Origin of the sequence: Comamonas testosteroni ATCC 11996 (assembly GCF_000241525.1) — a bacterium.
Classification (GTDB): Bacteria; Pseudomonadota; Gammaproteobacteria; order Burkholderiales; family Burkholderiaceae_C; genus Comamonas; species Comamonas testosteroni.
Genome location: NZ_AHIL01000038.1, coordinates 113,107 through 228,449, shown reverse-complemented (window position 1 = coordinate 228,449; position 115,343 = coordinate 113,107). Strand labels below are relative to the sequence as shown.

Genomic DNA, 115,343 nt, shown 5'->3' with positions numbered 1-115,343 from the left:
TCGGCATATCGCGCGCCAAGCTATACGACCGGCTCGAGAAGCTGAATTTCTGAGTCATGCTAGGGATTGCCCTTGGTGAGTAGGACTTGGTTTGTTTTTATAGTTATAAAAAATATCTAATTTGAGTCCGGAGACAGCATGGCATTGGTACAAGGGCAGGAATTGTGGAGGCCCACGCAGCAGCAGCAGGAGCAAAGCGGCCTGCGGCATTACATGAACTGGCTGCGCGACAGCCGTGGCGGTGACTTCTCCGACTATGAGGCGCTGTGGCAATGGTCGGCAACCGATATCGAAGGCTTCTGGCGCTCCATCTGGGACTACTTCGACATTCAGGCCGATGGTGACCCCACGCAGGTGCTGGCCAGCCGCAAGATGCCCGGTGCCGAGTGGTTCCCAGACACCCGGCTCAACTACGCAGAGCACATCTTCCGCCAGGCCAGCGATCAGCGTCCGGCCATCATTGCGCGCTGCGAGGGCCAGGCTCCGGCCGAAGTCTCCTGGCAGCAGTTGCAGCGCGATGTGGGCGCCCTGGCGGCAAGCCTGCGCGGTCTGGGCATAGGGCGTGGCGATCGCGTGGTGGCCTATCTGCCCAATGTGCCGCAGACCGTGGTGGCGTTCCTGGCCTGCGCCAGCATTGGCGCCATCTGGTCCAGCTGCGCGCCGGAGATGGGTGTTTCCGTGGTGCTGGACCGCTTCCAGCAGATTGCGCCCAAGCTGATTTTCGCGACCGACAGCTACACCTATGCCGGCAGGCAGTTCGATCGCCGTGAAGTGCTGGACGAAGTGCTTCAGGGTCTGCCCGATATCGCCCAGGTGATTCATGTGCCTGGGCCCCTGTTCGGCAGCGATGCAGAGCATGCGGCCGTGCCCTGGCGCGACTGCATGAGCTGGGATGAGGCAACGCGCCATGCAGCGCCGCTGCAGTTCGAGCGCCTGCCGTTCGCCCATCCGCTGTGGGTGGTGTACTCCTCGGGAACCACCGGCCTGCCCAAGGCCATGGTGCACAGCCATGGCGGCATCGTGCTCACCCACCTCAAGACCAATCGCCTGCAGCACGATGTATTGCCCGGCGACCGCTTCATGTTCCTGGGCAGCACGGGCTGGATTGTCTGGAATCTGATGATAGGCAGCCTGCTGGTCGGCGCGACCGTGGTCCTGTCCGACGGCAACCCGACGGCGCCCAATGATGATGCGCTCTGGGACTTCATCGACCAATACCAGGTCAGTATCTTTGGTTGCGGTGCGGCCTTTCTCACCAAGAGCATGAAGGATGGCTTCGCGCCGAAGAAGGGACGCCAGTTCGAGAAACTGCGTGCCGTCAACTCCACGGGCTCACCGCTGCCTCTCGATGCCTACGCCTGGGTCTATGAGAACGTCAAAAGTGATCTGTGGCTGGCTTCGATCAGCGGCGGCACGGATATCGCCTCGGGCTTCGTAGCCTGTGCTCCCATACTGCCCGTCAATGCGGGCGAGATTCAGTGCCGCGAACTCGGCGTAGCCGCCCATGCCTTCAACGAACAGGGCCAGAAGGTGGTTGCCGAAGTCGGCGAGCTGGTGATTACGGAGCCCATGCCCTCCATGCCCGTGTTCTTCTGGAACGACGAGAGCGGGGCGCGCTACCACGACAGCTATTTCGATGTGTTTGCCGGCTACTGGCGCCATGGCGACTGGATCGAGTTCAGCGAGCGCGGCACGGCCGTGATCTACGGACGCTCGGACAGCACCATCAACCGCTTCGGCATACGCATGGGCACGGCGGAGATCTACCGTGTCGTCGAGGAGCTCGACGCCGTCAAGGACAGCCTGGTGGTTGACCTCGAATACCTGGGCCGACCTTCCTTCATGCCGCTGTTCGTGACCCTGGCCGAAGGCCAGGCATTGACGGGCGAGCTGACCGCCCAGATCAAGAACGCCATCAAGACCAAGGCCTCGGCACGCCATGTGCCCAATGTGGTGGTACAAGTGGCCGAGATTCCGCGCACCCTCACCGGCAAGAAGATGGAGGTGCCGGTGCGCAAGCTGCTGCTGGGAGCGGACGCCGCCAAGGTGGCCAGCCCCGATGCCATGGCCAATCCATCGAGCATTGATTTCTTCATTCATTTTCGAGAGCAGGTGCCGCAGGCGTGACAAGCGCTTGAGGCTGATTTCACTCAATACCCAAAGCAGACCCACCCATGAACCATCAAGATCTGATCGCCATCGACTTCCACACCCATGCGGAAGTCAGCTGCCGCAATCCCTTTGACAGCTATGGTGAGGAGTACGACCGCGCGGCCGACAAATACTTCGGCAGCTCGCTGCGGCCGACCATCGCCGAAACCATTGCCTACTACCGCGAGCGCAAGATCGGTCTGGTGATGTTCACGGTGGACAGCGAGGCGCAGCTGGGTCGCCGCCGCATCCCCAACGAAGAGATTGCCGATGCCGCGCGCGAGAACAGCGACATGATGGTGGCGTTCGCCAGCATCGACCCGCACAAGGGCAAGATGGGCGCGCGCGAGGCCGAGCGCCTGATCACCGAATGCGGCGTCAAGGGCTTCAAGTTCCATCCCACGGTGCAGGGCTTCCATCCCTACGACCGCATGGCCTGGCCCATCTACGAGGTCATCAACCACTACAAGCTGCCCGCCATCTTCCACACCGGCCACAGCGGCATCGGCAGCGGCATGAAGTGCGGCGGCGGCCTGCGTCTGGCCTATAGCAACCCCATGCTGCTGGACGATGTGGCCGTGGACTTCGGCGATATGCAGATCGTCATGGCCCACCCGAGCTTTCCCTGGCAGGACGAGGCAATCTCGGTGGCGCTGCACAAGCCCAATGTCTGGATCGATCTTTCGGGCTGGAGTCCCAAGTATTTCCCCAAGCAACTGGTGCAGTACGCCAACACCTTGCTCAAGGACCGTGTGCTGTTTGGCAGCGACTTCCCGCTGATTACGCCAGAGCGCTGGATGAAGGACTTCGAGGTCGCCGGCTTCAAGCCCGAGGTCATGCCCGGCATTCTCAAGGACAACGCCGTGCGGCTGCTGGAACTCGACAAAAAGCGCGAAGCAGCGTAAAGAACACAAGGATCACCGCGGTGATCCTTTTTCATGGCGCTGGAACCCCGGCCGAGGCTAAGCCAGAAGTAGTGTATGGAAAACATGCAATGTCTTTTTTTAAGACATTTTTTTGTCTGATTTTGAGGCAATAGGGGCGCGGACCATAACAGGACTCAGAGGGAAACCAGACTGGCACGAAGACTGCTAACTGCACACCATACAAAGACAAGCGGACACACCGCATCCATCCTCAAGGAGACAACACATGCACAAGCGCAGCCTGCTGCAGGCGGCCGTTCTGGCGGCCATGGTGGCTCATGTTCCCGGCGCCCTGGCGCAATCTGAAATCCGCATTGCTCATGTCTACAGCAAGACTGGGCCGTTGGAGGCCTATGGCAAGCAGACGCAGGCCGGGCTGCTGATGGGGCTTGAATACGCCACAGGCGGCAGCATGACGGTGGCAGGCAAGAAGCTGGTGGTGATCGAGAAAGACGACCAGGGCAAGCCCGACCTGGGCAAGAGCCTGCTGGCCGCTGCCTATTCGGACGACAAGGCCGATCTGGCTGTCGGCCCCAGCGCGTCGGGCGTGGCGCTGGCCATGCTGCCCGTGGCCGAGGAGTACAAGAAGATCCTGATCGTCGAGCCCGCCGTGGCCGACTCCATTACCGGCGACAAGTGGAACAAGTACATCTTCCGTACCGGCCGCAACTCCAGCCAGGACGCGATCAGTAATGCCGTGGCCATCGACAGGGCTGGCGTGACCATTGCGACACTGGCCCAGGACAATGCCTTCGGCCGCGACGGCGTCAAGGCCTTCAAGGAGGCGGTCAAGAAGGGCAAGCTGGTGCACGAGGAGTATCTGCCTGCAGCCACCACCGATTTCACGGCCGGGGCCCAGCGCCTGATTGACAGGCTCAAGGATGTTCCGGGCAAGAAGGTGATCTGGATTGTCTGGGCCGGTGCCGGCAATCCCTTCAAGATCGCCGACATGGACCTCAAGCGCTACGGCATCGAGATTGCCACGGGCGGCAACATCCTGCCGGCCATGGCTGCCTACAAGAATCTGCCGGGCATGGAAGGCGCCACCTACTACTACTTCGGCATTCCCAAGAATCCGGTGAACGAAGCCCTGGTCTCCATGAGCTACAAGCAGTTCAAGGCTCCGCCCGACTTCTTCACGGCGGGCGGTTTCTCAGCCGCCATGGCCGTTGTCACGGCACTCAAGAAAACTGGCGGCGACACCAAGACCAACACCTTGATCAAGGCCCTGGAAGGCATGAGCTTCGATACACCCAAGGGCGTCATGACCTTCCGCAAGGAAGATCACCAGGCCATGCAGAGCATGTACCACTTCAGGATCAAGAACGATCCGGCCATGGCCTGGGGCGTGCCCGAGCTGGTGCGCGAGATCAAGCCTGAGGAAATGAACGTTCCCGTGCGCAACGGGCGATGACTGAGGGGCCCGCAATGCAGCGGGTGCCAATTCCAATTTTGATAGCTGATGGCGCTTGTCCACCAAGCGCTGGAGCCTGCTTTGGCCTGAAATTCTTGCGACTGCCTGCCGCCATGCCCGGAATCTCTCCTTTTCATCCATGCTGACCACAGACAAGCTCACCATCCGCTTTGGCGGCCATGTGGCCGTGAACGCTGTCACCTGCTCGTTCGAGCCGGGCACGCTCACGGCCATCGTGGGCCCCAATGGGGCCGGGAAGACCACTTATTTCAATCTGATCTCGGGCCAGCTCAAAGCCAGTTCCGGCACGGTCACGCTGGGGGGGCGTGATCTGAGCGGCCTGCCCGCATCGGCGCGCACGCGCGCCGGGCTGGGCCGGGCCTTTCAGCTCACGAATCTCTTTCCGAATCTCAGCGTGCAGGAGAACGTGCGCCTGGCAGTGCAGGCCAGTATGAGCGGGGCGCATCGGCGCGGCTTGAACCTCTGGAGCATCTGGAGCGATCACCGGGCGGTCACGCAGCGCGCCCGGCAGATCCTGGAGCGGGTCTCCATGTCCGAGCGAGCCGACACCCTGGTCGCCAGCCTGCCGCATGGCGACCAGCGCAAGCTGGAGGTGGCGCTGCTGATGGCGCTGGAGCCTCAGGTCTATATGTTTGACGAGCCCACGGCGGGCATGAGCCATGACGAGGCACCAGTGATTCTGGACCTGATACGCGAACTCAAGAAGGATCGCAGCAAGATCATCCTGCTGGTGGAGCACAAGATGGATGTGGTGCGCGAACTCGCCGACCGCATCATCGTGCTGACCAATGGACAGTTGGTCGCCGACGGCAAGCCGGCCGAGGTCATTGCATCGCCCGTGGTGCAGCAGGCCTATCTCGGCAATGCCGTGAAGGAGGACGCATGAACCAGGCATCCGCCCCCTTGCTGCAATTGTCCGGCGTCCATACCCATATAGGCGCCTATCACATACTGCATGGCGTGGACCTGATCGTGCCGCAGGGCGAGGTCACCATGCTGCTGGGCCGCAACGGCGCCGGCAAGACCACCACGCTGCGCACCATCATGGGCCTGTGGCAGGCCAGCCAGGGCCGCATCCGGTTTGCGCAAAAGGACATTGCCCAGCTGTCCACGCCGGCCATTGCACGCCTGAATATTGCCTATGTGCCCGAGAACATGGGCATCTTTGCCGATCTCACGGTCAAGGAAAACCTGCTGCTGGCAGCACGCGCCGCCGCCCATGCGGGCCAGATGGATGCTGCCCGGCTGGACTGGATTTACCAGCTGTTCCCGGCCGTGCAGAAGTTCTGGAATGCGCCCGCTGGCAAGCTCAGCGGCGGGCAGAAGCAGATGGTGGCCGTGGCGCGCGCCATTGTCGAGCCGCGCGATCTGCTGATCGTCGACGAGCCCAGCAAGGGCCTGGCTCCCGCCATCATCAACAACATGATCGAGGCCTTCGCCCAGCTCAAGGCCAGCGGCGTGAGCATCTTGCTGGTGGAGCAGAACATCGACTTCGCCAAACGCCTGGGCGACGGCGTGGCCGTGATGGACAACGGCCGAGTCATCCACGCGGGCCGCATGGCCGATCTGGCGGCCGACGCGCAGCTGCAGCAGTCGCTGCTGGGGCTGTCCTTATGAAGGGAGTCGCATCGGACATGCCATCCGTCTTTATGTCTCAATCGCAAGCCGCCATGGATCTGGCCGTGTTGGCGGGCAATCGGAAGGAGCCTGCATGAGCTTCAAGGATATGGATTACAAGCCGCTGTTGCTGGTGCCGCTGCTGGCGCTGGTGACGCTGCCGCTGGTGGGCTCGCCCAGCACCTGGCTGACGCTGACGGTGGCAGGACTGGCCATGGGCATGATCGTCTTCATCATCGCTTCGGGCCTGACGCTGGTGTTCGGCCTGATGGATGTGCTGAACTTCGGGCACGGCGTGTTTATCGCGCTCGGCGCCTTTGTGGCCACCAGCGTGCTCGGCGTCATGGGTGACTGGACCGGCTCGGACCAGCTCTGGCGCAATCTGGCGGCCGTCTTTGCGGCCATGCTGGTGGCGATGCTGGTGGCCGGCGCCGTGGGTCTGGCGTTCGAGCGCTTCATCGTGCGCCCGGTCTATGGCCAGCACCTCAAGCAGATTCTCATCACCATGGGCGGCATGATCATCGGCGAGGAGCTGATCAAGGTCATCTGGGGCCCGCAGCAGATACCGCTGCCACTGCCCGACGCCATGAAGGGCGCCTGGCTGCTGGGCGATGCGGCCGTGGAGAAGTACCGCGTGTTTGCCGTGCTGGTGGGCGCGCTGGTGTTCGCGGGGCTGGCCTGGACGCTCGCGCGCACCAAGCTGGGCCTGCTGATTCGCGCCGGCGTGCAGGATCGCGAGATGGTCGAGGCGCTTGGCTACCGGGTGCGCAGCCTGTTCATAGGCGTGTTTGTGGCCGGCTCGGCCCTGGCCGGGCTGGGCGGTGTGATGTGGGGGCTGTACCAGCAGAACGTGATTCCGCAGATGGGCGCCCAGGTCAATGTGCTGATCTTCATCGTCATCATCATCGGCGGGTTGGGCAGTACCGGCGGCGCTCTCATCGGAGCACTGCTGGTGGGGCTGATGGCCAACTACACGGGCTTTCTCGTGCCCAAGGTGGCGCTGTTTTCCAATATCGCTCTGATGGTCGCGATCCTGCTCTGGCGGCCCCAGGGTGTCTATCCGGTGGCGAACCGATGAGATGCTCCCTGAGTCGCTTCGCGCCTGCCCCCTCGCTGTGGGTAGGCCCTTGCTTGGTGGCCGCTGGCCGGGTGCATGCCCAGTTCGAGCAATTCGCCGCCAAAGAGATGAAAGGTTAATGGGATGTTGAACCGTTTGCTCTCGGGCGATCTGCCGCGCAGTCGCGTGCTGGCCGTGATGCTGCTGGCCATTCTCATCGGCCTTGCCGTGGCGCCGTTTGCCTTTCCCGGTGTCAAGGCGCTCAATGTGGCAGCAAAGGTGCTGATCTTTGTGGTGCTGGTGGCCAGCTTTGACCTGCTTCTGGGCTATACCGGCATCGTCAGCTTTGCCCACACCATGTTCTTCGGCATAGGCGCCTATGGCGTGGCCATTGCCTCTGGCAAGCTGGGCCCGGGCTGGGGGGCGCTGGCCCTGGGGCTGGGTGCGGCGCTGCTGGTGTCGCTCGTTCTGTCCCTGGCCATCGGCCTGTTCTCCCTGCGTGTGCGCGCCATCTTCTTTGCCATGATCACGCTGGCGGTGGCGGCTGCATTCCAGACCCTGGCGTCGCAGCTATCCGACTGGACGGGAGGCGAGGATGGCCTGACCTTCAAGATGCCCGAATGGCTGTCGCCCAGCTTCGAGCCGTTCGAGAACGAGATCTTCGGCATCCTCATCGACGGCAGGATCATCAGCTACTACCTGCTGTTTGCCGTGGCCGTGGTTCTGGTACTGATGCTGCTGCGCATTGTCAATTCGCCGTTCGGCCGCGTGCTGCAGGCGATTCGCGAGAACGAATTCCGCGCCGAGGCCATTGGCTACCGCGTGGTGGTCTATCGCACCACCTCCAGCGTGCTGTCGGCCTTGTTCGCCTGCGTGGCCGGTGCCATGCTGGCGGTCTGGCTGCGCTACAACGGGCCGGACACCACGCTGTCCTTCGAGATCATGATGGACTGCCTGCTCATCGTCGTCATCGGCGGCATGGGCACGATTTATGGCGCGGTGATCGGCTCCGTCATCTTTCTGATCGCACAAAGCTATCTGCAGGATTTGCTGCGGCTGGGCAGCGAAGCCTCCGTCAGCCTGTCATGGCTGTCCGCGCTGCTGTCGCCCGACCGCTGGCTGCTGTGGCTGGGTCTGCTGTTCGTGCTGTCGGTCTACTACTTCCCTACCGGCGTGGTGGGGCGGCTGCGCGCAGCTGCGGCGCGCAAACCCTGACATCTTTTACTGGCACCCCTTCTCTGACTGCTTTCACTACGACAGGAGACAAAGCCCATGCAGAAGACCTATGCGATTGCCTTGCCGCCAGCAGCCCTTGTGGTGCTGGCGGCTGCCGTGCTGACCGCCTGCGGGGGAGGCGATGGAGGCGAGCTCAATGCCAAACCCGGCTACCTGGGCGCGGTGCGGCAACAGAGCTATGACGGCAGCAGCGATGACTTGCTGACCGCGGGCATGGGCAAGAGCGGCCTGGCCTCGGCCACGGCGCCTGGCGTCGCGATTGCGCTCCAGCCCACGGCGGCTGAGCTGCGCCGCCTGGCCATTTACACCAACTACCGCGCCATGCTGGACATGACAGCCGCGGGTGGCTACGGCACGCTCTACGGCCCCAATGTGGATGCGCAGGGCCGAGTGACGGCCGGCGAAGGCAGGATTGCCGGCACCGAGTACATAGCGTTTTCGGACGACGGCTCGGGCCGCAAGAACGTCACGCTCATGGTGCAGGTGCCGGCCAGCTTTGACCCAAGGAAGGCCTGCATCATCACCGCCACGGCTTCGGGCTCGCGCGGCGTGTACGGCGCCATCACCACAGGCGAATGGGGGCTCAAGCGCGGCTGCGCAGTGGCTTATTCCGACAAGGGCACGGGCGCCGCTCCGCACGACCTCATGAACGACACCGTGGCGCTGATCGACGGCACGCGCAGCACGGCTGCCGCAGCGGGCAAGCAGGCTGCATTCAATGCGGGACTCACGGCTGGCGAACTGGCCGCCTTCAACACTGCCACGCCCAACCGCTTTGCCTTCAAGCATGCGCACTCGGGCCAGAACCCAGAGAAGGACTGGGGCCGTACCACGCTGCAGGCCGTGGAGTTCGCCTACTACGTGCTCAACGAGCGCTATGGGGACCGCAACATTCTGGGCGAACGTCTGCGTACGCTCAAGCAGAGCAACACCATCGTCATTGCATCAAGCATCTCCAACGGCGGCGGCGCGGCGATTGCCGCCGCCGAGCAGGACTCGCAGGGGCTGATCAACGGCGTGGCCGTGTCCGAGCCAGCGGTTGAATTGCCCCTCAACCCCGGCGTAACCGTGCAGCGCGGTGGCACGGCACTGCCTGTGGTGGGCAAGACGCTGGTGGACTTCACGAGCTATGCCAACCTCTATCAATCCTGCGCCTCGCTGGCGGCGTCGGTCAGCGGCTCGCCCTATGCGGCAGCGTTTGCCGCAGGCTTTGCCAGCACAGCTCTGCCGATTACCCCAACCGCTGTGCGGCACTCAGGACTGCCGGTTTGCTGAACACCACGACCACGGCTGCCCAGGCCGAAGAAGCTTTGCAGAGGCTGCGCGACTATGGGTGGGAGCCGGAGTCCAGCGAGCTGCATGCCTCGCTGGCCGCCTTTGAGGTGGCGCCCGCCGTGTCGGTCACCTTTGCCAACTCGCTCTCGCGCGCCAGCGTGAGGGACAACCTCTGCGGCTACAGTTATGCCGGAGCGACGGCTGCGGGCGCAGTGACGCCGCTGGCCCCCGGGGCGCTGGCCAGCATGTTCTCCACGGGCAACGGCGTGCCGCCATCGAGCGGCGTGCAGCTCATCAACAACAAGGGCAAGTTCGGTGCCGCGCGCGATTTCCTCTCCGTCTCGGTGAACTCGGGCGTGGCCGACTGGAACACGCCGGGTGCGCTGTGCCTGCGCAATCTCGTCACAGGCAACGATGGCTCCGCCAGGGCGCTACAGGCCGGTATCGACGAGACAAGACGCAACGGCAATCTGCAGGGCAAGCCGGCCATCATCGTCCATGGCCGTGCGGATGCGCTGCTGCCCGTGAACCACACGACGCGGCCCTATGTGGCGCTCAACCGGAGGGTGGAAGGCGCTGCCAGCAAGCTCAGCTATGTGGAGGTCACAAATGCCCAGCACTTCGACAGCTTCATCGGCCTGCCCGCCGTGCTGCCGGGTTACGACACGCGTTACATCCCGCTGCATGTCTATCTGAACCGCGCGCTCGATGCCATGTATGACCACCTTGCCAACGGCAAGGCGCTGCCTCCCAGCCAGGTGGTGCGCACCGTGCCGCGTGGTGGCAACCCGGGTCAGGCACCGGCCATACAGCCAGCCAATCTGCCGCTGATTGCCGGTACTCCGGCAGCGGCAGACAGGATTGAGGTCAGCGCTGGAGCCATTCGCGTGCCGGACTGATACACACGACCGGCCGGGGGCTACGGCTGCCGGCCTACTATCGAAGTTGATAGCTGATAGCGCTCATCAGATATGCGCTAGAGGCCTTTTTGATGCTGAAACCTGACATGTCCAATAACTGCGCTTCTGCGGCCATCGTGCCGGCATCCCGCTATGCGAACTGCGCTGGCTACGAGATTCACTACCTTGACTGGCTGCCGCAAGGTCCGACCAAGGCTACGGTGATCGCCTGGCATGGTCTGGCACGCACGGGCCGCGACATGGATGCACTGGCGCAGTTTCTTGCGACGCAAGGCTACCGCGTCATCTGCCCGGATACGCTGGGCCGCGGCCTGAGCCAGTGGAGCCGCAACCCGCGCGAGGAATATCGGCTGCGCTTCTATGCCCGTCTGGCACGCGAGCTCATGGATGCGCTGGCTCTGCAGCAGGTGCACTGGGTGGGCACCAGCATGGGCGGTGCGATAGGCACGGTCTGCGCATCCGGCCTGTTCGAGCCGGATCTCAGGCACCGCATTCTCACACTCACGCTCAACGACAATGCTCCCGAGCTGGCCGAGGCTGCGCTGGCCCGCATCAAGAGCTACGCCGGCCGCCCGCCGGTGTTCGACACCGTCGCCGAGCTGGAAGGCTTTTTCCGCGCAGCCTACAAGCCCTATGGCTGGCTCAGCGATTTCGAGTGGCGCAAGCTGACCGAGACCAGCACGCGTCGTTGCGATGACGGCCGCGTCACGCCGCATTACGACCCGCGCATGATCGAGCAGTTCACCGAGCATGACAACGACTATCTTCTCTGGGATCACTATGACGCGCTGCAACTGCCCGTGCTGCTGCTGCGCGGCGAGGACTCCGATCTGGTGCTCAGGCCCGTGGCCGAGCAAATGCAGCAGCGCGGCCCCGGTGCCCGGGACCTGCTGACCTGGCTGGAAGTGCCGGACTGCGGCCATGCCCCGGCGCTCAATGTGAGCGCACATTTCGAGGTCGTTCTGTCCCATCTGCAGCGGGCCTGAAGCGCAACAACCTCGCAGCCCCGGGGATGTTCACGTCTCGCTAGCATCGGTGGCTAAGCCCGGTCGGGGTAAGGAGCGTGGGTCATGGGTTTTGTCGTCGATCTGATTCGGGAATACGGCTTCGGCATTGTCTTTCTCAATGTGCTGGTGGAGCAGCTGGGCGCCCCTATCCCGGCCTATCCGGTGCTGGTGGTGACCGGAGCGCTGGAGGGCGGCAGCCTGGCACGCCTGGGCTGGCTGACCGTGATTGCGGTGGCCGCAGCGCTGATAGCCGATGTGCTCTGGTACCACGCAGGCAGAGCCTATGGGCACCGGGTGCTGGGACGTATCTGCCGCATTTCGCTCTCGCCCGATGCCTGCATCCGTCAGACAGAGTCCGTCTATGGTCGCTGGGGAGCCAGGTCTTTGCTGGTGGCCAAGTTTGTGCCGGGCTTTGCCTCCATCGCCAGCGCGCTTGCAGGCGTGGTGGGCACGCCGCTGCGCACCTTTGTGCTGTTCGATGCGCTGGGGGCCCTGATCTGGGTGGGCTCGGCGGTGTTTCTGGGCTCGCTGTTCAGCTCCACGGTACAGGATCTGCTCGATGTGCTGACGGCCCTGGGCAAATGGGGGCTGTTGCTGCTGTGTGTCGCGTTCTCAGTTTTCGTGGCGCGCAAGTGGTGGCAGAGGCAGCGCGTGGTGCGTTCGCTGAAGATGCCGCGCATGTCGGTCGAGGAACTGGCGGGGCTCAACGCCCAGGGCATCACGCCGACGGTGATCGATGTGCGTGAACCCCTGCTCTTCGGTCAGAGTCATATTCCCGGTGCCAGCTCCTGGCTGGCGCATCAGGGCAAGGGCCGGGCGGCCTACGAGCACTTGCTGCCGCGTGAGCGGCATGAGCATGGCCTGGTCGTGTATTGCGACTGCCCCGACGAGATCTCCGCCGCGCGCGTGGCCAGGCAATTGCAGCGTGCGGGATTTCACAATGTCCGGCCATTGTCCGGTGGCCTGACGGCCTGGGAGGCGGCCGGCTTCGAGCTGGAAAAGCCCGAGGCCTGAGCAGGCCCCAAAGAAAAACGCCCTGACCATTCCTTGGGCAGGGCGTCGGGTGGGGTCGAAGCGCTTATTTGCCGGCAGGCATGGAGCAATGTCCGCCCTGTGCGGCCTGGCCGGAGCCGGCGGCGATCAGCGGCGCTTCAAAGCGCAGGTCGATGGCCGGCGATGTATGAAAGTCCCAGGCCAGAAAGATGAGCAGCAGAGCCCAGAATACGGTGCGCAAGGTGCTTGGTGAGGTCATGGTTGTTCCTTGCTCAGAAGCCGAAATGGCGGCGGATGCGCAGGCCGAAGATGGTGCCTGCAAATGCCAGTGGGACCCAGATCCAGCCGTGGATGGAGCCGGTGGAGATGCCCGAGAGCATGGCGCCCACATTGCAGCCGAAAGCCAGGCGCGAGCTGTAGCCGAGCACCAGTCCCGCCACCAGGGCCACGATCCATTGTGTGCCTGTCAGTGCCTTGGCTGCCGCGGGTTTGCCGGCGGCAATCCACAATGCACCGCCCAGAATCCCGATATTGGTGATGCTGGTCACGTCCAGCAGCACGGTCTCATGCAGGCGCGCCGCATTGCCGGGCTGGCTCCAGAACCAGTTGCTGGCCAGATCGACGGCGCCAGTGGCATTGGCGATCTTGGCGGCCCACAGACCAAAGCCGTAGACCACGCCCCAGGGCTGGCCCGCAATGATCAGGTTGAGCGTAGCCAGGATGGCCAGCAGCACGGCCCCCACCAGCCATTTACGCACCAGCAGCGGCTTGGCCGGGCGGTTCAGGGCGGCATTGGCCTTTTTCACATACAGGGCCACGCCTGCCGCGATCACGGCCAGCGCGACCAGCGTGGCGATCAGCGCTGGAGCCCAGCCCCATTGCGTGACCAGGCCCACGGGTGCCGTATTGCCCAAGTCCAGCCACCAGCCCAGGTGCAGGCTGCCCAGAAAGCTGCCGATCGCAAACAGGGGCAGTATGGCGGTGTTCATGGGGATGCCCATGCCCGCCTTATAGAGGGTGCCGCTGCCGCAGCCGTCGGCGATCTGCATGCACAGGCCGAAGACAAAGGCACCGACCAGCAGGCTGATGCTGGGTGGGCCGAGAGCTGCCGTCAGCTCCGGGAAATGGCCCAGCAAAGGCATGGCCAGTGCCGCCGCCAGCGCCAGCAGCAGCAACTGGCCAAAGATGCCGCTGCCGTCCTTTTCCTCGACCAGCATGCGCCAGCCCGTGGTGAAGCCAAAGCGCTTGCCGGCCAGCACAGCGCCCAGGCCTATGCCCACGGCAAACAGCGCCGCCTGACGCACAGAGACCGACCACAGCAGCCAGCCAAAGAAAACGGCCAGCAAGACCGTTATGGGAAGTCGTTTCATGTGTTTTTATGGAATTGATGGGTAAGGACTGCGACGCACTTTCCGCAAAGGGGATGCACCCAGATCAGAGGCAACGAGCAAAGGCCGCCCTGCAGCGAAGTTGTCGTCCCCTTGGGGGCGCCCGGCTAGGGGAAGGCGCGAAGCGACTCAGGGGAGTCATTTAAAAGTTTTTTCCCACCATTTTTGGGCGTCATAGGCCAACGACTGGGCGCGGCCCGGCTGGTTGGCCATGCGCGGCGCGTCCTTGGACTGCGTCCAGTCCACCATGGAGCCCGCATACAGCTTCACATTGGGCAGACCTGCCATTTCGGAGAGGCCGAACCAGTCGGTGGCCGCCCAGTGACCGGTGTTGCAGAAGGCCACCATGTCCTGGCCTTGCGGGCGCTGGACCTTGGCAGCGATTTCCCTGGCCTTGGCTGCATCCACGAACCGTGACGTACCGGGCACAAACCACTGGTTGAAATCCAGTTGCTGGGCGCCGGGCAAGGTGCCCGAGAGCTTGGCGGCGGGTGCGCGGGTCTTGCCCAGATAGAAGGCGTCGGGGCGCGAGTCCACCAGGGCCGCATTGGAGAGGTCGATATGCTTGCCCACGTCCTGCTGGGTGGCCAGCCAGTTGACGTCAAAAGTCGGGGTGTAGCTGCTGGGCGCAATCTGCACCTGGGTCTTGCCCAGGGGCTTGCCTGCGCTTTCCCAGGCCTTCATGCCGCCGTTGACGATGGACAGCTCCTTGAGGCCCAGGCTTTTGAGCGTCCAGTACACACGCGCTGCGGCACCGAAGTCCGTGGCATCGGCACCGCTGGAGATCACGATGGCATGCGTGGCTGGCGTCAGGCCCAGGGACTGGACCAGCGCCACCAGCTTGGCCTGGTCGGGCAGCTCGCCAGGATTGGTGGCCGGGCCGCGCCATTTGCCGTAGGGGGCATTGGCAGCCTGTGCGATATGGCCGGCCTCGAAGGCTTTGGGGTCGCGGATATCGATGAGGCGGACATCGGCCTGCTGCAGCAGTGGCTGCAGCTGTTCGGGGTTGAGCAGGGGCTGGGCCGCGAGCGCCCAACTGGTGGCGCCCAGGCTCAAGCCCAGACCCAGTGCATAGCTTGTCAGAGAGTGTTTCATGGCAGGAGTCGGCAAAGCCGATTCGTCAGGGGCATGGCTATGCCCAGGGCCTCTATTGTCCGGCCTTGCCGCGACAGGGCCAACCAAGAAAAACTTGTCTGCTTATTGCCTGGGGTCATGAGCCTGCGAACAAACAGAGCGGTTTCTGATAGATGTAGTGAAAGTGGCTGAGTCGGTTTGTGAGTAAGCGATTGCAGCTATCAATATTGAAAAATCATGCGCTTTGCCCGGACGGAAACAGCTCCTGCACTGCCCGCCGGATACCGCCATAGCCCGTACAGCGGCAAAGGTTTCCGCACATCTGGGCCTCGGCCTCGGCGGCCGTGGGGCGGGGCTGCTGCTGGTGCAGCCAGCTCATGCTCATGACCATGCCGGAGGTGCAATAGCCGCATTGCACGCCGCCGCAGCGCGCCAGCGCGTCGCGCACAGGTTCGCTGGCGCTGTCCTGTGCCACGGACTCGATGGTACGCACGGTCTGGCCCTGGATCTGATAGGCCATCAGCAGGCATGCGTTCACGGGCTCCGCATTGAGCCAGACCATGCAGGCGCCGCAGCGTCCCACTTCGCAGCCGGGTTTGGCCCCGGTGAGGTGCCAGTGCTCGCGCAGCAAGGTCAGCAGCCGGGTATCGGGGCTGCAGCTGGCGCTGACCGGCTGGCCGTTCAGATTCAGCTGCAGCACAAAAATAGAGGCCTCCTTTGCACTGGCTGCGGCTGGCTTGCCGCCGGGCTCCGGGATGTGGGTCGTTGTCATGGTGTGGAGGACTCCGCGCCCGCTTCCAGCAGCGCGATCACGCGCTCCGGGGTCATGGGCAGTTGCGTGATGGGGTGCTGCAGTGCGGCAGCCAGGGCATTGGCCACTGCGGGCAGGGCCAGGTTGACGCTGATCTCGCCGGCTCCGCGCGGGCCTATGGGATCGCCCTCGGGAAGGTTCTCGATCGTCAGCACCTGCATTTCAGGGGCATCGGCCAGCGTAGGGATCAGATAGCCGTCGAGATTGCGTGCCTGGTAGTGACCGTCCAGGCAAGTCAGCTCCTCCTGCGTGCCCATGGCCAGGCCCATGAGGGCGCCGCCTTCCATCTGGCCCAGATAGCCCTGGGCCGATGCCACGGGGCCCAGCGCCGTGCACATCACCAGTCGCTGCACCTGGACCATGCCGCTCCAGGTGTCGACGCGTACCTGGGCAATGGCGGCGCAGGCTCCGAAGACGAAGTGGGTGTCATGCGCGTTACCCTCCGGGTCCTCGGCACGCAGGTCTATGGAGATACAGGGCGCTTGTTCGCCCAATGCCCTTGCCAGATCGGCGTAGCTCAGGCGCAGGCCCGCAGCGCTTTCCAGGCCCCATGCGCCGCAGCGCAGAGGGATATCGGGCAGCAGTCTTGCAGCTGCCAGGAGCAAGGCTTGCTGCCAGGGCCGGGCCGCCTCGTGCAAGGCGCGCCATACCAGCGTGGTGGCGCGCGAGGCGGCCACCGGGCCCGAGTCGGGCGTCAGCCGGGTATCGCCCAGCACCGGCCGGATCGCGTCGGCGGCGCAGCCCAGATGCCGCGAGCCCAGGCTCTGTATGGTTCCGACCAGGTTCTGTCCCAGCTCGGTAAAGCCGCAGCGCAGCTCGATCGCACCATCGGCGGACAGGGCCAGCTCCATACGGCAGTCACTGGGGCCACCCTTGCCAAAGCCGTCGCTGCGATGGATCAGCGTGAAGCCCACGCCGTGCAGATGGCGGCCGTCCGCGCTGGCCCAGCGATGCGGCCCACGCCACAGCGCTTGCTGGCGGGCGACATCGAGTGCGCGCTGGGGGCCGTCAAACGGCACGACATGCTGGCCGAGCGGGCCGGGTGCTTCGGGAGCGGCGAGATTGAGGGCGCGAAACGCGTCAGCTGTCATGCCGACCAGCGCAGCCAGTCTGTCCATCTGCTGCTCAAGTGCAAATTGCACCTGCACGGCGCCGAAGCCGCGAAACGCACCGGCGATGCCGTTGTTCGTATAGGCAAGCCTGGCGCTGAGGTCCAGTGCCTGATACCGGTAGGGGCCGGGGGCATGCTCGAGCGCGGCATCCAGCACCTCGGGGCCATGCGTGGCATAGGCCCCGGTGTCTGCCACTATCTGCACCTGGTGGTAGGTAAGCCGCCCCTGTGCATCGCAGCCGGTCTGCATGTCGATCTGCATGGGATGTCGCTTGACACCCAGATCCACGGACTGCGGACGTGTCAGGTGCAAGCGCACGGGGCGTTGCGCCCTCCAGGCCAGCAGGGCCGCGATGGGTTGAATGGTCAGCTCGTCCTTGCCGCCGTAGGAGCCGCCCACGGGCGTCCCTACGGCATGAACCTTGTCGTGCGGCAGGCCCAGCATGTCGGAGATGACCTGCTTTTCCCGCGCGGGGTTGTGGCCGCCGAAAAACAGGCGCAGGCCGCCCGCGCCATCGGGCTCGGCCACACCGCCTTCGGTCTCTAGAAAGGCATGCATCTGGCGTGGCGTGACATAGCTGTCCTGCACCCGGTGCACTGTGCTTGCCCGGGCCGCAGACATATCGCCCTGGCGGTGGCTGGCGGCATGCAGCAGATTGCCGCCCTGGTGGACCGGCTGGTCGGAGGCTGCCGTTCCGTCAAGGGCGGCGACCGGGTCGCAGACCGGGGGCAGGGGTTCGTATTCGACGCGGATCAGCGCCAGAGCCTGCCGCGCCGTCTCCATGTCCACGGCCGCAACGGCGGCGACCGGGTCGCCCACATGGCGCACCTTGTCGATGCAGAGCACGGGACGGTCCACATTGCGCAAGCCATAGTGCTTGATGCCGGGGATGTCGGCATGGGTGACCACGGCATGGACGCCTGGCAGGTCCTGGGCGGCACTGGTATCGATGTGCAGAATGCGTGCATGGGGATGAGGGCTGCCGAGAATCGCGCCGCGCAGCTGACCCGGCTGAATGCGGTCACTCAGAAAGCCCGGGTTGCCGCCGAGCTTGGCCCAGGCATCGGGCCGGACCGGCAAAGCCTCCTGGCCCAGCTCGCGGATGTGATGAGGAGTGAGAAATTCCATGGCGTTCAGGCCAGCAGCCCGCAATGTCCGGCAATCAGGCGGCTGGCAATCCGGGCCAGATCGGGAGGCAGGCTTTGCTCGCAGGTGGTACGTATATCGTCGAGGGAGGGGCGGATCTGCAGCTCCTGCGCATAGCTCAGCAGCTTTTCCGTGGCTTGCAGGCGGTGCACGCCTATGCCCGGGGCCGCCGCTGCAATGCGGTCCAGGTTCAGGCGCTTTTGTGCATCGCTCCAGCGCAAGGCCATGCGCAGGCGTGCGGGGGAGAATGCCGCGCGATAGCCGACCTTCTCGAACACCAGTGGCCGGGGCTCCGTCACATCGCTGCGCGGCAGCAGGAACGACAGCATCAGCGGCCGGTCCATGAGCTTGAGCGTCTGCGCCAGCGACTGCAGGTTGCCGTCCGTCAACTCGACCTGCGCATCCATGGCCAGCAATACCGGGCAGCAGTCGCCTTCGCCCCAGCCTATATTGCCGCCCAGGGTTCCCAGGCGGCGTATTCCCATGGCCCCTAGCTGAGCCAGGGCCTGGACGAGCACGGGCGCGTGCTGCTGCACCCAGGGGTGACGGCGGACGGCCTCCAGCCGCATGCCTGCACCGATGTGCAGATATTGCGGGCCGAGGCTGATCTGCTGCATCTCGGGCCAGTGCATCACATTGATGAAATGCGTGGCCGATGGCGCCAGACGAGGCTCTGCCCATGACTGCTGCAGCAGCGTGCCCCCGGCGATGAAGCAGGCGGCATTGCCGAGCTTGCGGGCCAGGGCCTGCGCGGCCTGGGGTGACGAGGGATGGGTGAGCAGCATGGCAGCCTCCTGCTGGCGTGGTTCTCAGCGCTGCGCCCAGAAGGCTTGCTGCTGGGCGGCGATCTCGGCCTCCATCTCGGGCACGGGGCCGATCAGCTCCACGGCCTTCTGGCAATGGTCGAAGACATAGCGCGACGAGACGCTCATGGTCGGGTTCTCGCCATGGCTGCCAGTGCATTTCAGCAGGCGGTGCTCGGTCATGCCGAACACGATGCGACCGATATTGGCCCAGTAGGCCGTACCGGCGCACATGCAGCAGGGCTCTACATTGGTGTAGAGCGTGCAGCCCCACAGAAACTCGGCCGTGTAATTGGTGGCCGCCATGCGCGCCAGGGTCGATTCCGCGTGGTTGACGGTGTCGATATTGCACTGCTCCATGAGCACGGTCTCCTGGTCGGGGCCCACCAGCACGGCGCCGAAGGGGTGGTGGCCCATTTGCGTGGCGCGCTGGGCCACGGTCTGCGCGCGACGCAGATTGCGCTGGATTTGTTCCGCAGAGGGCGTCAGGCCCTGAGGGGGGAAGTTTTGGTCTGTCATGGTGGCGGTCCTTGTGTTGATCAGGCTGGAGTGCTCTGGCTCCAGGGAAAGAGGCGCTTGTGCAACTGCTGCACGCCACCATAGAGCAGCAGGCTGCACAGCACCAGCAGTGCCAGTGCGGCAAAGGCCACGGGTACCTTGAAGGAGGAGGTGGCAAACAGAATCAGATAGCCCAGGCCTTTTTCCGCAGCCACGAACTCGGCGACCACGGCGCCCACAATGGCCAGCGTGATGGAGACCTTGAGGGCCGAAAACACATAGGGCACGGCAAACGGCATGCGAATCTGCCAGTACTGGCGGCTGGTGGTGGCGCGCAGCGAGCGCGACAGCTCCACCAGCTCTGCGGGCACCGAGGCCAGGCCCAGGGCCGTGGAAACCACCAGCGGGAAAAAGGCAATCAGCGTGGTGATGACCACGCGGGGCAGCAGGCCTGCACCCAGAGTGACGACGATGATGGGTGCGACGGCCACGATGGGGGTGGACTGGATCACCACCAGCCAGGGCATGATGATTTTCGAGAGCAGCTGCGATCGCGTGATGGCGATGGCCAGAGGAATGGCCAGTGCGATCGCCAGCGCATAGCCTATGAGCGCGACCTGCAGGGTGGCCGTGACATGCTCCAGCCAGCGCTGCAGCCCCATCTCGGCAGCAGAGCGCCAGATCAGGCTGGGAGCGGGAAAAATGTACTCCGGGATATGCGCCAGGCGGCAGGCGCACTCCCAGAACAGCAGGACGGCGAGGAATACCAGCAGCGAAGCATGGCGTTGTAGGAGGGCAGACATAGGGGGCTCTTGGGGCTGCGGGAAGATCTTCAGGCGTGTGCGGGGTGTTTGCTGAAGACCTGGAGACGAATCTCGTTGGCCATTTCGGTGAACACGGGATCGGCCAGGGTGGCCATGCTGCGCGGGCGTGCCAGCGGCACATCGATGATGTCGGCCACACGGCCCGGGCGGGCGCTCATGACCACGATGCGGTCGGACAGCAGCAAGGCCTCCTGGATGGAGTGGGTCACAAAGACCACGGTCTTGGGGCGCTCGTTCCAGATGCGCAGCAGCTCCAGGCTCATTTCGTCGCGTGTGAGTGCATCCAGCGCCGAAAAGGGCTCGTCCATCAGCAGGATGTCCGGGTCATGCAGCAAGGAGCGTGCAATCGCGACGCGCTGCTGCATGCCGCCCGAGAGTTCGTGGGGCCGCTTGTGGCCGAAGTCCCTGAGACCGATCATCTCCAGCAGCTGCTGGGCGCGGGCCTCCTCCTTCATTTCCACATGGCCGTATTTGTGGCGCATGGGGAAGGTGATGTTGTCCAGCACCGAGAGCCAGGGCAGCAGCGTCGGCTTTTGGAACACCATGCCGATCTCGTCGCGTGGTTCGGTCACGGGCAGATCGAAGATGCGTACCTCGCCGCTGCTGGGGCGGATCAGGCCCGCAATCAGGCGCAATATGGTGGACTTGCCGCAGCCCGATGGGCCGATCAGGGAGACGAATTCGTGGCGGCGCAGATGCAGGTCCACGCCTTGCAGGGCCGTGACAGGGCTGCCATCGCTGGAGACAAAGGTCTGGGTGACCGCGTTCAGATCGATTACGTATTGCATGGCAGGCGATCAAGGAAAGAACAAGGGCGTGAGGGCGGCGCTGCGCCGCCCTCGCATGGGGTTTACTGGCTCAGAAAGCGGCGATCCACCAGCGTTTCCGGGTCGACCTTCTTGAGGTCGTAACTCATGGACTGGGCCACCCAGCCCCAGGTGGCAGCCAGCAGCCGGGGCTCGAATTTGCCAAGGCCGTCGCGCTGGCTGATCTCGTTCCTGAGCAGCGGGATGGAGGCTTCAAATTCGGCCTTGACCACGGCAGTGTCGGCTTCGGGCACCAGGGCCTTCAGCGACTCGGCCGCCTTTTGCGGGTTCTGGATGGAGAACTCCAGCGACTTGCCCAGTGCCCGCACGTAGCGCTTGAGCACTTCGGGACGTTCTTTGATGGTCTTGTCGCTGGCCATGACGGACCAGCCATAGCCGTCCAGACCGAACTGCGTCCAGGGCAGGACCGATAGTTCCCAGCTGGCCTGTTTGAGCACGGCGCCGAAGGCTGGAGCCACGGTCACCCAGTTGATGGTCGCGTCCACGCGGCCCTGGGCCAGCATGGGAGCCAGCGTGGCCGGGTCCGACTTGATGACCTTGATCTTGCTGGCGTCCACGCCGTTCTTCTGCAGCACGATGGGCCACAGGGCATTCGATGAGGAGAAGGTGGGCATGGCCACCGTCTTGCCTTCCATGTCCTTCAGGTTCCTGATCTTGCTGTCGGCGCGCGTGAACAGTGCATCGGGCTGTTTGGAATACAGCGACATCACGGCCTTGACGGGAATCCTGCCTTCGGCTGCGGCCATCATCAGCGCCGAGATGCCGCCAAAACCCACATCGGCGGAGCCAGAGGCCACCTTGGTCACGGCATCGGCCGAGCCCCGGCCGGGAACGATCTTCACGTCCAGGCCTTCGTCCTTGAAAAAGCCCTGCTGCACGCCGGCATAGACAAAGGACTTGTCGCCGCCGGGCAGCCAGTCGAGCTGTACCGTGAGCTTGTCGGCTGCCTGGGCCACTGCGCCACAGGCGACGAGCATGGCGAAAAGGGCGGAGCGTTTGAAGTAGGTCGTGGGGCGCGTCATGAATAACTCCTGAAGAATGCGAGTTTTTGGGTAATTACTTGCTATACATTGATGAGCGGCATGCGCAAGCTCATAAACGGCTTCGATTGAATTTCATCTAGAACTGGCAGCAAGGCATCGCTCAGGGCCTCGGGGCAGGCCAGTTGGGGCACATGGCCGCAATCGAGGCTGATGCGTCTGGCGCCCGGCGTGAGCTGCTGCATGCGCTGCTGCAGCGGCAGCGTCACGGAGCGGTCCTGACGACATTCCACATAGATACGTGGCACCCGGCCAAAACACTCGGCGCTGAGCCGGTTCACCATGGCCCGGCCCGATTCGGGCTGGACGCAGAGACGGCTGGCCGCCTTGAGTGCTGCGGTCGGAGGGCAGTCATGCAGGAACAAGGCCATGGCGGCTTCCAGCGGCACGCTGCTGGCATTGCGCTGCTCGTTCCAGGCCAGATGCGGGCCTATGCCCTGGTAGTCAAAGCCCGGATCGGCAGCGCGGCATTGCGCAATCACATCGCCATAGCTCATGCCGCTGGGCAGCATCATTCCGGCCAGATAGACCAGGGCGCTGACCCGCTCGGGGGCGGCCTGGGCGACCTGAGACGCCGTCATGCCGCCACCGCTGTGACCGACCACCACGGCAGGGCCGTCCAGCGACTCCAGCACGCGCAGCACATGGGCGGTGTAGCCGTCGAGATTGGCGCAGCTGTCGTCTTCGGCGGCGGCATCGTTGCCCGGCAGATTGACGGCAAGCACCTTCCAGCCTCGGGCCTGCAGCAGCGGCGTCCAGGCCGCAAAAGACCAGCTGCCTTGCCAGGCCCCGTGGATCAGCACCATATTGCGCGAGCTTGTCATCGTGGCCTCCGTCAACCGTAGGTGCGGCGATAGCATTCGATCTGGTGCTGCTCCACCGTGACGGCCGGGTATCTGGGCTGCTCGCCCTCGTCCAGGCAGGTGGGAATGCATTCCACCTTGTGCAGCGGGTTGCCCGTGAAGAAAAAGGGCACGGAATAGCGTTCGCGACCCGAGACATTGATGACCCGGTGCAAGGTGGAGACATAGCGGTCATTGGTCCAGCGCGCGAACAGATCGCCGATGTTGACGACGAAGGCGCCGGGCACGGGGGGCGCGTCGATCCAGCTGCCGAGATCCTTGTCCCAGACCTGCAGGCCGCCTGCCTCGTCCTGCAGCAGCAAGGTCACGCCGCCGAAGTCCGTGTGCTCGCCGCAGCCTTTCTCGCCGGGTTCAGGGTTGGCGGGCTGGGGTGGGTAATGCAGCAGGCGCAGGGTCGCGGCGGCCTCCTTGAGATAGCCGTCGAAGTGGCTGACCGGCACGCCCAGGGACAAGGCCAGGCCGCGCACAATGGTCGCGCCCAGGCTGTAGGCGGCCTGGTAATAGTTCTGCATCACGGCGCGGAAGTCGGGCAGGGTTTCGGGCCATTGGTTGGGGCCGGTATTGAAGCGGCCGGCCAGCACGCGCGCATCGTTGGCCGCGACCTCGGCACCGGCGTAAAAGCTTTCCTTGAGATCAGGCGGTGCGCCGCTCTCCAGCGTCTGGGCGCGCAGCGGCTCATAGCCGCGATTGCAGCGGGAGAGCTTTTTGTCCACGGCCAGCTTTTCGGTCATGGGCAGGTCAAAGAAGCGCTGGCTGGCGGCAAACAGGCTGCTGATCAGCGCCGGGTCTATGCCATGGCCGGTGATATAGAAGAAGCCGCGCTGCTCGCAAGCCTGGCGCAGCTGCTCGGCCACCAGGTGCTGATCCACAGGGTCATGGCTGCGCAGGCCGCTGATGTCGATGAGGGGGAGGGCAGAGGTGCTCACAAATGGCGTCCAGAAACTGAAGAACTGGAGTCAGTTTAGAAAGCGCAGTCCGTGCTGGATAGCGCAGCTTTTGCTGCGGGGTGATCTAAAAATGTGAGCGCCAATCGCTTATGGGTAAAGCGCTGCACGGCATTGGTGCATTCTCGAGAAGCGATGCGCACAATGCCGGTGCAGGCATAGGCAAGGGCGAGCTCAGCTCCTGGCGGAAGCCGTCGCAGCGGCGGTCTGCGTGCGCGCCACCCATTCACGCAGGGCGGCACTTTCCTCGTCCTCGCGGCTTTCTATGGCATCGGCCGCGATGCGGTTGAAGGCGTCGAGTGCCGATGGCAGCGTGCGTCCTGCACGCACATAGACGCCGAGTTCGGAGTACAGCGTGGTGGGGGTATCCAGCGGTACATGGACCAGCCGGCCTTCGCGCAGCTCGCGCTCCAGCCCCAGGCGGCTCTGGAAGAAAATGCCCACGCCGCGTTCGGCAAGACTCTTGGCCAGTTCGATGGACGAGGTTTCCAGCAATACCTGCAATGCACGCTTGTGGTGCGCCAGCAAGGGTTGCAGCAAGTCGTGCATGGAGAGTTCGGGCGTGGGCAGAATCAGAGGAAAGGTTGCGCATTGCGCAAAGTCCACGCGCTCCAGCTGGGCAATCGGGTGCTTGGGCGGCACGATGGCCCCCAGCGCAAAGCGGCCCATGGTGCATTGGCGCAGATTGTCGTGGCGCTTGACCGAGAAGCCTATGCCCACGTCCGCATCGCCCTGAATCACGGCCTGTGCTGCCTGCTGGGAGCCGCAGGTGCGCACATGAATCTGAATCGTGGGATAGCGCCTGTGCATCTGCGTGAGCACGGCCGGCATCAGGTCGGCGTTCAGACCTTCCACGGCGGCCACGCTGACCGAGCCGCGACGCACGCCGCGCAGCAGCTCCAGTTCGGTGCTGAGGCGGTGCTCGTCCTGCAGCACCGTGATCACATGGCGCGAAAACACTTCGCCAGCGGCCGTGAGCCGCAGGCCCGAGCTCAGGCGCTCGAACAGCGGGCTGCCGATTTCGTCCTCAAGCTGCAGCAACTGGCGGTTGACTGCCGACGAAGCTACATGCAGATGTCGTGCGGCCTCGCGTATGGAGCCGCAACGGCGAATCATGTCGAAATAGCGAATGGAGCGGGCGTGAATATGCATGCTGCCGGAGGCAGCATATGCCGTGCCAGTTCGCTGGGTGGCCGCGACCGCTTACTGGGGCGCGCCCGCCGCCTTGGCACGCTGGGCACGGGCCTTGAGCTCGGCATCCTCCTCGCGCCCGGTGGGCCAGCCTTGCATATGCTGCTGGGCAATATCGCTGAGCGCGGTGATCCAGGGTGCGCTGTCGTTGAGGCAGTCTATGTACTCGAACTGCTGGCCGCCTGCATGCATAAAGGCTTCGCGTGCCTCCTGCTTGATTTCCTCCAGCGTCTCCAGGCAATCGCTGGTAAAGCCGGGGCAGACCACGTCGACGCGCCGGGTGCCGGCCTGGGCCATGGCAATCAGCGAGGGCTCGGTATAGGGCTCCAGCCATTTGGCCTTGCCAAAGCGCGACTGAAAGGACACCAGATACTGGTCGCTGGCGAGCTTGAGCCGCTCGGCCAGCAGGCGTGCCGTCTTGTGCGATTCGCAGTGATAGGGGTCGCCCAGATGCAGGGTGCGTTCTGGCACTCCATGAAAGCTCATGACCAGCTTTTCCCCGCGGCCGTGGCCGCGCCAGTGGGCTTCTATGCGCTGCGCCAGTGCTTCGATGTAGCCGGCATCGTCGTGGTAGCGGTTGACAAAACGCAGCTCGGGAATATGGCGCTGGGTTCTGGCCCAGTCGTAGACGGCGTCGAACACGCTGGCCGTGGTCGTGCCTGAGTACTGGGGGTACAGCGGCAGAATCAGGATGCGCGTCGCGCCGTCTTTCTTGAGTGCATCCAGCTGGGCCGCAATGGACGGCGTGCCATAGCGCATGGCCGGCAGCACCAGCACATTGTGGCCGCGCTCGCCCAGCCAGCCGCGCAGCAAGGTGGCTTGGCGCGTGGTCCAGTGCAGCAGCGGGGAGCCATCCTTTTCATGCCAGACGGTGGCGTACTTGGCGGCCGACTTGGCCGGACGGGTGCGCAGGATGATGCCGTGCAGAATCGGCCACCAGGCGAGCTTGGGAATCTCGACCACACGATCGTCACCGAGAAACTCCGCCAGATAAGGGCGCACTGCCGCAGCCGTGGGGGCGGCCGGCGTGCCCAGATTGCACAGCAGGATGCCGGTGCGTGCGGATTGATCGTGACGGAAGCGGGGTTCGGGCGCAAAGCGTGATGGCATGGCGCAATTGTGTCAGCTAATCGGATAGGCGCAGCCGCTCTGCGGCATTAGCCGGGCCGCTATTCTTCGGGGCATGCAATCCCAAGACACTACAGCCCCCGCCATTGAAACCCTTCAGCGCTTGCGCCATAGCGGCCAGATTCGCGCCATCAGTCTGGATCTGGACGACACGCTCTGGCCCATCTGGCCCACGATTGCGAAGGCAGAGGCCGTTTTGCTGCAGTGGCTTGCGCAGCATGCTCCCGGTACGGCCGAGCACCTGGGCGATACGGACAAGGTGCGCGCCTTGCGCCACGAAATCGTGGCACTGCGCCCGGATCTGAAAGCAGACCTCAGCGGCCTGCGCCGGGAGTCCATCCGGCTGGCGCTGACCCGGGCCGGCGATGATCCTGCCCTGGCCGAACCGGCCTTTGACGAGTTTTTTGCCGCTCGCCAGCGGGTCGAGCTGTTTGACGATGCCTTGCCGGCGCTGCAGTTTCTGTCGCAGCGCTGGCCGGTGGTGGCCCTGTCCAATGGCAATGCGAATGTGCATGTGGTGGGTATAGGCAAGCATTTTCGCGCCTCGCTGTCTGCCAGCGGAGCGGGCATGGCCAAGCCCGAGACGCGTTTTTTTCAGGCCGCAGCGGATGCGGCCGGCGTCGCCCCCGAGCATGTGCTGCACATCGGCGACGATGCGGAGCTGGATGCCCGGGGCGCCATGGATGCGGGTATGCACGCAGTCTGGCTCAACCGCGGACAGGTAGCATGGCCTTGCGTGGGTCCTGAACCCCACGTCACAGTCGCCAGCCTTTGGCAGTTGTGTCAGGGGCTGGCAGATCGTTGACCGGAACGAGCGGGAGCTTTGCGGGTCAGCGAAGAAGGACCGCCTATGCCTACCTGTCTGCCTGCCTGCCTTCTCACGCCGCCACCGCTGGCACCTGTGCGAACCATTGCCTGGAGCCGGCCTCTGGTGTGGCTGTCCAGAGCCTTGCAGGACATTTCTAACGCTCCGTTAATCAGTCTGGCGCATGGTCTGGCCTTGATCCTGATCGGTGCGGCAATCCTGACCCTGGGGCACAATCGCTTCTGGTTGATGGCAGGAGCCTTGTCGGGCTTTCTGGTGGTGGGGCCGCTGGTTGCCACCAGCCTGTATGCCATCAGCCGGGCCATCGAGCGCGGTGAGGTGGCAGACTGGGGTCTGATCCGCCGCACCTGGACGCAGTGGCAGAGCTGCCATGCCACGGGCCGGGGAGGGTACTGGTGCATGGTTCGGTTTGGCGCCTTGCTGGCGCTGGCCGCCACGGGCTGGGTGCTGATTTCAGCATCGCTGATCACCGTGATGTCGCCCGTGCGCGTGCAGACCCTGCAGGATTTCATTGCGCATGTGGTGCTGGCCAGGGATGGTCAGCTGTTTGTGCAATGGATGGCTTTGGGCAGCTTTCTGGCTGCTCCGATTTTTGCGTCCAGCGTGGTGGCCATGCCGCTGATGCTGGACAGGCGAGTGACCGTGCGCCAGGCCGTGTTGACCAGTTGGTCCGTGGTGCTGGCCAACCCGGGCCCTATGGCCTTGTGGGCGGCGCTGATTGTGATGTTGACCTTGCTGGGCCTTGGTAGCTATTTGCTGGGGCTGGTGGTTGTGATGCCCCTGCTGGGCCATGCCAGCTGGCATGCCTATCGGGACCTGGTGGATGCTTCTGCATTCCCCGCCAGGGATGACGCGATGGTGCCTGCCGTCTGAGCGCTGCGCGACCAGGGCCTGGCAAGGGCTGTAAGGACCTGGTTGTCGTGATATTCGGTTATACGGAAGAGCAGATTGCCCACTTTTTCCTGACCTGGGGCGTGGGCGCCTTCATCTTGTTCATGGTGTTCATCATCCTGCAGTTGGCGCGTCAGTCCAAGGCAGGCAAGTTCGGCACCTTTGTGATTTGCCTGGGTTTGGGCGTGGGCTTTGTTGGCTATATCGCCAAAATCATCATCCAGTGGTGGATAGAGAGCCACTGAACCCTGCCCCGCAGCCAGGCCCAAAGGCCCGAGCAGATCTTCCCTCCTGCGACGAGAAAGAGGGAAGGCCTTTGGCGCCTCGGGCGCTCAACCCGGTTTCACCTGCGCGCGCTTGAGCACTTTTTGCCAGCGGTTCTGCTCGATGCTGATGAATTGGGCAAACTGCTCTGGCGTACTGCCAATGGGTTCGGCGGCGTCGCCCTGCAGGCGCTTGAGCGCATCGGGTGCCTTGACGGCCTTGGCGCATTCTGCGGCCAGCTTGTCCACATGGGCGCGGGGCAGACTGGAAGGGGCCAGCATTCCGTACCACTGAGTCATCTCGAAGCCTGGAAAGCCCTGCTCGGCCACCGTAGGCACATCAGGCAGTTGTGGCAGGCGCTTGGTCGAGCCGGTTGCGATGCAGCGCACCTTGCCGGCCTTGATGAAGGGCAGCAGCGCGGCGGCTCCGACAGAGGCCGCATCAAGACGACCCGATAGCAGGTCGGTCATCATGGGGCCGGTGCCGCGATAAGGCACGTGGAGCATGAAGATGTCGGCCGTCATCTTCAGATATTCGAATGCCAGATGTCCTGCGCTGCCGTTGCCGGCCGAGCCGTAGCTGAGCTTGCCCGGATTCTTCTTGGCATAGACCACCAGATCGGCAATGTTCTTGACGGGCAGATCGGGGTGCACCACATAGAGGCTGGGCACCTTGGCCAGCAGGCTCACGGGAACAAAGTCCTTTTTCGGATCCCAGGGCAGCTTGTCAAAAATATAGGGGTTGACGGCCAGCGTGCCGATATGGCCAAGGATGACGGTGCTCTGGTCATCGGCTCGAGCCACTTCCTGCATGGCGATATTGCCCGCGGCGCCGGGCTTGTTGTCCACGAATACGTTCTGGCCGATGGTCCTGGACAGCTCTGCGGCGGTGGAGCGGGCCACGATTTCAGAGCTGCCACCGGGCGCAAACGGCACGACGAAGCGAATCGGGCGGTTGGGCCAGCTGTCATCGGCAGCGCGGGCCATGCCGGGCAGCAGGCTGCTGCAGGCCAGGGCTCCGGCGCCGGTCAGCAGATGGCGGCGCGAGATGCTCAGAATTTCGCGAGTGGACTTGTCGAATGTGGATGCCATGTTGTCTCCGTTGCTTTTGGCTTTATGTGGCTGAGAGATTGCCTCTCAGGCCATGGTTGCAACTGTGGCTGTCAAATCGCTGTCAAACCGCCTGCGGCAGCGCGATCCGGGCATCAGGATTGTGCTGATAGGGTTTGCTCTAGAGCAGCTTAGTTCTAGTCCTTGCGGACCAGCTCGTCGGCTGCCGTAATCCCGCAACGCACCGCACCTTCCAGCGTCGCCGGGTAGGGCCCGCTCACATAGTCGCCGCAAGCCCAGAGGCCATGGCCTAGCTCCGTGCCTGGGCGCTTCACGTTGGGCCTGCAGGCAAATGTGGCGCGCTTTTCAACCACGGTCAGCACAGCTTGAATGTCCCGCCAGCCCAGTTGTTGCCGGGCTTGTTCCAGCACAAGCCGCTCCAGGGTCTCGCGGTCTGTGCGGCAGTCGCTGATGACAAACGCCATCAGACCTTGCTGGGCGCCATCGGAGGGCTGCAGATGACCGCGGTCGAACACGAACTGAGCCGGAGCCTGGGCGTCGGGTCGCAATGCAAGCCAGGGCAGCGCGGGCGCGAGGCGATGGCTGCTGCGCGCATAGACCGTGGCAATGGCTGTGTGCTCCAGGGCCTGTGCGCTCTGTGCCCAGTGCTGGTAATGCACGCCGTCGCGGGCGGGCAGGCGCAGGTCTTCGGCAGCCAGCAGCGCAAGGCGGGTTGCCTCCTGAGGTGGGCAAGCCAGCAGCACGGCATCAAAACGCGCTTGTTCCAGTGCCGGCTCGAGTGCCGCTTGGGAGCTGCGCAGCAGCCATTGCTGGCCTTGGGGGATCAGCTCCTGAATCCGGCTCGCCGTATGCACGGCATGCCCCCGGTCTTGCAGCCATTGCGCGGCCGGATTCGGAAACAGATCGCCGAGTCCGCAGCGCGGCAGCAGAAAATGGGAGCCGCCCGTGCCTGCGAACAGTGCGTCATGCAGCACGCGCAAGAAGATTCTGCCGCTGGCCTGTGCGGCCGGCAGATTGAGGGCCGACACGCAAAGCGGCTCGATGAATTCGTCGAGCAGGAGATTTGGTAGACCGCTGCAGATATCGGCAACGGTTGCAGCATCTGCGCATCGAAAGCCCTGGACACGCCAGCGCAGGGCACGGCCCAACAGGGCGGCACGTTCGCGCAGCGACCAGCCGCTGGCGCTGGCAATTCCGACCAGGGCGTCGAGAGGCGCGGGCAGCTCGGGAAAGCTCAGGCCGCTGCCATCGGCATGGCGCATGGCCAGGGGCCTGCGCAGCAGGGCTTGTTCCGGCGCTACGCCCACGATGTGCATGAGCCGCAGGCATTCGGCATAGGCGCCGATCAGAATATGCTGGCCGTTGTCGGCCAAGGTGCCGCCCGGCAGATCCAGATTGCGAGCCCGGCCACCGAGCTGGCGGCCGGCCTCGAAAACCGTGGGCTGATGGCCGACTAGCGAAAGCTGTACTGCGGCAGCCATGCCGGCCCAGCCGCCACCGATGATGGCAACTTGCATGGCGCGCTTACATGCGGCCCAGTGCCTGCATCTTCCAGACCAACCAGAACTTGCGCAGCGGCGTGAGGCTGATGCGCTGGTGCAGCACCTGGAAGTTCTCGGACTCGATCTCGCGCAGCAGGGTGCGATAGATGCTCGCCATCATCAGACCGGGCTTTTGTGCGTGGCGATCGGCATCGGGCAGCAGGTCCAGTGCCTTGTCATACAGGTTGTGGGCACGCTCGGCCTGAAAGCGCATCAGGGCCGTGAAGCGTTCCGAGTACTCACGCTTGTTGATCTCGTGGGCCTTGACGTCGAACTGCTGCAGCTCGCTGATGGGCAGGTAGATACGGCCGCGCATGGCGTCTTCGCCCACGTCGCGGATGATGTTGGTCAACTGCAGGGCCTGGCCCAGGGTGTGAGCGTATTCTGTGGTGCGCTCCTCGGTCTGGCCGAAGATGCGGGCAGCGACTTCGCCGACCACGCCGGCAACCAGATGGCAGTAGCGCTGCAGACCGGCAAAGTCCAGATAGCGGGTCTGATCCAGATCCATCTGGCAGCCTTCAATGACGGCCTGCAGATGGCGCTCTTCGATGCCATAGGTCTTGGCGTGGGGCATCAGTGCCTGCATCACGGGATGAGCGGACTGGCTGGTGAAAGCCCTGTGCACCTCGGTCTTCCACCATGCCAGCTTGGTGGCTGCCACGCCGGGGTCCGTGACCTCGTCGACCACGTCATCCACTTCGCGGCAGAAGGCATAGAAAGCCGTGATGGCGGCGCGGCGCTCCTTGGGCAAGAAGAGAAAGGCGTAATAGAAGCTGCTGCCCGAAGAGGCGGCTTTGTCTTGGACGTACTGATCCGGATTCATAGGGGGAGCATTGTCCCATGACGCGGGCCGTTGGCCGACACAACAGTGAAATGCGCGGCATGCGCTTGGTCAGACTTCAAATTCCATAGCGCCTTGCGTAGGTCCATCAGGGGATGGAGGCTATCTATTCGCTCACATGCGCACGGCTTGCCAGAGCATGGCGACCATGTCGAGCTTGCCCAGTTTGATGCGCTGATAGAGGTTGCGCCCCTGCATGGCGTCCAGTCTGTCCAGAATGCGCAGACCGCCTTGCACGACCAGGCGCAGTTCCCAGCCCGTGCGGCCGGGTAGCTGATGCACCAGCGGCGCACCATGGTTCATCAGGCTGCGGGCCTGGCGGTTGAGCTCGTCGAGCAGGGACTGCAGTTCGGGCGTCAATGCCGCCGCGTCCGGCCGGATCGCGCTTCGTGCAATGCCGTGGCGGGCCAGATCGGCATCCGGTAGGTAATGGCGCTGGCGCGGCAAGTCCTGGCTCAGGTCCTGCCAGAAGTTAATGAGCTGCAGGGCGGTGCAGATGGCGTCACTCTGAATCAGTGACTTGGTGTTGACCACTCCATACAGGTGCAGCAGCAGGCGGCCGACAGGGTTGGCCGAGCGGCGGCAGTAATCCAGCAACTGGGCCATGTCGGTATAGCGGGTCTGGGCGGCCGTCATGCGCACATCCTGCTCGAAGGCGCTGAGCAGGTCGGCCAGCAATGGCTTGGGCAGGCCATGGGCCTGGACCTGGACTGCCAGCGGGCCAAAGATATGGGGCCAGGAAGTTCGCATCAGCATGGCAGCTTCGCCGGCGCTACCTAGCTGCTGCAGATCGGCGCCATATTGCTGCAGCTGTGCGAGGCGCTGCTCGGCGCCGTGCTGGCCCTCGTCGGCCAGGTCGTCGGCGGTGCGCGCAAAGTGATAGATGGCGGCGATGGGGCCACGCAGTCGTGGCGGGCACAGCCAGGAGGCGACGGGAAAATTTTCGTAATGGGTGATGCTGGCCGGCGCATTGGCGGCGGGGCTTGCTGGGGGCATATGGTTCACGCCCGTATTGTGGACCGGGCGGGCTTGCCGGCTTGCGCCAGCCCATAAAAAGACGGCGCAAAAGCGCACGTGCGTGCACAATCAGCGCTGACTTTGGTGCAGCGGCCTGCCCGGCGGCTGCGCTTTTCCTATTTTTACAAGCCCAGAACACCATGGCTGTTTCGTCTTCTCGTCGTTTTGCAATGTTGTCTTTGCCGCGCCGGCCTGCCCTGCCCCTGGCTGCGCTGTCCATAGTGGCGGCTGCTGTCATGTTGTCGGCCTGTTCCAAAAAGGAGGCTGCGCCCGAGCCGGTGCGTGCCGTCAAGCTGGTGACCGTGGGTGAGGGGCAGATCGAATCTGCTCAGGAATATTCGGGCGATGTGCGAGCCCGTGTGGAGTCTCGCCTCGGCTTTCGCGTGGCGGGCAAGATAACGAAGCGCGAGGTGGAACTGGGCCAGCATGTGAAGGCCGGACAGGTGCTGGCGCGCCTGGATGCTCGTGACTATCAGCTCAGTGCCGATGCCGCGCGCGCCCAGTTGGCCTCGGCCACCACGCAGCGCGATCTGGCCGAGGCCAATGCCAAGCGTTTTCGCACGCTGCGAGCCCAGAACTTCATCAGCGCCGCTGAGATGGAACGCTACGAGGCCAATCTGAAGGCGGCACAGGCCTCGCTCGACCAGGCGCGGGCTCAGCTCTCCAGTCAGTCCAATCAGGAGAACTACACCCAGTTGCTGGCCGATGCCGATGGCGTTGTCACCGCCGTGGAGGCCGAGCCCGGTCAGGTGGTTGCGGCCGGAACGCCCGTGGTGCGGATTGCCCAGGATGGCGCGCGCGATGCGGTGTTCAGCGTGCCCGAGGACCGGCGCAGTGCCATCAAGCCGGGCCAGGGTGTGAAGGTGCGCCCCTGGTCGGACGAGTCGCGCGTGATCAATGCCCAGGTGCGTGAGGTGGCGGCCAGCGCCGACCCGGCCACACGCACCTATGTGGTCAAAGCTGCGCTGCAGGGAACGGACCTGCCCGCATTGGGTGCGACCGTGCATGTCATGCCCGAGGGCATGGGCGTGAGCCGCGAAGCCATAGGCAGCCAGGTCATCAAGTTGCCAACCACGGCCTTGCGCCAGGAGGGCGGTAACGGTCAGAGTACGGCCGTCTGGCTCTATGACGCGGCCAGCAGCTCGGTCAAGCTGCAGCCGGTGCAGATTGCCAGCGCTGACGGCAACGAGGCGGTGATTGCCTCGGGTCTGCAACCCGGCATGCAAGTGGTGGCCACAGGCGCCCATGTGCTGACCCCGGGCCAGAAGGTGACGGTATATCGCGATAAATACGCCAAGCCGCCACAAAACTCTGTATCAAATAAGCCCCAAACGCAGGTGGATAAATCGCAGAATGCTCCTGAATCAGGAGCGTCTCTGCCTGCAGTCGCTGCGGAGGCTGGCAAATGAGCGGCACTGGACACAAAAAGACCGGTGGTGCGCATTTCAATCTTTCCCGCTGGGCGCTCGATCATGTAGCGCTGACACGCTATTTCATCGTCGTGCTGATGCTGCTGGGCTTTGCGGCCTTTTTCCAGCTGGGGCAGGACGAGGATCCGCCGTTCACATTCCGGGCCATGGTCATTCGTACCTACTGGCCTGGCGCGACGGCCGAGCAGGTGGCTCAGCAGGTGACGGACAAGATCGAGCGCACGCTGCAGGAGGTGCCTTATGCCGACAAGATCAGCAGCTATTCCAAGCCCGGCGAGTCGCAAGTCATCTTCCAGGTCAAGGACTACTCTCCCCCCAAGGAGGTGCCGCAGCTCTGGTATACGGTGCGCAAGAAAGTGGGGGATATGCGCTACACCCTGCCGCAGGGCGTGCAGGGGCCGTTTTTTAATGACGACTTTGGCGATGTCTATGGCGTGATCTATGCGTTGCAGGCCAAGGGCTTCAGCTACGCGGAACTCAAGACCCTGGCCGACGATGTGCGCCAGCAACTGCTGCAGGTGCCCGATGTGGCCAAGGTCGAGCAGTTCGGCGTGCAGGACGAAAAGGTCTATGTGGAGCTATCGCACAAAGCCACGCAGATGGGGCTGAACCTCAAGCAGGTACTCGATCAGCTCAACCAGCAAAATGCCGTGGCATCAGCCGGTACCCTGCAGACGCCAGCCGAAACCATTGTGTTGCGTGTGCAGGGCCAGTTCAACGACCTGGAGCAATTGCGAGCCATGCCCATCATCGGCCAGGGCGGGGCGCAGTTCAGGTTGGGCGATATCGCCGAAGTGCATCGCGGCTATGCCGACCCGGCCAATGTCATGGTGCGTTTTCAGGGCGAGCCTACGGTGGCCCTGGGAGTGTCCATGGTCAAGGGCGGAGACATCATTGCCCTGGGCAAGGCGCTGACGCAGGCCACGGAGCGCATCGCCAGAAGCCTGCCCGTGGGCGTGACGCTGAGCAATATGCAGAACCAGCCCAAGGCGGTGGCGGATTCGGTCAGCGAGTTTCTCCAGGTGCTGGTCGAAGCCGTGGTCGTGGTGCTGGCCGTGAGTTTTCTGAGCCTGGGCCTGCACAAGCGCCCGGGGCAGCATCCGCTGTGGAAGCGCTGGTATATCGACCCGCGTCCCGGACTGGTGGTGGGCATCACCATTCCGCTGGTGCTCGCCGCGACCTTCCTGGCCATGTGGTACTGGAATATCGGTCTGCACAAGGTGTCGCTGGGCTCGCTCATCATTGCGCTGGGCCTGCTGGTGGACGACGCCATCATTGCCGTGGAGATGATGGTGCGCAAGATGGAGGAAGGCTACGACAAGTACCGTGCCGCCACCTTTGCCTATGAGATCACCTCCAAGCCCATGCTGACCGGCACACTGATCACGGCTGCCGGCTTTCTGCCCATCGGCATGGCCAAATCCATGACGGGCGAATACACCTTCGCCATCTTCGCGGTGACGGTGATTGCCCTGGTGCTCAGCTGGTTCGCCTCCGTGTACTTCGTGCCCTATCTGGGCCTGCTGCTGCTCAAGAAGCCGCCGCATGCGGCCAAGCTGCCGCCCGAGGTAGCGTCCGGAGAGGTGTCGGCCGAAGAGGCTGGAATCAACACCGATGTGGGCGAGCATGAGCTGTTCGACACGCCGTTCTACAACCGCTTCCGCCGCACGGTGAACTGGTGCGTGCAGCACCGCTGGCTGACGATTGGCGCGACGGTGCTGGTGTTCGTGCTGGGCCTGGCCGGCATGGGCAAGGTGCAGCAGCAGTTCTTCCCTGATTCCAGCCGCCCCGAAGTGCTGGTCGATATATGGTTCCCCGAGGGCACTTCCCTGCAGGCCAACAAGGAAGTGACGCTGCGTGTGGAAGAGCGCTTCTTGCAGCTTGATGGTGTGGAGTCCGTCAGCGAGTGGATAGGCTCCGGAGCGCCGCGCTTCTATCTGCCGCTGGATCAGGTTTTTCCGCAGAACAACGTCTCCCAGTTCATTCTGGTGACCAAGGACCTGAAGGCGCGCGAGGAAATCCGCAAGCAGCTGCCGGCGCTGATGGCCGAGGAATTCCCCGAGGTGCGGGCGCGTTCCAAGCTGTTGCCCAATGGGCCGCCCGTGCAATATCCGGTGCAGTTCCGTGTGATGGGCTCGGACCCTGCCAAGCTGCGCACCTACGCCGATGAAGTCAAGGCGCTCATGCAGGCCAATGCCGATATGCGTGGCGTGAATGACAACTGGAACGAGTCCGTCAAGGTCATACGGCTGCAGGTTGACCAGGACAAGGCGCGTGCCCTGGGTGTGACCAGCCAGTCGATCGCCGAAGCTACGGGCATGAATTTCAGCGGTACCACTGTGGGGCAGTTTCGTGAAGGCGACAAGCTGATCGATATCGTGATGCGCCCGCCCAAGCAGGACCGCGATGCCATTACCGATATCGCGACTGTCTATGTCACCACGGCAAACGGCCAGTCGATCCCGCTCACGCAGATTGCCAAGCCCGCCATGGTCTGGGAGCCGGGCGTGATGTGGCGCGAGAAGCGCAACTTCGCGATTACCGTTCAAGGCGATGTGCGTGAGGGCCTGCAGGGCGCCACGCTGACCAACGAGCTGTTGCCGCAACTGCGCAAGATGGAAGCCGGCTGGCATGCAGCTGGTGACACAGGCTATCGCATCGAGGTGGCCGGTGCCGTGGAAGAAAGCTCCAAGGGCTCCGGCGCCATCGTGGCGGGTATCCCGGTGCTGCTGTTTCTGACCTTCACATTGCTCATGCTGCAACTGCGCAGCGTCAGCCGATCGCTGCTGGTGTTTATCACCGGCCCCTTGGGCATACCCGGTGTGGCGGCAGCCTTGTTGCTGCTGAATCGCCCTTTCGGCTTTGTGGCGCTGCTGGGTGTCGTGGCCTTGATGGGCATGATTCAGCGCAATTCGGTGATTCTGATCGACCAGATCGAAAGCGGGCGTGCCCGTGGCGTACCGGCTTGGGATGCGATTGTGGAGGCGGCCGTGCATAGGCTGCGTCCCATCGTGTTGACGGCGGCAGCAGCCGTGCTGGCCATGATTCCGCTGTCGCGCAGCGTGTTCTGGGGGCCTATGGCCGTGGCCATCATGGGAGGCCTGATCGTGGCGACCGTGCTGACTCTGCTGGCCTTGCCCGCCATGTATGCGGCGGCGTTCCGCATCAGAAAGGACACTACCTGAGGCTGGATTGTGCGAAAGACTGCCGATTTTGCGGCTAGAATCTGCGTCTTGACCTCAGTAGGCGTAGATTTGCGCATTGCTGACCGCGCGGGTGGCGAAATTGGTAGACGCACCAGGTTTAGGTCCTGACGGTGGCAACACCGTGCCGGTTCGAGTCCGGCTCCGCGCACCAGATAAAGGCACTCTCTGCTGCCCAAGCCCGTAACCCCAAGCCGTTACGGGCTTTTTCTTTTTCCTCCCCCTGCTGTGCAGCTGCGGTGTCAGCTTTTAAGGCAAACCCCTGTAAGGCGATGGCGGAGCCTGCGCGGCGCCTCGTTATAATGGTCGGCTTCGCCTGTTCCTGATTTGAACAAATGCCTGGCGCCAGACGCTGGGGCAAATGACCGGGGCAGGCTCTGGAAATTTGTGGTGCCGCATGTTCCTGGGGATCCCCGGGCGTGCGCGCACTGTGACTTTGCGCAACACGGTGCGGGTTGTTAGTCAATCTGCACGGTCCTCATCCCTCTTAGGAAAAATCATGGCCGTTAACGTTGAAACTCTTGAAAAGCTCGAGCGCAAGATCACGCTGAGCGTGCCCCTGTCGGCAATCCAGTCCGAAGTGGATGCCCGCCTGAAGAAGGTGGCGCGCACGGTGAAGATGGACGGTTTCCGTCCCGGCAAGGTGCCCATGAGCGTCGTGGCTCAGCGTTATGGCTACTCCGTGCAATACGAAGTGCTGAACGACAAGGTGGGCGAGGCTTTTGCCGCTGCCGTGAACGAAGCCGATCTGCGCGTTGCCGGTCAGCCCAAGATCACCGAAAAGGAAGGCGCTGCCGAAGGCGAAGCGCAATTCGAAGCCGTGTTCGAAGTCATGCCCGAAGTCAAGATCGGTGACCTGACCACTGCCGAAGTGGAAAAGCTGACCACCAGCGTGGACGACGCAGCCATCGACAAGACCGTGGACATTCTGCGCAAGCAGCGTCGCACCTTCACCGAGCGCGCTGCCGGTGAAGCCGCTGTGGACGGCGATCGCGTGACCGTGGACTTCGAAGGCAAGATCGACGGCGAGACTTTCTCCGGCGGCAAGGCTGAAGACTTCCAGTTCTTGGTCGGCGAAGGCCAGATGCTCAAGGAATTCGAAGACGCAACCCGTGGCATGAAGGCTGGCGAGTCCAAGACTTTCCCTCTGGCTTTCCCCGCTGACTACCACGGTGCCGATGTGGCCGGCAAGACTGCCGACTTCCTGGTGACCGTCAAGAAGGTGGAAGCTCCCAACCTGCCCGAAGTGAACGAAGAGTTCGTGAAGACTCTGGGTGTGGAAGGCGGCTCCGTTGAAGCCCTGCGCGACGACATCAAGAAGAACCTGGAGCGCGAAGTGAAGTTCCGCGTTCAAGGCCGCAACAAGCAAGCCGTGATGGACGCTCTGGTGTCCGTGTCCGAGCTGGATCTGCCCAAGGCTTCCGTGCAGGCCGAAGTCGGCCGTCTGCTGGAAGGCGCGCGCGCCGAGCTGGAACAGCGCGGCATCAAGGATGCTGCCAAGGCTGAAATCCCCGAAGACATCTTCTTGCCCCAGGCCGAGCGTCGCGTGCGTCTGGGCCTGGTGGTGGCCGAGCTGGTCAAGAGCAACAATCTGCAAGCTACTGCCGAGCAGATCAAGGCTCATGTCGAAGAGCTGGCATCCAGCTACGAGAAGCCCGAAGACGTGGTGCGCTGGTACTTCGGCGACCGCAACCGTCTGGCCGAAGTGGAAGCCGTTGTGATCGAAAACAACGTCACCGAGTTCGTTCTGGGCAAGGCCAAGGTGACCGACAAGGCCGTTTCCTTCGACGAGCTGATGGGTCAAGCCTAAGGGCTGGATCTTTTATCGGTGCTTGCCCTAGGCGAGTTCCGATAACTTGAATTGCGGGGCTTGTGCTTTTGCGCGCAAGCCCCATTTTCTTTTCAGAATGCGGCTACAGTAGGCGCATAGCACTGGAGAAAACATGAGCGCATTGGATACATTGGGTTTGGGTATGGTACCCATGGTCATTGAACAGTCGGGTCGCGGTGAGCGCTCCTATGACATTTATTCGCGTCTGCTCAAGGAGCGCGTGATTTTCCTGGTGGGCGAGGTTAACGATCAGACCGCCAACCTGGTGGTAGCCCAGTTGTTGTTCCTGGAAAGCGAAAATCCTGACAAGGACATTTCCTTCTATATCAACTCCCCCGGCGGCAGCGTGACGGCAGGCATGGCGATTTTTGACACCATGAACTTTATCAAGCCTGATGTCTCGACGCTGTGCACCGGAATGGCGGCGAGCATGGGCGCTTTCCTACTGTCGGCCGGAGCCAAGGGCAAGCGCTATGCACTGCCCAATGCCCAGGTCATGATTCACCAGCCTCTGGGTGGTGCACGTGGTCAGGCGACCGAAATCGAAATTCATGCTCGCGAAATCATCAAGACCCGCGAGCGCCTGAACAAGATCCTCGCCGAGCGTACAGGCCAGCCCCTGGAAAAGATTCAGAACGACACCGAGCGGGACTATTTCCTTTCCGCCGATGAGGCTAAGGAATACGGCCTGGTTGATCAGGTGATCAGCAAGCGTTCCTGAAATGCATAGCACCGAGTCCCATGTCTGATTGGGCTTGCGGGTGCTGGCATTGAAAAACCTGGGAGCTGCTGACTGGCTCCCGGGACTTGCTCGGCGGCGTTTGTCCCTGATGGCCTACGCCGCCTTGTCTTTGGTTATCATTAATTTTCGTTTTTTCGTAACGAGGCACAGCCCCCATGGCCGATAAAAAAGGCTCTTCCACCGAAAAGAATTTGTATTGCACCTTCTGCGGCAAAAGCCAGCACGAGGTCAAGAAGCTGATCGCCGGCCCGTCCGTGTTCATCTGCGACGAGTGCATCGACTTGTGCAATGAGATCATTCGCGACGAACAGCCTGCCGCCGACGCCAAGGAGGGTCGCGGCGATCTGCCGACGCCCGCTGAAATCAAGGCCAACCTCGACAATTATGTGATTGGTCAGGAGCAGGCCAAGCGCACGCTGGCCGTGGCGGTCTACAACCACTACAAGCGCCTGAACCACAAGGACAAGGCAGGCAAGGACGATGTGGAACTCAGCAAGAGCAATATCTTGCTGATCGGTCCCACAGGTTCGGGCAAGACCTTGCTGGCTCAAACGCTGGCGCGTCAGCTCAATGTGCCATTCGTGATGGCCGATGCCACCACGCTGACCGAGGCCGGCTATGTGGGCGAGGACGTCGAGAACATCATTCAGAAGCTGCTGCAAAGCTGCGAGTACGATGTTGAGCGTGCTCAGCGCGGTATTGTCTACATTGACGAAATCGACAAGATCTCCCGCAAGTCGGACAACCCCAGCATAACGCGTGACGTCTCGGGTGAGGGCGTGCAGCAGGCTCTGCTCAAGCTGATCGAAGGCACGATGGCCAGCATTCCTCCCCAGGGTGGACGCAAGCATCCGAACCAGGACTTTCTGCAGATCGACACCACCAATATCCTGTTCATCTGCAGCGGCGCGTTCGCGGGATTGGAAAAAGTCATTGAGAACCGCACCGAGGCTTCAGGCATAGGCTTTGGCGCTACCGTCAAGAGCAAGAAGCAGCGCTCCATCTCGGAAATGTTCCTCGAGATCGAGCCCGAAGATTTGATCAAGTTCGGCATCATCCCCGAACTGGTGGGTCGTATGCCGGTGGTGACGGCGCTTGCCGAACTCAGCGAAGAGGCATTGGTGCAGATCCTGACCGAGCCCAAGAATGCGCTGGTCAAGCAGTACAGCAAGCTGCTGGCCATGGAGGGTGTGGAGTTGGAGATCCGCCCTGCGGCCCTGAAGGCGATCGCCCGCAAGGCCCTGGCTCGCAAGACCGGTGCCCGTGGCCTGCGCTCCATCGTCGAGCAGGCACTGATCAGCACCATGTTCGAGTTGCCGACCGCCGAGAATGTGGAAAAGGTAGTGGTGGAAGAAGCCACCATTGAAGACGGCAAGGAGCCGCTGCTGGTTTACCGCGAAGCGGCCAAAAAGGCCTGATACTGTGCTTGCGTGCAAGGCGGGCCCTCCAGTGGGCTCGCTTTGTCGCCTGTGGCTGAAAGGCAATGCCCCTGCGGCGGCAAAAACAATTTGCCCCCAGGGGTTGAAATACACCGGTAAGCGGACCATCTTCCGCTGAGAAACCGAGGATACCTATGTCTGGACAAACCCCTTTGCCTTCTACCGAGCTGGACCTGCCACTGCTGCCGCTGCGCGATGTGGTGGTGTTTCCACATATGGTGATTCCGCTGTTCGTGGGGCGTGCCAAGAGCATCAAGGCTCTGGAGCTGGCCATGGAAGGCGACCGCCGCATCATGCTGGTGGCGCAGAAGACGGCCTCTAAGGACGAGCCTGCAGCGGAAGACATGTTTGATGTGGGATGTGTCTCCACCATCTTGCAGATGCTCAAGCTGCCCGACGGCACCGTGAAGGTGCTGGTGGAGGGCCAGCAGCGCGCGCTGGTCAAGCAGGTCGCCGACGAAGAGTCTCACTTCACAGCGTCTGTGACGCCCGTGGAGCCCGAAGGCGATGCTCATGAGCAAAGCGAAATCGAAGCGTTGCGCCGCGCCGTGACCCAGCAGTTTGACCAGTACGTCAAACTCAACAAGAAAATTCCTCAGGAAATTCTGACCTCGATCGCCAGCATTGACGATGCCGGTCGTCTGACGGACACCATTGCGGCGCACCTGCCTCTCAAGCTCGAGAGCAAGCAGGCAGTGCTGGATCTGGTGGACATCAAGGAGCGTCTGGAAAACCTGTTCGAGCAACTCGAGCGCGAGGTCGACATTCTTAACGTCGACAAGCGCATCCGTGGCCGCGTCAAGCGCCAGATGGAGAAGAATCAGCGCGACTTCTATCTGAATGAGCAGGTCAAGGCTATTCAGAAGGAGCTGGGTGAAGGTGAGGACGGTGCCGACATCGAGGAGATCGAGAAAAAGATCAAGCTCGCCAAGATGCCTGCCGATGCTCGCAAAAAGGCTGAGGCCGAGCTCAAGAAGCTCAAGCTGATGTCGCCCATGTCGGCTGAAGCTTCGGTGGTGCGTAACTACATCGAAGTGCTGACCGGCCTGCCTTGGAGCAAGAAGACCAAGATCAAGCACAACCTGGCGAATGCCGAGGAAGTGCTGAACGAAGATCACTTCGGCCTGGAAAAGGTCAAGGACCGCATTCTTGAGTATCTTGCCGTGCAGCAGCGTGTGGACAAGGTCAAGGCGCCCATTCTGTGCCTGGTGGGTCCTCCCGGTGTGGGTAAGACCTCGCTGGGGCAGTCCATTGCCAAGGCCACAGGTCGCAAGTATGTGCGTATGGCGCTGGGCGGCATGCGAGATGAGGCGGAAATTCGCGGTCACCGCCGTACCTATATCGGTGCCATGCCCGGCAAGGTGCTGCAGAGCCTGGAGAAGGTCGGTACGCGCAATCCTCTGTTCCTGCTGGACGAAATCGACAAGCTGGGCATGGACTTCCGGGGCGATCCTTCGAGCGCGCTGCTGGAAGTGCTGGATCCCGAACAGAACAACAAGTTTGGTGACCACTACGTGGAGGTCGACTTTGACCTGTCCGATGTGATGTTTGTGGCGACTTCCAACTCCATGAATATTCCTTCGGCCTTGCTGGATCGCATGGAGGTGATTCGCCTGTCGGGCTATACCGAAGACGAAAAGACCAATATTGCCATCCGCTATCTGCTGCCCAAGCAGATCACCAACAACGGCGTGAAGGACGGCGAGCTGGAAGTGACCGAAGCCGCGATTCGTGACATCGTGCGCTACTACACCCGCGAAGCGGGCGTGCGTTCGCTTGAGCGCGAGCTATCCAAGATTTGCCGCAAGGTGGTCAAGGGCTTGCAACTTGGCAAGCTACAGCCCAAGGTGGAGGTGAATGCCGATAACCTCAATGAGTATCTGGGCGTGCGCAAGTTCAGCTATGGCCGTGCCGAGCATGCCAATCAGGTGGGGCAGGTTGTGGGTCTGGCCTGGACCGAAGTCGGCGGCGATCTGCTGACCATCGAAGCCGCCACCATGCCAGGCAAGGGCGTCATTACGCGCACAGGTTCTCTGGGCGATGTGATGAAGGAGTCGGTCGAAGCTGCTCGCACCGTGGTGCGTAGCCGCGCTCGTTTGCTTGGCATCAAGGATGAAGCCTTCGAGAAAAAGGACATTCATGTGCACGTGCCTGACGGCGCTACGCCCAAGGATGGCCCCAGCGCGGGTGCAGCGATGACGACAGCTTTTGTCTCGGCTCTCACTGGCATTCCCGTGCGAGCTGATGTGGCCATGACCGGTGAAATCACCTTGCGCGGTGAAGTGACGGCGATCGGCGGCCTCAAGGAAAAGCTGCTGGCTGCTCTGCGTGGTGGCATCAAGACCGTGCTCATTCCTGAAGAGAATGTCAAGGATTTGCAGGACATTCCCGATAATGTGAAGAGCGGTCTGGAAATCGTTCCTGTGAAGTGGATCGATCAGGTTCTCAAGGTGGCCCTGGAGCGCGTGCCGGATCCTTTGACTGAGGAAGCTGTAGCCGCCGTGGCGTCCACCGACGTCAAGCCGGCAGAGGCAGCCATCAAGCATTGATGCTTGTTTTGTGAAAATTGTGGCGTTTTTTCTGGGAGGGCTCAGAACTGCGCTACAATTCATCCATCGCAGCAAACAACGTTGTACAATGTTGGGCTTCGGTAGATATGCGGGAATAGCTCAGTTGGTAGAGCGATACCTTGCCAAGGTATAGGTCGACGGTTCGAACCCGTTTTCCCGCTCCAGGTTTTCAGACCTGTAGCAATACAGGTTCGCATCAGAAAGCGAAAGCTTTTTGAATGCGGGAATAGCTCAGTTGGTAGAGCGATACCTTGCCAAGGTATAGGTCGACGGTTCGAACCCGTTTTCCCGCTCCAGGTTTTGTGATAGCGGCGCGATAGCAAAGCGGTTATGCCCCGGATTGCAAATCCGGTTAGACCAGTTCGACTCTGGTTCGCGCCTCCAGATTTCTCTAAGGAAATCAATAAAAAGGCCACCCGTACGGGTGGCCTTTTTATTTCTGCGCGTAAAGCACTTCAAAAATCGATGCTGACCGTGTGTCATTCGTGGTCAAACTACGCTTGGACTGCCCCACTCCAGTAGGCACTTCCCAGCCTCAAGCCCGGGCGCGCTCAACCGCCTCGGGGCTGATGCCACCCAGATGACTTTGGCGACGTGACCGGTTGTAGAACACCTCAATGTAGTCAAACACATCGGCCCGAGCCATGTTCCGGGTCTTGTAGATGAGCTTGCGAATGCGCTCCTTCTTCAGACTGCTGAAGAACGATTCCATGACGGCATTGTCCCAGCAGTTTCCTCTGCGACTCATGCTGGGCACCAGGCCGTGAGCTTGGCTGAAGCGCTTGAAGTCATCGCTGCTGTATTGGCTGCCCTGATCGGACTGTACAAACACCTCGGTTGCCGGCCTGCGCCGCCAAACAGTCGCCAGCAATGCATCGAGCACGAACTCTCGGTTGAGCGTTGCCTTCATGGACCATCCAACGACTTTGCGTGAGTACAGGTCCACCACTGCAGCTAGGTACAGCCAGCCTTGTCAAGTGCGAATGTAAGTGATTACAGTGATCCAGGCCTTGTCTGGCGCGTCCACAGTGAATTGCCGCTGCAAGTGGTTGGGGGCAATGATTGAAGGCCGGCTTGCAATGTGCCATGGCGCTTTGTAGCCCCGCACAGCCTTGATCTTGTGCTTGCGCATGAAGCGTGCAACGCGATGCTTGCCGCCATATTCACCCGCCTCTCGCAGATCCGCAAACACACGGCGAGCGCCATAGACCCCATGGCTGGCCGTGTATGAGTAGTAGATCAGCTCGAGCAAGCGTCTGTCTTCTTGTTCGTGAGTTGAGATCGGATCATGCAGCCATGCATAGCACCCTGCGCGAGCAACCCTCAGCAATCTGCACATCAGGCTGATGGCGTGCTGAGTACGGTGCTCGTTGATAAAGCGGTACTTCACTCGGGCTCCCTGGCCAAGTTCCGCAAGGCTTTTTTAAGATGTCCCGTTCTTCTTCGATCCGCCGCATCTGACTCCGTAAGCGCAAGATCTCGCTCTTGGCTTTGTGCAATTCCTGGGACTTCTGCTCATTGCGGTCAGGCGACGCAGCCTTGACCCATTTGTAGAGGCTGTGTGTTGAGACCCCTAGGCGGGCTGCTACCTCTGCCGCCGAATAGCCGCGCTCGATCACTTGTTTGACGGCTTCTTCCTTGAATTCGGGTGTAAACCGCTGTGCGCTCATGAACTGCCTCCTATGCTCAAAAGATAGACCGGGGATGTCTACCTGCATAGGGGCAGTCCAGACCGTGATGGTGCATCCAAGCAGGCGGGTTGAGTGGTTGCACCTATTTACATATCAAGCATAATTGCATCTTTAACGTATCTTGTGCTAACTAATTGCATGTGCCGCGGCATGCTTGTTCTTTCGTGCAATTTCTGCGAAGTGTATGAATTCCCGACTCAATGTAACTATAGAAAAAACGGCCGTATCGTTGCAATCGGTGTTGAGCCGCCTGCGGCCGCAATTGCCCGTTATTTTTGCTGCGGCAGTCGTTGGGGTGCTCATCGCAACGGTGGCAGCCTTCACAGCAAAGCCACGCTACGAAGTCAGGGCTTTCGTGGACAAGCCGTACTTCAATGAACTAACCGAACTCAATATCGGCCGCAGTAGTGCGACGGGACTCGAGCAATACTCTCCGGATCAGGTCTATGCGTATTTTGTGCGTCGACTGATCACGGACGAAGCCAAGCAGCGCTTCTTCCGCGACACTTATCTGCCATCGCTTGACTCTCCTCCCGCATCTGAAGAGGAAAAGCAGGCGTTGTATGGACGTATGCAAAAGATTGTCCTGAAAGTCACCCCTCCGCCCGAAAAGGCCAGAGGCGGGAGAAGTCTTTACAGTGTGGATGTCGAATCACGCACCGGTGAGCTAGCCGCTGAATGGCTTCAGACTTTTTTGGCACAAGTATCCGAAGATGCAAGAAATGCTTTAATCAAAGATATTGAGCAATCCATTCAGCTACATGTGCGCAATACAGAGCGTGCATTGGAAGAGAAAACATATACAGCAGAGCTGCTCAGAAAAGACCGCCAGGCCCAACTCACTGAAGCACTGAAAGTAGCGCAAGCAGTAGGTATCAAAGACCCTCAGATGACTACGGCGCAGCCGCCAAGGCAGGATACGGCTGCATCATTCCTTGACGGCTCTCGATTGTATGCGCGAGGTTCAAAGTCGCTTCAGGCGGAGCTTGAGGTGCTTAGGCAGCGCAACGATGACACGCCCTTTATCGATGGATTGCGGCAAACCCAGGCTCAGCTGAATCTTCTAAAAGAGCTGGATCCAGCTGCAACCAACTTCAAAATTTTCCACATTGACGGCGAAGTAAATGTGCCGTTGAAGCCGCGATCTCCCAACAAAAGCCTTTACCTGGCAATTGGCTTGTTCCTGGGCCTTGCAATCGGCTTCCTGATCGCGATGATCCGATCTGGGATCCTGCGAGAGTTGCTCTTGGAGGCAGAGCCTAATTCTCAGTCAGCCTTCCACAAGCTGGAAACTGTTTACAGCAAGTAGTGAGTTCAAGAGCCTAAGCCTTTGGTAGGCAGTCTCGCGTTTGGAATGCATGGTCTCGCCGATAGGTATTGCGAATAATGAGCGCGTTAAATAGGCAAGAGCAAGCTTCAGAGTTGCGGCAGTCTTGGGTGGTTTGGTGTGGTTCTGATGTAGGTTGTTGATTGCAAACGAAATAAATGGATTGCAAACCCGGTTAGATCAGTTAGATCTCTGGTTCCCGCCTCGAAACTAGTGGTAAAAGCCCTGCAGATAAATGTCTGCAGGGCTTTTTGCTTTGTACGGTTGGTATCTGAATACGTCGCAAGTCCTGAAGGCGGGCGCCGCATCTCATCGCCCTATGCAACTCAGGTCTGCTGCAGGCCATGTCCTTTCGCTATGGAAAAGCCCAGGGCAATGCCCTGGGCGAGTCAGAGAAGACGGGAGTGATGCCTGCGTTCAGACGGGCTCGGCCAGCTTCATGCTTTGGCGCAATGTCTTGGCTGCCTCCACCATGTGCTGCAGTGCAGGAATCACTTCAGCCCACTGGCGTGTCTTGAGGCCGCAGTCGGGGTTGATCCAAAGGCGTTCCGCGGGAATGCGTTCTGTTGCTTTCTGCATGAGCTGCAGGATGTCTGCCTTGGTGGGAATATTGGGCGAGTGGATGTCGTAGACCCCCGGGCCGATCTCATTGGGATAGTCGAAGTGTTCGAAGGCATCCAGCAGCTCCATATCCGAGCGCGAGGTCTCTATGGTGATCACATCTGCATCCATGGCCGCAATGGACGCAATGATGTCGTTGAACTCCGAATAGCACATATGGGTGTGAATCTGGGTCTCATCGGCAACGCCATTGGCGCTGATGCGGAAGGACTCCACGGCCCAGTGCAGATATTCCTTCCATTGGGCTTTGCGCAATGGCAAGCCCTCGCGCAAAGCGGCCTCGTCGATCTGGATCACGCGCACGCCGGCTTTTTCCAGATCCAACACTTCTGCGCGAATCGCCAGAGCCAGCTGATAGCAGGATGTGGAGCGTGGCTGGTCATCGCGCACGAATGACCAGTTCAGGATGGTCACCGGGCCTGTCAACATGCCTTTCATGGGTTTGGGGGTCAAGGACTGGGCGTACTGGATCCATTCCGTCGTCATCGCCTTGGGGCGGCTGATGTCGCCGAACAGAATGGGTGGCTTGACGCAGCGTGAGCCATAGGACTGCACCCAGCCGAACTGGCTGAAGGCGTAGCCGTCGAGCTGTTCGCCGAAATATTCCACCATGTCGTTGCGTTCGGCCTCGCCATGCACCAGTACGTCCAGCCCAAGAGCTTCCTGCTCTTGCACGCAGCGTTCGATCTCGGCGCGCATGGCGCCTTGGTAGCAGGCGAAATCCAGGAGACCGGCCTTGAGCTCGCTGCGCGCCTGGCGGATCTCTGCAGTCTGTGGGAAAGAGCCGATGGTGGTGGTTGGGAAGGCTGGCAGCTTGAGCCGGCGGGCTTGCTTGGGGGCACGTGCTTCATAGCTGCTCTGGCGCCGGCCCAGCCCGGCGCTTATCTGCTTGACCGCAGCTTGCACGGCAGGGTTGTGGACGCAAGGCGATGCTCGGCGTGCAGCCAGAGCTGCAGCGTTGTCGGCCAGTTCGGCCTTGACGCAATCTCGGCCATGGCGCAAAGCCTTGCCCAGCACGCGCAGTTCATCCAGTTTTTGCTGCGCGTAAGCCAGCCATGATTTGATGTCGGCATCGAGCTTTTGTTCGCTGTTCAGATCCACGGGTACATGCAACAAGGAGCACGATGGCGCAATCCAGAGACGCTCGCCAAGGCGCTCGGCTAGCGGCTCTACCCAGTCCAGCACGGCAGTCAGATCGGTTTTCCAGATATTGCGGCCGTTGATCACGCCCAGCGACAGCACCTTGTGTGCGGGCAACAGACCCAGCAGTTGCTGCACGTCGTCCTGACCGTTGATGGCATCGATGTGCAGGCCGGCTACGGGCAGGTTCGCTGCCAGATATTTGTTCTCGGCGAGCTGGCCGAAATACGTTGCCAGCAGCAGCTTGATCTTGCTGCTTTTGAGGTGGTGGTATGCAGTGTTGAAGGCATGTTGCCAGTCGGCATCGAGTTCTGTGACCAGAATGGGTTCGTCCATCTGCACCCATTCAACGCCCTGGGTCGCCAGCACATCCAATAGCTGCGCATAGATGGGCAGCAGGCGCTGCAGCAATTCCAGCTTGCTGGTGCCGTCCTTGGCTTTGCCCAGTGCCAGATAGGTGACGGGACCGATGAGGACGGGCTTGGCCTGTATGCCTTGTGTCCTGGCTTCGGCCAGTTGTTCCAGCAGGCGCGATGCATCGAGCTTGAATTCGGTGGTCGAGCTGAACTCGGGCACGATGTAGTGGTAGTTGGTGTCAAACCACTTGGTCATCTCGCCCGCGGCGACACCAGCACAGCAGTGGGTGTGAGCGGTACTGTGGGATTCGGTCCTGATCGCCGAGCGGCCGCGGGCCACGCGGAAGTAATTGTCCAGTGCATCGCCGTTGAAGCCTTGCACCCGCTCGGGCAGATTGCCCAGCGTAAAGCTCATGTCCAGTACCTGGTCGTAGAACGCGAAGTCACCTACGGGAACCCAGTCCAGCTCTTGCTGCGCGGTCCAGTGGCGTTGTCGCAGCTCGGCGCCCAGCGCCTTGAGTGCATCGCGTGAGGTCTCACCTCTCCAGTAGGACTCCAGCGCGAACTTCAGTTCGCGCTTTGCGCCAATGCGAGGAAAGCCCAAGTTGTGAATAGTCGTCATGCAGAAATCCAGTCTTTTGATCTTTGGCCCATGGCCAGAGTGGCTCGGGTCAGCGGACTGGATATTCTTTGAATCGATGTATGAAGTAAAATGGTTGTTTCTCATATATCCATGAATTGTGTTCACAGATGATTGAGCGTATCCATCTCGCCATCGTGCAAGAGGTTGAAAAACAAGGCTCTTTGACTGCGGCAGCCGATGTGTTGTGCGTCACCCAGTCCGCTCTGAGTCACAGCATGAGAAAGCTGGAGGCCCAGCTTGGCACCGATGTCTGGTTGCGGGAAGGGCGCAGCCTGCGCCTGACGCAGGCGGGTCAATACCTGCTGGCGGTAGCCAATCGCGTGCTGCCTCAGCTGGATCTGGCCGAGTCGCGTTTGCAGCAATTTGCACAGGGAGAGCGCGGCAGCTTGCGCATCGGCATGGAATGCCATCCTTGCTACCAGTGGCTGCTGAAAATCGTTTCACCCTATCTGGCCGCCTGGCCCGATGTGGATGTGGACGTGAAGCAGAAGTTTCAGTTTGGCGGCATCGGTGCGCTATTCGGCTATGAGATCGACATGCTGGTCACGCCCGATCCGCTGTTCAAGCCCGGCCTGCACTTTGAGCCCGTCTTTGACTATGAGCAGGTGCTGGTTGTGGCGGCGGATCACGCCCTGGCCCAGGCTGGCCATGTCAAGCCAGGTGATCTGGCTCGCGAGGTGCTGATTACCTACCCCGTGGCCGTGGACCGGCTCGACATCTATACCCAGTTCCTTCTGCCCAAAGGCATTGCGCCCAGGCGCCACAAAACCATAGAAACCACCGACATCATGATGCAGATGGTCGCCAGCGGCCGGGGCGTCGCGGCCCTGCCGCGCTGGCTGGCTCTGGAATATGCCGAAAAGATGGCCGTCGTACCCGTGAAGCTGGGCAGCAAGGGGATCGCCAAGCAAATCTACCTCGGCGCGCGCGAGGCAGAGTTGCATACCGACTATCTACAGGCCTTTATAGCGCTGGCACGAGCACCTGGCCTGGCTCTGCCGGCGGCCGTACTCACACAGAAAGTCTCTTGAAAAGATAGCTGTAATCGATTGCGCAATAAGCGATAGCGGCTGACTCACATGTTGATGGCGGTCATTCCCGGTGCCGACGCACGGTCGGCTTGCCGTCCGGCCTGCACGCCCCACAGCCACATGGCGCCACCCGCCAGCAGTGTCAGCACAAACGATTGCTGAGCGCCCCAGTGGTCGATCAGCCAGCCGGCAGCGGCTGCACCCAGGGCCACGCCGCTGGCCAGGCCGGTCAGCAGCCAGGTCATGCCCTCGGTCAGTCGGTTGGCCTGTACTTGCTGCTCCACCAGGCTCATGGCCACGGTAATTGTCGGGCCAAAGGTGATGCCTGCCAGCAGCACGGCCAGCGTCAGCGCGGTCAGATTGCTGGCCAGCAGCAGGGGCAGGGCGGAGATGGCGACCGATGCCCCGACCCAGACGATCTGGTGGCTAAGCGGCATCTGCAGGCGCAGCGTGCCAAACAGCAAGCCCATGGCACAGGAGCCCAGCGCATAGAAGGACAGCACCACGCTGGCCATGCCGGGCTGGCCCTGAGCCGTGGCGAAGGCCACGCTGGCCACATCGATCACGCCCACGATGACGCCTTGCGCCAGCATGAACAGCGCCAGCGTTCGCACCACAGGCTGGCGCAGCATAGACGAAGTCCTGCCTTGTTCCGAGCCGGCATGCGGGCTGACAGGTGGTTCGGTGCGGCGTTGCACCACAAACAGACCTACGCCGATGATGAGGAACAAAGCTGCCGCCAGCGGGCCTGCCTCAGGGAACAGCAGCATGCTGAGGCCCACCGACAGAGGCGGGCCGACGATAAAGGCCAGATCGTCAAGCACGCCTTCCAGTGCAAACGCGGTCTGCAGCTGAGGCGTTCCACTGTAGATTGCGGTCCAGCGGGCGCGAACCATAGCCGGCATGCTGGGCAGGCTGCCTACGGCAGCGGCCAGTACCAGCAGCAGCCAGTCCGGCCCCTGCCAGTGGGCGCAGGCAAGCAGGGCCAGCATGGACAGCGCACTGCTGGTGGCCGCAAACGGCAGCACCCTGAACTGACCGTAACGGTCAACCAGCGCCGAGATGCGCGGTGCCAGAACGGCAATCGACAGCGCGAAACAGGCCGACACCATGCCTGCCAGCGTGTAGGCGCCGCGCTGTTGCGACAGCATGGTGATCAAGCCAATCCCCGTCATCGACAGCGGCAGTCGCGCCAGCAGTCCCGCCAGCACAAAGCCCGTGCTGCCCGGCGCGGTAAACAGCTTGCGGTAAGCATTCAACATGGAAACCCTTGCATAGATTCATTTGCATACATTGTGTATGCGAGTGACATTCTAGGAGCTTGGGATGTAGCGCGTATGATTGGCATACGCTTTGTATGTGAATATCGCCGGGAGTTCGCTTTGACCCAAGTTCGCCAGAGTCGTGCCAGCATGATCGAAGCCACGCGGGCCAAGCTGATCACCGCGGCGCGCAGCGCTTTTGCCAGGCATGGCTACGCCCAGGCAGCCATGGAAGAGCTGACCGCGCAGGCCGGTTTGACGCGCGGCGCGCTCTACCACCACTTTGGCGGCAAGTCCGGTCTGCTGGCTGCCGTGGTGGCGCAGATGGATGAGGAAATGGACCAGCGGCTGGAGCTTGTGTTGCGAGGCCATGCCGATCCATGGGAAGGCTTTCTAGCCTATTGCCGTGCCTATCTGGCCATGGCGCAGGAGGCTGAGATTCGCCGCATCGTGCTGCAGGATGCGCGCTCTGTGCTCACCGGTACTGACCAGGGGCAGCAGCATCAGCAATGCATTGCTTTTATCGCCGGTTTTTTGCAGCAGCTCATCGACGAGGGCATCATCGTGAATGCCAGTGCAGCTGCGCTGGCAAGGTTGCTCAACGGCTGCCTGATCGAAGCGGCTTTCTGGATTGCCGAGGAGGGCGCTCCACCCGAGCGCCTGAACGAGGCCTTGCAGGCGCTGGATTTGATGCTGCAAGGCTGGAAGGCGGCGTGAGCCATTGCCTGAGCCGTGCCTGCTGTGCTTTACCCGCAGTAGCAACAATGAGGATCGTTTTGACCGCCTGGGTGTTCTCGAGTTGAGGGCATCAGCGATTTTTGTGCAAGCGAACAATCCGGAATTTGCAAAGAGCCCGGGCTCAGAGGCCTTACCGAAATCGACGACCGGCCGCATTCGAGTCGCCTGAGGTCTTCAGGGCGCTTCAAAGCGGTCGCTGCCGGCGGCGATCAAGCTGATGCAGCAGGTCAGTCAGGCAGGTAAGGCGAGATATTGGCGATGGCCCGGGCCACATAGACATCTTTCTCACCCACCGGGGCCACGTAATGCAATGCACTCCTGGCGGCCTCAATCCCCTCGACACGGGCAATAAGCCATGCGGCAAGGTATTGCGCTGCCAGGCAGCCTCCAGCGGTAGCCACGTTGCCGTTTGCGAAGAAGGGCTGCTCCAGCACGCGTATGCCAGCCTCTTCAACCCAGGGCCTGGTTGTCAGGTCGGTACAGGCCATCACGCCATCCAGCAAGCCGAGCTTGGCCAGTACCAGCGTGCCGGAACACTGTGCAGCAATCAGTTGCCGTGAAGGGTCCAGCCTGAGCCTTGACATGAGGTCGGCATTGCGCGCGATCTCTCGCGTTTGCATTCCACTGCCCACGATGACCGCATCTGCAGCACTCGCGTCCTCCAGAGTAGCCTGGGCTTCGATGACCACTCCGTTCATTGACTTGACCCGTGCACTCGGGCAGGCAATCGACACCCGCCAACCGGTTCGCTTGATGCGGTTGAGTATGCCTAGAGAAATGAGTGAATCGAGCTCGTTAAAGCCTTCGAAAGTCAGGATTGCGATATGCATTGGGATGTTCCGGATGTGAACTTGTATCAATGGTCATGCTAGAGATGAGGTCCAATACACTCAAATAATTGTCATGGATACAGGCTCTATATGCCGATTGCCCGATACAAGCAGCTGGTGGACCAGCTCGCCTCGGAAATTCGCGAAGGCCGGCTGGCACCGGGCACACGCCTGCCCACCCACCGGCAACTGGCATCCCGGGAAGGACTGGCCCTGGTCACGGCGACTCGTGTCTATGCCGAACTGCAGGCCATGGGCCTGGTCAGCGGCGAGACGGGACGAGGAACCTTTGTGCGTGAAACAGCGCTGCCACCTGGCCTCGGTATCGACCAGCATGCCACTGCGATAGGCATGCTAGACCTGAACTTCAACGCTCCTGCTCTTCCTGGTCAAGCCGAGTTGTTGCGCTCCGCATTGCGTCAACTTGCCGTCAGTGGAGATTTGGAGGCGCTGCTGCGCTATCAGCCGCATGGAGGCCGGGCCCATGAACGAGCTGCTATCGCCCTATACCTTGAAAACCGTAGGCTGACGGTTCCTGCCGAACAGGTGCTTATCGTGGATGGGGCACAGCATGGACTCGCAAGCACGGCCATGGCATTGCTGCAAGCTGGCGATGTAGTGGCTGTTGACGCTTTGAGCTACCCGGGCTTCAAGGTGCTGGCGCAACAGTTGAGGCTTGAGCTGATTGCCATTCCGGCAGCTGGTTCGGGGCCTGACCTCGATGCGCTGGAGTTGCTGTGCCAACGCCGCAAGGTGCGCGCGGTCTATGCAATGCCGACTCTCCATAATCCGCTTGGATGGGTGATGAGCATCAACCGACGTCATGCATTTGCAGCGTTGATCCGTCGCCATGGCTTGTTGCTGATTGAAGATGCCGCGTATGCGTTTCTTGCTCCGGATGCTCCACCGCCCATGGCTGCACTGCTGCCAGAGTCCACGGTATATGTCTCAGGTTTTTCCAAGAATGTCGCCACGGGTTTGCGGGTGGGCTTTGTGGCCGCGCCGGCAGCCTGGATATCTCGGATAGAACGAGCTATCCGTGCAACGACCTGGAACACCCCCGGAGTCATGACCGCCATGGTTGTGAGCTGGCTGAGAGACGGGACTGTTGCCAGGCTGGAAGCTCAGAAGCGAGAGGATGCCAGGATGCGTCAGAAACAGGTGACGCAGGTCTTCAAAGGGCTGCCCTGTATGCGCCACCCCAGTTCGTATTTTGTCTGGCTCCCCATGCCTGAAGACCTGAGAGCCGATCAGGTCGCTATGGCACTGCAGACGGCAGGAATTTCCGTGTCTACGGCCGAACCCTTCGCCACTGGCGTGCAAGTGCCGCAAGCTCTGCGGCTGGCCTTGGGGTCGGTGCCGCTCGAAAAACTTCGGCATGCCTTGATGCCGGTCAGGCTGGCGCTGGATGGAGCCACGCTGCTATAGAGGATGACGCCAAGAACTCTCTGCGTATCCGGTTTCAGATCCGTAGCCAGGGGAGTGAATGATGCCGGCCATGGTCACACCGGCCATGAAAACATGGCATGCAGCGCTTGATGTATCAGCGCTGCATGCGATTTAGGCGCTGGGTCCGGAGACCGGATTACTGGTACTTTTGCTCCAGCCCATCCCAGAAGTCCTTGTTCACCAAGCGCTGGCGCTCAAGAAACGGAGCGACGATGGCGGGGTCTTCATCGACCTTGTGATCGTCACGCAGCAGCGTCAGGCACTTTTGCATGCCGGCCACAGCGCCTTGCAGTGCGGCATTGGCGTAGAGCACAAAGCCATAGCCCAACTCACCCAGTTCGTCGGCGTTGAAGATGGGGGTCTTGCCGCCGATGACCATATTCATGAGCTGGGGAGCTTGCAGGCGCTGCGGCAGGGCGCGCACTTCTTCGGCCTGGGTAACGGCTTCGACAAACAGGATGTCGGCGCCGGCTTCCTGAAACTGCTGGGCACGCTCGATGGCGGCTTCGAAGCCGTGGACGGCGGCGGCATCGGTGCGGGCCATGATGAGGGTGCCGCTGTCGCGGCGCGCATCGACGGCGGCCCTGATCTTGCCCAGCATTTCGCTGGTTTCGATCACGGCCTTGCCATTGAAGTGGCCGCAGCGCTTGGGGCTGACCTGGTCTTCGAGCTGAATGCAGTCGGCACCGGAACGCTCCAGCGTGCGCACGGCATGGTAGGTGTTGACGGCGTTGCCGAAGCCGGTATCGGCATCGACCAGCAGCGGCACCTCCACGGCGTCGCGGATGCGGGCCGTATGGTCGGCGATATCGCTGAGACCCATAAAGCCCTGGTCGGGCATGCCGAACCACATATTGGTCACGCCGGCACCGGTTACATAGATGGCTTCAAAGCCCAGATCGGCGATCAGCCGCGCCGACATGGCGTTGAAAGCTCCGGGAACAATGACACCGCGGCGGGCATCGGCCAGGGCCTTGAGTTGTTGTTTCGGGTTCATGAGATTCGTGTTGAAAAGGGCTTTGAGGCTTATCTGATGGGTGCATACAGATATCAGGTTTGATGGCTGCATGCACTTCTGACGGGTGCCGCCAGGCAGAGCTGCCGCGCAGCTCCCCAGAGGGTTAGTCCAGCGAAATATTCGCGTTCTTGATCACCGGCCCCCACTTGGCGCGCTCGGCTTCCAGGTATTTGCCATAGGCCTGGGCCGTGCCGCCCATGATCTGGCCGCCACTGCTTTCGATCATCTGGCGCAGAGACTTGTCGGTCTTGAGCGCTTCGTTGACGGCCTGGTTGAGCTTGGCCACCACGGCGTCGGGCGTGCCGGCCGGCGCAATCATGCCCAGCCAGTTGTACGACTCAAAGCCCTTGACCCCGGCTTCATCCAGCGTGGGCACCTCGGGCAGCACGGCCAGACGGGTCTTGCTGGAGACGGCCAGGGCATTGATCTTTTTGGCCTTGATGGAAGGCAGGGCTGAGTAGCCCATCTCGAACATCATGGCCAGATGGCCGCCCATGAGGTCGGTGGCTGCCAGCGAGCCGCCCTTGTAGGGCACATGGGTCAGCTGGGTCTGGGTCTGGTAGGCCAGCAGCTCGCCCGACAGATGATGGGCCCCGCCCACGCCCGAGGAGCCATAGGTCAGATCGCCAGGCTTGGCCTTGGCATGGGCCAGCAGCTGCTGCACGCTCTTGAAGGGCTGGTTGGGAGCGGTGGTCAGAAACAGGGGTGCTTGCTCGATGAGGATGATGGGCTTGAACGCCGTCTTGGCGTCATAAGGCATCTTCTTCATCAGCATGGGGTTGGTGACCAGGGGGCCTGGCGAGCCGAAGCCGAAGGTGTGGCCGTCGTTGGCCTTGGCGATAGCGTCCGTGCCCGTTACGCCACCGGCACCGCCGCGGTTGTCGATGATCACGGGCTGGCCCAGCACCTTGCCCAGCGAGTCGGCAATCAGGCGTGCGCGAGTGTCGGCATAGCCGCCTGCCGCATAGGGCACGATGAGCTTGACGGTGCGGGTGGGCCAGGCTTCAGAGCCCTGGGCCAGAGCGGCAGAGGGGCCGCCCAGCAAGGCGGTGGCGGCGGCAGCGCAGGCAGTGGCGCGCAGCAAGGCGTTTCTACGGGAAATCATGAATCAGCTCTCAGTACTATTTTCAGGCTTCAGCGTATATGGGGTATACGCTGGATGCTATGCTTTTTGTGAATCTCACTTTTCCTGCATTTGAGCTGCCTTGACGATCTCGCCCAGGCGCTTGCGCTCGGCATCGGCAAACTTCACGAATTCCGCACGTGTGCCGCCGACCGGCTCGATGCCCAGTCCCTTGAGCTTCTCGACGGTGGCGGGCTCCTTCATGGCCTTGTCCACGGCAGCTGCCAGCTTGTCCAGAATGGCGGGCGGCGTGCCCTTGGGGGCATGAATGCCGGCCCAGTGCGCGATCTGCAGATCCGCAAAGCCTTGCTCGACGGCAGTGGAGAGCTGGGGGTAGGCAGAGATGCGCTGGGTCCAGGTCGTGGCCAGAGGTTTGAACTTGCCCTCGTGAATGATGTGCGGCAGCGCGATGATGCTGGCTTCGGACGTGCCTTCGACCTGGCCGCCCAGCACGGCCGTGGTGCTCTCCGAACCGCTCTTGTAGGGCACGGGCTGCAGCTTGGCACCGTATTTCACATTCAGCATCTCGGCCACGAAGTGCGGCGTGCTGCCCGTACCGGCGGTGGCAAAGTTGAAGCCGGCGCCCTTCTTCGAAGCTTCGACGAAGTCGCGCAGATTGTTATAGGGCGCGTTCTTGGGCACCACGATCACCGAAGGTGCGAGGCCAATCATCACCACGGGCTGCAGTGCATCATCCTTGAAAGGCATGGTCTTCTTGATCATGCTGTTGGAGATGACGCCTGCCGCACTGACCAGCAGCGTGTAGCCATCGGGCTGGGCCTTGGCCACGATATCGGCACCCACTGTGCCGCCTGCGCCGGGGCGGTTGTCGATCACCACGGGTTGGCCGAGGATCTTGGAAGCGCCTTCGGCCGCCGAGCGGGCCATCAAGTCATTGGCGCCGCCTGCGGAAAACGGCACCACAAGGCGAATCGGGCGCGTGGGCCAGTCGGCTGCCTGGGCCAGGCCAGCTGCGCCCAGCACGGAAAGAGTCAAGGCCTGGACAACAAGATTGCGACGGTTCAAAAACATGGATATCTCCTGGATCCAAATCCCTATTGGTATGGCCTGGTAGTGCAAGCACTGTGCCAGACAAATCTAGGGAAAACCCTTTGCGAATCAAGTGTTTGAAATCATTAGGTTTTTCTTGAGTTTCTGGACTGGCTGCCTGCGGCGGTGTATGGGATCTATATCGATAATGAAATAATCATTTTCATGAATGAAACAAATGCGATATCGAACGATGGCGTCAAACGTCTGCCGGCAGCTGGCCAGCTGCATTTGTCCCACATCGTCACCGTAGGCCGCTACCGTGTGGGACGGGTGCTGGAGCGGCTGGCACAGCCCTGGTCGGGCGAGGCCAGGTTCTCGCATATCTCGGCATCGTTCGACGATGCGGTGGCCCAGGTGCAGGCACTCAATCTGCGCCAGCCCATCGATGCTCTGGTGGGGGCGGGAGCCAGCGGTGCCTGGATTCGAGAACGCGTGGACATTCCAATGGCTATGGTCGAAGTGCGTGGCCTGGATTTGCTGCAGGCGTTGCGCCAGGCCAAGTTGCAGACCACCGAGGAAGCTCCGCGCGTGGGTCTGGTCAACTTCGAGGTGCCGTCTCCCGTGGTGGCCCAGTTCGACAGCCTGTTCGGCCTGGGTCTGGTCCAGATCGCCTATCAAGGTCCGCATGACGCGCCGGCCTGCGTGCAGAAACTCAGGGCGTCGGGCGTTGGCGCCGTGGTGGCGCCGGGCCTGGTGGCCGACCTGGCAGAGCAGGCTGGCATGGCCAGCGTGTTGCTGTATTCCGATATTTCGGTGCGCCAGGCGCTCAGCGATGCCATGCTGCTGGCCCGTCATCGACATGCCGAGCGTGACCGGCATCAACGCCTGGAAACCGTGCTGCACCAGCTGCAGGACGGTGTGGCTGCTGTGGACGAGCGTGGCCGCATTTGCGCGCTGAACCCACGCATGGCCGCCTTGCTCGGGGTCCCGGTCGAGGCCTTGCACGGCCGCATGCTGGACGAGGTGGCTCCGGCCCTGGGCACGGCCCGGGCACTTGCCGGTGAGGAGGGGGGAGAAGAGGTGGTGCAACTGGCCCTGCGTACCCTGGTGGTGCGACGCGCGCCAATTGTGGAGAACGGGCTGGTGACCGGCGCTTTGCTGGTCTGCCGCGATCCTGCCGTGATCCAGCGGGCCGATCGCAGCCTGCGCGCCAGTCAGCGGCAAAGAGCTGCCGGTGTGCGCTGGCGCATTGAGGACTATCTGGGCAGCAGCCCCGCTGCCCAGCGCGTGCGACTGCTGGCCAGCCAGTATGCGAGCAGCGATGCGACGGTGCTCATTCTGGGCGAAAGCGGGACCGGCAAGGAGCTGGTGGCGCAAGGCATTCACAGCGCGGGGCGGCGTGCAGAGCAGCCATTTCTGGCGGTCAACTGCGCGGCGCTCAGCGAAAGCCTGCTGGAGAGCGAGCTTTTCGGTTACGAGGAAGGCGCTTTTACCGGAGCCAGGCGCGGCGGCAAGACCGGCCTGATCGAGGCCGCGCATACCGGGACCCTGTTTCTCGATGAAATTGGCGACATGCCGCTGGCGCTGCAATCGCGGCTGCTGCGCGTGCTGCAGGAGCGTGAGGTATTGCGCGTAGGTTCCACCGCGCCGATTCCCGTGGATGTGCGCGTGATTGCCGCCACCCATGCGGATCTGGCCGATCAGGTGGAGCGTGGCCGGTTCCGGCGCGATCTCTATTACCGGCTGGCGGTGCTGCGCCTGAGCACGCCTTCGCTGCAAATGCGTGGTGCCGCCGATGTTGCGGAACTGGGCCGCGCCATGCTGGCTCAGCGCCTGAGCGCTGCAAACGGGTTGCCCCGCGCACTGCATGACAGAGTGGAGCAGCAGCTCGATGCACTGCTGGCCAGGGCTGCGGCGCATGACTGGCCCGGCAATGTCCGTGAACTGGACAACTGGGTGGAGCGTCTGCTGGCCTGCAGCGACTATCTGGGCTCAGGTCGGGGCGGCCTTCTGGATATGGCGCGCTTGCTTGAAGTCTTCCCTGAGTGTGCCGATGGCCTGACTCTGGCCCAGCCTGCCGCGGCCCGGCAGGCACAGCTCAGAGACGCGGGTCGCCTTGCCGAACAGAAGCGATTGCGCGAGGTGCTGGAGTCGGTCGGGGGTGATCAGCGTCAGGCCTGTGAAATTCTCGGCATCAGCCGGGCCACTTTATGGCGGCGCATGAAGGCTTAGCGGCGTTGCAGCGCGGGGTCCGCCATACGTATGATTTCGGCCAATATCGCGAGTGCATGGCGTGAATTGCGGAAACCGGCGCAACAATCACCAGCAAGCGGAGATTGGGCTGTGCCTCGGGCTTTCTGGGAGTCAAAGACTGCAGGCTCCGCTGTCTGGTGAGCCGGGTCGAGGCCGGAACCACAGCCGGGCCTGATGTTTTATCGATTGAGATCGGGAGAGAGACGGGTTATGTCCGACGTGAGCGAGCTTGAGAGCGAGAGTGCGGTCTATAGAACCTTGCTGGAGTCCACCAAGGCCATTCCCTGGAAGATCGATTGGGCGACCATGAAGTTCGCCTATATCGGCCCTCAGATCGAGAGTCTGCTTGGCTGGAGCCGTGAAAGCTGGGTCAGCGTCGAAGACTGGGCCATGCGCATGCACCCCGACGACCGCGAATATGTGGTGAATTTCTGTGTGAGTCAGTCCCAGGCCGGCGTGGACCATGAGGCTGACTATCGCGCTCTGACCAAGGACAACGGCTATGTCTGGATTCGCGATGTGGTCCATGTGGTGCGCAATGCGCAAGGCGAGGCCGAAGCGCTGATCGGCTTCATGTTCGACATCAGCGAGCGCAAAAAGACCGAGGAAAGGCTGCTGAGTCTGCAAAAGGAGCTGGAGGTGCTTTCCTTCAAGGATGGTCTGACCAGCATTGCCAACCGACGCTGCTTCGATACCAGCTTCGAGCAGGAGTGGGAGCGCACGCGCAGTGATGGCAAGCCCCTTTCCATGCTGCTGTTCGATGTCGACTTCTTCAAGCAATACAACGATTTGTACGGTCATATCCAGGGCGACAAATGTCTGGTGGATATTGCCCAGACCCTGAGCCTGGCGCTGGACGGACAGCGTGACCTGGTGGCGCGTTACGGTGGCGAGGAGTTTGTAGTGCTGCTACCCGAAGCCGATGCCGAAACTGCGCAAAAAGTGGCCGAGCGCTGCCAGCGCCTGATCCAGAAGCAGTCCATCGTGCATGCACTGTCGCCCCATGGCAGGCGGGTCACCATGAGCATTGGTGCGGGGACGGTGCAGCCGGCAGAGCATGATCGACCTGCCAGCTTTATCGAAGCCGTGGACCGGCAGCTCTATGCGGCCAAGAACAAAGGCCGCCACCGGATTGAAAGCGTCATCTTGAACGCTTGAACCCTGCCCAGGCCTGCGTGCGGCAGGCGCCCGGCAGGGCAATACCTGGTGTCAGGCCTGCAGCACTTCGCCCGGCACCCGTACCCAGCCTTCCATCAGAATGCGGGCGCTTCGGCTCATCAAGGCCTTGGTGACCTGCCATTGCCCCTGGTCGCTCCTGGCTTCGGCCCCCACACGCAGAGTGCCGCTGGGATGGCCAAAGCGTACGGACTGGCGCTCGCCGCCGCCCGCCGCCACATTGACCAGCGTGCCGGGAATGGCGGCAGCCGTGCCGATGGCTACGGCAGCCGTGCCCATCATGGCGTGGTGCAGCCGGCCCATGGACAGCGCCCGCACCACGAGATCGATGTCCTCGGCAGCAATCACTTTGCCGCTTGAGGCGATATAGCTTTGCGCAGGAGCCACAAAGCCTATCTTGGGCGTGTGCTGGCGTGTGGCAGCTTCACTCAGATCCTTGATCAGGCCCATCCTGAGTGCGCCATGAGCGCGGATGGCTTCAAACCTGGCCAGGGCGGGGCCATCGCTGTTGATGGCATCCTGCAGTTCGCAGCCGGTATAGCCCAGCTCGCCGGCATCGAGAAAGATGGTCGGAATGCCGGCATTGATGAGGGTCGCGCAAAAGCGGCCGACGCCGGGAACGTCCAGCTCGTCGCAGACATTGCCGGTGGGAAACATGGCCGTGCCGTCCTCGCCTTCATCGGCGGGATCCAGGAACTCCAGGGCCACTTCGGCAGCGGCAAAGGTCACGCCGTCAAGTTCGAAGTCCCCGATTTCCTGCACCTGACCATCGCGGATCTGCACATGGTTGATGATGGTCTTGCCGATATTGGCTTGCCAGATGCGAATGGTGGCCACGCCGTTGAGCGGAATGTGCTCGGCCGGAATCAGACCCATGTGAATGGCGCAGGGACCGACGGCAGCGCTCAGGTTGCCGCAGTTGCCACTCCAGTCCACAAAAGGCTGATCGATGGAAACCTGGCCAAACAGATAGTCCACATCGTGATCGGCGCTTGCACTCCGGCTGAGGATCACGCCTTTGCTGGTGGAGGATGAGGCATTGCCCATGCCGTCAATCTGCTTTCCATAGGGGTCGGGGCTGCCCAGGGTGCGCAGCAAGATGGCGTCGCGAACAGGGCCGGGCTGCCGGGCCGCTTCGGGCAGATCCTGCAGCTTGAAGAACACACCTTTGCTGGTGCCTCCGCGCATATAGGTGGCGGGAATGCGGATTTGCGAAGTGAGGGACATGGAATGGCAAACAAACAGGGTCTTCAACGCTCAAGCCAGGCTTGAGCCTTGAATCAGTGAAACAGGCGTAGCTGTTGGGGACGAGGCGGAGAGCCGGAAGCCAATGGCCAGCGATGCAGTACCTGGTAGCGTAACTGCTTGCCTGTGCCGGTTCGCTCGACCAGCTGAATCTCATCGATCAGCCAGTCAACGGGGTCGATATGCCGAGTGGGCAGGGCATGTAGAGCCCCGTAGCTGATGGTGATATGTGGTCTATGGCCGCCATCCTTGAAACCGTGGGATTTCAACTCGGTCTGCAGCGTTGTCAGCAGTTGGTTGAAAGGCTCTGGACGTCCGCGGGTGCACAAAGACCAGTGAATGCGTTCGCCCTCCTCACCGCGAACGCGGTTGAAGCTGAGCTCGAAGGCCTTCAACTGCGCCGCTTGCACGGCATTGCCTGCGGCCAGCAAGGCCAGCCGAGTCTCTTGCCCGGAGTCAAACGGGCCACACCAGGTTTGGTGCCAGTTATCTGGAGAGAACAGGCGCCCGCCCAGTTCCTTATCAAGGCCCAAAGCGCTGATCCGGGCACGCAGGCGATGACGTACCGGGCTTCGGGGCTGGGTGACAATCAGTATGCGTGCCTGGCTCATAGCAGCTCCTTAGCTCACAAGTTCAGCCGTCAATGCGGAATCGGCTGGGGCATTGTCCGCCAGGAAGTCCTGGGCAAAGCGCTGCAGCACGCCACCAGCCTCGTAAATCGAGACCTCTTCCTCGGTATCGAGGCGGCACAGTACCGACACTTCGGTGCGGGCACCTGTCGTCCGGTGGATATGAAGTGTAAGCGTGGCCTGAGGGCTGCGCCGGCCGATGACATCAAAGCTCTCAGTGCCATTCAACCCCAGTGTGTGGCGACTTGTGCCGGGCAGGAACTCCAGCGGCAACACCCCCATGCCGATCAGATTGGTGCGGTGGATGCGCTCAAAGCCCTCGGCCACGATGGCCTCCACACCGGCCAGGCGCACGCCCTTGGCGGCCCAGTCGCGGCTCGATCCCTGGCCATAGTCGGCTCCGGCGATGACGATCAGCGGCTGCTTGCGCTGCATATAGGTCTCTATGGCCTCCCACATGCGCAGTGTCCGGCCCTCGGGCTCAACGCGGGCGAGAGAGCCCTGGCGCACCTGGCCCAGGTCGTCCACCACCATTTCGTTGAAGAGCTTGGGGTTGGCAAAGGTGGCACGCTGTGCGGTCAGGTGGTCGCCGCGGTGTGTGGCATAGGAATTGAAGTCCTCCTCGGGCAGACCCATTTTGTGCAGATACTCGCCTGCGGCCGAGTCCATCAGGATGGCGTTGGAGGGCGAGAGGTGGTCAGTGGTGATGTTGTCGGGCAATATGGCCAGAGGGCGCATGCCGCGCAAAGTGCGCTCGCCCGCGAGGGCTCCCTCCCAGTACGGCGGTCGGCGGATATATGTGCTTTGCGGGCGCCAGTCATACAGTGCCTCGACCTTCTCGCCCTGGTCTGCACGGATGGCAAACATGGGTTCATAGACTGCACGGAACTGCTCGGGTTGGACGGCCGCCTTGGCCACGGCGTCGATCTCCTCGTCGCTGGGCCAGATGTCCTTCAAGCGGATTTCGCGGCCCTGGAAGACGCCCAGCACATCGTTCTCGATATCGAAGCGGATGGTGCCCGCAATCGCATAGGCCACGACCAGCGGCGGCGAGGCGAGAAAGGCCTGTTTGGCATAGGGGTGGATGCGGCCATCGAAGTTGCGATTGCCCGAGAGCACGGCCGTGGTGTAGATGTCGCGGTCGATGATCTCCTGTTGAATCACGGGGTCCAGCGCGCCGCTCATGCCGTTGCAGGTGGTGCAGGCAAAGGCCACTACGCCAAAGCCCAGCGCTTCCAGGTCTTGCAGCAGACCAGCTTGCTGCAGATACAGCGGCACGGTCCTGGAGCCGGGGGCCAGCGAGGTCTTGACCCACGGCTTGCGCGTCAGTCCCAGATTGCGCGCATTGCGTGCCAGCAGGCCGGCCGCGATCACATTGCGCGGGTTGCTGGTGTTGGTGCAACTGGTAATGGCTGCAATGATGACTGCCCCGTCGGGCATCCGGCCATCGGTTTGCGTCCACTCACCGGCAATACCTCTCGCCGCAAGTTCGCTAGTTGCCAGGCGGGCATGCGGATTGGAAGGGCCGGCCATATTGCGCACCACGCTGGACAGGTCAAAGCTCAGAGTACGTTCGTATTCGGCATCTTCCAGGCAGTCTGCCCACAGACCTGCCTCTCTGGCGTAGTTCTCGACCAGTTGCACCTGGGCAGGCTCGCGCCCCGTCAGGCGCAGATAGTCGATCGTCTGTTCGTCGATCGCAAACATGGCGGCCGTAGCCCCATATTCGGGCGCCATGTTCGAGATGGTGGCGCGGTCGCCGATGGAGAGGCTGCGCGCGCCTTCACCATGGAACTCCAGATAGCTGCCCACCACTTTCTGCTGACGCAGGAATTGGGTCAGGGCCAGCACGATGTCTGTGGCAGTGATGCCGGGCTGCCGCCTGCCAGTGAGCTGCACTCCAACAATCTCGGGCAGGCGCATCCACGAGGCGCGGCCCAGCATCACGTTCTCGGCTTCCAGCCCGCCCACACCCACGGCGATCACGCCCAGTGCATCGACATGCGGCGTGTGGCTGTCCGTGCCCACCAGGGTGTCGGGATATGCTTCACCATCGATAGCGTGGATCACAGGGCTCATGCGCTCCAGATTGATCTGGTGCATGATCCCGTTGCCCGGCGGAATCACTTCCACATTCTTGAAGGCCCGCTTGCACCAGTCTATGAAATGGAAGCGGTCTTCATTGCGCCGGTCTTCGATGGCGCGGTTTTTCTCAAAAGCCTGAGGATCGTAGCCGCCGCACTCCACGGCCAGCGAATGGTCCACGATCAGTTGTACGGGCACGACGGGGTTGACCGCAGCCGGGTCGCCGCCTTGCTCGGCAATCGCATCGCGCAGGCCGGCCAGGTCGACCAACGCAGTCTGTCCCAGGATGTCATGACAGACCACGCGGGCCGGGAACCAGGGAAAGTCGCGTTCGCGCTTGCGTTCAATGATTTGCGTAAGGTACTCGGTCAGGTGTGCCGGATCGCTGCGCCGTACCAGGTTCTCGGCATGGACGCGGCTGGTATAGGGCAGTGTGGCCCAGGATCCGGGCGAAATATCCTCCACCGCGGCCTGCGCATCGAAGTAGTGAAGCGCGCTGCCAGGCAGGGGCTTGCGGTAGAGCGGGGATTGGTGCTTGCTCATTTTTTTCAGTCTGTTCGCGGATTTCAGAGCGCAGTAGCTGTGCGCTGCTGCGCGGTCGGTGTGGCGGAGCACATCATGGCTGTGCGCGGGGCAGGGCCCAGGGCCAGTTGCAGCCTCGCCTGTGCGATGGCATACAAACGTGCAGTCAGCTCCATGCAGCCTGGGGGGCGCTGGCCTTGCAGCTGCGCAAGGTGATGCGCAAGCAAGCTGCATAGGTGGTGGGCTTCTGCCACCTGGGCTGCGGTGAGCCGGGTCACCGCCATACCACGCCTGGGCTGGGCTGTCAGCAATCCTTCATGGCATAGCAGCTTCATGGCTTCACGCACAGGGGTGCGGCTCACGCCAAACTCCTGCGCCAAAGCGCCGTCGTTGATGTCGGAGCCGGGCGGCAAGCAGTGGCTCAGAATGCGCTCGCGCAGTTTGTCGGCGATGGCAATGCACAGTGAATGGGATTGCATGGGCTTGGCGGTCATGGCGCTCGGAAGAGATTTACTTGCGTTCGTCGATAGGAACGAACTTCAAATCATCCGGGCCTGTGTAGTTGGCGCTGGGACGGATGATCTTGTTGTCCTGGCGTTGCTCGATGATGTGCGCCGCCCAGCCGCTGGTGCGCGCAATCACGAACAGCGGCGTGAACATGGCAGTGGGCACGCCCATCATGTGGTAGCTGACGGCGCTGAACCAGTCGAGATTGGGGAACATGTTCTTGACTTCCCACATCACTGACTCAAGCCGCGCGGCAATGTCGTACATCTTGGTGCTGCCGGCTTCATCCGACAGCTTCTTGGCGACGTCCTTGATGACCACATTGCGGGGGTCGCTCACGGTATAGACCGGGTGGCCAAAGCCGATCACGACCTCCTTGGCATCCACGCGGCGGCGAATGTCGGCCTCGGCTTCGGCAGGGTTGTCATAGCGCTTCTGGATCTCGAACGCCACTTCGTTGGCACCTCCATGCTTGGGTCCGCGCAGCGCGCCGATCGCGCCTGTAACGGCCGAGTACATATCGCTGCCTGTTCCGGCCACCACGCGGGCGGTAAAGGTCGAGGCATTGAACTCATGCTCGGCATACAGATTGAGCGAGGTATGCATGGCGCGCACCCAGCTCTCGCAAGGCCTGACGCCATGCAGCAGATGCAGAAAGTGACCGCCGATGGAATCGTCCCCGGTTTCGACCTCGATGCGGCGGCCCGAGTTGCTGAAGTGGTACCAGTAAAGCAACATGCTGCCCAGGCTGGCCATCAGGCGGTCGGCGATATCGCGCGCACCTGGAAGGTTGTGGTCGTCTTTCTCCGGAAGCGCGCAGCCCAGGGCGGAGACACCGGTGCGCATCACGTCCATGGGATGGCTGGCGGCGGGCAACTGTTCCAGCGCCGTCTTTACGCTGCCGGGCAGGCCGCGCAAAGCCTTGAGCTTGGCTTTGTAGGCCTTGAGTTCGGCCTGTGTGGGCAGCTTGCCATGTACCAGCAGATGGGCGATCTCTTCAAACTCGCAGACCTCGGCAATGTCGAGAATGTCGTAGCCGCGGTAGTGCAGGTCGTTGCCGGTCTTTCCCACGGTGCACAGCGCCGTGTTGCCTGCGGTCACACCGGAGAGGGCGACGGACTTTTTGGGCTTGAAACTTGCGACGGCATGGGGGGGGGCGGTTGGGGATGCGGCGGCGGTCAGAGTGCTCATGGGTGTCTCCTTTGGGTGTGCAGTGCAGGCCCTTGCTGGTCTGCGATACTTCGCAATCTACGCATTTGCTTTTTATGCGTACAGAACTGAATTGGTGAATGCTTGCGAAGGTGATTGCATGTATTTGCAAATTTTGCGAATCTTTGAAGTCAGAAATAGGGAGCGGGTAATTGGCCAAGACATTCATGGGCGTGCGATTGCGCAGCCTGCGTGCCGAGCGTGGTCTTACGCAGGCTGCGCTGGCCCAAGCGCTGGAGTTGTCACCCAGCTATCTGAACCAGATCGAGCAGGATCAGCGTCCGCTCACTGTGGCCGTGCTGCTCAAGATTCACAGGGTGCTGGGCGTCGATATCCAGCAGTTCTCCGAGGATGAGGAGGCCCGCTTGCTGGCGCAGTTGCGCGATGCAGTCGCCGCCATGCCTCAGCCAGAAGGTGCAGTGCCGCTGCCCGAGCTGCGCGAGGTCGCAGCCAAGCTGCCGCAGCTGGCACAGATGTTGCTGGCCATGCACCAGCGTCACCTGGCGGACGCCGAGAGGCTGGAGGCCTTGACCGCCCATCTGGGTGATGGCCGCGCAGGGCCTGATACCGACTCCTCGGTTCACAGAGATGTCGCTGGGAATGGCGCGATGGCAGACCTGCTGGCTGAGCCCTTGCGCCAGATGCCGTTCGAGGCGGTACGTGATTTCTTCTTTTCCCACCGCAATTACCTTGATGCGCTTGATCGTGCTGCCGAAGCGCTGGCTCGGCAGGCTGCAGAGCAAGGTGGTCATCTGCATGATTGGCTGCAGTACCGGTTGCAGGCACGACATGGGGTATTGGTTCTGCGTGCTCATGTTGGGACCGCTGAGAAAGCGGGCAGCCATAGGCGCTACGATGCTCTCACGCGTACCTTGTATGTGGCACCGCAGCTGAGCCCCATGCAGCAGGCATTTCAGCTGGCTACGCAACTGGCACTGCTGGAGTTTGATTCACTGATTGAAAGGGAGCTGCAAAGCGTGTCCTGGCAGGACGAGGCCACGCGCCGGCTGGCACGCATGGGGCTGGCCAACTATGTAGCCGGGGCATTCGTGCTGCCATATGGAGTGTTTTTGCGTGAGGCCGAAGGCCTTCGCTACGACATAGACTTGCTGGCAAGGCACTTCGGTGTGGGCTTTGAGACCGTCTGCCATCGTCTCTCCACCTTGCAGCGAAGCGACGCGCCGGGTGTGCCGTTTTTCTTTATCCGAGTGGACCGGGCTGGCAATATCAGCAAGCGCCAGTCGGCCACGCATTTTCATTTCTCCAAGACAGGCGGCACCTGCCCGTTGTGGGTGGTGTACGAGGCTTTTACCCAGCCGGGTCGCATCGTGCCCCAGCTCGCCAGCATGCCGGACGGGCGTGTCTACCTGTGGATTGCTCGCACCATCAGCCATGCTGGCCAGGGCTGGGGGGCACCAGGCAAGACTTTCTCCATCGGCCTGGGCTGCGACTTGCAGCACGCCGCGCGGCTGGTGTATTCCCAAGGCATGGATTTGCGCAATATAGGAGCTGCGACTCCTATCGGCATGGGCTGCAAGGTATGCGAGCGCAGCGCTTGCCCGCAACGTGCCTTCCCGTACGTGGCCAAACCGCTCAGAGTCAATGAGAACGAGAGCGGCTTTGTCCCCTATGGCGGTTAGTTGCTGCTGCCATGTGCGGTGAAGTTGGAGATGAGGCATCTGACACGGGATTGCTGTCACCAGCTGATTGCCAGATGTGAAATTGCAGTGGAACGAAATTCTGTATTGGATTGGTTGCTATTTTTTAATAGCTTATTGCGCAAATTCGCTTAGTCTTCTTGGACGATGGGCTGAAGGCGATTTCTTTTTACGCTGTCTTCAAGTTTTGATTGCACATCAACAAGGAGACAAGAATGCGTCTAGCAGGAAAAGTTGCCGTGGTCACAGGGGCGGGCCAGGGCATGGGGCGAGCGATTGCACAGCGTTTTGCCGATGAGGGAGCCACTGTGGTGGCCGTGGACTTGAATGAAGAAGCTGCCAAGCAGACCCTGCAAGGAAAGCCTGGCAAACATCTGGCTCGTTCCTCCAACGTAGCCGACAGCGCTGCGGTCGATGCGCTGTTTGTCGAAATCCGCGAAAAGCTGGGCGCCGTCGACGTGCTGGTGAACAACGCCGGCGTAGGTTCGGTGGACCAGTTTGCCGATATTCCCGACGCGACCTGGGAGCGCGTGATTGGAGTGAACCTGAACGGCGCTTTCTACTGCGCCCGTGCCGCCGTCAAGCAGATGCAGGAAGGCAAGGGCGGTGCCATCGTCAATATCTCCAGTACCTCGGCTGTCAGTGGTGACGGTCCGGCGCACTACTGCGCTTCCAAGGCCGCCCTGATGGGTTTGACCCGCGGCATGGCCAAGGAGCTGGCATCCAAGAAGATCCGTGTAAACACGCTGGTTCCCGGCCCCACCAACACGCCCATGATGCAGGGCATTCCTCAGGAATGGGCCGATGCCATCATCGCCGGCGTGCCCATGGGGCGCATGGCTGAGCCAGAAGACATCGCCAAGGTGGCAGTGTTCCTGGCCAGCGACGACAGCGGCTTTGTGACGGGGCAGAACGTGGCAGTCAACGGCGGCAGCGCCTTCCTCTAAGGAGAGACCAGCATGAGCAAGCGTCTGGAGGGAAAGATTGCATTTGTGTCGGGTGGCGGCTCCGGTATCGGTGCCGCAACGGCTGAGCGTTTCGCACAGGAGGGGGCAACCGTTGTGATCTGTGGCCGCCGCAAGCAGGCTCTCGACGAAGTCGTGGCCAAGATCAAGGCGGCAGGCGGCAGTGCCGAGGCCATCGTGGCCGATGTGGGCAACGAAGCCCAGTTCGTTGGTGCGCTGGAGCAGACTGCCAAAAAGCATGGCAGCCTGGACATTCTGGTCAACAACGCCATGGCCTACACCTGGGGCGGCATCGACAGCATGACCACGGCCGACTGGCATGCCAACTTCAGCACTTCGGTGGATGGCACCTTCTGGGGGACGCGCACAGCGCTGAAGCTGATGGCCGGCAAGGGCGGCTCTATCGTCAATATCGGCTCCATCTGCGGCACGCTGGGCACGCCCTATATGTCGGGCTACTCGGCAGCCAAGGCGGCCATTCTCAACTTCTCGCGTGCCGCAGCCGCCGAAGGTGCGCCTGCTGGCGTGCGCGTGAACGTGGTGATTCCTGCCGTGGTGGAGACCCCTGCGACAGCAGGAATGCTGGCTGATGAGGCATCGCGCAAGAACACCGAAAAGCTCATCCCCATGGGCCGTGTCGGTCAGTCCAATGAGCTGGCCAATGCCGTGCTGTTCCTGGCCAGCGATGAAGCCAGCTATGTGACAGGTGCTGCACTGCCCGTGGACGGTGGTCGTTCCGCCGTTCTGGTGACTGCGCTGTAACAGAAAGCTTTAGAGATGAGTGAACCCGTGAATCAGTGGCCGCAAACGCTGGATGAGCGCACCGACAGGCTGGAGTCGCTGGATGCGATTCGTCAGCTGGCTGGCAAGTATTCCCTGTCCCTGGACATGCGTGACATGGACGCCCATGTGAACCTGTTTGCACCTGATATCAAGGTGGGCAAGGACAGGGTCGGGCGTGCGCACTTCATGGCCTGGCAGGACAGCACGCTGCGTGATCAGTTCACGGGCACCTCGCACCATCTGGGGCAGCACATCATTGAGTTCGTGGACAAGGATCACGCCACCGGCGTGGTCTACTCCAAGAACGAGCATGAATGCGGTGCCGAGTGGGTCATCATGCAGATGCTGTACTGGGACGACTACGAGCGCATTGATGGCCAGTGGTATTTCCGTCGCCGCCTGCCCTGTTACTGGTATGCCACCGACCTGAACAAGCCGCCGATTGGCGACATGAAGATGCGCTGGCCCGGTCGTGAACCCTATCATGGCGCTTTCCATGATCTGTTCCCGAGCTGGAAGGAGTTCTGGGCCAGCCGCCCTGACAAGGATGAGTTGCCACAAGTGGCCGCGCCCGCGCCGCTGGAGCAGTTCCTCAAGACCATGCGCCGTGGTACCCCCGCGCCGCGCATGCGTGTGCGCTAAGGAGCCGGCATGAGTCAAACGCTTTTCACGCCCATCCAGCTGGGCAAGATTGCTTTGCAGAACCGCGTGGTCATGGCCCCCATGACGCGTAATCGCGCCGATGCCGATGGCACGCCAACCGACATCATGGCCGAGCACTACGGTCAGCGCGGCGATGCCGGTCTGATCGTGGCTGAAGGGGCCTGGCCCGAGGTCACGGGTCAAGCCTATTGTCGTCAGCCCGGCATCCAAACTGCCGAGCATGTGCGCGGCTGGCGCCGTGTGACGGACGCCGTGCATGCGCGTGGTGGATCCATCGTGCTGCAGATCATGCACTCGGGTCGTATCGGCAGCAGCCATATCAAACCCGCTGGTGTGCGTTCCGTATCGGCCTCCGCCATTCAGGCCCAGGGCAAGATCTGGACCGACGCTGCAGGCATGCAGGACTTCGATGTGCCCCAGGCATTGACGACGGAAGAAGTGCGCAAGGCCATTGCCGAGCATGCTGCGGCCGCACAGCGCGCCATGGATGCAGGGTTTGATGGCGTCGAGCTGCATGGCACCAGCGGTTATCTGAGTCTGCAGTTCCTGCACTCCAGCACCAATCGGCGTAGTGACGAATATGGTGGTGACGCCAGCCGGCGTTCGCGTTTCGCTGCGGAATGCCTGAGCGCCATGGGCAATGCAATCGGCATTGATCGCGTGGGTCTGCGCCTGAATCCCGGCAACACCTTCAATGACACTGCGGACGAAAACTCTGCAGCCACCCATGCCGAGCTGATGCGTCAGGCTGCCAGGCTGGGCATTGCCTATCTACATGTGATGCGTGCGGTGTTCGACCCTTCAATCGACGCCTTCATGCTGGCACGTGAGAACTTTGGCGAGAACCTGATTCTCAACGACGGCTTTGATGCGCAAAGCGCCGAAGCCGCGTTGCAGGCAGGCGAGGGCAAGGCGGTATCTTTTGCGCGGCATTTCATCGCCAACCCCGATCTGGTGCAGCGCATGCGTCAGGGCCTGCCTCTGGCCAGATTTGACCGCAACACGCTCTACACCCCCGGTGCCAGGGGCTACAACGACTATGCGTCTGCAGAAGAAGTGCAGACCGTCTGATCAATCAAGAAACTGAGTTCATCGTGTTGGCCGCATTCCCGCCTGGGGGTGCGGCCTTTTTTTTTGTACTGCGGGTTTTCACGGCTGTCGCAAGGGTGTCGGAGCGGCTTGCTTCAAAGGGCTGAAAGCAATCTAGTCTATTCCGCTGAACTGCATGCTGATTCTTGTATGAATGCTATTAAATTTGGGTGATGAAGCGCTAAATCGTTAGTCTCAATGGACGATGTTTGCAAAGGCTCTCCTCTTCAGAATCCTCAGCATCACTAAAGGATTTGGGTTGGAGGCCCCGACATCATGATGGAAATACGTGGACTAGCGTACGTTGTTGCCGAGAGCTCTGATTTGGATCGCTGGGTCAGCTATGCACGTGATGTGCTTGGCATGATGCCAAGCACCACTGCAGATGGCGATCTGCTGATCAAGATGGATGAGCGTCAGTTCCGCTTCCAGGTTCAGCCTGGAAGCAATGACAGATATTCCGCATCCGGTTGGGAAGTGGCCAACAAGCAAGCCTTTGAGCAGGCGCTCAAGGTGTTGCAGGCAGCTGATGTGCACTACGAAATGGGCAGTTCCGAACTGTGTGCCAAGCGCCATGTGCAGGAGCTGGCCATCGTGATGGATCCGTCCGGAAATCGTCACGAGATCGTCTGGGGCTTCAAGTCCGACTTCCGCCATTTTGCGTCGCCCCAAGGGGTGTCGCGCTTTATCACCGGCGACTATGGTCTGGGCCACACCGTGCTGCCCGCTCCCGACTTTGACAAGACCGTGGCCTTTGTGCGCAATGTGCTGGGCTTTGGTCTCTCGGATATTTACAACTTCAAGCCCGCAGGCGATGCCGGCCCCACGGTCCGAATCCACTTCTTCCACTGCGCCAACGGGCGTCACCACAGCCTGGCGCTGGCCGAGTTCCCTTCCGCATCGGGTTGCGTGCACGTGATGGTGGAGGTGGACAACATGCCCGAAGTGGGCCGTGCCATGGACCGCATGCAAAAGAGCCAGGTCAAGCTCTCTGCCACCCTGGGTCAGCACACCAACGACAAGATGATCTCGTTCTACATGAAGACGCCCTCCAACTTCGATCTGGAGTTCGGCTATGGCGGCGCCGTCATCGACTGGGAGCACCACATCACGCACGAGTTCACGACCGTAAGCCTCTGGGGGCACGACTTCAGCGTGGGCCGCCCTGAAAACAACTGATAGGAGGCTTGGAGACATGGCCAATAAACTGATGACAGCGAAGGACGTTGTGGCATCCATCAAGGACGGCATGACGATCGGAATTGGTGGCTGGGGGCCCCGGCGCAAGCCCATGGCCCTGGTGCGCGAGCTGCTGCGCAGCCCCGTCAAGGACCTGACCGTGGTGGCCTATGGCGGTGCCGATGTGGGCATGCTGTGTGCAGCAGGCAAGGTCAAGAAGTTGATCTTCGCCTTCGTGTCGCTGGACTTCATTCCGCTTGAGCCCTACTTTCGCAAGGCCCGCCAGAGTGGTGAGATCGAGGTCATGGAAATTGACGAAGGTCATATGGTGCTGGGCCTGAAGGCTGCAGGCATGCGTATTCCCTATATTCCCACCCGCGTCGGCCTGGGCACGGATGTGCTCAAGCACAACAGCTCCATCCGCCTGATCGAATCGCCCTACGACGGCAAGGAGTGGGTGGCGATGCCCGCCATCAATCTGGATGTGGCCCTGTTGCACGTGGATCGCGCGGACTCTCGCGGTGTCTGCCAGATTGCCGGTCCCGATATCTATATGGACGACCTGTTTGCCCGAGCCGCAACCAATACGTTTGTGAGCTGCGACGAACTGGTCGAGTCCAGCAGTTTCGAGTCGGAGCAAGCCGCGCGCCTGGTGTTCTGGGAGCGTTCTGAAACCACGGGCGTCGTGCATCTGCCTGGCGGTGCTCACCCATCGTCCTGCGCACCTCTGTATGGCTTTGATGTCAAGCACTTCAAGGAATACGCGGCCAGCAGCAAGGAAGAGGGCGGCTGGAGCAGCTACCAGCAGAAATACGTGCAGTGCACGGAGCAGGAATATCTGGAAAAAGTGGGTGGCATGGAGGCAATCAAGCGCCTGCCATTGCCCGTGTTCTGAGGAGGCACAGAGATGAGTGAAATTGCATTGGTAGATCGCGTCATCTGCGCCGCGGCACGTGCCTGGGAAAACGACGGTGAGGTGTTGGCCACTGGCATCGGCCTGGTGCCGCGACTGGCGGCCTCGCTGTGCATGCGGTCCATCAACACCGATCTGATCATGACGGACTCCGAAGCCTGGGTGGTCAACGAGCCCGTGCCCGTAGGCCCTCGCGGTGACTACCAGATCAAGCGTGAAAGCTGGATGGGTTTCTCGCGCATCTTCGACAACGTCTGGGGAGGCAAGCGCCACGCCATGGTGGGTCCCGTGCAGGTGGATCGCTTCGGTCAGGGCAATATCTCCATGGTGGGCAGCGACTACGCCCGTCCCAAGTCAATGATGCTGGGCGTGCGCGGTTTCCCCGGTAATTCAATCAATCACGCCAACTCCTTCTTTGTTCCCAACCACAGCACCAAGGTTTTTGTGTCGGGCGAGGTCGATGCCGTGGGCAGTGTGGGCTACAACAGCGCACGCCTGGCCAAGGGCTGGACGCTGGAGGAGACCACCGACATTCGCTTCATCTTCACCAATCTGTGTGTGATGGACTTTGGCGGACCCAGTCATCAAGTGCGCCTGGTGTCGCTGCATCCCGGCGTGACGGCGGTGCAGGTCAAGGAGTCCACGGGTTTTCCGATCCATGTCCCCGAGAACGTGGGTGTGACACCTGATCCAACGCCCGAGCAGCTGGCTTTGCTGGCCCAGCTTGATCCGCACAATCTGCGCGCTACGGCCATGGGAGCCTGATATGGATGATGCAGCCAGCGAATTTGTGACACGCGAAGACAAGGCCGTCTACGAAACCGACCAGCCCGTGCTCTATAGCGTGGACAACGGCATTGCCACGGTCACCATGAATCGGCCCACGTTCAACAACGTGCAGAACTCGCAGATGACCTATGCGCTGGATGCAGCCTTGCGCAAGGCGACCGATGACGATAGCGTCAAGGTCATCGTGCTGCGCGGCGAAGGCAGGCACTTCAGTGCGGGTCACGACATCGGCACGCCCGGCCGAGACATCAACAAGTCCTTTGACCGTGCACACCTGTGGTGGGATCACACCAACAAGCCAGGTGGCGAGCAATTGTTTGCCCGCGAGCAAGAGGTGTACCTGGGGATGTGCCGCCGCTGGCGCGACATCCCCAAGCCCATGATTGCCATGGTGCAGGGCGCCTGCGTGGCCGGTGGCCTGATGCTGGCCTGGGTCTGCGACCTGATCGTGGCCAGCGATGACGCCTTCTTTCAGGATCCCGTGGTGCGCATGGGCATCCCCGGTGTGGAGTATTTCGCCCACGCTCACGAACTGCACCCGCGCATTGCCAAGGAATTTCTGCTGCTGGGTGAGCGCATGCCGGCAGACCGGGCCTACCAGATGGGCATGGTCAACCGTGTGGTACCGCGCGCCGAGCTGCAGGACCAGGTCTACGCCATGGCTCAGCGCATGGCAGCCCAGCCTCGTCTGGGTCTGGCACTGACCAAGATGGTCGTCAACAAGGCGGAGGAGCTGCAAGGCCTGCGCTCCACCATGGACATGGCTTTTGGCTACCACCACTTTGCGCACGCACATAGCCAGGCCATGGGTATGGGGCAACTGGGCGGCCAGGACGCCAAGTCCATGGTCAAGGCCAATAAAGAAGAGTCAAAGGCATGAGCAATATGAACGACATGGGCAGTCTGCGCACTCCTATCTGTGACTTGCTGGGGTGCCGCTATCCCGTCATCCAGACTGCCATGGGCTATGTGGCGGGGGCTGATCTGGTGATAGGTACGACCAATGCTGGCGGCTTTGGTTTTCTGGCCGGTGCCACGATTCCTGCGGACAAGATCGAAGCCGAAATTCTGCGTGTTAAGCGCGAGACCGACGATCAGCCTTTCGGGCTGAACTTTCATATGTTCCAGCCCAACGCTCAGCAGTTGCTGGACCTGGCGGTGAAGTACCGTCTGCGCGCCGTGAGCTATGGCCGTGGCCCGGACAAGAAGGTGATCGGTCGTCTGCGGGATGCCGGCATCGTCTGCATGCCCACCGTGGGGGCTCTGAAGCACGCTCAAAAAGCGATCGAGATGGGGGCCAACGTCATCACCGTGCAAGGAGGTGAGGGAGGTGGCCATACCGGCAGCGTGCCCACCACGGTGCTGCTGCCCCAGGTGGTGGACGCGGTCGATGTGCCCGTGATCGCCGCAGGTGGCTTCTACGACGGCCGCGGCCTGCTGGCTGCGCTGGCCTACGGTGCATCGGGCATTGCCATGGGTACACGCTTTTTGATGACCAGCGACTCCAAGGTTCCTGCGCAGACACTGCAGCGCTATCTGGCTGCAAGAGATGCGGAAAAGATCGCCATCTCGCATCTGGTTGATGGCATGCCCCAGCGCATGATTCCCAACGAATACCTGGCCATGCTGGAAAAAGCCAGCCCCATGAAACGCCTGCGCATCGCCTTGGGCCTGGCACTGCAGTGGAAGGCCGAGACCGGCATGACCACGGGCCAGGCCATGAGCATCTTCATGAAGGCCATGCGCGAAGACTCTTCTTCCGTCGCCCAGACCGTGATGGCAGCCAACGCCCCCATGTTGCTGCAACGCTCCATGGTGGATGGCAACCCTGCAGAAGGTGTGATGTCCGCCGGCCAGGTGGCCGCGCTGATCGGCAAGCTCGACAGCTGCGAAGAGGTGATCGGCGGCATCGTCCGCCAGGCCATGGAACGTCGCAACGCATTGAACGCATTGACTCCCGCATAACAACAAGCCAATGAGGCTGGATATGTCCATTCAACAATTTCACTCCAATATTCACGACAACGGTGTGGCAGAGCTGGTGATTGACCGTGCTCCCGTCAATGCCCTGAATGCCGCTGGCTGGAATGGCCTGGCCAAGGAAATCGAAGCGCTGGGTCAACGCCCTGACGTGCGCGTTATCGTCATTCGCGCCGAAAACCGTGGCTTCTGCGCGGGTGTGGACATCAAGGAGCTGGCGACCAACGACAAGCTCATCATCGACGTGAACGCAGGCAACTACGCCACGTTCAAGGCTGTGCACCTGAACAAGGTACCCGTCATCACCGCCGTGCACGGCTTTGTGCTGGGCGGCGGAATCGGCATCTGCGGTGCATCGGACATTGTGATCGCCGCAGAAGACGCCACCTTCGGCCTGCCCGAAGTGGACCGCGGCGCCATGGGCGGTGCGGCCCATCTGCAGCGCATGTTCGGCGTGCAAAAGACCCGCTACCTGTTCTTTACGGGCGAGATGATTGGTGCGGCAGAAGCCTTGCGCCTGGGAGCCATCGAGCGTGTAGTTCCCCGTGAGCAGCTGCGCGACGTCGCCATGGAGATCGCCAACAAGATCGCCGCCAAGAGCCCCGCCATGATCCGCATCGCCAAGGAAGCGTTGACCGGCATCGAAGACGGCAATCTGGAAGACAAATACCGCTGGGAGCAGGGCTTCACCCTGCAAGCCTATATGAGCCCCGATTCCGCCGAGACACGCAGCGCCTTCGTGGAAAAGCGCGACGCCAAATTCTGAGCATCACTAGCGCGAAGAGGAGACAACCATGGATTTGACCTATACCCCAGCGCAAAAAGCGTTCCGTGCCCAGGTACGTGAATGGCTCAAGAACAATGTGCCTGCGGAACGGCTGCAGAGCTATGACACCCGAGAGGGGTTCGAGCAGCACCGCCAGTGGGAAGCCAAGCTGGCCGACGCCGGCTACAGCGCCGTGACCTGGCCCAAGGATCTGGGAGGCAGCGGCTGCGACCTGACCGAATGGCTGATCTTCGAGGAAGAGTACTGGGCAGTCGATGCGCCAGCCCGCGTGAACCAGAACGGCATTCTGCTGCTGGGCTCCACGCTGATGGAATTCGGTACGCCCGAGCAGAAGGCCCGCTTTCTGCCCCGTATGGCGCGCTGCGACGATATGTGGGCCCAGGGTTGGTCCGAGCCCAACGCTGGCTCGGACATGGCGGCCATCAGCAGCCGTGCCATTCGCATGGGTGACAAATTCATTCTGAACGGTCAGAAAATCTGGTCTACCCGTGCAATCTTTGCCGACTGGGTGTTCGGCCTGTTTCGCAGCGACCCGACGTCGAGCCGCCACCATGGTCTGAGCTACATCCTCGTGCCCCTGAACACGCCCGGCATCACCGTGCGTCCCATTCGTGCCATCAATGGCCGCGAGCACTTCGCCGAAATCTTCTTCGACGATGTCGAAGTACCTGTGGAGAACCTGCTGGGTGCAGAAGGCAAGGGCTGGCATGTGGCGATGGCGACGGCCGGCTTCGAGCGCGGGCTGCTGCTGCGCTCTCCCGCCCGCTATCAGCGCAGTGCGCAGAAGCTGGTGGACCTGTATCTGCGCAATCAGGTCGATGCCGACCGCGACCACTCCATTCGCGATGCCGTGCTGCGTGCCTGGCAGGGGGCGGAGGCATACACGCTGTCTTCCTATCACACGGTAGGCCGCCTGAACAAGGGCGCACAGATTGGCGCGGAAGCCAGCACCAACAAGATTGTCTGGTCCGAGCTGGACATCATGATTCATGAAACCGCGATGCGCATTCTGGGTGCGCGTGCCGAGCTCATCGATGACGCCGAGGCCAACGAATGGCTGGAAGGTTTTCTGTTCTCGCAGGCCGGTCCCATCTACGCGGGCAGCAACGAGATCCAGCGCAACATCATCGCTCAGCGCATGCTGGGCCTGCCCAAATCCTGATCGGCAGGGAGACAACCATGGACTTCACCTTTACCGAAGATCAAATCGCATTCCGTGACTCGATCAGCCGCTTTCTGATGACCGAAGCAGCCCCCGAGCTGCTGCGCGACATCTGGGAAACCCCGACCGGTCGCAGCCCCGAGCTGTGGGCCAGGATTGCAGAACAAGGCCTGATGGGCCTGTCCGCCCCCGAAGCCGATGGCGGTATGGGCATGGCCGATGTGGACTGGGCACTGCTGCTGCAGGAAGTGGGTTATTACGCTCTGCCCGATTCCTTGACCGACACCGCCTATGTGGCCGTGGGCATGCTGAGTGCATTGCCGCAAGGACATGAGAGCCGTGTCTGGCTGTCCAGGATCGCCGAAGGCAGCTGCCGCGTGGCCGTGGGCCATCCCGTCAACCCCAATGTGGCGGACGCCGCACTGGCCGATGTGCTGTTGCTGCCCCATGCCACGGCCACCGGCCTGGAACTGCACCTGCTCAGGCCCGCACAGTGCGAGATCACGGCGCTGAGCAGCATCGACTCCTCGCGCCGCCTGTCACGGGTACGCTGGACGGCATCCGATGCCACCCGTTTGCTCGATGGAACTCAGGGTCAGAAGGTCTGGGACACAGCCGGCGAGCGCGGTGCACTCGCCGCAGCTGCCCAGATGCTGGGCCTGGCTCAGCGCATGCTGGACCTTTCGGTGGACTATGTGGCGCAGCGCAAGCAGTTCGACAAGGTCATAGGCAGCTTTCAGGCCGTGCAGCACCACCTGTCGGACATCGTCACCAAGATCGAGTTTGCCAAACCCGTGCTCTACCGTGCCTTCTATGCGCTGCAGCACGGCGAACCTGATCTGGCTGTGCGTATATCGCACGCCAAGCTCCAGTGCAGCGAAGCGAGCTGGTTTGCGGCGCGCAACAGTCTGCAGGTGCATGGCGCCATGGGTTACACCTGGGAGGTCAATCTGCAGATGTTCATGAAGCGCGCCTGGGTACTGGACGCTGCCTGGGGCGACAAGGCATACCATGCAGCCCGCCTGACCCAGGGCCTGCTGCGCAGTCCCAATGCCCCTGTGGGCCCCGGATCGACTTTTGATCGAGAAATCGATTCATGTGCCTCCTGCTCTGCGCAAGATGCTGTGAAGAACATTGCTGAAGAGGTGGCTGCATGAGCGCCCAGGCCTATATCGTTGATGCGCTGCGCTCTCCTACCGGAAAGCGCAAGGGCTCTCTTGCCACGGTGCACGGTGCCGACCTCGGCGCCCATGTGATCAAGGCGCTGGTCGAGCGCAACGACATTCCCGCAGCCGATTACGACGACGTGATCTTTGGCTGCGTGGATACCATCGGCTCTCTGGCCGGCGATATTGCTCGCACTTCCTGGCTGGCAGCCGGTATGCCCTTGAACGTTCCCGGCACCACGATCGACCGCCAGTGCGGCTCGTCCCAGCAAGCCATTCATTTTGCAGCCCAGGCCGTGATGAGCGGCACGCAGGACGTGGTGCTGGCCGGAGGCGTGCAGACCATGAGCGCGATTCCAATCTCGTCAGCCATGCTGGCCGGCCAGCCCCTGGGCTTTACCACGCCGTTTGCCGAGAGCAAGGGCTGGCAGGCCCGTTTCCGCAACGCGCCCGTGAACCAGTTCTATGCCGCCCAGCGTATTGCCGACCACTGGGGTGTGAGTCGTGCCGATATGGAGGTGTTTGCCAAGGAAAGCCACGACCGCGCTTTGAAGGCCATCGCTGAAGGTCGCTTTGATCGGGAAATCGTGCCGTTTGGCGACTTCAAGATGGACGAAACCGCCCGTCTGAGCACGCTGGAGAAGATGGCCACGCTGGAGCCGGTGGATCCGACCTATCCCTCGATCACCGCTGCCGTGTCCAGCTCCACCTGCGATGCCGCAGCGGCCGTGCTGGTGGTGTCGGAGGCCGCGCTTAAACGCTACAACCTCAAGCCCCGCGCCCGCATTCACCATATGAGCGTGCGCGCCGATGACCCCATCTGGCACCTGACCGCGCCGATTCCCGCCACGGAATATGCGCTCAAGAAGGCGGGCATGACCATGTCCGACATCGACCTGGTCGAGATCAACGAGGCCTTCGCTTCCGTGGTCATGGCCTGGCTCAAGGAGACCGGCTACGACCATGGCAGGACCAACGTCAACGGCGGCGCGATTGCGCTCGGTCATCCACTGGGAGCGTCAGGCGCCAAGCTCATGACCACGCTGCTGCACGAGCTGGAGCGGACCGGCGGTCGCTACGGCTTGCAGACCATGTGCGAAGGTGGAGGACAGGCCAATGTGACCATCATTGAGAGACTCTGACGACAGACATGCAGGCACCCCTGGGTGCCTGTATTGCGTTGGAGCTCCGGTGCTAGCGGCTTAGCAAGTCATCCACAAAAATATCAACGGAGACAAAGACATGCAAGACAAAGCGACGGATTCAGATCGCAGAGCATTCCTGGCCGGGGCAACTGCCACGGCGGCCGTGCTGGGTCTGCCGGCAGCGCAAGCGCAAGTCGGCACCAGGGCCGTTGCGCAGGCCGATGCCATCACCATGGCTGCGCAGATGCGCAAAGGCGATGTCACGCCGCTGGAGGCCCTCGATGCCGCCATTGCGCGCGTTGAAGCCTTGCCCAAGCTCAATGCCGTGGTCATCAAAGACTACGAACTGGCCCGCGAGCATGCCAAGAAGCTCTCGGCCATCGGCCGCGATGCACGCAAACAGGCGACTGACAAAGCGCCGCTGTGGGGTCTGCCGTTTGTGCTCAAGGACCTGGGCCTGAGCATGGCAGGAACCGTGACCAGCAATGGTTGCCGCTTCTTCAAGGATGCTGTCGCTTCGCAGGACTCCACACTGGTGATGCGCTACAAGGCTGCGGGTCTCAACATCTTTGGCAAGACGGCATCTCCCGAGTTCGGCATGACGACCACCACAGAGTCAAAGCTTTACGGCATCACGCCCAACCCCTGGAACACTGGGCATACCGCGGGCGGTTCTTCCGGTGGGACTGCAGCGGTGGTGGCGGCCGGCATTCTGCCCGTGGGCCATGCCAGCGATGGTGGCGGCTCCATCCGCATACCGGCCGCACATTGCGGCCTGTTCGGACTCAAGCCCAGTCGTGGACGTGTGCCTGCAGGGCCAGGAGCGCTGGATGGCGCAACAGGTTTGTCGGTGAACCACGTCATCAGCCGCAGTGTGCGCGATACCGCCTTGCTGCTGGACTTGAGTGCTGGGCCCGAGTTCGGCTCGCGAGTGCGACCTCCCTCCGATGTCCCTCGGGGCTACCTTGAAGCGATGCACCAGCCCGAGCGCAAGCTGCGTATTGCCGTCTGGCGCAAGAACTACTTCGGGATTCCCGTACATGCCGAATGCCTGGAGGCTGTGGACAAGGCGGCCAAGGCCTGCGAGGCGCTGGGGCATTTTGTTGAAGAGGCCATGCCAGAGCTGCCGGTGAACGAAATTTTTGGCGGCATGGGTGCAGGCATGTCGGCAGGTCTGCTCAGCGCCATTGAATACCGTGAAATGCAGCTGGGCCGCGCTGTGCGCGAAGACGAGATGGAGCCGCTGAACTGGGCCGCATTGCAGGCCGCGAAAAAGGCTTCGGCGCTGGATCTGTACCGTGGCCGCGCAGGCTTCGACAAGGCGGGGCAATTGATCGATGCATTCCTGTCCAGGTACGACCTGATCCTGACGCCCACCACCGTGGTGCCTGCACAGAAGCTGGGCGCGCTGCGACTCGATCAGCCTTATGAAAGCTATGCCGCCGAGGCCATGAATTCCTCCGCCTTTACCTCGCTGTTCAACATCAGCGGTCATCCGGCCATGTCCGTGCCGCTGCACTGGACGGCAGACAACCTCCCTGTGGGGGCTCACTTTGTCGCACCGTTTGGTGGTGAAGGCCGCTTGCTGCGCATGGCGGCGCAGCTGGAGCAAGCCCTGCCATGGGCACAACGCGTGCCGGACCTGTCCGCACTCAAGGCTTGAATGTCCAGCAACAACAAGGAGGAGAGCATGGAATCAGTGAATCAAGGTGTGGATCGTCGTGGCTTTATTCAGGGCGCCGGTGCCGTGGCCGCAGCGTCAGCCATGCCTGCAATGGCTGCACAGAAGAAAAATGAGGCGACTGCGGTGGATGGCTACGCCTGGGCAGAGCAGATCCGCCGGGGCGATATCACGCCGCTGGAAGCGCTGGAAGCGGCGATTGCACGCACCGAGGCCTTGCCCAAGCTCAATGCAGTGGTGATCAAGGACTACGATCTGGCACGTGATCAGGCCAGGCAGATGTCGGCTCTGGGCAGCGCTGCGCGTGCCGAAGCCACGGCCAGGGCGCCCATGTGGGGCGTGCCCTTTCTGCTCAAGGACCTGAACCAGTATCTGAAGGGAACGGTCACTACCAACGGCTGCCGCTTTTTCAAGGGGGCCGTGGCAGAGTACGACAGCACCCTGGTGGCACGCTACAAGGCGGCCGGCCTCAATATCTTTGGCAAGACGGCATCGCCCGAGTTCGGCCAGACACCCACGACCGAGTCCTTGCTCTATGGCAAGTCGCCCAATCCCTGGAATGCTGCCCACACGACAGGCGGCTCTTCGGGTGGTGCGGCATCGGTGGTTGCCGCTGGCATTGTGCCCGTGGCCCATGCCAGCGACGGAGGTGGCTCCATCCGCATTCCCGCTTCGCACTGCGGCCTGTTCGGCCTCAAGCCCAGCCGCGGCCGTCTGCCTGCCGGTCCGGCCAATATGGAAGGCTGGATGGGCTTGTCCATGAACCATGTCATCAGTCGCAGCGTGCGCGACAGCGCCCACCTGCTCGATCTGACGCAGGGGCGCGAGCCCGGCTCGCGCACCGTGCCGCCGCGCGACGTGGAAGGCAGCTATCTGGACGCCCTCAAGCAGGCGCCCAAGAAGCTCAGGATCGCCGTCTGGTCCAGAAACTACTTTGGCATTCCCGTACATGCGGACTGTCAGGCGGCGGTGGACAAGGCCATCAAGGCCTGCCTGGCGCTGGGGCATGAAATCGTGGAAGACATGCCGGAGTTGCCTGTGGCTGAGGTGTTCTCGGGCCTGGGCGTGGTGACATCCGTGGGCATGATGGCCAGCATCCGTGCCCGTGAAAAGCTGCTGGGTCGCGCAGTGCGCCAGGATGAGGTGGAGCAGATGGACTGGCTGTATCTGGAAAAGGCCAAGTCCTATACCGCCGAGCAGATGCTGATGGCGCGTACCAACTTCGATACGGCCAGCCAGATTCTGGACCGCTTCTTTCTCAAGTACGACCTGATTCTGACCCCCGTGATGGCCGTGCCGCCACCGCTGTTGGGTGTGCTGACGCTGGACCAGCCTTATGACTCATTCGCGCGCGAAGCCGTCAAGGCTTCGCCCTATACCGCGCTTTTCAATATGACAGGCCAGCCCGCAATGTCTGTGCCCATGCACTGGACCAGGGACAACTTGCCTGTGGGCGCGCACTTCGCTGCCCCGTTCGGCCGCGAAGGGCGCCTGCTGGCGCTGGCCGCACAGCTGGAGCAAGCGGTTCCCTGGGCGCATCGTCAGCCTGATCTGTCGGTTTTCAAAGCGTAATTTCAAGAAGGCAGACGGCCTGGAGGTTGTCTGCATTGCAAGCAAAAAGGGGAAAGAAATGGGTATTTGCAACCAGAGAACCGTCGTCATCACCGGTGCAGGCGGTGGCCTGGGCCGCGCTTATGCGCTGGCCTTCGCCCAAGAAGGTGCAAATGTGGTGATCAACGACATCCGCGCCGAAGCCGCCCAGGCCGTTGCCGATGAAGTCAAGGCCGCGGGCGGTCAGGCCATTGCCAACACCGGCGACATCACCACAGTGGCCGGCGTCCAATCGATTCTGGATGCCACGCTGGCGGCTTTCGGCGATGTACAGGTCATCGTCAACAACGCCGGCGTGCTGCGCGACCGCATGTTCCTGAGCCTGTCCGAAGAAGACTGGGACATGGTCATGCGCGTGCATCTGCGCGGTCACTTCTGTATGGCCAAGGTGTTTGGCGGCTACTGGCGCGACCAGAAGAAGGCAGGCAAGGAAGTGGATGCCCGCATCATCAACACCAGCTCCGGCGCGGGCCTGCAAGGCTCCATCGGTCAGAGCAATTACGCGGCAGCCAAGGCCGGCATCGCCGGCCTGACGCTGGTGCAGGCCGCAGAGCTGGCGCGCTACGGCATCACTGCCAACTGTCTGGCACCTGCTGCGCGCACCTCCATGACCGAAGGCGCCATGCCCGATATGGTCAAGAAGCCCGAATCCGGCTTCGACGTCTGGGACCCCATGAACGTGGCCTCCATCGTCGTCTGGCTGGGCAGCAGTCAGTCCAGGCATGTGACGGGCCGCTGCTTTGAAGCCAAGGGTGGCGAGCTGTCCGTGGCCGACGGCTGGTTCACCGGCAAGATCAATGACAAGCAGGCGCGTTGGGAGCCTTCCGAGCTGTCTGGTGTGGTCGATCAGCTGATCGCCGAGGGCAAGGCTCCTCAGAAGGTCTACGGGACCTAAGCAGAAGAAGCAGCCGGGTCGGGGGCCCGACCTTCCCATTCGATGAAGAACTCAGGACGCGAGCCATCATGGATTTAAGTCTGAACGAAGAACAAAAAATGATCGCCGAGAGCGCTGCAGTGTTTCTGCAGGAAAAAAGCAGCACGGCGCAGGCACGCAAGGTTTCTGAAACCGAGGGCGGGCTGGACCGTGCCCTGTGGCGGGAAGTGCTGGACATGGGCTGGTGCAGCGTGGCCCTGCCCGAAGCCGCAGGTGGCATGGGTCTGGGCTGGCGCGAGCTGGTGCTGCTTCAGGAGCAGATGGGCTATCACCTGGCCTGCGTGCCGTTTTTTGACGCTGTTGTCGCAGTGACACCGTTGTGGCAAGCGTTGAGCCAGACCGAGCAGGGCCTGGGCGTGGTGGAGCGCCTGGCCGCCTCAGGCCGGATATGCGTGCTTGGCATGACTGTGCGTGGCGAGCTGCCCACTGCGGCGACTGTGAAGGTGGAGGGCGATGCGCTGGTGCTCAATGGCCAGTGGAGTCAGGTGGGATCAGGAGCACATGCCGATGTGTTCCTGCTGCCCGCTACCCTGCCTTGCGGATCACTGGGCCTGCTGGAGGTGCATGCCAGGGAAGAAGGTTTGAGCGTGCAGGCGCTGACGACGGTGGATGCCACACGCAGCAGTGCCGATGTCATGGCCGTTAATGTGAGATTGACTGGCGCTGCCGTGCTGATGCATGGCGAGGCGCTCAGGAGCCTGTGGGCTCAGACCCGCAACCTGGCCGCCATCGGCCTTGCGGCCGAGCAGGTCGGCGTGGCAGAGCGCGCGCTGAATCTGGCCGTGGACTACACCAAGGAGCGACAGCAGTTCGGCAAGGCCGTGGGCAGCTTTCAGGGCGTCAAGCACCGGGCAGCGCAGATGCTGGTGAAGGTGGAGACCGCGCGCTCTGCCGTCTATGCAGCAGCTTTCATGGCGGATACCGCTGGCGATATAAGCGATCTGAGCTACTTCGCGGCTCAAGCTCGCACAGATGCAACGGAGGCAGCTCTGTTTTCCACGCGCGAAAGCATTCAGTTGCACGGCGGCGTGGGATTCACTTGGGAGTTTGATCCGCATCTGTTCTTCCGCCGTGCGCAGGCATCCAGCCAGCGCCTGGGTACGGTGGAGCAGTGGCGAGAGCTGGTGGCAGTGCGCTTGTTGGACGAAGCGACAGAAGATCAGATGGCGGAGGCGGCATGAAGATGCAGGAATCGGAAATCAATGAAGCCTTTCGCGCCGAGGTGCGGGAATGGATGGCACAGCATCTGACGGGCAAGTTTGCACCGCTCAAACATGCCAGCGGCCTGGGCGCCGAAGGCTATGACGCGGAGCTGGCCAAGGAATGGGAGCAGGAGCTGGCCAAGGGCGGCTGGACCGGCCTGGGCTGGGAGCCCCGGTACGGCGGCCGCAACGCCCCGCTGGCGCAGCAAGTCATTTTTCACGAGGAGTATGTGCGCTGCGGCGGCCCAGGCCGCATCGGCCATATTGGCGAGACCCTGCTGGCCCCCACGTTGATGGCTTTTGGCACGCCCGAGCAGAAGCAGCGTTTTCTGCCCGGCATTCTGGCTGGTACCGACTACTGGGCTCAGGGCTACTCCGAGCCCGGCGCGGGCTCTGACCTGGCGGGGATTCGCACCAAAGCCCATCGCGATGCGGCCACGGGCGAGTGGGTGATCAACGGTCAGAAGGTCTGGACCTCCTGGGCCCATGAGTCCGAATGGGTGTTTGTGCTGGCTCGCACCGACGAGACTGGTGCGAGCACTGCCGGCCCCCGCCATGCGGGCATGGTGCTGCTGCTGGTGCCCATCAAGCAGGCCGGCGTGGAGGTGCGTCCGATTCGCCAGATCACCGGTACTTCGGAGTTCAACGAAGTCTTCTTTGACGGCGCACGCACCGAAGGCGCGCTGCATCTGGGCCCCGTGGGTGACGGCTGGAAGGTCGCCATGTACCTGCTGGGCTGCGAGCGCGGTGCGTCCACTCTGGGCCAGCAGGCACATTTCCGCTATGAGCTGGACCTGATCATCGACCTGGCCAAGCGCAATGGCGCGGCCCGCGACCCGCTGATCCGTCAGCGCCTGGCCAAGGCCGATATGGGCCTGCAGACTCTGCGCGCCCATGCGCTGCGCTCCAGCGATGAGAGCACGCCCTTGCGTGTGGCTTCCGTCTCCAAATACGCATGGTCCAACTGGCACCGTGATCTGGGCGAGCTGGCCATGGATGTGCTGGGCGAGCAGGGCGAGCTGGTGCTCAAGGAGCCTGCGCTTGCTGCGCTGCAGCAACTGTGGCTGGTCAGCCGCGCCGACACCATTTACGCCGGCACCAACGAGATTCAGCTGAACCTCATGGCCGAGCGTGCGCTGGGCATGCCGCGCTGACTCCAGGAGCCTGGAGTGCTTGTCCTTGTGTAGGTGATTACTCTGATTGGTTGACGTAAAGCTGCCGTAAATCGAGGGTTGACCCTGAAGATTTACGGCACTTTTGCGTTTGAAATGTCCGTCCAGCGACACTAGGGAATGACCTATCGTCCAAAGTGACGATGCTGCAGCGCAGCGACGATCGGAAGATCGAGGCAACTACTTTTGAATGACAAATGATTAGCGCTCCCTCCTACGTTGCCCCCCACGGTCTGCTCAAAGACAAGACAGTTCTCGTAACCGCCGCAGCTGGCGCTGGTATTGGTTTCTCTGCTGCAAAACGAGCAGCAGAGGAGGGCTGCAAGGCCTTGTTCATCTCCGACGTGCATGAGCGTCGGCTGGCCGAAGCCGTGGAGCAGATCAAAAAGGACACGGGCATGACCCAGGTCTTTGGCAAGCTTTGCGACGTGAGCAAGGAAGAACAGGTTCAGGCACTGATCTCCGAAGCCGACAGCGCCATGGGCGGTATCGATGTGCTGATCAATAACGCGGGTCTGGGCACCAGCTGCAAGGTCGTCGACATGGGCGATGATGAGTGGAGCAAGGTCATCGACATCACGTTGACCGGCACCTTCCGCATGACGCGCGCAGCGCTCAAGCTGATGCAACCGCGCGGCAAGGGCGTGATCGTCAACAACGCCTCGGTGCTGGGCTGGCGCGCTCAGACAGAGCAGGCTCACTACGCAGCCGCCAAGGCCGGCGTGATGGCCCTTACACGCTGTTCGGCGCTGGAGGCGGCCGAATTCGGTATCCGCATCAACGCCGTGGCACCTTCCATCGCCATCCACGCCTTTCTCAAGAAGTCCGCCTCTGAAGAACTGCTGGCCAAGCTGTCCGAGAAGGAAGCCTTTGGTCGGGGTGCAGAGCCCTGGGAAGTGGCCAATGTGATGATCTTCCTGGCCAGCGACTACTCCTCGTACATGACGGGTGAAGTGGTGTCCGTCAGCTCGCAGAGGGCCTGAGCATGAATGCAGTCGCAGACAAGATGCTGTTTGACTCGGCAGCCTCGGTGCAGGCATCGGTGGGGCGTCAGCTGGGCGAGACCGAATGGATGCAGATCACGCAGGAGCGCATCAATCAGTTTGCCGATGCCACGGGCGATCACCAATGGATTCATGTGGACCCCGAGCAGGCCAGGAACGGCCCGTTCGGCGCCTGCGTAGCCCATGGATATCTGACGCTGTCTCTGGCCAATCTGTTTTTGCCTCAGCTGGTCAGCTATCAGGGGCTGAAGATGGGCGTCAACTATGGTTGCGAGAAGGTGCGTTTTCCGGCTCCGGTGCTGGTGAACAGCTTCGTGCGTGGCAGCGGCGAGGTGGTGGCGGCTACGCCGATCGGGGAAGACGGCGTACAGGTCACGATCCGCATTACCGTACAGGTCAGGAATCAGGATAAACCCGGCTGTGTGGTTGAAACCATCAGCAGGCTGTTCTTTATCCGGGAAAATTGAGTGTGTGCAAGCGCCCGCTTCGGTGGGCGGTTGCATTTTTTGTGAAGAGGGATGAGCTGCCGACAGAGTGGCCGACCTCGATACGGCAGCAAAAGCTGCCCAGGGCGCGACGAAAAGAAAGTTAGGAGACAAAGACATGAAAGACGCAGTCATCGTTTCGACGGCACGTACCCCCATAGGCAAGGCTTACCGTGGTGCCTTCAACGACACCGAAGCCCCCGTGCTGGGCGGACACGTCATTCGCGCGGCGCTCAACAAGGCGAATGTGGCCGGTGCGGATGTGGATGATGTCATTTTGGGCATTGCCGCGCAGCAGGGTACACAGGGCTACAACCTGGGGCGTCTGTGCGGCTATACCGCCGGCCTGCCGGAATCCGTGGGCGGCATGGTGATCGATCGCATGTGCGCATCGGGCCTGATGAGCATTGCCACGGCTGCCAAGGGCATCATGACCGGCGAGATGAATATCGCTGTGGCTGGAGGCCTGGAGTCCATCTCCCTGGTACAGAACAAGTACAAGAACTCGTACCGCGCCCAGTCGAAGGCGGTGCTGGCCGCAGAGCCCACAGCCTACATCCAGATGATAGAGACGGCCGAGCTGGTCAGCCAGCGTTACGGCATCAGTCGTGAAGCCCAGGACGAGTACTCGCTGCGCAGCCAGCAGCGCGTGGCCGCTGCACAGGCCCGTGGTCTGTTCGACGATGAAATTGTGCCGCTGACCACGGTCAAGCAGTTGTTTGACAAGGAAGGCAATGTCACCGGCAGTGAGGAAGTTACGCTGACCCGCGACGAGGGCAACCGTGCCGACACCACGCTTGAGAGTCTGGCCAAGCTCAAGCCTGTATGGAAGAACGGCCAGTGGGTGGAGCAAGGCCAGTTCATCACGGCCGGCAATGCATCCCAGCTGTCCGACGGCGCCAGCGCCTGTGTGGTGATGAGTGCCGACGAAGCCCGCAGCCGCGGCCTCGCGCCTCTGGGTATCTATCGCGGCGTGGCCGTGGCAGGTTGCCGTGCCGATGAAATGGGGATCGGTCCCGTCCATGCCATCCCCAAGCTGCTCAAGCAGCATGGGCTGACGGTTGGCGACATCGGCCTGTGGGAAATCAACGAGGCATTTGCCTGCCAGGTGATCTACAGCCGCGACAAGCTCGGTATTCCCGATGAGCGCCTGAACGTCAACGGCGGCGCAATCTCCATCGGTCATCCCTTCGGCATGTCGGGCGCCCGTCTGGTGGGTCACGCCCTGCTGGAAGGCCGTCGCCGCGGTGTGCGTTTTGTGGTGGTGAGCATGTGTATTGGCGGCGGCATGGGCGCGGCCGGCCTGTTTGAGCTGAACTGATCCGATCTGTCTGCAACCAACCTTCAACCAAGGAGTTGAACATGATGGACAGCGCTTTCGCCAAGATGGGTTTTTCCACCTACACGCCGAGCTCCATCGCTTGCGTGATCAAGGATGTGCCCATATTCGACACCCCGGCCCCAGTGCGTGCGTCGGCCGATGCGCCCTTTGTGAGCGCCGAGCAGTTCAGTGCGCTGATCAGTCAGCTCTATGAAGCTGCCATGGATCCGGAAGGCTGGAAGCCTTTTCTGGAGACTCTGCGTCTGCAACTGGGCGGCAATTACGCTTCGCTCATCGTGCGCCCCGGCTCTGCCGATGATGTGGGGCTGATCGTCTCGGCCGCAGGCGACCGCCGCGATCTGATGCCGAACTGTCCCAAGATCAGCATGAGCCCGTTTCGCGGCATGCCTACCGACCGTATCGTGACCGTGGGGGACGTGATGCCCGAGTCCGAGTGGCGCGCTTCAAGCTACTACAACGACTGGTGCAAGCAACTGCAGGTGTTTCACGTGATGGCTGCCGACATCGTCACCAAGGACAGCTGCGTCTACGGTCTGCGCATCACGCGGCCCGAAGGTGCCCCGGCTTTCAACAAGCAGGAGCGTGCCTTCGGCTCCATGATGCTGCCGCACATCAAGCGCGCGCTGACCCTGCATCTGTCGGTGAACCAGGATCGTCAGGTCATCTCTCTCTACAGCAAGGCCACGGCCCAGCTGATGGTGGGGGTGGTCATCCTCGATCAGAACGGCAATGTGCTGGAGTGCAATCCCGCTGCGGCCAGCATCCTGGACATGCAGGACGGCCTGAAGATCTCCGGCGGCATGCTGGAGGCCAACTACGCCAACGACAACCGCAAGCTGCAGCGCCTGATCAAGGATGCGCTGATGCATACCCAGGTCTCGCGTCTGTCGATGACCGAAGGCATGTCGGTCAGCCGCCAGTCGGGTCAGCTCAACTGGGGCGTGGTGGTGCAAAGCATCTCGCCCGACGAGTGGACCGAAGGCAAGCAGCGCCCCAGCGTCGCCGTCTTTGTACGCGACACCGGCGGCAAGGCTGACCCACCCGTGAAGCTGGCTCAGCAGTTGTTCCAGCTGACGCCGGCCGAGACCTCGCTGGCCATCCAGCTGGCCAACGGCCTGTCGCTGGAGGAGGCTGCCGAAGCGCTCAACATCCGCCGCAATACGGCCCGAGCGCATCTGCGCTCCATCTTCTCCAAGACGGGGGTGCGCCGCCAGACCGAGCTGGTGCGCATCTTTCTCAACAGCGTGGCCTGGCTGGGGAACAAGTGAAGACGGTTGGTGGAAATAAAAAGCGGGCTTCGGCCCGCTTTTTTATGCATATGGAGCAGAAGCGGGCAGTCTGCTTTCAACCATGACCGTGCAAAATACCTCGCGCAGCATGTCGATGGGATGCGCGGATTCCGGCTGCTCGTGATCGGGCATAGAGCGGCCGCGACTCATTGAAGGCGAGGCCGGGCCGAAATGGCGCCGATGCAGAAATGCAGAAATGACTTGCCGATTGCAGGCTGGCCTGGCGAATGTTCTCCATGCACTCCATGGTGAAATCAATCTCCAGGCCCTGGACTCTGCTTGCGCACAGCTTGTCCGTGCAGGAGGGGCATGTGGTCTCCCTGGCTTGCTTTGCACATATTCCATCACGCAAGTTCAATTGTTTGAGAGCAGGCAGGCGGTCGAGGCGCGCATGCCAGCCAGAGCAAGATAACCCCCGCCCCTCACTGGAGAAACCAAGGCAGAATGACGGGCGCGGGGGTGAGTATCCGGTGTTCCTACGGAAGAAAGCACTTGCATGGCTAAACAGAAGAAATGTGACCGGCTCGCTCAAATAAAGCAACGACATGAAACTATTTCGCAAGCCTGCTTTTGATCACTTCCACTTCATTTCTAGTGCGCCCTATGCAATGCTCTTGGTGGGAGGGATTATTGCGCTGTCGATGACTGCGATCTGTACCGTCGTCCTCTACCAGAGTCGACTGGATGCAATGGAGCATGCGATAGAAACATCGCGCAATGTGGCCCTTCTTGCTGAAAACGATGTGGTGAGGAACTTCGAGCTCTATGCACTGTCGTTGCAAGCCGTGGTCGATGGACTCAACGATTCCGAAGTGATGGCCGCCTCGCCGCATTTGCGTAATGCGGCCTTGTTCGACAAGGCCGCAACCGCAACCTATCTGGGATCCATCCTGGTTCTTGACGCAGACGGAAAAATTGCCCTCAATGCAGGGGCCGAGAATTCGGTGAACGGGCATTACTCGGATCATGACTTTTTCAAAGTGCATAAGGAGAGTCCAAGCATCGGGCTCTACGTGGGTGACCCTTATTCATCCCCGCTGCATGGCGGCTCCCTGAGCATTCCTCTGAGCCGTCGGATTTCCCATGCGGACGGCTCTTTCGCCGGCATTGTGCTCATTGATGTTCAGCTGGAGTACTTTCAGAAACTGTTTTCTGTGCTTTCGCTAGGTAAACACGGATCGCTGGCCCTGATCAGAAAAGATGGCGCCATGATGATGCGGCAGCCCTTCGATGCAAAGGTCATCGGGCGCAATATCCGCAATGCAAGCACGTTCCAGCAGTTCATGTCGGCACCCGAAGGCAGCTTTTCGGATACCTCCTACCTGGATGGCGCGCAGCGCGCGTACTACTTCAAGAATCTGCCCAGCTTGCCATTCATCATCATGGTGGCCAAGGCGCATTCCGATATTTACGAGGTCTGGCGCCAGAGAGCTGTGCTGATTACCTCTGTCATGGCGACCCTCACGATGGCTTTCATTGGCCTGTCCTTTGCGTTCGGAGTGCAGCTCAAGCGGCGCATGCGCGCAGAGTCCGAACTGGCGCTGCTGGCGCGTACCGATGGCCTGACCGGCCTGAACAACCGCCGCAAGCTCGACGAGATCATCGAGCACGAGTGGCACAGGGCCAAAAGAAGTCACAGCGCCTTCTCGCTGCTGTTTGTGGATATCGACTGGTTCAAGGCCTATAACGACACCTACGGGCATCAGGCCGGGGATGCGGTTCTGGCTACCGTGGCCAGATGCATTGCCAGCAATATCCGGCGCCCCGAGGACAGTGCGGCCCGCTATGGGGGGGAGGAATTCATCGTGGTGCTGCCGGACACCAGCCTGGATGGAGGCGCGCTGATTGCCGAGAACATCCGGGAGGCAGTCTCCGAGCTTGCGATTGCGCACACCGGAAGCGAGTTCGGCTGCATCACGGTCAGCATCGGTTGTGCGGCCTGGGTGCCGGGCAAGGATCTGGATATGCAGGAGGTGCTGCGGTCGGCCGACAAGGCGCTGTATGGCGCCAAGATGACCGGGCGCAACAAGGTCGTTCTATCCAGCTCGTCTGCGGCATAGCGCCGCAGGCGCTCTGGTGACGCCGGGGCTTGGCCTGCATGGCTGCGTCTACCCCGGCAAAGCAAGTTGCTTTAATAGTGATAGCTGCTACCGCTTGATGTATATGGATTTCAATATGAAAAATATCTGAAACCTATTCGTATAAAGCGATGGTAGCTATATTTTAAATAGCATTAATCCTTTGCGCCGCTTGGCCGATGGCTGCTCAGGCACAAGCCTTGCTCTCGCGCAGCGCCGCTATATCGCTCTGGGTGTAGCCCAAGGATGCGAGCACGGCATCGGTGTCCTGCCCGATCCTGGTTCCTGGTGTGGGCCGACGCGCGGGAGTGCGTGAAAAGCGTGGGGCCGGTGAGGGCTGGCGCTGGGTGCTGCCGTCCACTTCCAGATCGATGAACAGATTGCGCTGGGCGTTGTGCGGATGAGTGGGTGCCTCGGCCAGACTCAGTACGGGGGCAAAGCAGACATCGCTGCCTTCGAGTTCCGCGCACCACTGTGCCTGGGTCTTGCTGCGCACAATCCCGGCCACGCGGGCCTTGACTTCGGGCCAGTCCGCGCTCTGGTACTGGCGCCTGGGGTCCACATCGGTCAGGCCCAGCTTCTGCAGCTGCAAGGCATAGAACTGCGGCTCGATGGCGCCCAGGGTGATGTGCTTGCCATCTGCGCACTCGAACACTTCATAGAAGGGGGAGGTGTTGAGAAAGTGATTCTGTGCGGGGTCGTCCTTCCAGTAGCCCATGGCGCCGCGCATCTGGTGCATCAGGCCACTCATGGCGGTTACTCCGTCGATCATGGCCGCGTCCACCACCTGACCCGTGCCGGATTGGCGCGCCTCGTGCATGGCGCACATGATGCCAAACAGCAGGAACATGGCGCCACCTGCCATATCGCCCACGATGGTGGGTGGCAGCACGGGCGCCTGTCCGGGACGCATGGAGGTGGACATCACGCCCGTCAGCGCCACATAGTTGATGTCATGGCCAGCGGCCTGGGACAGGGGGCCGGTCTGGCCCCAGCCGGTGACGCGGCCAAAGACCAGGCGGGGCGCGCGGCGGGCGACTTCCTCGGGGCTGAAACCCAGGCGCTCCATCACGCCGGGCCTGAAGCCTTCTATGAGCGCGTCGGCAGACTCGATCAGCTTCCAGGCGGCGGCGCGTCCGGCCTCGGACTTGAGGTCCAGTGCGATGGACTTCTTGCCCCGGTTCTGCGCCATGCGCGGGTAGCGGGATGCAGCCGCATGGTCGGCGCTGCGCTCGATGAGAATCACTTCGGCGCCCATATCGGCCAGCATCATGCCGGCAAAGGGGGCAGGGCCTATGCCTGCAAATTCGAGGACGCGCATTCCGGTCAAAGGTCCCTGGTTCTGGCCCTGGGACGGGTTTTCTGTGCTCAAGTCGGTCTCCTGTGGTGTCTCTGACTTTTCTATCTTGTGGATCCCGCCGGTTTTGACCCCGTCCATTTGGAGTATGTCCGGGGCGCAGGCCGGGCCAACACTGGGCATTCCATATAAAAGGAGTGCAAGACATGTTCAGGCTGGATGGGAAAGTGGCGCTGGTCAGCGGCGCCGGGCGCGGCATGGGGTTCGGCATCGCGCAGGCGCTGGCCGCGCAGGGCGCGCATGTGGTGGTGAACGACTTTCATCAGGACCGCGCCGAGAGTGCTGCACGTCAACTGCGCGAAGCGGGATTGAAGGCATCGGCCCAGGCGGCTGATCTGACGGATCGCGCCGCCATCTTTGCCATGGTCGAGCGCATCCAGGCCGAGGTGGGCGTGGTCGATATCTTTGTGCACAACGCCGGCATTCCGGCCCAGGGCTGGGGCTACACGCCGTTTCTGCAGTCGCCCGAGTCCGAGTGGAACGCCTGGCTGCAGCTCAATCTGCACGGGCTGATGCATGCTTGCCAGGCGCTGCTGCCCGCCATGCAGCAAAGGGGCTGGGGCCGCATCGTGGCCATCAACTCCGATGCGGCGCGCACGGCCACGGGCATGGGACTGTGCGCCTATGGTGCGGCCAAGGCGGCGGCTATCGGCTTCATCCGCAATCTCTCGGGCGAGGTGGGCCCGCATGGCGTGACGGCCAACGCCTTGTCGCTGGGCACCATGAACAACTGGGAGGGCTCGGAGAAGATTGCCAGGAAGGGCACTTCCGTGGGCCGGGCCGGCTCGCCCCAGGATGTGGGTGCGGCCGTGAGCTATCTGGCATCGACCGAAGCGGAATGGGTCAACGGCCAAGTGCTGCCGGTCAATGGCGGTGGTCTGGTGGCCTGAGTTCAGCAGCCGTCCTCAACAGCCTTCCGGTGGTTCAAGCCGGGAGGCTTTTTTGTCGCTCATGAGACCCCCGAGCTGTGGCACCGAAGGCGACAAAGCCCCTGCTGGGGGCATTCTGGCGGCGCAAACAGGCTTTCGCGCCCACAGAGGCAGGCCATGTGCCACCAGGGGCGGTTACGGGCTGTTTTTCTCATAGTCTGCCCCTAGTCTGAATCAGGTAGGTTGGGGCAAAAGCCGTATGGCAATCTGAAAAAGAACTCGATAACAACCTGGTGATGTGAGGAAAGCAGATGGAGGCATTGATCTTCGACCATGTCCGGACCCCCCGAGGCAAGGGCAAGCCGGATGGAGCACTGCATGAGGTGACGCCGGTCTGGCTGGCCGCGCAACCACTGGTGGCGTTGCGTGAGCGCAATCGGCTCGATACGGCGATGGTGGACGACGTGGTCATGGGCTGCGTGGTGCCCGTGGGCGAGCAGGGCGGCAATGTGGGCCGCATGGCGGTGTTGCAGGCCGACTATGCGCAGAGCGTGGCCGGCGTGCAGCTCAATCGCTACTGCGGCTCGGGCCTGGAGGCGGTGAGCTTTGCGGCGGCCAAGGTTATGTCCGGTCAGGCCGATATGACGATCGGTGCCGGCGTGGAGATGATGTCCCGCGTGCCCATGGGCTCGGACGGCGGTGCCTGGGCGCAGGACCCGCAGCTGGCCAGCATGACCTATTTCGTCATGCAAGGCATCTCGGCTGACTTACTGGCATCGCTGCGCGGCCACAGCCGCCATGAGCTGGATGCGTACTCGGCCGAAAGCCATCGTCGTGCGGCCACGGCCTGGGCGCAGGGGCGCTTCGACAGGTCGGTGGTGCCCGTCAAGGATTTTCTGGGCATGACGCTGCTGGAAAAGGACGAGACCATTCGAGCCGAGACCACGGCTGATTCGCTGGCCGCCCTCAAGCCCGCTTTCACCGAGATGGGCCAGAAATACGGCTATGACAGCGTGGCGCTGCAGCGCTATCCGCAGGTCGAGCAGATTCACCATCATCACCATGCCGGCAACAGCTCGGGCATTGTCGATGGGGCAGCGGCGGTGCTGATTGGCACGGCAGAAGCGGGTGCCAAGCAAGGGCTCAAGCCTCGTGCGCGCATTCGTGCTTTTGCCAGCATAGGCTCCGAGCCGACCTTGATGCTGGACGGCCCGGCCCATGCCGCGCGCAAGGCCTTGGCCAGGGCGCGCATGCAGGCTTCGGACATCGATCTGTGGGAGCTCAACGAGGCCTTTGCCACGGTGGTGCTGACCATGATGGAGGAGCTGGACATTCCCCATGAGCGCATGAACGTCAACGGCGGAGCGATTGCCATGGGCCATCCTTTGGGAGCTACCGGCGCCATGATTCTGGGCACGGTGCTGGACGAGCTGGAGCGCACCGGCAAGCGCACTGCACTGATCAGCCTGTGCGTGGCGGCGGGCATGGGCTCGGCCATGATCATCGAACGCGTGTGAGTGAGGAAGCAGAAATCATGACAACGGAAATCATTCGCTACGCCGTAGATGGGGACGGCATTGCCACGCTGACGCTGGATTACCCCGGCAAGACCATGAACGTGATCGACCAGGCCTTCATGGACAGCCTGGAGGCCTGTATTGCACGCATGCAAGGCGACGACCGGGTGCGCGGCGGCATCATCACCTCGGGCAAGGACAGCTTTGTTGCGGGGGCCGACCTGATGGGCATGGAGGCCAATATCGACGCCATGGCGGACATGCCTATCGAGGAGCTGTTCGCCTCCTGCGCATCGCTGTCCAGGCTGCTGCGCAAGCTGGAGACCCTGGGCAAGCCGCTGGTGGCGGCCATCAACGGCATGGCACTGGGCGGCGGCTATGAAATCTGCCTGGCCTGCCACCACCGCATTGCCGCCGATGCACCCACGGTCATGGTCGGCTTGCCCGAGGCGCAGGTGGGCTTGCTGCCCGGTGCCGGCGGCACCCAGCGCCTGCCGCGCATGATCGGCATTCTGGCTGCCATGCCTTTTCTGATGGAAGGCAAGCAGCTGCAGGCCGTGAAGGCCAGGGAAGCCGGACTGGTGGACGAAGTGGTGGCTCCCGAGCAGTTGCTCGGTGCTGCCAAGGCCTGGCTGATGGCCGGCCCCACGGCAGTGCAGCCCTGGGATGTGAAAGGCTTTCGCATCCCCGGTGGCGGCCCGCTGGACCCACGTGTGGCCCCTGCTTTCGTGGTGGGCAACACCCTGCTGCAGGCCAAGACCTTTCACAATATTCCGGCGCCGCTGTGCATTCAGAGCTGCATCTACGAAGGCTGCCAGCTGCCCATCGACAAGGGCCTGCGCATCGAGAGCAAATACATGGCCACGTTGTCGCGCAGCCCCGTGGCGCGCGGCATGATACGCACGCTCTTCGTCAACAAGACCAAGGCCGAGAAAGGCATGCACCGCCCTGCAGGCTTTGAGCCCTTCCAATGCCGCAAGCTGGGTCTGATAGGCGCAGGCATGATGGGTGCGGGCATTGCCTTGGTGGCCGCCCAGCGCGGTATTGAGGTGGTGCTGATAGACCGGGACCAGGCAGCTGCGGACAAGGGCAAGCAGTACTCCGAGAAGGTGCTGGCCAAGCAGGTGGACAAGGGCCGCCAGAGCCGCGAGAAGGCCGATTCCATCCTCGCTCGCATCACGCCATGCACCGATTACGAGCAGCTGCACGATGCCGATATGGTGGTCGAAGCCGTGTTCGAAGACCGTGCCATCAAGGCCGAAGTGACCCGCAAGCTGGACGCCGTGCTGCCGCCCGGCTGCGTGCTGGCCAGCAACACATCGGCCCTGCCCATCAGTCTGCTGGCGCAGGCGAGCGAGCGGCCCGATCGCTTCATCGGCCTGCATTTCTTCTCGCCGGCCGACAAGATGCCGCTGGTGGAGGTGATTCGCGGCCGTCAGACCTCGGATGCCACGCTGGCGCAGGCACTGGACTTCGTGGCTCAGCTCAAGAAGACGCCGATTGTCGTCAACGACAAGCGCGGCTTTTTCACCAGCCGCTTCATCGGTGCGTTTGTGGATGATGCCATCGGCATGGTGGCCGAAGGCATTGCCCCTGCATTGATAGAGAACTGTGCAAAACATGCGGGCATGCCTGTGGGGCCGCTGGCCATTACCGACGAGCTGTCGATTGATCTGTCCAAGCATGCGGGTGAATCTCAGGCCAAGGAGTTTCCAGAGGAGTACAGGCCCGGTCGCTCCATGCCGGTGATCGGCAAGCTGTTCGAGCTGGGCCGCCTGGGCCGCAAGGTGGGCAAGGGCTTCTATGACTACGACCCCAGTGAGGGTGGCAGCGGCAAGCGCATCTGGCCGGGCCTGGCCGAGCATTACCCGCTCAAAGCCCTGCAGCCCAGCGCCCATGACCTCAAGCAGCGCATTCTCTATGTGCAGGCCGTCGAAGGAGCGCGTGCCATGGAGGAGGGCGTGCTGCTGGCACCGGCCGACGGCGACATCGGCTCGATTCTGGGTGTCGGCTTTCCGGCCTACACAGGCGGCCCGTTCTGCTTTATCGACGGCATAGGTCTGCCGCAGTTCGTGGCCGAGGCCGACCGTCTGGCAGATCTGTTTGGTGAGCAACTGCGGCCCCCGCAGCTGCTGCGCGATATGGCGGCCAAGGGGCAGACCTTCTACGGAAAGACTGCCAGAGCCTGAGCAGGCCGCAAAGGGTGGGGTGGCGCGCTCACCCGGTGCCGGATCGGCACAGTCACTCATCCAATAACAATCAATGGAGACAAGCCATGGATGAAGTCTTCGATTACATCGTCATAGGCGCTGGCTCGGCGGGCGGCACACTGGCTGCGCGGCTGAGCGAGAACCGGCAGCACAAGGTCCTGCTACTCGAAGGCGGCGCGAGCCACAAGGATTTGCTGGTCTCCATGCCTTCTGGCTGGGGCCAGATGATCAACAGCTCCCGTTATTCCTGGGGGCACGAAACAGAGCCCGAGCAGTACGCAGCCAGGCGCCGCATCAGCCTGCCACGAGGCAAGCGCCTGGGGGGCTCATCGTCCATCAACGGCATGATCTATGTGCGCGGCGACCGGGCGGATTTCGACAGCTGGGCTGAGCAAGGGGCGGTGGGCTGGAGCTATGACGAGTTGCTGCCCTACTTTGTGCGCACCGAAGACCAGCAGCGCAGCGAACAAGAATTCACCCGGCCCTGGCACGGGCGCGGCGGGCCGCTGACGGCCAACAATCTGCACAATCCCCATCCGGTATCGCTGGCCATGGTGCAGGCCGCTATTCAAGCCGGCATGCCCGCTTGCAAGGATTTCAACAACGGCCATCCCGACGGGGCAGGGCTGTTTCAGGTCAATCTCAAGAATGGTCAGCGCTCGTCGGTGGCCAAAAACGCCATCGAGCCCGCCATGCAGCGGCGCAATCTGGATGTGCGCATGCAGGTGCTGGTCACCGGCATAGGTCTGGACGGGCTGCGCGCCAGCACCGTGCACTGGAAGGACAAGACCGGCGCAAGCCACGCTGCCCGTGCCGGCAAGGAAGTGCTGCTGTGCGCCGGTGCCCTGCAGTCGCCCCAGTTGCTGATGCTCTCGGGCATCGGCCCTGCCGCGCATCTGCAGGATATGGGGATCGAGGTCAAGGTGGATCTGCCCGGGGTGGGCGCCAATCTGCAGGACCATGCGATTGTCCCCATGTCCTGGCGCATGAAGGCCGGAACGCCCAGCCTCAACCGCTCACTGCGCGGCCTGGGTATTGGCGCTTCGCTCATTCAGTACCTGTTGACCAGGCAGGGAGCCATGGCCATGCCTGCCTCGGAGTTTGCCGCATGGTTCAGCAGCGATGCGAGCCTGCCCTACAACGATATCCAGATTCACGGCCTGCCCGTGACCGGCGATATCGAGGGCTATATGCAAAGCGGCAAGAACTACCGCACCGAGGCCTTCCCCGGCATGACGATGGCGCCCTACCAGGTGCGACCTTACTCGCGCGGCCAGCTCCGGCTCAGGAGCCGCCATCCCGAGGAGCTGGCCAGCATACGCATGAACTTTCTGCACGACGCGCGTGACCGCAAGGCGCTGCTTCACGGCGTGCGCATGGCCAGCACGATCGCCCGTCAGCCTGCACTGGCCGGGCTGATCGAAACGCAGACCCGACCGACGCCTGATCTGCAAAGCGATGACGAGCTGCTGGACTGGATCTCCATGTACCTGGGCTCTGGCCATCACGCCAGTGGCAGCTGCCGCATGGGCGATGCGGCCGACCCGCTGAGCGTGGTCACGCCCGATCTCCGGGTCAAGGGCGTGCAGGGGCTGCGCGTGATCGATGCCTCGGTCATGCCGCATCTGGTGTCGGGCAACACGAATGCTGCATCGGTGGTGATTGGCGACAAGGGCGCAGATCTGGTGCTGGGCCTGGAACCTCCCGCTGCAAGGCGGTGGAATGTGGCTGCGGTGCTACCGGATGTCGTACCTGCCGCCGCCGTGGTTTGAGCTTTGGAAGAATGGGTGGAGACAAAAAGATGAACTTCGATTTCAGTGACGACCAGAACGCCTTGCGCAACGAAATACGAAAATTCCTGACCAGGGAATCGCCGTTGACGCAGGCGCGTGCCTTGCTCGAGGGCGAGGGGCATCATGCTCAGGACGTATGGAGCGGCATGGCCCAGCTGGGGGTGACCAGCCTGATGCTGCCCGAGGACTGCGGCGGCATAGGCCTTGGTTCCATGGAAATGTGCGTGGTGGCCGAGGAAGTGGGCCGCCAGCTCAGTCCTGTGCCTCTGGCATCGACCATGTATCTGGCGGTGCAGGCAGTCCTGCTATCTACACAGGATCGGTCTGCACAACGCCAGCAATGGCTGCTGCCGGTTTCGGGCGGAAGCATTGGCTGCCTGGCAGCGCCGACGGACGGGCAGGAGCCGCCATCCGCTCTGCCCCTGTTTGACGGCAAGACCTTGAAGGGGGAATGTCCGTTGGTGGCCGACGGCATGGCCGCGCAATGGGGTGTGGCGCTGGCGCGCAATGCGACGGGAGCGGATGTGCTGGTGGCCTTCAGGTGTGACGGCTCGGTGCAGCGCAAGAAGCTCAAGACGCTGGATCCTTCCAAGCCCTATGCCTTGTTGCGCTTTGACGGCACGGCGGCCGAGCAACTTGACGGGGCCGGCAGCGCGGCTCAAGTGCTGGCGCGCGTGCGCAATCGCGCGGCCGTGATGCTGGCCTTTGAACAGCTGGGAGCAGCTGACGCCGCACTGGAGATGGCCTGCAGCTACGCCAGGGAGCGCAAGGCCTTTGGCCGTCCCATTGGGTCCTATCAGGGCATCAAGCACAAGCTGGCCAATCTCTACACCAACAACCAGCTGGCCCGTGCGCATTGCTACTACGGGGCCTGGGCACTGACGGCAGACATGACGCTGGCTGATGGTGTGCCCGAGCTGCCCGGCGCAGCCGCCGCAGCTCGCGTGAGCAGCACTCAGGCGCTGTCGGACGCGGCGCAGGAAAACCTGCACACCCACGGCGGCATGGGCTATACATGGGAGCTGGATTGCCATCTGTTCTACCGCCGTGCGCGCCAGCAGGCCGTGGAGCTGGGCAGTATCCACGCCTGGCGCGAGCAGGTGGCGGTCGAGTTGCAAAAGCGGTTGCTTGCTCCTGCGAAAGAGACGATTGGGCAGAGCTTGGCCGCGGCTGAGCGCCAGTCCATGGACTTTGAAGACACGCCCGAAGAGGCCGCCTTCCGCGCCGAATGCCGCGCCTGGCTGCAGGCCAATGCCGAGCCCAAGGCCAGTGCCGACGACTACTTCGGTCGTGACATGACTGCCGAGCAGCGCATGGAGGCAGCCCGGCTCTGGCAGGGCAAGAAGGCTGCAGCGGGTTTTGGCGCGATTACCTGGCCCAAGATGCTGGGGGGCCGGGGCGGCACACCCATGCAGGAGCTGATCTGGCGCCAGGAAGAGGGCAAGGTCAAGGTGCCCACGGGCATGTTCAATGTGAGCCTGGGCATGGTGCTGCCATCGGTGATGGCACATGCCAGCCCCGAAGTGCTGGGCCAGCATGTGGCCCCGGCACTGAGCGGAAAAAACCTTTGGTGCCAGCTGTTGAGCGAGCCGGGTGCCGGCTCCGATCTGGGCATGGTGCGCACACGTGCCGAGCGCGCGACCGATGGCCGCGAGGGATGGATCGTCAACGGGCAGAAGGTCTGGACGTCGCTGGCGCAGTTTGCCCAGTTTGGTCTGGTGCTGGCAAGGACCAATCCGCAGGCGAGCAAGTTTGAAGGCTTGACCACCTTCTTCCTCGATATGCGCTCGCCGGGCATTACCGTGCGCCCGATTCGCCAGGCAGGGGGCGAGTCCGAGTTCAACGAAGTCTTCTTCGAGGACGTGTTCGTGCCCGATAGTCAGATGGTGGGCAAGCTGGGCGGTGGCTGGAAGGTCACGCTGACAGGCTTGATGGCAGAGCGCCTGGCCATCGGCGGCGTGATGCCCGCCGAGCTGTGGCGCACCACGGCGGGCCTGCTGGCCGATCATCGGTTTGACGGCAGGCCGGCGCTGCAGGACGGTCGCCTGCGCGAGCGCTGGGCCGACCTCTATCTGAAGGAGCAGGCGCTATGGCTGCTGCAGTGCCGCGCGCTGACGGCGCTGAGCAAGGGCCGCCAGCCCGGCCCCGAAATGAGCGGCGCCAAGAACGTGGCCGCTGCCGCGCTGCAGTCCTTCAGCTACTTCGCCATCGACCTGCTGGGCGAGCGCGGCGTGCTGGCCGCCAGCGAACTTGGCGAGCGCTTTGCCATGGTCGAGCGCCTGTGGTTCGGCTCTGCCGGCATGCGCATTGCGGGCGGTACCGACGAGGTGGTGCTCAACAGCATTGGCGAGCGCGTGCTGGGGCTGGCCGCAGAGCCTCGTGCGGACAAGGACCTTCCCTTCTGCGAACTGCTTGCCTAGTGACTTGGCGCGGCACACCGCAAAGTGCCGCGGCCTTTTTACCGGGAATGCAAGGCTCCATTCAATCCACGTGGCGGAGATCACGTTTTTCAGGAGACAGGAAATGAGTGCATCTGCTGCGGCCCGAGTGCCGCAAGCCGCTTCGGCCAGGGTGATGTCGGCGAGCAATGTGACGGGCTGGCGTCGTCACTATCTGCTGCTGGTGCTGCTGCTCGTCTATGGAGTGAGCATGATCGACCGCCAGATCATGGGGGTGCTGATTCAGCCCATCAAGCAGGAGATGGGGGTTTCGGACAGCGCCATGGGCTTGCTCACGGGTCTGGCCTTTGCTCTGTTCTACAGCATTCTGGCCGTCCCTTTTGGCCGCTTTGCCGATCGTACCAACCGCCGCAACCTGATCGCCTGGTGCTGCGCCGGCTGGAGCGTTGCCACGGGTCTTTGCGGCATGGCGGTGGGCTTCTGGAGCCTGACGGCTGCTCGTGTGGGCGTGGCTGTGGGAGAGGCGGGCAGCACGGCCGCATCGACCACCATGATCGCAGACGTCTACCCGCCCGAGCAGCGCAGCCGGGCCATGAGCGTGTTCAGCCTGGGTCCGCATCTGGGCTCGCTGGTGGGCCTGGGCGTGGGAGCCTGGATTGCCCAGCACCATGGTTGGCGTGCGGCCTTTCTGTGGCTGTCTGTGCCCGGCGTGCTGATCGCTTTGATGCTGCGCTTGACTTGCCGTGAGCCCTTGCGTGGCGCGCAGGAAGGTCGTGCCGTGGTGCAGGCAGCAACCGAGAAGTTCAGCGAGGTAATGTCAGCCCTGGTGCGCAACAAGGCGTTTGTGGGCCTGGGGCTGGCCAGCATGCTGATGGCGTTCGCGGGTTACGCGATCGGCATGTGGAACACGGCGTTTCTGGTGCGCTCCCATGGTCTTCAGCTCAAGGATGCTGGCGCCATCATGGGCTTTATCGGCGGGCCTGCAGCCATCGCTGGTGCTTTGCTCAGCGGCTGGCTGACGGATCTCATGGCCAGGCGCGACAAGCGCTGGCAGGTGGGCATGCCGATTCTGGGCACGCTGATCTCGGTGCCGCTGGGGCTGGCCTTCTATCTCAACACCTCGCCCCAGACCTGGCAGCTTGCGGGGCTGCAGATTCCCCACGCCGTGGCCTTCTATGGCCTGTTTGCCATCTTCTCCAGCTTCTGGGCGGCGCCGGTCTTTGCGGCACTGACCAATGTGATCGCAGCGCATCGCCTGGCGACCTCGCTGTCCATCTACAACCTGCTGCTGACGGCTGTCGGCGGCGGGCTGGGGCCTTTGGCGGTGGGACTGCTCAGCGACGCCTTCACTGCCGGTTACGGGCAGGAGTCGCTGCGCTGGGCGCTGGTCTGCATGCTGACGTTCTATCTGCTGGCGGTGGGAATCTATGTCTGGGTCATCAGGCACTACGCGGCGCAGCTGGCAGCAGGAAAGACGGCTTGAGCGGCAGCGCTTTGCCTGCTGCCAGCCGGAAGGCATACGCACTAGGGTTGGCGCTCTTGGCAGCACATGCCGTTTAGTCAGAGCATTGGCGCGCCAGTGACCAAGGGTCTGTCCCCAGTTCAAGCGGACGATGGATGCCGCAGGCCAGCCGCCGAGCATGAGAGCGATTGCAGACGCAGTGAATTCAGAACAACTCAAGGACAGACGGAGACAGGAAGATGAAGCGGACCTTCAATTTGGCAGATATTTTCGAGCTGGTGGTACAGGCCGTACCTGATCGCACGGCCTTCGGTTGCGGCGACCAGAAGCTCAGCTTCAAGCAGCTCGATGAGCGAGCCAATCAGCTGGGCAATGCGCTGCGTGCGCGTGGCATCGGGCGGGGCGACAACGTCGGCATCCAGCTCTACAACTGCGCCGAGTATCTGGAGGCCTTTTTCGCCTGCAGCAAGATCGGTGCCGTGCCCGTGAACGTGAACTACCGCTATGTGGCCGATGAGCTTCAGGGACTGTTCAACAGCCTGGATCTGCGCGGCCTGGTCTATGGCGCGGACTTCGATGCGTCGGTGCTGGAAGTCATGCCCCGGGTGCCCACGCTGCGCCTGGCGCTGCGGGTTGGCACTGTGCGCGATGGCCTGCCCAGAAGCGTTCAGCCCTACGAGTCGGTGCTGGCCGAAGGCGCCCGGGAGCTCACGGACGCCGAGCGCAGCGATGACGATATCTTCATGCTCTGCACCGGCGGCACCACGGGGCTGCCCAAAGGCGTGATGTGGCCACATAAATCCCTGTTCATGGGGGCCTTGGGCGGTGGCGGCTATTACTTCCGCCGGCCTCCCATCGAACGGCCGGAGGAGCTGCTCCAACTGGTGCCCAACGGTCCGGCGCTGGCCTATCTGGCGGCGGCCCCGCTCATGCATGGCGCAGCCATGTGGGCCACCCTGATCAGCCTGTTTTCCGGGCATCCGGTCTATGTGAACGATCGCAAGAACTTTGATCCCGTGCACATGCTGGATCTGATCGAGCATCACCAGATCAATGTGATGGCCGTGGTTGGCGATGCCATGGCCTTGCCCATCATCCAGACGCTGGAGAACAACCCCGGGCGCTGGCCTCTCAAGTCACTGATGATCTTCGGCAACGGCGGTGCCGTGTTTTCGCGTCATCTGCAGGAGCGGCTGCTGGTGCAGGTGCCTCATCTGGTGCTCAACAACGGCATGGCCAGCTCCGAATCCGGTGTCTTGGGCGGAGGGGAGAAAACGCCCGAGGGCGAAGGCTTTATACGCATCTCGCCGCGTCCTGACCTCAGCGTGATCTCCGAAGATCTGCGCATCCTGAATCAGCCAGGGGAGGAAGGCATTCTTTCGCGCCGTGGTCACATGCCCCTGGGCTATTACGGAGATCCCAAGAAAACGGCCGAGACCTTTGTGATGGTCGAGGGCAGCCGCTGGGTGTTGACAGGGGACAGGGCCCGCATCGACACCACGGGCGAATATGTGGTGCTGGGTCGTGGCTCGCAGTGCATCAACACAGGAGGCGAGAAGGTCTACCCCGAAGAGGTGGAGGAAACCGCGCGCCGCTACCCGCCGGTTCAGGATGTGGTGATCGTGGGCCTTCCTGACGAACGCTGGGGCAGCAAGGTGGTGGCCGTGGTGCAGGTGCAGCAGGGCCATGAGTTCGATCTGCAGGAGTTCGAAAAGATCTGCCGCAGCAATCTGTCGGGCTACAAGCTGCCGCGCGCCGTATATCTGACCACTGAAGTCAAGCGCAGCCCGGCAGGCAAGGCGGATTACCGCTGGGCCAAGGCCTATGCGGCGGAGCATGAGCCGCTTGGCGCCGTAGCGGCCTGAACCAGAAGGAAGAACAGTTACAGACAGCACAGAGGATACCCTGTTCGTCGCGCCTGACGACGGGATTTAAAGGAGGCTCCGGCCTCCTTCTTTTTTATCTTCAGCGTGGCGCAGCGCAGATCCGGCGCGCAGTCTTCTCGGACTTCAGCGCCACAAAGGCCTTGGCCTGCGTGTCATAGCGGTGTGCAATCACATACTGGCTGCAGCGATCCGAATAGCGCGCGCAGGTCTGCATGGCAATGCAAAGATGGGGCCCGTTTCCCCAGACCTTGGCGGGCGGCCGGTCGTAAATGCCTTCGTACAGCGTCTGCTCCTGCGCTCCTCCGTCATTCCATCTGGCCACGATTTCAGAAGAGAAATGGTCAAAGCCTGCGTTGCTGTAGCCTACCTCGTAGTCAATCGTGCCCAGCCTGGTGATGGAAGTGCGGCCCGTTACCTGCTTATCCCAGGCTGCTGCTTCCTGCGCGCTGCAAGGCATGACGAAAAAGCTCAGCAGCATGAGCCACGTCTGAAGCAGGGTATGGAACTTGCGCAAATGCATGGGGTACAGACATGGAAGATGACGGGTCACTATATCGCTGGGATCCGCATGGCGTGAACACGATCTGCTCAAGGCACTTGGTCGAGGCGCCTGATCTCTGCGAAGGAGGCCAGGGAGGATGGCTGCTCACAAGCGGCGCGGGCCTGGCGGATCTGGTCCGTTTTTGGATGCAGGGATGTGCACGAAAGCGCTCCTGTCCGGATGAAAAAATGAGCGCAGGCCTCAAGAGCCGGGCTTGCTTCGAGGCCTGATGGGGAGACCGGCAGCGTTCAGCTGCCCCTGTGCTCGCTGCGCTTGAGCAAGCGGCCTGGCAATGCATCGGTGGCCATGCTGTCGCGGTAGGTGATCTGGCCGGACTTGATGGTGTAGCGATAGCCCTGCGCGCCTTGAAGGAAGCGCTTGCCGCCGGCAGGCAGGTCGCGAGCGATGTGCGGCGGCAGAATTTTGAGCGCCTGCAGGTCGATGAGGTTGATATCCGCCAGTTTGCCGACCTGCAGGACTCCTCGGTCGGCAAAGCCGTAGAGCGAAGCCGGCCGCTGCGTGAGCATATGGACGGCCTGCTCGATGCTGAACAGGCCGCGCTCGCGCACCCATTCTGTGAGCAGAAAGGTCGTTGCGCTGCCGTCGCAGATGGTGCCCACATGAGCTCCGCCATCGCCCAGGGCGGGCACGGTGTGGGGATGGCCGAGCAGCTCGTGCAGGGCGCTGCAGTCATGGTTCAGATAATTGGCCATGGGCAGATAGACCAGGGCCTGGCCTTCATTGCCCAGCATGAAGTCATACATCCAATCCAGCGGTGGCTGGCCGGCTGCGTCGGCCAGAGCCTGAACCGAATCCCCTTCTTGCGGCAGATAGTTGGGCTCTTGTCCGCACCAGGGGTACATGCCCGCAAAGTTCTGGCCGAAGTACTCCATGAACAGGTGGGGATTGCGGTCCTTCTCGCCGAGGATGGCGCTGCGCGTGCCTGGTCGCGACAGCTCTTTGATGCGTTCTGCCGGACTGAGCTGAGCCAGCGCTTCATAGCTGGGCTTGCTGGAAAAGGGGTTCAGGCTGCATTCAAACCCCATGAGTACGCCCACAGGGCGGTTGAGCACCTGGCCCATGATGCGCAGCCCGTCGGCATTGGCTGTTTCAATATGGCGCAGCAGCTCTCGGTGCAACTGCGGGCGGTGCGGATACTGAAGCACGGTGAGCGTGCCGGCGCAGCCTGTGTTCCGACTGACGCGTGTGAGGATGCTGAATTCGTCCTCGACGTGCTCGAAGTCCGAGATCATCTGGAAAACGCTGTTCGGATAGCTCTTGAGCGAGAGTCCCAGCTCCAGCAGCTCCTCGCTCACAGCCTGGTACATGGGGGTGAAGTCCCCCGACTTGGAGCGGTGGGCCATGGTGCGCGAGGTGGACAGACCCACGGCTCCGGCTGCCAGGCCTTGCTTGATCAGCTCCTGCATGGTTCTGATGTCCTCGGCATTGGCCTGCTCGCGCCGTATGGCGCGCTCTCCCATGGCATAGACGCGCAGCGGACCGTGAGGCAGCAGCGCGGCAATATCGATGTCGTAGCGCTGCTCTTCCAAGGCTTGCAGATACTCAGGAAAGCTTTCCCAGCTCCAAGGCAGGCCTTCATGCAGCGCGGTGTCGGGGATGTCCTCGACGCCCTCCATGAGCGCAATCAGCGTGTCGCGGTCCTCGGGCCGGCAGGGGGCAAAGCCCACGCCGCAGTTGCCCATTACTGCGGTGGTCACGCCCTGCTGGGAGCTTGGCCAAAGCCTTTCATCCCAGGTCGCCTGACCGTCGAAGTGCGTGTGCACATCCACAAAGCCCGGCGTCACCAGCAAGCCGTCGGCATCGATTTGCTGCGCGGCGGTGCCCAGGTCTTGGCCGATGGCGGCGATGCGCCCGTTGCGCACGCCAAGGTCTGCGCGGTAAGCGGGGGCACCGGTGCCGTCCACGATGCGGCCGCTACGGATCAGCAGGTCGAATTGCTGCATGTGTCAGTCTCCTTGAGGTTCTGGCGTGCGGTCGAGCCCGCAGCCGCATTCCATTAAGAGGCAATCCGCACGCAAGGCCAATCCGGGTTAGGGAATCGTCCGTTGGGACGATGTGAGGGCGGCTGCTCATGACCACGATGCTCAAGGCCGTTCCATTGAACTGGACATGGATGCGGCCGCGATGTGAGACGTGTGCAAAGACCTGCGCCCGCGCTCCTTGCGTCCGAGGGCAGACAGCGCTGCTGAGGCGTGAGCAGCGGCGAGAGCCATGACGTGATGCAAAAAACCAAGAAAACAATGACAAACAAAAATCATCAGAACCCATCAAGGGTGTATGTGCTGGCGCTGTTGACGGCCCTGTCTGCCCTGACCTTCATGGACCGGCAGATCCTGGCTGTGCTGCTGCAGCCCATCAAGCAGGAGTTCGGCTTCTCGGACTTGCAGATCGGCCTGATCACCGGACTCGGTTTTGCGCTGACGTTCGCGGCACTGGGCATTCCTCTGGGGCGACTGGCAGATAGACAAGAGCGTCGCAGCCTGATTGCATGGTGCCGTGGCGTTGGTGGCAGCGTTGCGGCGCTGGGCGCGCTGGCCACAGGTTCGGGTGGATTGGCGGCATCGCGCGCCGGTGCCGCATTGGGGGATGCCGGTGGCGGCGCTGCGTCCATGTCCATCCTGGCCGATCTGTACAAGCCCCATGAGCGCTCGCGTGCCATGAGCGTTTTTGGTGTCGGCAATGCGATGGGCGCCTTGCTGGCTTTGTTGCTGGGGCCGTTGTTTGCCGAGTGGTGGGGCTGGCGTGTGACCATGGTCATCGTCGGTGTAGCCATCATGGTCCTGTCCCTGGTGCTGCGCCTGAGCATCAGCGAACCCGCTCGTACCATCGCGCAGGTGATCTCCGAGCCGCAGGACGGCCGGCAGCAGGCCAAATCTGCCGTCGCCTTGATATGGAAAGAGCCCGTGACCCGGTTTTTGATCGTGGGCGCTGCTTGTGTCCTGATCGCGGGAATCTCGATCGGCGCCTGGAATGTGGCTTTGCTTGCGCGGCGTTTCGACCTCAGTCTCAAACAGGCGGGGACAATTTCTGCAGGGGCCGCTGTGCTCTCGGTCTCGGGCAGCCTGTTCTCTGGCTGGTTGACGGACCGGCTGGCGCGCAGCGATGTGCGCTGGCAGATTCGCATCCCCGTGATCGGCACCAGCGTGGCCATGGTGCTGGGTTTCGGCTATCTGCTGGTGGGCTCGGACATGTTCATGCTGTCCATGGCCTGCATGTTGATCTATTCGTTCTTCACATCCTGGTGGGCTCCGGCCACCTACGCTGCCTTGAGCCTGGTCGTGCCGACCGAGCGGCGAGCCACGGCCAGCGCCATGGTGCTGATGGCCGGAGCCCTGCTGGGCAACGGAGTGGGGCCTATTGTGGCCGGCTGGCTCAGTGATGTGCTCAACGCCGTTGCGCCTGGCGAAGGCTTGCGCTATGCCATGGCGATCATGATGTGCACGCTGTTGCCGGCGGTATGGGCGTTTTACCGTGCTCTGCAGCATTACCCCGGCGCCTATCGCAAGGCCCACGCCACCGTGGCAGTTGCCGCATGAAGGCGGAAGAAGTGGCCGCGAAGGATTCTTGCGTCGTCTGGAAGATGATCTATCTGGCGCGGCGCAACCCGGCGCTGCGCCCGGAGGAGTTCGCGCAGGCCTGGCGCGAGCATTCCGCGCTGGGTCGTCAGTGCCGCAACGTGGGCCAGCGCGTCAAGGCAGTGGCCCAGTGCTCACGACATCTGCAGGCAGATGCCGCAGCCCTGAGCACGGACTATGACGGCGTCAACCTCATGGTGCTGGCAGAGCGCGAAGCCGGCTCGGCCATCTGGAGCGATCCGGAAACTCTGGCCGTCATGCGTCCCGACGAGCCGCGCGTGTTTGCCGACTATGTGCGCAATTTCTCGCTGCTATGCCGTCAGCAGGTGTTGCGTGGCAGCCTGTGCGCAGATGTTTTGCCGCAGCACCAACAAGTCATGTTGATCGGCTTTTTGCAGCGCAACGACGTCTGGCGGGGTGCAGCGGCCTTGCCGGAGATTTGTCCACCGCAGTGGCAAAGCCTTGCCCTTGGCCTGGCCAGCCGCATTGTCTGCAACACCGTTGATGAGCAGCCGCCTTGCGGCTACGGCTACCGCCATGTGGTCGAGTGGTGGTTTGACTCGGTGGAGCAGGCGCAGGCGGCAGCGGCTTCACTCGATGTCTCGGACCGTGCGCAGGACGGCGAGTTTGGCTGGGGCGAACATGTCTTCATGCTGACGCAGGTGACGCATGCCAGACCTTGAGGACTTGAAAAGATAGTAGCTTCTCACGCTTTATGAATAAGGACTTCAATATGTTTTGTATTGAATTTTCATGGGGATAAAGCGCTTGGAGCTATGGTTTTGGAAGCAGATATTCACTCCGACAAAAAAAGGCCCATGCAAGCGCATGGGCCTTTGGCCTTGGAGATTCTCGGGATCAGGCCGTCGCTTCCTCGGCTTCCTGGGTATAGGCCACCATTCCGCGAGGAATGTACCTGCCTTCGCACTGGTCCAGATACTCGGCCGCCTTGGCGCGGGGGTTGTAGAACTGCTTGTACCAGATACGGGCCTTGAGGAATGCGCCGTCGCTGGGGATGAACAGCGGGTTCAGGCAGGGAGCTTTCTGCGACCAGACTTCGAAGTCCTGGGCAAAGGCCAGGCGGCTGGCTTCCTGGTACTGTTTGGCCGCGATTTCGTCCGCCTTGGTGGGCAGGCCGCCGTGTGCAGTCTTGACCAGCAGGTTGTGCCAGACCTTGATCCTGCCGTCCTCGATGGGGGTATGCATGATCATCATGAAGGAGTTGAACATGCCGCTGACCTTGGAGACCAGGATGGCGGGGCCGTGGTACCAGGTGTCGGTGTGCAGATCGGCGCTGGCACCGCCTTCGCCCACCAGGGTTCGGTGACCGCCGCACTGGCGCTGGATGGCGTTGTGGCCCTTGAACTCGTTCTCGAAGCGCGCCACGGTGGAGCCGTGGATGGGGCTGAGGTGACCATAGTCGGCAATATTGTCCACGACCTCCATGGGGTGCTGGTTCAGCTCGCCCAGGTAGTCCCACTGGCCGTTGACATAGGTCTCGTCATGCCAGTCGCCAAAAGTGGGCAGATCGTAGTCGGGCTCACCGCCTTCGGGATCGAACCAGACCCAGATGGCGCCGTACTGCTCGACAACCTTCCAGCTCTTGACTGCGGCCGCGGCCGGAATGGCTCCGTCGTGATAGGGGATGTGGTCGCACTTGCCGTCCGCGCCGAAGCGCCAGCCGTGATAGGGGCAGCGAATGCCGTCGCCTTCCACATTGCTGCCGCCGCCGTCGATCACCACATAGCTGGTGGTATTGGGCGCTGCCAGATGAGTCTTCATATGGGGGCAGTAAGCGTCCAGCAGCACGACCTTGCCGCTTTCGCGGCCACGGTACAGCGCGAAATCCTGGCCGAAGAAGCGCACGGCCACGGGCTTGTGGGTGTCGAGCGCCTGGGCCTCGGAAATCATGAACCAGCCACGTGGGTAGGTGAATTCACCGAGGCGGTAGTCCTTCGTGGTTGCCATTGCAGAGGTCTCCGTATTTAGTTTTGGACGGATGAATCTTCTGGCAAGCGACGTCGCCGCGCATACTCTGTTTGGACGAGTGAAGGCGCAGCTTTGATCTGGCACAAACCGCACAGGGTTTGCCCTTGGTTGGGTGTTTGCGCACGCTTACATGCTGTTCATGCTTTCGCAGCCACGTGCTCTTTGTGAAGTGGTTGCAGGTCAATCATGGTGTAACTCTTGGCCAGTGGCAGAGCGCCTTCCTCAGTGCCCAGCCAGAACAGTGCTGCAGCAATTTCTTCAGGGGTAGAGGCACCATAGCGCTGAGCCAGCAGGCCATCGTCGCCCAGCGTGGCCTTGACGGCCTCGGTTGTCACCACGCCGGGGTTGACGCTGAAGGCGCGCACATTCTGCTGCTTGTATTCGGTGTTGATGCAGCCGGCCAGGCGCGCGATGGCGGCCTTGGAGGCTCCATAGGCAAAGCCCCAGCCACCCTGGTCGGCGGGCACGGGCGGGTTGTACTGGCCCGCAGCCGAGCACACATTGATGATGCGGCCGCCGCCTTGTGCCGCCATGGCCGGCAGCAGGCGCTGCGCCAGATGGAACGGGGCGATGACATTGCCCAGCATGGAGCGCTGCAGCGACTCGGCCGTTATCTCGGGGATCAGGTGGTTGATCTCGCGGTTCTGGTAGACGGCGTTGTTGATCAGCAGATCGACACGGCCAAAGCGTTTCAGCACAGCGTCGGCGGCCTTGTCCAGGCTGGTCAGGTCCATCAGGTCCATGACATGCGGAAATACCTCGCCGCCGGCTGCCTCGATGGCCCAGGCGGTGGACTCCAGACTGCCGGACAGCAGCTGCCCGCCTGGCAGACGCAGCTGGTTGTCCAGCTGCGCGCCTTCGGTCAACG

Annotated in this window: 92 protein-coding genes, 4 tRNA genes and 2 pseudogenes (2 of these 98 only partly in view); 63 read left to right on the top strand and 35 right to left on the bottom strand. The window is 62.1% G+C overall.

All coding sequences use genetic code 11. The annotated features are described in order from the left end of the window. The 11 genes and pseudogenes from CTATCC11996_RS17290 to CTATCC11996_RS17240 all read left to right on the top strand — a co-directional run. Positions 1-53: the 3' end of a sigma-54 interaction domain-containing protein gene (locus CTATCC11996_RS17290; RefSeq protein ID WP_420795094.1), read on the top strand. It extends 1,477 nt beyond the left edge of the window; 53 of the gene's 1,530 nt are visible here — the last part of the coding sequence; its start codon lies off the left edge, out of view; it ends in the stop codon at positions 51-53. 85 nt (positions 54-138) lie between these two features. Continuing rightward, positions 139-2,127 carry an acetoacetate--CoA ligase gene (locus CTATCC11996_RS17285; protein WP_003078502.1) on the top strand — a complete coding sequence of 663 codons (1,989 nt, stop codon included), beginning with the start codon at positions 139-141 and terminating at the stop codon, positions 2,125-2,127. 47 nt (positions 2,128-2,174) lie between these two features. After that, on the top strand, positions 2,175-3,056 hold the full coding sequence (locus CTATCC11996_RS17280; RefSeq protein WP_003078499.1) for a 4-hydroxyphenyl-beta-ketoacyl-CoA hydrolase: 882 nt from the start codon (positions 2,175-2,177) through the stop codon (positions 3,054-3,056). 247 nt (positions 3,057-3,303) lie between these two features. Further along, a complete protein-coding gene (locus tag CTATCC11996_RS17275) occupies positions 3,304-4,491 on the top strand; it encodes a substrate-binding domain-containing protein (protein WP_003078497.1) in 1,188 nt (395 codons plus the stop codon). Between the two features lie 139 nt (positions 4,492-4,630). Next, positions 4,631-5,398: an ABC transporter ATP-binding protein gene (locus CTATCC11996_RS17270; protein WP_003078493.1), complete on the top strand. Its 768-nt coding sequence runs from the start codon at positions 4,631-4,633 to the stop codon at positions 5,396-5,398. Continuing rightward, entirely contained in the window at positions 5,395-6,129 is a 735-nt protein-coding gene (locus CTATCC11996_RS17265) for an ABC transporter ATP-binding protein (protein WP_003078489.1), read from the top strand. Before CTATCC11996_RS17270 ends, CTATCC11996_RS17265 begins: the two co-directional genes overlap by 4 nt. Before the next feature lie 94 nt (positions 6,130-6,223). Further along, positions 6,224-7,207: a branched-chain amino acid ABC transporter permease gene (locus CTATCC11996_RS17260; RefSeq protein ID WP_003078486.1), complete on the top strand. Its 984-nt coding sequence runs from the start codon at positions 6,224-6,226 to the stop codon at positions 7,205-7,207. A gap of 123 nt (positions 7,208-7,330) precedes the next feature. Continuing rightward, on the top strand, positions 7,331-8,401 hold the full coding sequence (locus CTATCC11996_RS17255) for a branched-chain amino acid ABC transporter permease (RefSeq protein WP_003078484.1): 1,071 nt from the start codon (positions 7,331-7,333) through the stop codon (positions 8,399-8,401). Positions 8,402-8,458: 57 nt separating this feature from the next. Next, positions 8,459-10,596 (top strand): annotated as a pseudogene (locus tag CTATCC11996_RS17250) (D-(-)-3-hydroxybutyrate oligomer hydrolase). 92 nt (positions 10,597-10,688) lie between these two features. Next, positions 10,689-11,603: an alpha/beta fold hydrolase gene (locus tag CTATCC11996_RS17245; protein WP_003078481.1), complete on the top strand. Its 915-nt coding sequence runs from the start codon at positions 10,689-10,691 to the stop codon at positions 11,601-11,603. Between the two features lie 84 nt (positions 11,604-11,687). After that, positions 11,688-12,638: a VTT domain-containing protein gene (locus CTATCC11996_RS17240; RefSeq protein WP_003078478.1), complete on the top strand. Its 951-nt coding sequence runs from the start codon at positions 11,688-11,690 to the stop codon at positions 12,636-12,638. Between the two features lie 64 nt (positions 12,639-12,702). Here the strand turns inward: CTATCC11996_RS17240 and CTATCC11996_RS25910 are convergent, their stop codons facing one another. The 14 genes from CTATCC11996_RS25910 to hemH form a co-directional block, all read right to left on the bottom strand. Then, positions 12,703-12,876 (bottom strand): hypothetical protein, encoded by a 174-nt coding sequence (locus CTATCC11996_RS25910; protein WP_003078476.1) that lies wholly within the window; start codon positions 12,874-12,876, stop codon positions 12,703-12,705. Positions 12,877-12,889: 13 nt separating this feature from the next. Next, positions 12,890-13,987, bottom strand: coding sequence for a YeeE/YedE thiosulfate transporter family protein (locus tag CTATCC11996_RS17235; RefSeq protein ID WP_034349504.1), 1,098 nt, complete (start codon positions 13,985-13,987; stop codon positions 12,890-12,892). A gap of 156 nt (positions 13,988-14,143) precedes the next feature. Next, a complete protein-coding gene (locus CTATCC11996_RS17230) occupies positions 14,144-15,100 on the bottom strand; it encodes a sulfurtransferase (RefSeq protein WP_003078472.1) in 957 nt (318 codons plus the stop codon). Positions 15,101-15,314: 214 nt separating this feature from the next. Further along, on the bottom strand, positions 15,315-15,851 hold the full coding sequence (locus tag CTATCC11996_RS17225; RefSeq protein WP_003078470.1) for a (2Fe-2S)-binding protein: 537 nt from the start codon (positions 15,849-15,851) through the stop codon (positions 15,315-15,317). After that, on the bottom strand, positions 15,848-18,130 hold the full coding sequence (locus CTATCC11996_RS17220; RefSeq protein ID WP_034349522.1) for a xanthine dehydrogenase family protein molybdopterin-binding subunit: 2,283 nt from the start codon (positions 18,128-18,130) through the stop codon (positions 15,848-15,850). Before CTATCC11996_RS17220 ends, CTATCC11996_RS17225 begins: the two co-directional genes overlap by 4 nt. A gap of 5 nt (positions 18,131-18,135) precedes the next feature. Next, positions 18,136-18,933 carry an FAD binding domain-containing protein gene (locus CTATCC11996_RS17215; protein ID WP_003078467.1) on the bottom strand — a complete coding sequence of 266 codons (798 nt, stop codon included), beginning with the start codon at positions 18,931-18,933 and terminating at the stop codon, positions 18,136-18,138. Between the two features lie 24 nt (positions 18,934-18,957). Continuing rightward, positions 18,958-19,470 (bottom strand): nucleoside deaminase, encoded by a 513-nt coding sequence (locus CTATCC11996_RS17210; RefSeq protein ID WP_003078465.1) that lies wholly within the window; start codon positions 19,468-19,470, stop codon positions 18,958-18,960. Between the two features lie 20 nt (positions 19,471-19,490). Further along, complete coding sequence (locus CTATCC11996_RS17205; RefSeq protein WP_003078464.1) at positions 19,491-20,252, bottom strand: ABC transporter permease; 762 nt, start codon at positions 20,250-20,252, stop codon at positions 19,491-19,493. A gap of 29 nt (positions 20,253-20,281) precedes the next feature. Next, on the bottom strand, positions 20,282-21,061 hold the full coding sequence (locus CTATCC11996_RS17200) for an ABC transporter ATP-binding protein (protein WP_003078463.1): 780 nt from the start codon (positions 21,059-21,061) through the stop codon (positions 20,282-20,284). A 62-nt stretch (positions 21,062-21,123) separates the two neighbouring features. Further along, the gene (locus CTATCC11996_RS17195; protein WP_003078462.1) at positions 21,124-22,122 is read right to left on the bottom strand and encodes an ABC transporter substrate-binding protein; all 999 of its coding nucleotides are present in this window, start codon (positions 22,120-22,122) and stop codon (positions 21,124-21,126) included. 41 nt (positions 22,123-22,163) lie between these two features. Next, positions 22,164-22,964, bottom strand: coding sequence for an alpha/beta fold hydrolase (locus tag CTATCC11996_RS17190; protein WP_003078461.1), 801 nt, complete (start codon positions 22,962-22,964; stop codon positions 22,164-22,166). 11 nt (positions 22,965-22,975) lie between these two features. Beyond that, positions 22,976-23,929: an isopenicillin N synthase family dioxygenase gene (locus tag CTATCC11996_RS17185; protein ID WP_003078460.1), complete on the bottom strand. Its 954-nt coding sequence runs from the start codon at positions 23,927-23,929 to the stop codon at positions 22,976-22,978. A 192-nt stretch (positions 23,930-24,121) separates the two neighbouring features. Next, on the bottom strand, positions 24,122-25,099 hold the full coding sequence (locus tag CTATCC11996_RS17180; protein ID WP_003078459.1) for a LysR family transcriptional regulator: 978 nt from the start codon (positions 25,097-25,099) through the stop codon (positions 24,122-24,124). Between the two features lie 51 nt (positions 25,100-25,150). After that, entirely contained in the window at positions 25,151-26,248 is a 1,098-nt protein-coding gene (hemH, locus tag CTATCC11996_RS17175; RefSeq protein WP_003078458.1) for a ferrochelatase, read from the bottom strand. Between the two features lie 73 nt (positions 26,249-26,321). Between hemH and CTATCC11996_RS17170 the strand changes: the two genes are divergently transcribed. The 3 genes from CTATCC11996_RS17170 to CTATCC11996_RS17160 are packed head-to-tail and all read left to right on the top strand — an operon-like array spanning position 26,322 to position 28,228. Beyond that, positions 26,322-27,071 carry an HAD family hydrolase gene (locus CTATCC11996_RS17170; protein WP_080569890.1) on the top strand — a complete coding sequence of 250 codons (750 nt, stop codon included), beginning with the start codon at positions 26,322-26,324 and terminating at the stop codon, positions 27,069-27,071. A gap of 45 nt (positions 27,072-27,116) precedes the next feature. Further along, the gene (locus tag CTATCC11996_RS17165) at positions 27,117-27,965 is read left to right on the top strand and encodes a DUF2189 domain-containing protein (RefSeq protein WP_003078456.1); all 849 of its coding nucleotides are present in this window, start codon (positions 27,117-27,119) and stop codon (positions 27,963-27,965) included. Between the two features lie 47 nt (positions 27,966-28,012). Further along, complete coding sequence (locus tag CTATCC11996_RS17160) at positions 28,013-28,228, top strand: DUF2788 domain-containing protein (protein WP_003078455.1); 216 nt, start codon at positions 28,013-28,015, stop codon at positions 28,226-28,228. An 87-nt stretch (positions 28,229-28,315) separates the two neighbouring features. Here CTATCC11996_RS17160 and CTATCC11996_RS17155 read toward each other — a convergent pair whose 3' ends face one another. From CTATCC11996_RS17155 to hpnC, 4 genes are all read right to left on the bottom strand, one after another. Beyond that, a complete protein-coding gene (locus tag CTATCC11996_RS17155; protein WP_003078454.1) occupies positions 28,316-29,338 on the bottom strand; it encodes a Bug family tripartite tricarboxylate transporter substrate binding protein in 1,023 nt (340 codons plus the stop codon). Positions 29,339-29,493: 155 nt separating this feature from the next. Further along, positions 29,494-30,834 carry a hydroxysqualene dehydroxylase HpnE gene (hpnE, locus tag CTATCC11996_RS17150; protein WP_003078453.1) on the bottom strand — a complete coding sequence of 447 codons (1,341 nt, stop codon included), beginning with the start codon at positions 30,832-30,834 and terminating at the stop codon, positions 29,494-29,496. A gap of 7 nt (positions 30,835-30,841) precedes the next feature. After that, positions 30,842-31,681: a presqualene diphosphate synthase HpnD gene (gene hpnD / locus CTATCC11996_RS17145; protein WP_003078452.1), complete on the bottom strand. Its 840-nt coding sequence runs from the start codon at positions 31,679-31,681 to the stop codon at positions 30,842-30,844. A 132-nt stretch (positions 31,682-31,813) separates the two neighbouring features. Next, the gene (gene hpnC / locus CTATCC11996_RS17140; RefSeq protein WP_003078451.1) at positions 31,814-32,695 is read right to left on the bottom strand and encodes a squalene synthase HpnC; all 882 of its coding nucleotides are present in this window, start codon (positions 32,693-32,695) and stop codon (positions 31,814-31,816) included. A gap of 191 nt (positions 32,696-32,886) precedes the next feature. On the opposite strand from hpnC, the gene CTATCC11996_RS17135 reads away from it, so the two are divergent. From CTATCC11996_RS17135 to CTATCC11996_RS17090, 10 genes are all read left to right on the top strand, one after another. After that, positions 32,887-34,125, top strand: a complete 1,239-nt coding sequence (locus tag CTATCC11996_RS17135) for an efflux RND transporter periplasmic adaptor subunit (protein ID WP_034349501.1) — start codon at positions 32,887-32,889, stop codon at positions 34,123-34,125. Beyond that, positions 34,122-37,331, top strand: a complete 3,210-nt coding sequence (locus CTATCC11996_RS17130) for an efflux RND transporter permease subunit (RefSeq protein WP_003078449.1) — start codon at positions 34,122-34,124, stop codon at positions 37,329-37,331. Before CTATCC11996_RS17135 ends, CTATCC11996_RS17130 begins: the two co-directional genes overlap by 4 nt. Before the next feature lie 85 nt (positions 37,332-37,416). Beyond that, positions 37,417-37,503 (top strand) — tRNA-Leu (locus CTATCC11996_RS17125). Between the two features lie 345 nt (positions 37,504-37,848). Then, entirely contained in the window at positions 37,849-39,159 is a 1,311-nt protein-coding gene (tig, locus tag CTATCC11996_RS17120; protein ID WP_003078448.1) for a trigger factor, read from the top strand. A gap of 133 nt (positions 39,160-39,292) precedes the next feature. Further along, positions 39,293-39,901 (top strand): ATP-dependent Clp endopeptidase proteolytic subunit ClpP, encoded by a 609-nt coding sequence (gene clpP, locus CTATCC11996_RS17115; protein ID WP_003068910.1) that lies wholly within the window; start codon positions 39,293-39,295, stop codon positions 39,899-39,901. Between the two features lie 176 nt (positions 39,902-40,077). Further along, entirely contained in the window at positions 40,078-41,340 is a 1,263-nt protein-coding gene (clpX, locus tag CTATCC11996_RS17110; protein WP_003057503.1) for an ATP-dependent Clp protease ATP-binding subunit ClpX, read from the top strand. A gap of 155 nt (positions 41,341-41,495) precedes the next feature. Continuing rightward, positions 41,496-43,910, top strand: a complete 2,415-nt coding sequence (lon, locus tag CTATCC11996_RS17105) for an endopeptidase La (RefSeq protein ID WP_034349498.1) — start codon at positions 41,496-41,498, stop codon at positions 43,908-43,910. 109 nt (positions 43,911-44,019) lie between these two features. Continuing rightward, positions 44,020-44,095 (top strand) — tRNA-Gly (locus CTATCC11996_RS17100). 56 nt (positions 44,096-44,151) lie between these two features. After that, positions 44,152-44,227 (top strand) — tRNA-Gly (locus CTATCC11996_RS17095). Positions 44,228-44,241: 14 nt separating this feature from the next. After that, positions 44,242-44,315: transfer RNA gene (locus CTATCC11996_RS17090), tRNA-Cys, on the top strand. 151 nt (positions 44,316-44,466) lie between these two features. On the opposite strand, the pseudogene CTATCC11996_RS17085 reads toward CTATCC11996_RS17090, so the two are convergent. Continuing rightward, positions 44,467-45,601, bottom strand: a pseudogene (locus tag CTATCC11996_RS17085) (IS3 family transposase). Positions 45,602-45,806: 205 nt separating this feature from the next. Here CTATCC11996_RS17085 and CTATCC11996_RS17075 point away from each other — a divergent pair. Beyond that, positions 45,807-46,931, top strand: coding sequence for an LPS O-antigen chain length determinant protein WzzB (locus CTATCC11996_RS17075; RefSeq protein WP_034349497.1), 1,125 nt, complete (start codon positions 45,807-45,809; stop codon positions 46,929-46,931). A 435-nt stretch (positions 46,932-47,366) separates the two neighbouring features. Here the strand turns inward: CTATCC11996_RS17075 and metE are convergent, their stop codons facing one another. Then, positions 47,367-49,688 (bottom strand): 5-methyltetrahydropteroyltriglutamate--homocysteine S-methyltransferase, encoded by a 2,322-nt coding sequence (gene metE, locus CTATCC11996_RS17070; protein WP_003078443.1) that lies wholly within the window; start codon positions 49,686-49,688, stop codon positions 47,367-47,369. Between the two features lie 128 nt (positions 49,689-49,816). Here metE and CTATCC11996_RS17065 point away from each other — a divergent pair, with 128 nt between their 5' ends. Then, positions 49,817-50,740, top strand: coding sequence for a LysR family transcriptional regulator (locus CTATCC11996_RS17065; RefSeq protein WP_003078442.1), 924 nt, complete (start codon positions 49,817-49,819; stop codon positions 50,738-50,740). A gap of 44 nt (positions 50,741-50,784) precedes the next feature. Here the strand turns inward: CTATCC11996_RS17065 and CTATCC11996_RS17060 are convergent, their stop codons facing one another. Continuing rightward, positions 50,785-52,002 carry an MFS transporter gene (locus CTATCC11996_RS17060; RefSeq protein WP_003078441.1) on the bottom strand — a complete coding sequence of 406 codons (1,218 nt, stop codon included), beginning with the start codon at positions 52,000-52,002 and terminating at the stop codon, positions 50,785-50,787. 150 nt (positions 52,003-52,152) lie between these two features. Between CTATCC11996_RS17060 and CTATCC11996_RS17055 the strand changes: the two genes are divergently transcribed. After that, on the top strand, positions 52,153-52,719 hold the full coding sequence (locus tag CTATCC11996_RS17055) for a TetR/AcrR family transcriptional regulator (RefSeq protein ID WP_034349495.1): 567 nt from the start codon (positions 52,153-52,155) through the stop codon (positions 52,717-52,719). A 248-nt stretch (positions 52,720-52,967) separates the two neighbouring features. Here the strand turns inward: CTATCC11996_RS17055 and CTATCC11996_RS17050 are convergent, their stop codons facing one another. Beyond that, on the bottom strand, positions 52,968-53,570 hold the full coding sequence (locus CTATCC11996_RS17050) for a DJ-1/PfpI family protein (protein WP_003078439.1): 603 nt from the start codon (positions 53,568-53,570) through the stop codon (positions 52,968-52,970). 90 nt (positions 53,571-53,660) lie between these two features. On the opposite strand from CTATCC11996_RS17050, the gene CTATCC11996_RS17045 reads away from it, so the two are divergent. Continuing rightward, positions 53,661-54,998 (top strand): aminotransferase-like domain-containing protein, encoded by a 1,338-nt coding sequence (locus CTATCC11996_RS17045; protein ID WP_003078438.1) that lies wholly within the window; start codon positions 53,661-53,663, stop codon positions 54,996-54,998. Between the two features lie 157 nt (positions 54,999-55,155). On the opposite strand, the gene CTATCC11996_RS17040 is transcribed toward CTATCC11996_RS17045, so the two are convergent. The 3 genes from CTATCC11996_RS17040 to CTATCC11996_RS17030 all read right to left on the bottom strand — a co-directional run bounded on the left by CTATCC11996_RS17040 (position 55,156) and on the right by CTATCC11996_RS17030 (position 58,192). Continuing rightward, positions 55,156-56,016: an isocitrate lyase/PEP mutase family protein gene (locus tag CTATCC11996_RS17040; RefSeq protein ID WP_003078437.1), complete on the bottom strand. Its 861-nt coding sequence runs from the start codon at positions 56,014-56,016 to the stop codon at positions 55,156-55,158. Between the two features lie 124 nt (positions 56,017-56,140). Beyond that, complete coding sequence (locus tag CTATCC11996_RS17035) at positions 56,141-57,142, bottom strand: Bug family tripartite tricarboxylate transporter substrate binding protein (RefSeq protein WP_034349493.1); 1,002 nt, start codon at positions 57,140-57,142, stop codon at positions 56,141-56,143. A 75-nt stretch (positions 57,143-57,217) separates the two neighbouring features. Next, entirely contained in the window at positions 57,218-58,192 is a 975-nt protein-coding gene (locus CTATCC11996_RS17030) for a Bug family tripartite tricarboxylate transporter substrate binding protein (RefSeq protein ID WP_003078435.1), read from the bottom strand. Between the two features lie 183 nt (positions 58,193-58,375). Between CTATCC11996_RS17030 and prpR the strand changes: the two genes are divergently transcribed. Continuing rightward, entirely contained in the window at positions 58,376-60,385 is a 2,010-nt protein-coding gene (gene prpR / locus CTATCC11996_RS17025; protein WP_003078434.1) for a propionate catabolism operon regulatory protein PrpR, read from the top strand. A gap of 231 nt (positions 60,386-60,616) precedes the next feature. After that, on the top strand, positions 60,617-61,564 hold the full coding sequence (locus CTATCC11996_RS17020) for a sensor domain-containing diguanylate cyclase (protein WP_003078433.1): 948 nt from the start codon (positions 60,617-60,619) through the stop codon (positions 61,562-61,564). Positions 61,565-61,615: 51 nt separating this feature from the next. On the opposite strand, the gene prpF is transcribed toward CTATCC11996_RS17020, so the two are convergent. The 5 genes from prpF to prpC are packed head-to-tail and all read right to left on the bottom strand — an operon-like array spanning position 61,616 to position 67,761. Beyond that, positions 61,616-62,809, bottom strand: a complete 1,194-nt coding sequence (prpF, locus tag CTATCC11996_RS17015) for a 2-methylaconitate cis-trans isomerase PrpF (RefSeq protein ID WP_003078431.1) — start codon at positions 62,807-62,809, stop codon at positions 61,616-61,618. A 53-nt stretch (positions 62,810-62,862) separates the two neighbouring features. Continuing rightward, positions 62,863-63,438, bottom strand: coding sequence for a 2'-5' RNA ligase family protein (locus tag CTATCC11996_RS17010; protein ID WP_003078429.1), 576 nt, complete (start codon positions 63,436-63,438; stop codon positions 62,863-62,865). 9 nt (positions 63,439-63,447) lie between these two features. After that, positions 63,448-66,084 carry a Fe/S-dependent 2-methylisocitrate dehydratase AcnD gene (gene acnD, locus CTATCC11996_RS17005; protein WP_003078426.1) on the bottom strand — a complete coding sequence of 879 codons (2,637 nt, stop codon included), beginning with the start codon at positions 66,082-66,084 and terminating at the stop codon, positions 63,448-63,450. Between the two features lie 23 nt (positions 66,085-66,107). Next, positions 66,108-66,542 (bottom strand): GntR family transcriptional regulator, encoded by a 435-nt coding sequence (locus CTATCC11996_RS17000; RefSeq protein ID WP_236597876.1) that lies wholly within the window; start codon positions 66,540-66,542, stop codon positions 66,108-66,110. Positions 66,543-66,573: 31 nt separating this feature from the next. Beyond that, a complete protein-coding gene (gene prpC / locus CTATCC11996_RS16995) occupies positions 66,574-67,761 on the bottom strand; it encodes a bifunctional 2-methylcitrate synthase/citrate synthase (protein WP_003078422.1) in 1,188 nt (395 codons plus the stop codon). A 170-nt stretch (positions 67,762-67,931) separates the two neighbouring features. Here prpC and CTATCC11996_RS16990 point away from each other — a divergent pair, with 170 nt between their 5' ends. The 24 genes from CTATCC11996_RS16990 to CTATCC11996_RS16875 all read left to right on the top strand — a co-directional run bounded on the left by CTATCC11996_RS16990 (position 67,932) and on the right by CTATCC11996_RS16875 (position 94,838). Beyond that, positions 67,932-69,419: a short-chain fatty acyl-CoA regulator family protein gene (locus CTATCC11996_RS16990; RefSeq protein ID WP_003078420.1), complete on the top strand. Its 1,488-nt coding sequence runs from the start codon at positions 67,932-67,934 to the stop codon at positions 69,417-69,419. A gap of 233 nt (positions 69,420-69,652) precedes the next feature. Further along, positions 69,653-70,384 carry an SDR family NAD(P)-dependent oxidoreductase gene (locus CTATCC11996_RS16985; RefSeq protein ID WP_003078419.1) on the top strand — a complete coding sequence of 244 codons (732 nt, stop codon included), beginning with the start codon at positions 69,653-69,655 and terminating at the stop codon, positions 70,382-70,384. A 12-nt stretch (positions 70,385-70,396) separates the two neighbouring features. Then, positions 70,397-71,164 (top strand): SDR family NAD(P)-dependent oxidoreductase, encoded by a 768-nt coding sequence (locus CTATCC11996_RS16980; protein ID WP_003078416.1) that lies wholly within the window; start codon positions 70,397-70,399, stop codon positions 71,162-71,164. 15 nt (positions 71,165-71,179) lie between these two features. Then, positions 71,180-71,827: a nuclear transport factor 2 family protein gene (locus CTATCC11996_RS16975; RefSeq protein WP_003078414.1), complete on the top strand. Its 648-nt coding sequence runs from the start codon at positions 71,180-71,182 to the stop codon at positions 71,825-71,827. A gap of 9 nt (positions 71,828-71,836) precedes the next feature. Continuing rightward, positions 71,837-72,919, top strand: a complete 1,083-nt coding sequence (locus CTATCC11996_RS16970; RefSeq protein WP_003078412.1) for an alkene reductase — start codon at positions 71,837-71,839, stop codon at positions 72,917-72,919. Positions 72,920-73,213: 294 nt separating this feature from the next. Further along, entirely contained in the window at positions 73,214-74,116 is a 903-nt protein-coding gene (locus CTATCC11996_RS16965; RefSeq protein WP_034349492.1) for a VOC family protein, read from the top strand. Between the two features lie 16 nt (positions 74,117-74,132). Next, entirely contained in the window at positions 74,133-75,011 is an 879-nt protein-coding gene (locus CTATCC11996_RS16960) for a CoA transferase subunit A (protein ID WP_003078407.1), read from the top strand. Between the two features lie 12 nt (positions 75,012-75,023). After that, positions 75,024-75,794: a CoA-transferase subunit beta gene (locus CTATCC11996_RS16955; RefSeq protein ID WP_003078404.1), complete on the top strand. Its 771-nt coding sequence runs from the start codon at positions 75,024-75,026 to the stop codon at positions 75,792-75,794. Position 75,795: 1 nt separating this feature from the next. Next, positions 75,796-76,698, top strand: coding sequence for an enoyl-CoA hydratase (locus CTATCC11996_RS16950; RefSeq protein WP_003078402.1), 903 nt, complete (start codon positions 75,796-75,798; stop codon positions 76,696-76,698). Further along, entirely contained in the window at positions 76,695-77,783 is a 1,089-nt protein-coding gene (locus tag CTATCC11996_RS16945; RefSeq protein ID WP_003078400.1) for an NAD(P)H-dependent flavin oxidoreductase, read from the top strand. Before CTATCC11996_RS16950 ends, CTATCC11996_RS16945 begins: the two co-directional genes overlap by 4 nt. Before the next feature lie 22 nt (positions 77,784-77,805). Then, positions 77,806-78,564 (top strand): enoyl-CoA hydratase family protein, encoded by a 759-nt coding sequence (locus CTATCC11996_RS16940; protein ID WP_003078394.1) that lies wholly within the window; start codon positions 77,806-77,808, stop codon positions 78,562-78,564. Positions 78,565-78,592: 28 nt separating this feature from the next. Further along, positions 78,593-79,747, top strand: a complete 1,155-nt coding sequence (locus CTATCC11996_RS16935; protein ID WP_003078392.1) for an acyl-CoA dehydrogenase family protein — start codon at positions 78,593-78,595, stop codon at positions 79,745-79,747. 17 nt (positions 79,748-79,764) lie between these two features. Next, entirely contained in the window at positions 79,765-80,904 is a 1,140-nt protein-coding gene (locus CTATCC11996_RS16930) for an acyl-CoA dehydrogenase family protein (RefSeq protein WP_003078391.1), read from the top strand. Then, on the top strand, positions 80,901-82,055 hold the full coding sequence (locus CTATCC11996_RS16925; protein ID WP_003078389.1) for an acetyl-CoA C-acetyltransferase: 1,155 nt from the start codon (positions 80,901-80,903) through the stop codon (positions 82,053-82,055). Before CTATCC11996_RS16930 ends, CTATCC11996_RS16925 begins: the two co-directional genes overlap by 4 nt. Before the next feature lie 100 nt (positions 82,056-82,155). After that, positions 82,156-83,721, top strand: coding sequence for an amidase (locus CTATCC11996_RS16920; RefSeq protein ID WP_003078387.1), 1,566 nt, complete (start codon positions 82,156-82,158; stop codon positions 83,719-83,721). Then, the gene (locus CTATCC11996_RS16915; RefSeq protein ID WP_003078385.1) at positions 83,722-85,311 is read left to right on the top strand and encodes an amidase; all 1,590 of its coding nucleotides are present in this window, start codon (positions 83,722-83,724) and stop codon (positions 85,309-85,311) included. Between the two features lie 58 nt (positions 85,312-85,369). Next, complete coding sequence (locus CTATCC11996_RS16910; RefSeq protein ID WP_003078383.1) at positions 85,370-86,245, top strand: SDR family oxidoreductase; 876 nt, start codon at positions 85,370-85,372, stop codon at positions 86,243-86,245. A 68-nt stretch (positions 86,246-86,313) separates the two neighbouring features. Next, complete coding sequence (locus tag CTATCC11996_RS16905; protein ID WP_236597875.1) at positions 86,314-87,465, top strand: acyl-CoA dehydrogenase family protein; 1,152 nt, start codon at positions 86,314-86,316, stop codon at positions 87,463-87,465. Further along, positions 87,462-88,640, top strand: coding sequence for an acyl-CoA dehydrogenase family protein (locus tag CTATCC11996_RS16900; RefSeq protein ID WP_003078378.1), 1,179 nt, complete (start codon positions 87,462-87,464; stop codon positions 88,638-88,640). Before CTATCC11996_RS16905 ends, CTATCC11996_RS16900 begins: the two co-directional genes overlap by 4 nt. A gap of 215 nt (positions 88,641-88,855) precedes the next feature. Beyond that, positions 88,856-89,641 carry an SDR family oxidoreductase gene (locus CTATCC11996_RS16895; RefSeq protein WP_080569889.1) on the top strand — a complete coding sequence of 262 codons (786 nt, stop codon included), beginning with the start codon at positions 88,856-88,858 and terminating at the stop codon, positions 89,639-89,641. 2 nt (positions 89,642-89,643) lie between these two features. Further along, positions 89,644-90,129, top strand: a complete 486-nt coding sequence (locus CTATCC11996_RS16890; protein ID WP_003078374.1) for a MaoC family dehydratase — start codon at positions 89,644-89,646, stop codon at positions 90,127-90,129. Between the two features lie 136 nt (positions 90,130-90,265). Next, positions 90,266-91,468: an acetyl-CoA C-acyltransferase gene (locus CTATCC11996_RS16885; RefSeq protein WP_003078372.1), complete on the top strand. Its 1,203-nt coding sequence runs from the start codon at positions 90,266-90,268 to the stop codon at positions 91,466-91,468. A gap of 41 nt (positions 91,469-91,509) precedes the next feature. After that, positions 91,510-92,757 carry a LuxR C-terminal-related transcriptional regulator gene (locus CTATCC11996_RS16880; RefSeq protein ID WP_003078370.1) on the top strand — a complete coding sequence of 416 codons (1,248 nt, stop codon included), beginning with the start codon at positions 91,510-91,512 and terminating at the stop codon, positions 92,755-92,757. Between the two features lie 629 nt (positions 92,758-93,386). Beyond that, complete coding sequence (locus CTATCC11996_RS16875; RefSeq protein ID WP_172590576.1) at positions 93,387-94,838, top strand: sensor domain-containing diguanylate cyclase; 1,452 nt, start codon at positions 93,387-93,389, stop codon at positions 94,836-94,838. A 205-nt stretch (positions 94,839-95,043) separates the two neighbouring features. Here the strand turns inward: CTATCC11996_RS16875 and CTATCC11996_RS16870 are convergent, their stop codons facing one another. Continuing rightward, entirely contained in the window at positions 95,044-96,177 is a 1,134-nt protein-coding gene (locus tag CTATCC11996_RS16870) for a CaiB/BaiF CoA transferase family protein (RefSeq protein ID WP_034349487.1), read from the bottom strand. Between the two features lie 182 nt (positions 96,178-96,359). Here CTATCC11996_RS16870 and CTATCC11996_RS16865 point away from each other — a divergent pair, with 182 nt between their 5' ends. From CTATCC11996_RS16865 to CTATCC11996_RS16835, 7 genes are all read left to right on the top strand, one after another. Further along, positions 96,360-97,103, top strand: coding sequence for an SDR family NAD(P)-dependent oxidoreductase (locus tag CTATCC11996_RS16865; RefSeq protein WP_003078362.1), 744 nt, complete (start codon positions 96,360-96,362; stop codon positions 97,101-97,103). Positions 97,104-97,393: 290 nt separating this feature from the next. Next, a complete protein-coding gene (locus CTATCC11996_RS16860) occupies positions 97,394-98,599 on the top strand; it encodes an acetyl-CoA C-acetyltransferase (protein WP_003078360.1) in 1,206 nt (401 codons plus the stop codon). A 17-nt stretch (positions 98,600-98,616) separates the two neighbouring features. Then, positions 98,617-100,788 (top strand): 3-hydroxyacyl-CoA dehydrogenase NAD-binding domain-containing protein, encoded by a 2,172-nt coding sequence (locus CTATCC11996_RS16855; protein WP_003078358.1) that lies wholly within the window; start codon positions 98,617-98,619, stop codon positions 100,786-100,788. A gap of 86 nt (positions 100,789-100,874) precedes the next feature. After that, positions 100,875-102,581 (top strand): GMC family oxidoreductase, encoded by a 1,707-nt coding sequence (locus CTATCC11996_RS16850; RefSeq protein WP_003078356.1) that lies wholly within the window; start codon positions 100,875-100,877, stop codon positions 102,579-102,581. A 29-nt stretch (positions 102,582-102,610) separates the two neighbouring features. Beyond that, positions 102,611-105,022: an acyl-CoA dehydrogenase family protein gene (locus CTATCC11996_RS24650; protein ID WP_003078355.1), complete on the top strand. Its 2,412-nt coding sequence runs from the start codon at positions 102,611-102,613 to the stop codon at positions 105,020-105,022. Between the two features lie 103 nt (positions 105,023-105,125). Continuing rightward, a complete protein-coding gene (locus tag CTATCC11996_RS16840) occupies positions 105,126-106,484 on the top strand; it encodes a spinster family MFS transporter (protein ID WP_003078353.1) in 1,359 nt (452 codons plus the stop codon). Between the two features lie 218 nt (positions 106,485-106,702). Further along, positions 106,703-108,328: an AMP-binding protein gene (locus CTATCC11996_RS16835; RefSeq protein WP_003078351.1), complete on the top strand. Its 1,626-nt coding sequence runs from the start codon at positions 106,703-106,705 to the stop codon at positions 108,326-108,328. Positions 108,329-108,428: 100 nt separating this feature from the next. Here CTATCC11996_RS16835 and CTATCC11996_RS16830 read toward each other — a convergent pair whose 3' ends face one another. Beyond that, positions 108,429-108,869 (bottom strand): hypothetical protein, encoded by a 441-nt coding sequence (locus CTATCC11996_RS16830; protein ID WP_003078349.1) that lies wholly within the window; start codon positions 108,867-108,869, stop codon positions 108,429-108,431. A 269-nt stretch (positions 108,870-109,138) separates the two neighbouring features. Then, positions 109,139-110,854 (bottom strand): N-acyl-D-amino-acid deacylase family protein, encoded by a 1,716-nt coding sequence (locus CTATCC11996_RS16825; RefSeq protein ID WP_003078347.1) that lies wholly within the window; start codon positions 110,852-110,854, stop codon positions 109,139-109,141. A 297-nt stretch (positions 110,855-111,151) separates the two neighbouring features. Between CTATCC11996_RS16825 and CTATCC11996_RS16820 the strand changes: the two genes are divergently transcribed. Together CTATCC11996_RS16820 and CTATCC11996_RS16815 are read left to right on the top strand one after the other, a co-directional pair. Then, positions 111,152-112,447, top strand: coding sequence for an MFS transporter (locus CTATCC11996_RS16820; protein ID WP_236597873.1), 1,296 nt, complete (start codon positions 111,152-111,154; stop codon positions 112,445-112,447). Then, positions 112,444-113,169 carry an EthD domain-containing protein gene (locus CTATCC11996_RS16815; RefSeq protein WP_003078344.1) on the top strand — a complete coding sequence of 242 codons (726 nt, stop codon included), beginning with the start codon at positions 112,444-112,446 and terminating at the stop codon, positions 113,167-113,169. Before CTATCC11996_RS16820 ends, CTATCC11996_RS16815 begins: the two co-directional genes overlap by 4 nt. A gap of 175 nt (positions 113,170-113,344) precedes the next feature. Here the strand turns inward: CTATCC11996_RS16815 and CTATCC11996_RS16810 are convergent, their stop codons facing one another. Next, on the bottom strand, positions 113,345-114,454 hold the full coding sequence (locus tag CTATCC11996_RS16810; RefSeq protein WP_003078342.1) for an aromatic ring-hydroxylating dioxygenase subunit alpha: 1,110 nt from the start codon (positions 114,452-114,454) through the stop codon (positions 113,345-113,347). A 158-nt stretch (positions 114,455-114,612) separates the two neighbouring features. Then, positions 114,613-115,343, bottom strand: the 3' portion of a protein-coding gene (locus tag CTATCC11996_RS16805; RefSeq protein WP_003078341.1) for an SDR family NAD(P)-dependent oxidoreductase. It continues 106 nt past the right edge of the window; the window shows 731 of its 837 coding nt (coding positions 107-837); its start codon lies off the right edge, out of view; it ends in the stop codon at positions 114,613-114,615.

What these genes read in the sequence shown, in the direction of transcription:
- CTATCC11996_RS17220 (WP_034349522.1), bottom strand. Translation starts at nt 18,130, where the DNA reads ATGGAATTTCTCACTCCTCATCACATCCGCGAGCTGGGCCAGGAGGCT.
- CTATCC11996_RS16955 (WP_003078404.1), top strand. Translation starts at nt 75,024, where the DNA reads ATGAGTGAAATTGCATTGGTAGATCGCGTCATCTGCGCCGCGGCACGT.
- CTATCC11996_RS16815 (WP_003078344.1), top strand. Translation starts at nt 112,444, where the DNA reads ATGAAGGCGGAAGAAGTGGCCGCGAAGGATTCTTGCGTCGTCTGGAAG.
- CTATCC11996_RS17045 (WP_003078438.1), top strand. Translation starts at nt 53,661, where the DNA reads ATGCCGATTGCCCGATACAAGCAGCTGGTGGACCAGCTCGCCTCGGAA.
- CTATCC11996_RS17030 (WP_003078435.1), bottom strand. Translation starts at nt 58,192, where the DNA reads ATGTTTTTGAACCGTCGCAATCTTGTTGTCCAGGCCTTGACTCTTTCC.
- CTATCC11996_RS17280 (WP_003078499.1), top strand. Translation starts at nt 2,175, where the DNA reads ATGAACCATCAAGATCTGATCGCCATCGACTTCCACACCCATGCGGAA.
- prpC (WP_003078422.1), bottom strand. Translation starts at nt 67,761, where the DNA reads ATGAGCACTCTGACCGCCGCCGCATCCCCAACCGCCCCCCCCCATGCC.
- lon (WP_034349498.1), top strand. Translation starts at nt 41,496, where the DNA reads ATGTCTGGACAAACCCCTTTGCCTTCTACCGAGCTGGACCTGCCACTG.
- clpP (WP_003068910.1), top strand. Translation starts at nt 39,293, where the DNA reads ATGAGCGCATTGGATACATTGGGTTTGGGTATGGTACCCATGGTCATT.
- CTATCC11996_RS16820 (WP_236597873.1), top strand. Translation starts at nt 111,152, where the DNA reads ATGACAAACAAAAATCATCAGAACCCATCAAGGGTGTATGTGCTGGCG.
- CTATCC11996_RS16835 (WP_003078351.1), top strand. Translation starts at nt 106,703, where the DNA reads ATGAAGCGGACCTTCAATTTGGCAGATATTTTCGAGCTGGTGGTACAG.
- CTATCC11996_RS16885 (WP_003078372.1), top strand. Translation starts at nt 90,266, where the DNA reads ATGAAAGACGCAGTCATCGTTTCGACGGCACGTACCCCCATAGGCAAG.
- hpnE (WP_003078453.1), bottom strand. Translation starts at nt 30,834, where the DNA reads ATGCAAGTTGCCATCATCGGTGGCGGCTGGGCCGGCATGGCTGCCGCA.
- CTATCC11996_RS17200 (WP_003078463.1), bottom strand. Translation starts at nt 21,061, where the DNA reads ATGCAATACGTAATCGATCTGAACGCGGTCACCCAGACCTTTGTCTCC.
- CTATCC11996_RS24650 (WP_003078355.1), top strand. Translation starts at nt 102,611, where the DNA reads ATGAACTTCGATTTCAGTGACGACCAGAACGCCTTGCGCAACGAAATA.
- prpF (WP_003078431.1), bottom strand. Translation starts at nt 62,809, where the DNA reads ATGTCCCTCACTTCGCAAATCCGCATTCCCGCCACCTATATGCGCGGA.
- CTATCC11996_RS16870 (WP_034349487.1), bottom strand. Translation starts at nt 96,177, where the DNA reads ATGCGCGTCCTCGAATTTGCAGGCATAGGCCCTGCCCCCTTTGCCGGC.
- hemH (WP_003078458.1), bottom strand. Translation starts at nt 26,248, where the DNA reads ATGCCATCACGCTTTGCGCCCGAACCCCGCTTCCGTCACGATCAATCC.
- CTATCC11996_RS16860 (WP_003078360.1), top strand. Translation starts at nt 97,394, where the DNA reads ATGGAGGCATTGATCTTCGACCATGTCCGGACCCCCCGAGGCAAGGGC.
- CTATCC11996_RS16965 (WP_034349492.1), top strand. Translation starts at nt 73,214, where the DNA reads ATGATGGAAATACGTGGACTAGCGTACGTTGTTGCCGAGAGCTCTGAT.
- CTATCC11996_RS17165 (WP_003078456.1), top strand. Translation starts at nt 27,117, where the DNA reads ATGCCTACCTGTCTGCCTGCCTGCCTTCTCACGCCGCCACCGCTGGCA.
- CTATCC11996_RS17245 (WP_003078481.1), top strand. Translation starts at nt 10,689, where the DNA reads ATGCTGAAACCTGACATGTCCAATAACTGCGCTTCTGCGGCCATCGTG.
- CTATCC11996_RS17020 (WP_003078433.1), top strand. Translation starts at nt 60,617, where the DNA reads ATGTCCGACGTGAGCGAGCTTGAGAGCGAGAGTGCGGTCTATAGAACC.
- CTATCC11996_RS17130 (WP_003078449.1), top strand. Translation starts at nt 34,122, where the DNA reads ATGAGCGGCACTGGACACAAAAAGACCGGTGGTGCGCATTTCAATCTT.
- CTATCC11996_RS17285 (WP_003078502.1), top strand. Translation starts at nt 139, where the DNA reads ATGGCATTGGTACAAGGGCAGGAATTGTGGAGGCCCACGCAGCAGCAG.
- CTATCC11996_RS16890 (WP_003078374.1), top strand. Translation starts at nt 89,644, where the DNA reads ATGAATGCAGTCGCAGACAAGATGCTGTTTGACTCGGCAGCCTCGGTG.
- CTATCC11996_RS17205 (WP_003078464.1), bottom strand. Translation starts at nt 20,252, where the DNA reads ATGTCTGCCCTCCTACAACGCCATGCTTCGCTGCTGGTATTCCTCGCC.
- prpR (WP_003078434.1), top strand. Translation starts at nt 58,376, where the DNA reads ATGAATGAAACAAATGCGATATCGAACGATGGCGTCAAACGTCTGCCG.
- metE (WP_003078443.1), bottom strand. Translation starts at nt 49,688, where the DNA reads ATGACGACTATTCACAACTTGGGCTTTCCTCGCATTGGCGCAAAGCGC.
- tig (WP_003078448.1), top strand. Translation starts at nt 37,849, where the DNA reads ATGGCCGTTAACGTTGAAACTCTTGAAAAGCTCGAGCGCAAGATCACG.
- CTATCC11996_RS16880 (WP_003078370.1), top strand. Translation starts at nt 91,510, where the DNA reads ATGATGGACAGCGCTTTCGCCAAGATGGGTTTTTCCACCTACACGCCG.
- acnD (WP_003078426.1), bottom strand. Translation starts at nt 66,084, where the DNA reads ATGAGCAAGCACCAATCCCCGCTCTACCGCAAGCCCCTGCCTGGCAGC.
- CTATCC11996_RS25910 (WP_003078476.1), bottom strand. Translation starts at nt 12,876, where the DNA reads ATGACCTCACCAAGCACCTTGCGCACCGTATTCTGGGCTCTGCTGCTC.
- CTATCC11996_RS16840 (WP_003078353.1), top strand. Translation starts at nt 105,126, where the DNA reads ATGAGTGCATCTGCTGCGGCCCGAGTGCCGCAAGCCGCTTCGGCCAGG.
- CTATCC11996_RS17230 (WP_003078472.1), bottom strand. Translation starts at nt 15,100, where the DNA reads ATGAAACACTCTCTGACAAGCTATGCACTGGGTCTGGGCTTGAGCCTG.
- CTATCC11996_RS17265 (WP_003078489.1), top strand. Translation starts at nt 5,395, where the DNA reads ATGAACCAGGCATCCGCCCCCTTGCTGCAATTGTCCGGCGTCCATACC.
- CTATCC11996_RS17055 (WP_034349495.1), top strand. Translation starts at nt 52,153, where the DNA reads ATGATCGAAGCCACGCGGGCCAAGCTGATCACCGCGGCGCGCAGCGCT.
- CTATCC11996_RS17215 (WP_003078467.1), bottom strand. Translation starts at nt 18,933, where the DNA reads ATGCTGCTCACCCATCCCTCGTCACCCCAGGCCGCGCAGGCCCTGGCC.
- CTATCC11996_RS16865 (WP_003078362.1), top strand. Translation starts at nt 96,360, where the DNA reads ATGTTCAGGCTGGATGGGAAAGTGGCGCTGGTCAGCGGCGCCGGGCGC.
- CTATCC11996_RS16910 (WP_003078383.1), top strand. Translation starts at nt 85,370, where the DNA reads ATGGGTATTTGCAACCAGAGAACCGTCGTCATCACCGGTGCAGGCGGT.
- CTATCC11996_RS16945 (WP_003078400.1), top strand. Translation starts at nt 76,695, where the DNA reads ATGAGCAATATGAACGACATGGGCAGTCTGCGCACTCCTATCTGTGAC.
- CTATCC11996_RS17270 (WP_003078493.1), top strand. Translation starts at nt 4,631, where the DNA reads ATGCTGACCACAGACAAGCTCACCATCCGCTTTGGCGGCCATGTGGCC.
- CTATCC11996_RS17155 (WP_003078454.1), bottom strand. Translation starts at nt 29,338, where the DNA reads ATGGCATCCACATTCGACAAGTCCACTCGCGAAATTCTGAGCATCTCG.
- CTATCC11996_RS17065 (WP_003078442.1), top strand. Translation starts at nt 49,817, where the DNA reads ATGATTGAGCGTATCCATCTCGCCATCGTGCAAGAGGTTGAAAAACAA.
- CTATCC11996_RS17210 (WP_003078465.1), bottom strand. Translation starts at nt 19,470, where the DNA reads ATGACAGACCAAAACTTCCCCCCTCAGGGCCTGACGCCCTCTGCGGAA.
- CTATCC11996_RS16925 (WP_003078389.1), top strand. Translation starts at nt 80,901, where the DNA reads ATGAGCGCCCAGGCCTATATCGTTGATGCGCTGCGCTCTCCTACCGGA.
- CTATCC11996_RS16830 (WP_003078349.1), bottom strand. Translation starts at nt 108,869, where the DNA reads ATGCATTTGCGCAAGTTCCATACCCTGCTTCAGACGTGGCTCATGCTG.
- hpnD (WP_003078452.1), bottom strand. Translation starts at nt 31,681, where the DNA reads ATGAATCCGGATCAGTACGTCCAAGACAAAGCCGCCTCTTCGGGCAGC.
- CTATCC11996_RS16985 (WP_003078419.1), top strand. Translation starts at nt 69,653, where the DNA reads ATGCGTCTAGCAGGAAAAGTTGCCGTGGTCACAGGGGCGGGCCAGGGC.
- CTATCC11996_RS16810 (WP_003078342.1), bottom strand. Translation starts at nt 114,454, where the DNA reads ATGGCAACCACGAAGGACTACCGCCTCGGTGAATTCACCTACCCACGT.
- CTATCC11996_RS16900 (WP_003078378.1), top strand. Translation starts at nt 87,462, where the DNA reads ATGAAGATGCAGGAATCGGAAATCAATGAAGCCTTTCGCGCCGAGGTG.
- CTATCC11996_RS17225 (WP_003078470.1), bottom strand. Translation starts at nt 15,851, where the DNA reads ATGACAACGACCCACATCCCGGAGCCCGGCGGCAAGCCAGCCGCAGCC.
- CTATCC11996_RS16935 (WP_003078392.1), top strand. Translation starts at nt 78,593, where the DNA reads ATGGATTTGACCTATACCCCAGCGCAAAAAGCGTTCCGTGCCCAGGTA.
- CTATCC11996_RS17050 (WP_003078439.1), bottom strand. Translation starts at nt 53,570, where the DNA reads ATGCATATCGCAATCCTGACTTTCGAAGGCTTTAACGAGCTCGATTCA.
- CTATCC11996_RS17235 (WP_034349504.1), bottom strand. Translation starts at nt 13,987, where the DNA reads ATGAAACGACTTCCCATAACGGTCTTGCTGGCCGTTTTCTTTGGCTGG.
- CTATCC11996_RS17135 (WP_034349501.1), top strand. Translation starts at nt 32,887, where the DNA reads ATGTTGTCTTTGCCGCGCCGGCCTGCCCTGCCCCTGGCTGCGCTGTCC.
- CTATCC11996_RS17040 (WP_003078437.1), bottom strand. Translation starts at nt 56,016, where the DNA reads ATGAACCCGAAACAACAACTCAAGGCCCTGGCCGATGCCCGCCGCGGT.
- CTATCC11996_RS17190 (WP_003078461.1), bottom strand. Translation starts at nt 22,964, where the DNA reads ATGACAAGCTCGCGCAATATGGTGCTGATCCACGGGGCCTGGCAAGGC.
- CTATCC11996_RS16850 (WP_003078356.1), top strand. Translation starts at nt 100,875, where the DNA reads ATGGATGAAGTCTTCGATTACATCGTCATAGGCGCTGGCTCGGCGGGC.
- clpX (WP_003057503.1), top strand. Translation starts at nt 40,078, where the DNA reads ATGGCCGATAAAAAAGGCTCTTCCACCGAAAAGAATTTGTATTGCACC.
- CTATCC11996_RS17060 (WP_003078441.1), bottom strand. Translation starts at nt 52,002, where the DNA reads ATGTTGAATGCTTACCGCAAGCTGTTTACCGCGCCGGGCAGCACGGGC.
- CTATCC11996_RS17255 (WP_003078484.1), top strand. Translation starts at nt 7,331, where the DNA reads ATGTTGAACCGTTTGCTCTCGGGCGATCTGCCGCGCAGTCGCGTGCTG.
- CTATCC11996_RS16895 (WP_080569889.1), top strand. Translation starts at nt 88,856, where the DNA reads ATGATTAGCGCTCCCTCCTACGTTGCCCCCCACGGTCTGCTCAAAGAC.
- CTATCC11996_RS16950 (WP_003078402.1), top strand. Translation starts at nt 75,796, where the DNA reads ATGGATGATGCAGCCAGCGAATTTGTGACACGCGAAGACAAGGCCGTC.
- CTATCC11996_RS17000 (WP_236597876.1), bottom strand. Translation starts at nt 66,542, where the DNA reads ATGCAATCCCATTCACTGTGCATTGCCATCGCCGACAAACTGCGCGAG.
- CTATCC11996_RS16975 (WP_003078414.1), top strand. Translation starts at nt 71,180, where the DNA reads ATGAGTGAACCCGTGAATCAGTGGCCGCAAACGCTGGATGAGCGCACC.
- CTATCC11996_RS17260 (WP_003078486.1), top strand. Translation starts at nt 6,224, where the DNA reads ATGAGCTTCAAGGATATGGATTACAAGCCGCTGTTGCTGGTGCCGCTG.
- CTATCC11996_RS17180 (WP_003078459.1), bottom strand. Translation starts at nt 25,099, where the DNA reads ATGCATATTCACGCCCGCTCCATTCGCTATTTCGACATGATTCGCCGT.
- hpnC (WP_003078451.1), bottom strand. Translation starts at nt 32,695, where the DNA reads ATGCCCCCAGCAAGCCCCGCCGCCAATGCGCCGGCCAGCATCACCCAT.
- CTATCC11996_RS16920 (WP_003078387.1), top strand. Translation starts at nt 82,156, where the DNA reads ATGCAAGACAAAGCGACGGATTCAGATCGCAGAGCATTCCTGGCCGGG.
- CTATCC11996_RS16915 (WP_003078385.1), top strand. Translation starts at nt 83,722, where the DNA reads ATGTCCAGCAACAACAAGGAGGAGAGCATGGAATCAGTGAATCAAGGT.
- CTATCC11996_RS17275 (WP_003078497.1), top strand. Translation starts at nt 3,304, where the DNA reads ATGCACAAGCGCAGCCTGCTGCAGGCGGCCGTTCTGGCGGCCATGGTG.
- CTATCC11996_RS16940 (WP_003078394.1), top strand. Translation starts at nt 77,806, where the DNA reads ATGTCCATTCAACAATTTCACTCCAATATTCACGACAACGGTGTGGCA.
- CTATCC11996_RS17035 (WP_034349493.1), bottom strand. Translation starts at nt 57,142, where the DNA reads ATGATTTCCCGTAGAAACGCCTTGCTGCGCGCCACTGCCTGCGCTGCC.
- CTATCC11996_RS17195 (WP_003078462.1), bottom strand. Translation starts at nt 22,122, where the DNA reads ATGACGCGCCCCACGACCTACTTCAAACGCTCCGCCCTTTTCGCCATG.
- CTATCC11996_RS16855 (WP_003078358.1), top strand. Translation starts at nt 98,617, where the DNA reads ATGACAACGGAAATCATTCGCTACGCCGTAGATGGGGACGGCATTGCC.
- CTATCC11996_RS16825 (WP_003078347.1), bottom strand. Translation starts at nt 110,854, where the DNA reads ATGCAGCAATTCGACCTGCTGATCCGTAGCGGCCGCATCGTGGACGGC.
- CTATCC11996_RS16875 (WP_172590576.1), top strand. Translation starts at nt 93,387, where the DNA reads ATGCTCTTGGTGGGAGGGATTATTGCGCTGTCGATGACTGCGATCTGT.
- CTATCC11996_RS16980 (WP_003078416.1), top strand. Translation starts at nt 70,397, where the DNA reads ATGAGCAAGCGTCTGGAGGGAAAGATTGCATTTGTGTCGGGTGGCGGC.
- CTATCC11996_RS17240 (WP_003078478.1), top strand. Translation starts at nt 11,688, where the DNA reads ATGGGTTTTGTCGTCGATCTGATTCGGGAATACGGCTTCGGCATTGTC.
- CTATCC11996_RS17075 (WP_034349497.1), top strand. Translation starts at nt 45,807, where the DNA reads ATGAATTCCCGACTCAATGTAACTATAGAAAAAACGGCCGTATCGTTG.
- CTATCC11996_RS16930 (WP_003078391.1), top strand. Translation starts at nt 79,765, where the DNA reads ATGGACTTCACCTTTACCGAAGATCAAATCGCATTCCGTGACTCGATC.
- CTATCC11996_RS16960 (WP_003078407.1), top strand. Translation starts at nt 74,133, where the DNA reads ATGGCCAATAAACTGATGACAGCGAAGGACGTTGTGGCATCCATCAAG.
- CTATCC11996_RS17170 (WP_080569890.1), top strand. Translation starts at nt 26,322, where the DNA reads ATGCAATCCCAAGACACTACAGCCCCCGCCATTGAAACCCTTCAGCGC.
- CTATCC11996_RS16905 (WP_236597875.1), top strand. Translation starts at nt 86,314, where the DNA reads ATGGATTTAAGTCTGAACGAAGAACAAAAAATGATCGCCGAGAGCGCT.
- CTATCC11996_RS17010 (WP_003078429.1), bottom strand. Translation starts at nt 63,438, where the DNA reads ATGAGCCAGGCACGCATACTGATTGTCACCCAGCCCCGAAGCCCGGTA.
- CTATCC11996_RS16970 (WP_003078412.1), top strand. Translation starts at nt 71,837, where the DNA reads ATGAGTCAAACGCTTTTCACGCCCATCCAGCTGGGCAAGATTGCTTTG.